We start from the raw sequence: 113,700 nt of genomic DNA, 5'->3' as shown, positions 1-113,700 counted from the left end.
TTTGAGGATTGTTTTCAGCATTCTGATCTCAAAGTACCGATACTTTACTGCGTGCGGCAAGAGCAGGAACCGGCGGTGAATTACGCAAAGCGTCGCTCAGCTCCTTAAGCGTTTTGGTAGCGACGGGCGACAGCACGCGTGGAGCTGCCGACATGGCTTCTTCTGGCTTGTCTGTTGCCGCTACTTTCGGCTCTGTTGATTTCGCCGGAGCCGGGAAGGCGGGCGTGATGCCGGGGATTGGCTTTAATTCGATGTTTTGATGAGCATAATTCATCATCCGCTGCCACGCCATTGCAGGTAGAACGCCGCCAGTTAGTTCCTTCATCGGTGTGAAATTATCGTTACCAAACCAAACGGCAGCCGTGAAGTTTCCGGTAAAGCCAACAAACCATGCGTCACGATAGTTTTGTGTCGTGCCGGTTTTGCCGCCAACGCGTGTCATTGGCAATGCAGCGCGTCGCGCTGTCCCGCGTTCCGGCACTTGCACCAGCATCGAATTCATCTCGAATGCTGCTTTTTCAGACAATGCCCGGTGCGGCTTTGGTGCATCGCGTGAGAAATCCCACAAGACTTTGCCTTCCGACGAGACGATCTGGGTGAAGGCATGCCGGTTGCCAGCCATCCCGCCATTGGGAAACACATTAAAGCCGGTCGCCTGATCCATCACTGTCATTTCAGAGGTGCCAAGAACCATTGTTTTATGGGATGAAATGTTTGATTCCACACCCATGGCTTTCGCCAGCGCGACGATAGGCGCAGTTGTCAGATGATCCTTGGCAAGACGAACCGGCACGGAGTTTAGCGATTTTACGAGTGCTGTCGTCAGATCGACGCGTCCGGCAAAGCTGCGGCCATAATTGCGCGGTGCCCAGTTGCCCCAGCTGACGGGTGCATCGGAGACGATGGTATTCGGTGTCAACCCTTTTTCCATGGCTGCGGCGTAAACATATGGCTTGAAGGATGATCCAGCCTGACGCAGCGCTTTGGTCGCGCGATTAAACTGGCTTTCGCCATAATCGCGTCCGCCGACCAGTGCGCGTACCGAACCATCATTGGCAATCACAACGGTGGCGGCTTCAGAGACGTTGTAGTCTTTGCCGTTCTGACGGAGGTAGAACTCAAGCGATTCTTCTGCGGCTTTTTGTAGATTGCGATCCAGCGTCGTGCGAACGGTGAGCGTATGATACGGTAGGTGCCCCGCGACTTTCTTGACTTCATCAAAAGCGAAGTCGAGGAAATAGTCTGGGCTTTCATTTTTGGCGCGGTCAATGATGCTGGCTGGATTGCGGCGCGCAACGGCAACCTGTCCATCGCTCATGAAACCGCTTTCAACCATGTTTGAGAGTACAACATTAGCGCGTGCGCGCGCTGCTGGCAGATTGACATGCGGGGCGAATTTGGCAGGCGCTTTGAACAGGCCTGCAAGCATAGCGGCTTCTGCCAGCGATACGTCCTTAACGTTTTTGCCGAAATAAAACTCCGATGCCGCAGCAATCCCGAATGTACCACCGCCCATATAGGCACGGTCGAGATAGAGCTGGAGTATTTCTTTCTTGCTCAGATTGCTTTCAAGCCAGATTGCAAGAAACGCTTCCTTAATCTTACGCTCAATGGTGCGTTCATTGGAAAGAAACAGGTTCTTGGCAAGCTGTTGTGTAAGCGTTGACCCGCCCTGAACGACGCCATTGGCGCGCAGGTTCTGGCTCAGCGCACGACTAAGCCCCCAGAAATCGATGCCATAGTGATCAAAGAAGCGGCGATCTTCGGTGCCAAGAACGGCTTTAATGACATGATCCGGCAATTCATCGATCGGTACAGCCTGCCGGTGTAGAATGCCGCGTTGTCCCAGTTCATTACCATAGCGATCAAGAAAGGTTACTGCGTAGTCGTCCTGCGCACGCCAGTCTTTTTTCGTTTCTTCAAATGCAGGCAAGGCCAGAGCAAGCATTAGAACAGAGCCAATGACGCCCAGCGTAAAGCCTTCATCCAGAATTTCGACAACAAAGCGTCGGAAGCCACGAACCCGGAATTTTCGTGAGAAAATTGTGATGCTTTCCCACCACTCCCGAGCATAAAAGCGCAGATTATAAAGGCCGGAATCGATCCATGCATCAAGGCCGATAAGGCGTGAAACCCTGAAGGGCTTGCGCCCTTTATTTTCAGAATCTTCATCAGTCTTGTTACGCATGAACTCTACTTTTTAATCGTAAAAGTTGCGAGACGAGCAGAACCTGCCATCGAACCATATCAGATAATAAAGCGATAACTCATGTTAATTCGTAAACGAAATGCAGAAAGTCATACGAGAAAAAAATCTTAAATAGGAAAATAGTCCTTGACGGCGTAACGGTGCTTTGCTATCAATTAGATACAGTCAGAAAAGTGTGACTGATCTGGATGAGAGCTTTAGTACCCCCGGCTTTCATCGTTATTGCAAAACCCCGGAAGCATCATGCTTTCGGGGTTTTGCATGAGAAAGGGCAGTTATAGTGCATCCCGAAAAGTGCGAAGCGGTTTTCGAACAAGATGCACGTTGAAACAAATATTTAGAGCGCCGATCTGATAAAATTAGATCGAAATGCGCTCTAACGGAAATTGCCGTTGAAAACGCAAAAAATAGACGAGCGCCGCGAGGCGCGGGTCAGGCTGGCTTTTTGCCTGCAAATGAAACACGACATTGCACTAGCTGAGATTGTTGAGCTGATGGGATGTACAGAAAAACAATATCTTCAATGGCTGAAGCTTATTGGCCTTGATGAAAAAACACTTATCAAACCCTCCGCCACGGACACGGCTCTGCAAAGATTACAGAGCGAACTTAACAAGCTAATAGATGCTGAAGAATTGCCGGATAAGGGTAAAGCCGAAGCTTTGATGGCGTTGGCGAAGGCTGTGAAAACCGTAGGCGAGCTTGCGACTGAAACGGGCGTTGCCGAAGCCAATGAAAACACTCAACAGGTAAGTCTTGTTGAGGTTAAAGCGGCGCTTGCTCGTATAGACAGGAGAATTAACGAACTTGCAAAAAGGCGCGCACGGGAAATCCTGGGCGGCGGACTTGACGCAAAATCAGATCATGGCAGTGAACAGCGAGTGGTTGTTTAGCGCGCGCGATGCGCAACTGCCACTGTCGGGTGACTGGCGCACATGGCTTATTCTGGGTGGTCGCGGATCGGGGAAAACGCGTGCTGGGGCCGAATGGGTATCGGGAATGGCATTGGGGCTTGCGCCATTTTCTTCAAGACATTGCGGACATATTGCATTGGTGGGCGAGACTTTTGCCGATGCCCGCGAGGTGATGGTTGATGGTCCCTCCGGCATATTGTCGGTCTCGCGTTTGTCGCGCCCACGTTATGAGGCGACGCGGCGCAGGGTTCTTTGGGATAATGGTGCAGTGGCGTCCCTTTATACATCGGAAGATCCGGACGGGTTACGTGGCCCACAGTTCGATGCCGCATGGTGTGACGAAGTGGCAAAGTGGAAAAATCCGCAAGCCACATGGGATATGTTGCAGTTTGGTCTGCGATTGGGGAGCTTTCCGCGTCAGGTGGTGACGACGACACCGCGCGCGGTTCCATTGCTGAAATCATTAATGACCGACAGCTCAGTTGAGATGACACATATGCGTACGTCTGAGAATGCAGAGCATCTTGCGAGTGGTTTTATTGAAACGATCAATCAGCGATACGCGGGTACGCGGCTGGGGCGGCAGGAACTCGACGGCGAACTGATTGAAGAACGCGCAGGTGCATTGTGGTCGCGTGAGCGGATTGAGCAATGTTTTGAACAGTCCGCTCCTGAGTTGATCCGTATTCTCGTGGCGATTGATCCGCCTGCTTCATCGGGCAAATCGTCTGATGCCTGTGGGATTGTTGTCGCTGGTATCGACGAAAATGGCATTGCGCATGTGCTGGCTGACGAAAGCATGAGCATGGCTAAGCCGCATCAATGGGCGCGGCGTGCGATTGCTCTTTATCATGAATATGAGGCTGACGCGGTGCTGGCTGAAGTAAATCAGGGCGGTGAGATGGTTGCTGCTGTGCTTGCGGCAGAGGATGCAACTGTTCCGGTTTTGATGCGGCATGCATCGCGGGGCAAATGGTTACGCGCCGAGCCGGTGGCGGCACTTTATGAGCAGGGGCGTGTTCGTCATGCGGGACGGTTTATAGCACTTGAAGATGAAATGTGCGACTTCGCGCCGGAAGGTCTTTCGAGCGGACGTTCGCCGGATCGTCTCGATGCCATGGTCTGGGCGCTGACCGAACTCATGCTTGGGACTGATCGAAAGCCACGTATCCGGCGTTTCGGTTAATTTTTACAATCATTGGAGAGCCGATATATGGCGTGGAACTGGCCGTGGCGTAAAGCTGCCGCGAACGCACCCTCATATTCTGATGTGGGGCGTGAGAGAAAGAGCGCGCAAGGTTTTGTTGCCCTGCATATGGAGCGTGGGCCGTCATGGATTGCGCGGGATTATACCTCGCTGGCACGTGAGGGCTTTATGCGAAATCCGGTGGCACATCGTTGTGTGCGGCTGATCGCGGAAGCGGCCAGCAATGTGCCGTGGCTGCTTTATGAAGGCACGACCGAACATGAAGTGCATCCGTTGCTTGATCTGATTTCGCAGCCGCAAGGCGGACTGGATAGTAGCAGCTTCTTTGAGCGGCTTTATGGACATTTGCTTATTTCGGGCAACGCGTATGTCGAACGCGTTGATTTGCCAAGTGGGCGCAGCGAACTGCATCTTCTACGGCCTGAAAGGGTGACGCTCGAAACATCGAGCGATGGTTGGCCGCAATCGTTGGTCTATCGCTCAGCCAATACGAGCCGTGTTGTTTCGCTGGCGGGTGCAGCTTCTGCCGGTTTGCATCTCAAACTGTTTCATCCGCTGGATGACCATTATGGTTTTCCACCCCTTGAAGCAGCCCTAATGGCGCTTGATCTGCACAACGCAGCAGGGGCGTGGAATAAGGCATTGCTTGATAATTCGGCTCGCCCTTCCGGTGCGCTGGTCTATGCACCGAAAGACGGCGGCAACCTGACCGAAGAACAGTTCGACCGGCTCAAAACTGAACTTGAGGAAGGCTACACAGGCGCTGCTGGTGCCGGGCGTCCGCTGCTGCTTGAAGGTGGGCTGGACTGGAAAGCCATGGGCTACAGCCCGCAGGATATGGATTTCATCGAAGCGAAAAATGGTGCCGCACGCGATATCGCGTTGGCATTTGGTGTGCCGCCAATGCTGCTCGGCATTCCGGGTGACAATACCTACGCCAATTACGCAGAGGCCAATCGTGCCTTTTATCGCCTGACTGTGCTGCCGCTGATCAACCGCACGGCAAAGGCTTTCGGTTGCTGGCTGGGGCCAATTTTCGGTGACGATCTCAGGCTTGAGCATGACACAGATCGCATAGAAGGCCTTTCTCTGGAACGTGAATCGTTGTGGCGGCGCGTCTCCGACGCCTCTTTTTTAAGTGACGATGAAAAACGCGATGCGGTTGGCTACCAGCCACGCGCAGAAAGGAGAGCAACATGAGCAATTTGAGTGAAACCGTTATGGCATCCGATGCAACACGGGTGTGGTTCGCTAAGATTGCTGTAGCCGTCGCCGGTTCAGCCGTGTCGCTTGCTTATATGTTGCCAAATGGCAAGCGTGAAGCAGGCATTCGCTTTGCCGTCGGTATCATCTGCGGCATGGTTTTTGGCGGTGCGGCAGGGGTGAAAATTGCCGGAACACTGTCACTTGAACCTCTGTTAGGGCGCGCCGAAGTAATGCTGATGGGCGCGACAGCCGCAAGCCTTGCCGCATGGTCGGTGCTTGGCATTCTCAAGCGCTTTGCGGAACGTGTGAAACATGCACCGCTTCCCGGACTCCCATCTTTGCAAAGGAGCCGGAATGATAAAGCTTGAAACCAAGCGTGCATCACTGGCGCTCGAAGAAATTGAAATCGACGGCAGTTTTTCGGGCTATGCGAGTGTGTTTGGGCTGCCTGATCTTGGAAACGACGTCATCGAAAAAGGCGCTTTTGCTAAGTCGCTTCTATCTCGAAAATCCTCTGGTGTGCGTATGCTCTGGCAGCATGACGCGGCTGAACCAATTGGCGTCTGGACTGATATTCGTGAAGATGCACGCGGCCTTTATGTCGAGGGCAGACTTGCTAAAGGTGTGGCACGCGCCCGCGAAGCACTGGAACTGATGCGGGCTGGCGGGCTGGATGGTTTGTCGATTGGCTTTCGCACCGTGAAAGCGCGCAAGGATGCGCGCACGGGATTGCGACACATAACGGAAGCGGACCTATGGGAAATCTCGGTGGTGACCTTTCCCATGCTGCCGCAGGCGCGGATCAATAATCTCAAGGCGGATTTGCCGACAGTCAGAGAATTTGAACGATGGCTCACGCGGGATGCGGGGCTAAGCCGTTCTGCTGCACGTCTGGTTATAGCCAAAGGCTATTCAGCACTTGCAGCCTTACAGAGCCAGGACGGGCGGGACGCTTTCCGGGCAGATGATGCAGCGTTGGCGCAGCGTATGCGCGCCGCTTGCAAGATGATGTCACTTAACTAATCAGGATCAAAAATGGAAAAAAAACATGCAATCCCGCTCGAAACCAAGAGCGTGGAAACGAAGGCGCTTGGGAACAACGGCGATGTTTCGGAAGCTTTTGACGAGTTCATGACTGCCTTCTCAGCGTTCCGAGAAGCCAATGATGAGCGTCTGAAAAAGGTCGAAAAAAGTGCCGATGTTGATGTGCTGCTGCGCGACAAGGTTGATCGTATCAATCGTGCACTCGACGAACAAAAGCAGGCGCTTGATCAGTATGTATTAAAAAGCGCTCGTCCACAGCTCGGCAAAGGTAACGCTATCGTCGACGTTGAGCATAAGCAAGCTTTTGACGGCTATGTACGTCGTGGCGACGAACAGGCGCTACGCGGTGTCGAGCAGAAGGCACATTCCTATGCATCGGGTCCCGACGGCGGCTACCTAGTGCCAGCAGAACTTGAAACTGAAATCGGTCGTCGTCTGGCTGTGCTCTCACCGATCCGTGGCATTTCCAGTGTCCGTCAGGTGTCCGGTTCGGTTTTGAAAAAGCCGTTTTCGGTGAGCGGCCCGGCAACGGGTTGGGTCGGTGAAACCGATGCCCGTCCGCAGACTGCATCGGCAAAACTGGCAGAGTTGCAGTTCCCAACCATGGAAATCTACGCCATGCCAGCGGCAACCGCGTCACTGCTCGACGACGCGGCCGTGAATGTGGAACAGTGGATTGCCGAGGAAGTGGAAGCAGCCTTTGCTGAGCAAGAAGGTGCGGCGTTCATCACTGGCAATGGTCTCAATAAACCGATGGGTTTTTTGAGCTATAGCACTGTCGAAGATGCAAGCTGGGAATGGGGTAAGATCGGCCATATTGAAACTGGTGTTGCGGGAGCGCTACCTGCAGCCGATCCATCCGACAAGCTTATCGAACTCATCTATGCATTGAAGGCTGGTTATCGTCAGAACGCCAATTTCGTGATGAACCGCAAGACCCAGAGTGTGCTCCGTAAGCTTAAAGACGCAGACGGAAATTATCTCTGGCAGCCACCAGCGGCTGTTGGTGAAAAGGCATCGCTGATGGGCTTTGGTTTGGTAGAAGCCGAACATATGCCGGACATTGCTGCCGATGGTACGCCGATTGCTTTTGGTGATTTCGAGCGAGGCTATCTTGTTGTTGATCGTATCGGTGTGCGCGTGTTGCGTGATCCATATTCTGCCAAGCCATATGTGCTGTTCTACACCACTAAGCGCGTAGGTGGCGGTGTGCAGGACTTCGATGCGATCAAGCTCCTGAAGTTTACCGCCTGATTTTTTTGTAATGCCGCTACACGATCTACCTGCCGGTTTTGGCAGCTAGATTCAATTTGCGAACGCGTTGAATCTCTTTCTGGGGTGCCATGCGTAACTATCTGATTTGAGAGTTATTTAAGGGGAAAATACATGACAATGTTTCTTGTCACGCCGCCGGCATTGGAGCCGGTGACGATTGCAGATGCACGCTCATTTTTAAGAATTTCGACCGAAAGCGAAGATGAGATCTTGCGTCGTATCATCAAGACAGCGCGCGAGATGGTCGAGGCGGATACAGGGTTAGCTTTGGTTGACCAAACATGGCGTCTGCGCGTTGATCGCTGGCCGCGCTCAGGTCGTTTGGCGCTGTTCAAATATCCGGTGAAGCTCGTGACATCCGTGGTGGCATATCGTCCCGATGGCAGTGCGATCATCATGGAACCAGAAGAGTTTATGCTTCAGCATGGGCGTCGTCCGCAGCGTGTTTACATGGCACAATATCCCGACGCACAGACGTTCTGTGGTCTGGAGATCGACTTCATTGCGGGCTTCGGCGAAACCGGCGTTGAAGTGCCGGATGCGCTCAAGCAGGCTATTCTGACGCTCACCGCGCACCTCTACGAAAACCGCGCAGGTCTTGCTGAAGCAAAAACGGAACTGCCTGCCATGGTTGGACAAATGGTCGATAGCTGGCGGCGCATATCTCTATGAACAATGTCCTGTTTATTGATCCGGGACAGCTCACAGCAGAGCTGGCCCTTGAGGCCATGCAGCCCGTTGCTGATGGCATGGGTGGTTATCGAGAGACATGGTTTGAAATTGGGACAGTGTGGGGGCGCATTGAGCCTGTATCCAACAGTCAACGTGACTTCGGCATTCGCCCACGCCCAGAGATAACCCACCGTATTTTGGTGCGTTATCGCGACGATATTTCCTCGGACAAACGCTTTCGCAAAGGCGGGCGCATTTTTTCGCTTCGTGCAGTTCACGATGCGGATGAACGGGGGCGTTATCTCATCTGTTTGGCAGTCGAGGAGGGGCGATGAATGTGACGATGAAACTGACCTTTGACGGTCTTATACGCGCTTTGCGGTTCCGGCAGACGGCAGTGCGGGAAGATATTTCTCTCGGGCGAATGAGCGTCCAACGTGAGCGTGAAAAACCAAGCGGGGAACAGAATGAAGAATGGCGCGGCAGCATTGCAGAAAGCACTTTATGACGCCTTGAAGAACGACGAAGAACTCATCGAAACACTTGGCGGCGAGCATGTTTATGACCATGTGCCGCCAAAGACGCCTTTTCCTTACGTCACGTTGGGCGAAACGCTTAGCAAGGACTGGAGCACGGCAAGCGAGCCGGGCGGCGAGCATTTTCTGAATATTCAGATATGGGCGCGCGAAGCAGGACGCAAACGCGTACTCGACATTGCCGGACGCATCGCGACACGGCTCGATGAAGAACCGCTTGATCTGGACGGCCATCGCATCATTAATCTGATGCTGACCGAAGTTCTGGCGCGCAACACAGACGGGTTTGGCAGCTATCTCGGCACCATGCGCTATCGGGCCGTGACAGAACCGGCCAACTAATACAGGAGCAAAATATGACAGCTCAACGTGGCAAGGACATCTTGCTGAAAATTGCGCACGCCACAGAGCAGTTTGAAACCTGCGCGGGTCTGCGCACCAAACGTATTGCCTTCAATGCGGAAACTGTCGATGTGACGGATGCGGACGCCGCCGGTCGATGGCGGCAATTGCTGGCAGGCAGTGGTGTTCAGCGCGCTTCCCTCAGCGGATCAGGTATCTTCAAGGATGCACCTTCTGATACTCTTATCCGCAGTATCTTTTTCAATGGCGAAATTCGTGAATGGCAGATTGTGTTGCCGGATTTTGGAACGATCACCGGAGCGTTTCAGATCGTTGCTCTGGAATATGGCGGCAATCACGATGCGGAAGTAACCTTTGAAATTGCGCTTGAATCCGCAGGGCTGATCGCCTTTGGAGAAGCGCTGTGATGGTCAATCGCCATCGCGGCGAGGTTGCGGCACAACTCGATGGTCGCGACTGGACACTCTGCCTGACGCTGGGTGCGCTGGCACAGCTGGAGTCTGCTTTCGAGGCAGACAATCTTTCCGACCTGATTGCACGCTTTTCCAGCGGCAAGCTTTCGGCCTTCGATATGCAACGCATTATTTGCGCGGGACTGCAAGGTGGCGGACACAATGTGCCGCTTGAAGACGTGGCTGAAATGCGTGCTGATGGCGGTGCAAGCGGCTATGCGCGCATTGTTTCAGCACTGCTGACCGCTACCTTTGGAACCGCAGAAAGCGATTCTCCTTCAAACCCTTAAGTGCCGCAGTTGAATCATCTCCTTCACGTCAGCCTTTTCCTTGGGAAGAGGTGATGCGTGCGGGATTTGGTCTGCTGCGGCTTTCTTCAAAAGACTTCTGGGCAATGACCCCACGCGAACTTGGCGCTGTTCTCAGCCCCGTTTCGCAGAGCAAAAATGCTCCTTCGCGCGCGACACTCGACGCGCTGATGCATGCCTTTCCCGACAGGTGATTAAACATGACAGATGAAACTGTAACCGTTTCCGTTGAGGCGGATACGAGTGCTTTTGATCGCGCTTTGACCGATCTTGAAAAGCGCTCGTCGAGCTTTGGAACGAGCCTGACGACTGCCCTTAAAAGTGCTGTCGTTTCCGGCAAAGGGCTGGAGGATGTGCTGCGCGGACTTGCGAGCAGTTTGGCGGGATCGGCATTGTCAGCCGGACTTCAGCCGCTACAGAGCCTGGGCTCTTCGTTGATGACGAGTGTATTGGGGGGCATCCGGGGCATCATGCCTTTCGCAAAAGGTGGGGTGGTTTCAAGCCCCACTTATTTTGGCATGGGCAACGGCTCGCTGGGTTTGACGGGTGAGGCGGGTGCGGAAGCGATCCTTCCCCTGGCGCGTGGTGCTGATGGCAGGCTGGGCGTTGCCACTGGTGGCAATGGCGGCAAGCCCGTGCAGGTTGTTTTCAATATGACATCGCCTGACGCATCTTCCTTCCGAAAGTCAGAAGCGCAGCTTTCCACCATGCTTGCGGGTGCTGTGCGCCGCGGCGCGCGGAGAATGTGAGATGGAAGCTTTTCACGATGTTCGCTTTCCGCTCGGCGTATCCTTTGGCTCAACCACTGGAACCGAATGGCGCAATGAAATTGTTACGCTCACATCCGGCATGGAAAAGCGCAATGCGCGCTGGGCGCATTCACGCAGGCATTTCGATGCAGGTACAGGCTTGCGCTCGCTGGATGATCTGAAAACAGTGCTTGCCTTCTTCGAGGCACGACGTGGGTCGCTGCATGCATTCCGCTTCAGTGATCCGTTTGATTTTTCATCGGCGACGGGAACTGCTGCACCCTCATATAATGATCAGCGCATTGGAACTGGTGATGGTGCTACCCCGCACTTTCAGCTGGTCAAACAATATGAGGCTTACAGCCGCCCGGTCACACGTCCCGTCATGGGATCGGTGCTGATTGGCGTTGAGGGTGTGAAGCTTAATGAGGGCGAGGCTTATACGCTCGATCATGCCACTGGGATTGTAGTTTTCACTCAAACTTATGTGCCTGCCGGGGGCGCTCAGGTGACGGCGGGCTTTCTTTTCGATGTGCCGGTACGCTTCGACACAGATCGCCTGACAGCCAGCATTACCTCCTTTCAGGCGGGTGAAATTCCTTCCATTCCTATCATTGAGGTCAAGGCATGATCCCTGTTCCCGCGCAACTTGAATCACATCTGAAGGGCGAAGTAACAAGCCATTGCTTTGCATGGCTTATCAGACGTTCCGATCAGGTGGTCATGGGCTTTACGGACCACGATCAGACGCTAGATCTCGATGGGGTTTCCTGCGAACCGCTGACAGGTCTCAACAGCAGTGAAGCTACGACGACGCTTGGCCTTGCAATCGCTGGTGGCGATGTGGAGGGTGTGTTGTCCTCTTCACGCATCAGCGAGACGGACATTGAGCAGGGGCGCTTTGATGGCGCTATTGTTGAAAGCTATCTCGTCAACTGGAATGCGCCGGACCAGCATATGCTTTTGCGGCGCTGGACCGTGGGCGCGATCACTCGTTCAGGTGGTCGCTTTGTAATAGAGTTGAAGGGCGCTGCGGCGGCCTTTGATGCTGTCTGCGGCAGACGTGTTCTGCGCCAGTGTGATGCCGTGCTGGGTGACGAGCGCTGCGGCGTTAGCATCAGTGATCCGCGCTTTTTTGCGAATGGTTCTGTGACCAGCGCTGAGGGTGCTATTCTAAGGGTCGCCGGTCTTGAAGGTTTTGCCAGCGGCTGGTTTACACAGGGCCGGCTCACATGGATAAGCGGCGACAATCGGGGCGCATCGGTGCGCGTTGTAGCACATAGCAGCAACAATCTGAGCCTTACAGAGCCACCGGTGCTCGCTGCAAAATCGGGCGATACGTTTCGTCTTGTTGCTGGATGCGACAAAAGCTTTGCCGCCTGTAAGGCGAAGTTTGCCAATGTTACGAATTTTCGCGGCTTCCCACATCTCCCCGGAAATGATGCAGCCTTTGCCTATGTGAGCGGCGGTAATGAATATGATGGGAGTGCACTGGTCCCATGATGATTGCCGAAAGAGTTTTGGGCGAGACTGAGCGCTGGATTGGCACACCCTACCGGCATGGTGCTTCTACGTGCGGCATAAGCTGTGATTGTCTTGGTTTGGTGCGGGGCATCTGGCGCGCGCTTTATGGTGTAGAGCCGGAGACGCCTGCTACCTACGCGCCTGACTGGGCCGAGGCAGCAATAGGTGAGCCGCTGATAGAGGCGGCATCCCGGCACATGCAGCAGCGCAGCGAGACTGATCCGCAACCGGGTGATCTGCTCATCTTCCGCTGGCGCTCCGATGTGGCTGCCAAGCATCTTGGCATTATGGCGCGCGAGAACCGTTTCATCCATGCCTATGAGGGGCATCGCGTGATGTCTTCGGCGCTGGTCCCGCAATGGCGCAAGCGTATTGCCGGAATTTTTATTTTCCCTGAACCAGAAAGTTAAGCAATGGCGACTGTTGTTCTGCAAGCCGTAGGCGCTGCCGTTGGTGGTATTTTTGGCCCTGTGGGTGCTGCCATTGGCGCGGGGCTTGGCGCTATGGGTGGCTATGCTATCGACACGGCCATTATCAACTCAACCCGCCATATGGAAGGCGCTCGCCTCAATAGCGGCCGCGTCGCAACGGCTGAGGAAGGCGCCGCTTTGCCGTTCGTTTATGGTACGGCACGGCTTTCGGGCACGTTGATCTGGGCCACACGTTTTGAGGAAAAGAAAACCACAGAGCGGCAGGGCGGCAAGGGTGGACCAAAAGTCACCTCTTATAGCTATTTTGGCAATATGGCTTATGCGGTCGCGGAAGGCGAAATCGCTGGCATTCGTCGTGTCTGGGCTGATGGGCAGGAGCTTGATCTCACCGAGATCGAAATGCGTATTTATCGTGGCACCAATACACAGCAGCCAGATCCACTGATTGAAGCCAAGCAGGGCACAGGCAATGCTCCCGCCTATTGTGGAACGGCCTATGTGGTTTTCGAGCGCATTCCGCTTGATGTGTATGGTAATCGTTTGCCGCAATTTCAGTTTGAGGTTTTGCGCCCTGTAGGACAAGTCGCGCGCGATGTGCGTGCTATCGCGCTCATTCCCGGCTCGACGGAATTTGGTTTGTCACCATCTCCCGTAACCGATCAACCATTTCCGGGTGAGCGCAGGACGCTTAACCGCAATGCAAAGCGCGGACGCAGCGACTGGACCGTCGCGATGGATGAATTGCAGGCGCTTTGTCCGCAACTCCAGCATGTTGCAATCGTTCTGCCGTGGTTTGGCAATGATCTGCGTGCCGGATCATGTATGATCAGGCCGGGAGTCACACATCAAAGTTCGTCGTCATCAAGCCAGACGTGGAAAGTTGAAAATGTCACGCGCAGTGGAGCACATCTGATTTCCACGAGCGGTGAGGGCGCCGCCTACGGCGGCACACCATCTGATCAGAGTGTGATTGATGCTATTCGCGATGCGAAAGCGCGTGGCTTGAAAGTGACGCTATATCCTTTCATCATGATGGATATTCCTGTTGATAATCAGTTGCCATCCCCAGATGGCGGAACAGGGCAGTCAGTCTATCCGTGGCGCGGACGTATCACCTGTCACCCTGCCATCGGTGTTGCTGGCTCGCCGGATAAGACCGAAGAAGCCGCCAATCAGATCGCAGCTTTCGTTAATGGAACATGGGGTTACAGGCGTTTTCTGAATCATTGTGCAAATCTTGCGCTTCAGGCGGGTGGGGTGGATGCATTTCTGCTGGGCTCCGAATTGCGGGGCTTAACCAGCATTCGTGAAAGCCGCGAGAGTTTCCCGTTCGTCATGCATCTTTGCGCGCTGGCTGCTGAAATTCGCACCAAACTTGGAGCCAGCTGCCGTATTAGTTACGGCGCGGACTGGACTGAATATTTCGGCTATCAGGCGCAGGACGGCACCGGCGATCTTTATTTCAACCTAGACCCGCTTTGGGCGCATCCGGCAATCGATGCGATTGGTATCGACAATTATATGCCGCTTGCCGACTGGCGCGATAGTGATCTTGATGGTGGTAACCCGGATGGCTTTGAAGGCGCTTATGATCCTGATGGTCTGAGCAGCAACATCGAATCTGGTGAAGGCTTCGACTGGTATTATGCAAGTGGCCAAGACCGGATAGCGCGCAATCGCACGCCTATCACCGACGGCATGGCAGGCAAACCGTGGGTTTACCGATACAAAGACATTTGCTCATGGTGGAGTAACCCGCATTATAACCGGGTGGATGGTGCGGAAGTGTCCGCGTCAACAGGATGGGTTCCGCAATCAAAGCCGGTTTGGTTTACTGAACTCGGCTGTCCAGCTGTCGATAAGGGGCCGAACCAGCCCAATGTCTTCCCTGATCCGAAATCGTCGGAAAACGCGACGCCCTATTTTTCGAATGGGGCACGTTCTGATATTGCCATGGATCGCTTTTTGCGAGCACATTATCAGTATTGGCCGGATCATAATCCGGTCTCTCCCGTCTATGGTGGGCCGATGCTTGACATGGATCGCATCTATCTCTGGTCATGGGACACGAGGCCGTTTCCGGAGTTTCCGCTCAAAGGTGATGTTTGGGGCGATACGCCAAACTGGCGGCTGGGTCACTGGCTGAATGGCCGTATCAGCGGGGTCGCCGTGGATGAACTCATTGCTGCAATTCTTGCAGACTTTGGCCTGCCGACTGCTGACTGCTCGGGCGTAGACGGACATCTGACTGGATTTGTTATTGGAGAGCCAAGCACGGCGCGCGGTGTACTGGAACCGCTGATGAATGTCTTCGGTATTCACGGCTTTGAGCAGGCTGGTCAATTTGTGTTTCGCAGCATTGGTCGTGCGGCTCCTGTACTTGACGTCGCGGCGACGCTTGTTGAACCGACCGATGGCGAAGCACTGACTGCAGTTCTTGAAGATCAGGGTGACTTACCTTCGGTGGCAGAACTCTATTGCAACGACCCACTGCGTGATTTTCAGGTGGTTGGTGCATCGGTGCGACGCGATTCTGGACAAGGCACCGAAAGCCTCAGCTTATCTGGTTCCATGGAACCGGGGCAGGCGAGCGCATTCGCAGAGGCGTGGATGGCGCGCCGCTATGCCGAGCGTCGGACGGCAAGTTTCTCACTGCCATGGTCAGAAGCGGCCCTTCATGTCGGCGATCGGGTGCGACTTAATATGCTGGGCGGTGGGCGTAACTACATCGTTTCCTCGTTGGAAGATGGTGAAGTTCGTGCGGTTAAGGCGGTGGCCCTTGCACCGAATGTTGTTTTTGCAGATAGGGGAGAGACGCCGCAGCTTCCTCCAGGCGAACCGGTTTCGGATATGAAGCCGATTTTCCATCTCATTGATTTGCCGTTATGTCCCGGTGCAGAAGACTCTGCCGGTCAGTTCCGCATTGCCGCTCATGCCAAGCCATGGCGAGGGGTGGCAGCCTATGCATCTCCAACAGGCGACGGTTTTGCCGAACGCAGCCTCATCACGGAACGGACAGTGATGGGCGAGCTGACTGCGCCGCTAGCAAGTGGGGCAAGTGGACGGATGATCAATGCGCAGACGATAGAGTTGGCACTTTATTCGGGTGAATTGCAATCAAAGTCACTCGCTCAAATCCTCAATGGTGTGAATATGGCGGTGATCAAATCTCCCGATGAAAAATGGGAGGTGATTCAGTTTTTGGAAGCTGATGAGATCGGGCAAAATCATTGGCGGTTAAGCAATCTTTTGCGTGGACAGCTTGGCACTGAATCGGCAGCATGGCTTGAAAAGCCAGCGGGCACTCCATTCATATTGTTTGACGGCGGCGTGCTAGGCATTGGTCTGACGTCATCGGAAATTGGACTGGAACTTAACTGGCGAATAGGCGCGGCAGGTAAGTCATTCTCGGATGAATATTTCGATACGGTCAAAGCGATTGGTGGCTTGCAGGCATTGAGACCGCTGAGTCCTGTGCATCTCAAGGCTGAACAGCTTAGCAATGGTGATCTGTTGCTTAGCTGGATCAGACGCGGACGGATTGATGCTGATAGCTGGATGGGTGCAGACATACCGCTTGGCGAGGACAGCGAAAATTATGGCGTGGAAGTCTGGCAGTCAGAAGTGCGCGTGAGGACTATAGAAGTATCAACTGCATCGTGGATATATCCGAGTGCCGCGCGATTTGCTGAGGTTGGAACCAGTCCATTCGAAATTCGGATTGCAATGTTAAGCCCGAGAGTTGGGGCTGGCGAGTTTGCCTCAATTCAAATTCAAAGCAATTCTTAATGTAAGAGGAAATCTCATGTCTGATGATAAAGCCTGGTATCTCTCCCGCACTGTCTGGGCTGGACTTGTCGCGTTGTTTTTGTCGCTTGCAGGTGCGTTTGGTCTTGTCAGTGAAGCGGTAGATCAAGGTGCACTGACTGATGTATTGCTGCAACTCGCTACCGCAATCGCCGGCCTTGTCGCCATTTTTGGTCGGATAGGGGCAACTTCGCGCATTTCATAATTTTATAAACCGTGATAGCAGGGTTATTGAATATGCTTGATCCCGGAATATTGACGGATGCTCCGGATGATCTTATGTGTAAAAACAATGGTTTAAATAGTCGCTGTCTTAATATGAGGCATTTGCTATTTTATGGGCTTAATTTCCTTTGTGTCCTTCGGCGGAGTGTATCGTTCATGCATCGTTCAGCTGACAGGCGCTATATAAGGGACATGATGAAACAGAACCCTGCTCTCAAAATTTTCGCGCTTCTGGCCGTTAGCATTGGTCTGTTGCCGGTCAGTGCCGGTGCCCTACCAATTACGATGCCTCAAAAGTCAAACGTCTTTGTCGTTGCCGCCGCTGATTGCGCGGCAGTTGGCGAGCAAGTGGCTGCCTCGCAGGGCGGCCAGTTGGCTAAATCAACGCCGACAACGCAAAATGGCCGAGCCATGTGTGTGGTCGTGGTACTTATACCAGGACGTGATGGCGAACGTCCGCGTCGCGTTGAAGTGGCCGTACCCGCACAATAAGCGGCTTTGCTACGGCATTAAGCAAGGGAATATGGCTTGCGTATTCTGATCGTTGAAGACGATAAAGATCTCAACAGGCAGCTTTCTGATGCGATGGCGAGCGCAGGCTATGTCGTAGACAGCGCGTTCGACGGTGAGGAAGGTCATCATCTTGGTGACACCGAACCTTATGATGCGGTGGTCCTCGATATAGGTCTGCCACAGATGGACGGTATCAGCGTCGTCGAACGCTGGCGGCGTGATGGTCGTGCAATGCCAGTTCTCATGCTGACCGCACGCGATCGGTGGAGCGATAAAGTCGCTGGTATAGATGCTGGCGCAGACGATTATGTCGCGAAGCCATTTCATATCGAAGAAGTCATGGCGCGATTGCGCGCGCTCATCCGACGCGCGGCAGGACATGCATCTTCTGAGCTGGTTTGTGGTACGCTTCATCTTGATACTAAGACCTCAAAGGCCAGTGTCGATGGTGTAGCACTCAAGCTGACATCGCACGAATATCGCCTGCTGTCTTATCTCATGCATCATATGGATGAGGTGGTATCGCGGACCGAGCTGGTCGAGCATTTGTACGATCAGGACTTCGACCGCGATTCTAATACGATTGAAGTTTTTGTCGGTCGTCTTCGTAAGAAAATGGGCGTTGATCTGATCGAAACCGTGCGTGGCATGGGCTATCGTATGCGGTCTGATGGGCAGGGAGATGTGAAAGGGAGCGGGAACTGAAGCTTCTTCGCGTTTTCCCCCCTTTGCGTTCGCTGGCTATCCGCGTTGTTACGCTTTCGACGCTGTGGGTCATTATCGCACTTGTCGTCGTGGCAACGCTTATCAGCACACTTTATGGTGATGCGGCGCGTAACAATTTCGAGCGATTGCTGACGGCCCATCTGTTCAGTCTCGTTGGCGCGGTCAGCATAACGCCAGATGGCACCCTTCAGGGGCGTCCGGAACTGGGCGAATTGCGCTATTCCAGTCCGCTTTCTGGTTGGTACTGGTCTGTTGATCCTATTTCCAAAAATGTAAGCGGCAAACTGCAATCTCTATCGTCAATTGGGCGCCTCGTTCCAGAAATCCCGGTATCGCAGGTGCCTTTCGACAGCTCTTTCATGCGTAGCTACACTTTGCCGGGGTTGAACGGCGAAGAGCTTTACATTGTCGAAACCGAAGTCGTTCTGGATAATGATAATCGTGTTGCGCGCTTTCGCGTGATGGGCAATCTAAGTGAAGTCATCAGTGAAATTTCGGACTTCCGGAGAAAGCTCGCTTTTTACCTTGCGATTTTTGGCCTTGGCAGTGTCTTCATCAATGCTGGAATTATTCTGTTTGGACTCCGTCCGCTCGACAAGGTGCGTCAGGCACTTGCGGACATTCGCGAAGGGCGCTCAGCAAAATTAGATACGTCACTGCCCATAGAAATTGCTCCACTTGCCAAAGAAATGAATGCACTGATTGAAAACAACCGTCGTATTGTCGAGCGTTCGCGAACGCAGGTTGGCAATCTCGCGCATTCGCTGAAAACGCCGCTTTCAGTTCTTGCCAATGAAGCGCGAAGCATGGGCGGTGAGCAGGGGCGCGTCATTCTTGAACAAAGCGAAGCGATGCAAGTGCAGATACAGCATTATCTGCAACGCGCACGCATTGCAGCGCAGCGCGATAGCGTTGTGTTCAGAACGCCGGTGACGCCAGTTCTGGAGCGCATGGAGCGGGTGACGGTCAAACTCAATCCGTCTTTCAATCTCAGTTTTAAGAACGCTTTGCCGGGTGCAGTCTTTGCTGGTGAAAAGGAAGACTTGGAAGAGATCGTTGGCAATCTTCTCGAAAATGCGGGTAAGTGGGGGCGTAAGCGTATAAAAATCACGCTCCGAACAACGGTAGATGTGAAACGTCAGTTTGAGATTTTGATTGAGGACGATGGCCCGGGCCTTGCTCCAGACAAAATAGAGGCGGCATTAAAGCGGGGTAATCGTGTCGACGAAACCAAGCCCGGCACCGGTCTTGGTTTGGCAATCGTTCAGGATACTGTGCGTGAATATGGTGGAAGTTTGCATCTTGCAAAAAGCAATATGGGTGGACTTGCTGTACGCGTTGTGTTGCCGCTGACTGAAGATTGAGAGTTGTTTTTGCCGCAAGGCTCACTACAAGGTTAGGATGACAGCTGCATTTTGCGATAATATGCATGCTCATCTTTATGAAGGCCGGTTTATTATGATGATGGTTTCTAGGTTTTCTGCTCCGCTTTTGATCGCGTCTATCGCGCTTACGCTTTCTGCCTGTGGAACATCTAGCGGCGGCAAGGGCGGTGGGCTGACGTCAATTGGCGGACTTTCTTCAAAGACAGAAACGCGCCCGGACCTTCTTGCGTCGTTAGGTAACGGCCTGCTTGGCAGTTCCGTTGGGCAATTGACTGCGGCTGATCGTAAAAAAGCGCTTGAAGCAGAATATCGTGCACTTGAATATTCGCCGGCGGGTAAGGTCGTTTCATGGAGCGGTGGTGCTTCTACATCTGGTGATGTAACAGCCGCGCAGCCTTATCAGGTCGGGTCGCAGAATTGCCGTCAATATACGCACAGTTTCACAATAGCTGGTGCGCCGCAAAGCGCGCGTGGTACAGCTTGCCGTAATGCGGATGGAAGCTGGACGCCTCTGACATAATTTTTTTGAAAAGATGTGAGTCGTTTTACTTAGATATGCGCAAGGCGCATCGCTATTATTTCCTCTATGCACGGGCATGCTTGAAAAGCCGCATTTTACGATGATTGCTTTGCGGCGAATTGCCCTAGTTACCCGGATTCGGCACTGTTCGAGTTGGTTTTTATGCCGACCGGGATTAAGTCTCAGCCATGGAATTCTGGTTGACTGCCGCCGCGCTGACTTTTGCAGCTACAATGATTGTTTTGTTACCGCTTACTCGGAACAAGCAGGAATTTTTGCCCCCTGAAAAAAATGATCTGGAAGTGTATCGCGACCAGTTGCGTGAGGTCGAGGCCGATGCTGCGCGCGGCATGATCGACGCGCCGAGTGCAGAGCAGGCGTGCATTGAAATATCCCGCCGTATTCTCAATGCTGAGAAAAGTAACTCAGAAGCCGTTTCAAGTTTAAAAAAGGCGCGTTCAGGGCGTATCGTGGCCTTTGCATCGGTGTTGTCGGTTCCTTTGATCGCATGGGGTGTTTATCCGATTTTTGGTGCGCCTGATATGCCGTCGATGCCATTGGCCGCGCGATTGGAAAATAGTCCGCAAAATAGCTCCGTTGACGAGTTGATCGCCCGCGCTGAAGCGCATCTGGCGCAAAATCCAAATGACGCGCGTGGCTGGGATGTATTGGCACCAATTTATCTGCGCATTGGTCGCGGCAACGATGCAGTCAATGCCTATCGTTCAGCGATCAGGCTTGAAGGCGAAAATTTCCCACGGGTCCTCGGCCTTGGTGAAGCGCTGATCGCTGTGTCTGGTGGTCCTGTAACGGCTGAAGCCGAAGGCCTTTTCAACAAAGCGACAGCATTGAACACGGACGATATTCGCCCGCAATATTATCTCGCGCAGGGTGAGTTGCAGGATGGTAATTCAGAGGGGGCTGTGAAGCGCTTGCAAACCCTTCTCGATAATGGTCCTGCCGACGCGCCTTGGCGCTCGCAGATTGAGAAGGCAATTGCCTTTATCCATGATTCGGCCAATTCGTCATCTTCACCCGCGAAGGGACCAACCACTGAGGACGTCGATGCCGCCGCTTCTATGAATGCGGAAGACCGTCAGGCAATGGTTGAAGGCATGGTTCAGCGGCTCGATGAAAGCCTGCGTGAAAACGGCGCTGATCTGGAAGGCTGGAAGCGTCTTGTGCGCTCTTACATGATCCTTGATCGTCGTGATGCAGCCGCCGATGCGCTGAAGCGTGGTGCGGCTGCACTCGATAGCGAGCAGCAAGTTGAGCTTAAAAATTTTGCAGCAGGACTTGGTTTGGAAGCAGGGAGCGCAACGCAATGAGTGCGACCGCAGAAGGCAATGGACGCAACATAAAGTCAGCGGGCAATCTGGCCCGCACCGTCAGCCGCAGGAAGCGTAAGCGACTGATGCTGATTGGTGGCGCTCTGGTCGTGCTGGCAATTGCTGTCGGTCTTATGCTCATGGCCTTCAGTCAGGATATTCGCTTTTTCCGAACCCCTGCCGATCTGACGGAACAAGAAATTGCGTCTGGCGCGCGTTTCCGGCTGGGTGGTCTTGTCGAAGAAGGCTCGGTTGTGCGTGAGGGTAGTGAGCTTCGTTTCACGGTCACCGATACAATCAAGACGGTCAAAGTCGTTTTTGAAGGCATTGCCCCTGACTTGTTCAGAGAAGGGCAGGGCGTTGTTGCAGAAGGCCGTTTTGAACCCGACGGTATTTTTCGCGCCGACAGCGTCCTTGCAAAACATGATGAAAATTATGTCCCGAAAGACCTCGCCGACAGCCTGAAAAAGAAGGGCGTTTGGGAAGGTAAATGATGGGAACTGGAAAAAGCCTATGAATGTCGAGATTGGTCATTTCGCGCTCGTTCTGGCACTGGCTTTGTCAGTGGTTCAGTCCATCGTGCCCGTGGTTGGCGCGCAGCGCAGAGACATGCAGCTTATGGGCGTTGCCGTTCCGACAACACTTGCAGTTTTCGCGCTGATTGCTTTTTCATTTGCTGTGCTGACACTCGCTTACGTCGTTTCCGATTTTTCGGTGCTGAACGTGGTCGAGAACTCGCATTCGCAAAAGCCGATGCTTTATAAGATCACCGGCGTATGGGGCAATCATGAAGGCTCCATGCTGCTTTGGGTGCTGATTCTCAGCTTCTTCAGCGCACTCGTGGCTGCGTTTTCTGGCAATTTGCCGGAAACTCTGCGCGCGAATGTTCTTGGCGTTCAGGGTTGGATAGGGACGGCATTTCTGGCGTTCATCATTTTTACGTCCAATCCGTTCACACGTATTATTCCTGCACCGCTTGAAGGTGGTGATCTCAATCCGATCTTGCAGGATATTGGTCTCGCGATCCATCCGCCGCTGCTCTATCTTGGCTATGTCGGCTTTTCCGTTTGCTTCTCTTTCGCTGTTGCAGCGCTCATAGAAGGGCGTTTGGATGCCGCATGGGCGCGCTGGGTTCGCCCTTGGGCGCTGGTCGCATGGATGTTTCTCACTGGCGGCATCGCAATGGGTTCGTACTGGGCCTATTATGAGCTTGGCTGGGGTGGCTGGTGGTTCTGGGATCCGGTGGAGAACGCATCCTTCATGCCTTGGCTAGTTGGCACCGCGCTGCTGCACTCGGCAATCGTTATGGAAAAGCGCTCGGCGCTTAAAATCTGGACAGTTCTGCTTGCGATCCTGACGTTCTCGCTTTCTTTGCTCGGAACATTCCTTGTCCGTTCGGGCGTATTGACCTCCGTGCATAGTTTCGCAACCGATCCGGGGCGCGGACTGTTCATCCTTGCTATTCTCGCCATATTTATCGGCGGGTCGCTGTCACTCTTTGCATTGCGCGTCCAAAGCCTGTCATCAGGTGGATTGTTTCAGCCAATTTCTCGCGAAGGTGCGCTGGTCTTTAATAATCTGTTCCTCACCACTGCTGCGGCGACAGTTCTCATTGGCACACTCTATCCCCTGTTGCTCGAAGTGCTCACCGGCGAAAAGATTTCGGTCGGCGCGCCTTTCTTCAACATGACCTTTGGCCCGTTGATGATCCCACTGCTTATGGCTGTGCCGTTTGGACCATTGCTTGCTTGGAAGCGTGGTGATCTTTACGGCGTTGCACAACGACTAATGGCGGCTTTTGCGCTGGCACTTATTACGGTCGGTATTGTTCTCTGGCAGAGCAATTCTCATTCGGTGCTGGCTGCGATGGGTGTTGGTCTTGCCGTATGGCTGATTGTCGGAAGCCTTACCGACCTGTGGCTAAAAGCAGGCATTGGCAAAGTTTCGGCTGTCAAAGCGCTGTCACGCTTTAAAGGTCTTCCGCGTTCGGTTTTCGGCACCGCACTTGCCCATATCGGTCTTGGTGTCACGCTACTCGGGATCGTCAGTGTGACCACCTATGGCACAGAAAACGTTCTGGTGATGCGTCCGGGCGACACGACGAAGGCAGCGGATTATTCGTTGCGTTTTGAAGGTATGCGCCCGCTGACTGGATCAAATTTCACTGAAAATCGAGGCGACTTTACGCTTTTCGATTCTTCAAATCATGATCTTGGTATTGTCCACTCGTCAAAGCGTTTCTTCCCGGCCCGACAGATGCCAACGACAGAATCCGGCATCAAGACGCTCTGGTTTAGTCAGGTCTATGTGGCTCTTGGCGATGAACCGGGTGATGGCTCTATCGTTGTGCGCATATGGTGGAAGCCACATGTAACGCTGATTTGGTATGGCGCGCTGGTGATGATGATTGGTGCAATCTTCTCACTTGCCGATCGCCGCCTTCGTGTTGGTGCTCCGTCCAAAGCGCGAAAGCCATCGTCGAAAGAGGCGGGGGCGACCATATGAGGATTACGAAAAAGTTCGTCACGGTTTTACTAACGCTTTTTCTGACGTTTCAGATATCCAGCGCTTTCGCTGTTAATCCGGACGAAGTTCTTCCTGATCCGCAGCTTGAAAAGCGTGCCCGACAAATCTCGTCAGAGCTGCGCTGCATGGTTTGCCAGAACGAATCAATCGACGATTCCAATGCTGAACTCGCGCGTGATTTGCGTATTCTGGTGCGAGAACGTTTGACATCTGGCGATTCTGATAAGCAGGTCGTTGATTTTGTTGTCGACCGCTATGGCGAGTTTGTTCTCTTAAAGCCACGCTTCAATGCACAAACTGCGATTCTATGGGGCTTTCCTGTAATGGTACTTCTGTTTGGTGGCATTGCTTTAATGATTGCTTTCCGCCGACGAAATGCGGTTCCTGATGTCCAAAAGCCGTTGTCTGATGGCGAAAAAGCCGAGCTTTCCCGTCTTCTCGACGATAAATAGCAATTTGGTTGGCTTTCAAACCTTACAAAACTTTCATTTTCCGGAAATTGAGCGGTAAGGTAGCGCTGACTATCTTAACATCATAACGGATTAACAGGGTCGGTGCCGCCCAAGAGGACCAGCCCCGGATTGCTTCTTGTAAGGAGAGCCAGATGTCGAAGATCATTACTTCCAAGTATCGTAAGGGCGTTGCAGCAATAGCGCTGTCCGCAGCACTCGCTGGTGCGTTTGTCGCGACCGGTCCAATGGGTGTTATGGAAAATGCCCGTGCTGATGCGGTGAGCGTCAATGCACCCCATCAGGCTGGCTTTGCAGACCTCGTCGAAAAAGTTCGTCCAGCAGTTGTCAGTGTTCGCGTCAAGAAGGATGTGCAGGAGGCCGATAGCCGTGGCCAGCAGATGCAGACCCCTCCGGGCTTTGATCAGCTGCCAGACGGTCACCCTCTGAAGCGTTTCTTCCGCGATTTTGGTATGGAACCGCGTGGTGATGCACGTCCTGAAGGTCGTCGTCCAGGCAAGGGTCCAAAGGCGCGTCCGGGTCATGAACGTCCTTTCGCACAGGGCTCTGGCTTCTTCATCTCGGAAGACGGTTATCTTGTGACCAACAATCACGTCGTTTCCGATGGCGATGCTTACAGCGTTGTTCTTGATGATGGCACCGAAATTGACGCAAAGCTGATTGGTACTGATCCGCGTACTGACCTTGCTGTTTTGAAAGTTGATCAGCCAAAGCAGAAGTTCACTTATGTGAAGCTCGGCGATGACAGCAAGATCCGCGTTGGTGACTGGGTTGTAGCTGTTGGTAATCCGTTTGGTCTTGGTGGCACTGTAACCTCCGGTATTGTGTCGGCGCGTGGTCGCGATATCGGTGCGAGCCTGTATGATGACTTTATCCAGATCGATGCGGCCGTAAATAAGGGTAACTCCGGTGGTCCAACTTTTGACCAGTCCGGTGAAGTGATTGGTATCAATACTGCAATCTTCTCGCCTTCGGGCGGCAGTGTTGGCATCGCGTTTGCTATTCCAGCTTCGACTGCCAAGCAGGTCGTTGATCAGCTGATCAAGAAGGGTTCGGTCGAGCGTGGCTGGATTGGTGTTCAGATTCAGCCGGTTAATAAGGATATTGCTGCTTCGCTTGGTCTGGCTGAAGAAAAAGGAGCACTTGTATCCGCGCCACAGGCTGACGGTCCTGCTGTGAAGGCAGGTATCAAGGCTGGTGATGTGATCACGGCCGTGAATGGTGAAACAGTTCAGGACCCACGCGATCTGGCCCGCAAGGTTGGCAATATTGTACCAGGTGAAAAGGCTGCTCTGACCGTATGGCGCAAGGGTAAGGCAGAAGAGATCGACGTTACCATCGGTGCGATGCCGCAGGATGCAGGCAAGGCCGATAGCAGCAAGTCTGGCTCCGGTGATACAGAGCAGGGCGAGGCTCTCGACTCCTACGGCCTGACGGTCACACCTTCTGAAGATGGTGATGGCGTTGTGATCACCAATGTTGATCCTGACAGCGACGCTGCTGATCGTGGCATTCGCACTGGTGAAACGATTGTAAGTGTTAACAATCAGGTCGTTAAGAGTGCGAAAGACATCGATAAGGCGATTGCCGAAGCCTCTAAGGCTGGTCGCAAGGCTGTGCTGTTGCAGCTCCAGAACGAGGATCAGAGCCGCTTCGTAGCTCTGCCAATCGATCAGGAATAAGCCTGAAGCTTCTGGTTGATTAGTGTATCGAAACAAAATGGCAGGCGGATAACCCGCCTGCCATTGCTTCATTTTCCCTGACAACTTATTGTTTTTACAATCGTCGTCGCTTGCTGTGGGGTAGAGCCATGAAAATTCTCGTTATTGAAGATGACCGCGAAGCGGCCCGCTATCTTGAGAAAGCCTTCAGTGAGGCTGGCCATTCTGCCGACATTGCGGGTGATGGAGAGACGGGTTACGCACTTGCGGAACATGGCAATTATGACGTGCTGGTCGTTGATCGCATGTTGCCAAAGCGCGACGGACTTTCAGTCGTTGCGGGCCTGCGTGCAAAAGGCATGGAGACGCCGGTTCTTATTCTTTCCGCGCTGGGCGAAGTTGATGACCGCGTGACAGGCTTGCGTGCGGGTGGCGATGATTATCTGACCAAACCCTATGCTTTTTCCGAGCTTCTGGCGCGTGTTGAAGTTTTGCAGCGTCGCTCAAGTCCGCGCGAGGCCGATACGATTTATCGTGTAGGCGATCTGGAGCTGGACCGCCTTGCACATACCGCGCGCAGGCAGAATGTGGATATAACCCTCCAGCCGCGCGAATTTCGCCTGCTTGAATATCTGATGCGTCATGCAGGGCAGGTGGTTACCCGTACGATGCTGCTCGAAAACGTGTGGGATTATCATTTCGACCCGCAGACCAATGTGATCGACGTACATATTTCCCGACTTCGTTCGAAGATTGAAAAAGGCTTTGACGGTCCGCTTCTGCACACCGTGCGGGGTGCTGGATATATGTTGAAAGCCGCAAAAGCAAAAGCCGCTGCAAGCACTAAGGTTGAATGATGGGCCGTTTTTCTGCGCTCATGCGGACAACTGCCGCACGCCTCTCCACGCTTTATCTACTGTTGTTTGCCGTGGGCGCGGTTGCTCTGGTCTTTTACATGACCAATCTGTCGGCTTCGATCATCAATAGTCAGACGCAGGAAGCGTTGGGCGAGGAAGTTGCAAGTATCGGCAAAGCCTATTCGCGAGGCGGCATTCCGCAGCTTGTGCGGACAATTGACTATCGTTCGCGTCAGCCGGGCGCTTATCTTTATCTGGTTGCGGATCAGTCAGGACGTATCCTTTCTGGTAACGTCGAAGGTGTGGAACCCGGCGTACTGGACACGGACGGCATCGTTGAGCGCGCCTTTAAATATCGTCGCTACGGCGAACAAGGTACTGAAACCGAGCATCGTGCCATCGCCGTGGTAATCGCTCTGCCAAATGGCATGCGCTTGCTGGTGGGGCGTGACCTTGGCGAACCTGAACGCTTCCGTGATCTTGTCCGAAGTTCGCTGATGCTGGCGCTTGGTATTATGGGCGTTGGTGCGCTGCTGATTTGGTTCTTTGTGGGCCGTCGTGCGCTGAAGCGCATCGATGATATGTCACGTGCCTCGCAGCGCATCATGGATGGTGATCTGACGGGCCGGTTGCCTGTTAACGGCTCGGGCGATGAGTTTGACCGGCTTTCCGGTAATCTGAACGTTATGCTTGGGCGCATTCTTGAGCTGAACGAAGGCTTAAAACAGGTCTCCGACAATATCGCGCATGATCTCAAAACGCCGCTCACGCGACTTCGTAATCGTGCGGAGGAAGCGTTGTCTGGCAAGAAGGCTGGGCCGGAATATCGCGAAGCGCTTGAAGATATTATTGGAGAATCCGATCAACTGATCCGTACATTCAGCGCGATATTGATGATCTCGCGGCTCGAAGCCGGTTACTCATCAGAAAATCTCGATGATATGCCGGTTGCTCCGATTGTTCGCGATGTGGCCGAAATGTACGAGCCGGTAGCCGAAGATGCAGGTGTTCAACTTACGCTCGGTACACTTGATGATGTGCCGCTGCGCATTAATCGTGAGCTCGTGGGCCAGACGGTTTCAAACCTTGTCGACAATGCTATCAAATATGCTCTGAGCAGCGAGAAGTCTGCCGCCGTAACACTCTTAATGGAACGTGATCCGCAATGGGTGCGCATTGTCGTGGCCGATAACGGTCCCGGCATACCGGAAGATAAACGCGAGCAAGCAACCGAGCGTTTTGTTCGTCTTGAAGAAAGCCGTACACAGCCGGGTTCCGGACTTGGTTTAAGTCTTGCCAAGGCAGTGATGAAATTGCACGGTGGCGCTCTGCGTCTTGAAGACAATGGGCCGGGCCTGCGTGCCGTATTGGAGTTCCCTTTGCCGAAAGACGCCTAGTTTTATATTGAATGCTGAGGGTATCATGGCAGCTGGCGACACAAAGGCACTCTTTTTTGACCGTAACCTTTGTGCGCTGGCGCCGCTCGATCCCGAAAGAGCACGTGGGTATCTGGCTGACCTGTCAGAGCGGGCACAGAGCGAAGAACTGAGCCAGGTTGTCGAGCTTTTGCGCAATGAAAAAGCACAGAGCTTTCTCGCAGCGGTGCTCGATCTTTCTCCTTTTCTCCGCGAGTCATTGATCAGTCACCCAAGCATCCTTGACAGGATTACATCCAGTCCACCTGAAACTGCACTCACATATATTCTCTCAAACATTTCTAGCTCGGGCATAGAAGAAGGCATCACCGAAGCCGCTTTGATGACCAGCCTGCGTCACCGAAAGCGAGAGGCGCATGTGCTCATTGCCCTTTGTGATCTGGCACAGATATTTAATACAGAAGCAACGACTGGCTGGCTGACTGATCTAGCGGAAGCCTGCACCGGAGCTGCAATCCGCTTTCTTCTTCGTGAGGCTGATAGTGCTGGCAAGATTAAACTTGTGGACCGCAACGATCCTGAAAAGGGTAGTGGCTGGATCGTACTTGGCATGGGCAAGTTTGGTGCCCGCGAGCTGAATTATTCATCTGATATTGATTTGATTGTTTTCATCGATTCCGAACGTCCGGCAATCATCGATCCCTATGAATGCGTCGATACGTTCTCACGCATGACGCGGCGTCTCGTGCGCATTTTGCAAGATCGCACTGCCGACGGCTATGTCTTCCGTGTTGATCTGCGCTTGCGCCCTGATCCGGGATCGACACCGTTGGCAATTCCGGTCGGTGCAGCCCTTCATTATTATGAAGGGCGCGGGCAGAACTGGGAACGCGCTGCTATGATCAAGGCGCGTCCGGTGGCAGGTGATCGTGAATCTGGTCTGCAAGTTTTGGCAGAACTGGCACCCTATGTCTGGCGCAAATATCTCGATTATGCGGCGATTGCCGATGTGCATTCGATCAAGCGACAGATACATGCGCATAAAGGCCATGGCGATATTGCCGTACGCGGACATAATGTGAAGCTTGGGCGTGGCGGTATCCGTGAGATCGAATTTTTCGTGCAGACGCAACAATTGATTGCGGGTGGTCGCTTTCCTGAATTGCGCGGCAATCAGACTGTTCCGATGCTTGGACGGCTTGCTGAACGCGGCTGGATCACGCAAAAGGCACGTGATGCACTCGGCAAGGATTATTATTTCCTTCGTGATGTTGAGCACCGCATCCAGATGATTGCAGATGAGCAGACGCATATTTTGCCGGAAGACGATGAAGGCTTTGCACGTGTCGCGCATATGATGGGTTATAGCGATCCGGCAGAGTTTTCTGACGTTTTTCTGTCAGCGCTCAAGATTGTTGAAAAGCACTATGCGGCATTGTTCGAGCAAGCGCCTGAACTCGGAGCATCAAGCGGCAATCTGGTTTTCACCGGCGACGTAGACGATCCGGGAACATTGGAAACGCTGGCCTCTATGGGCTATGAGCGGCCCAGCGATATATGTCGGGTCATCCGGACATGGCATTTTGGCCGCTATCGCGCCACGCAGTCAGCCGAAGCGCGAGAACGTCTCACCGAGCTGACGCCAGCCCTGTTGCAAGCTTTTGCTGCAACCAAACGTGCGGACGAGTCGCTTCTGCGCTTTGATGGGTTCTTGCAAGGCCTGCCTTCCGGCATTCAGCTTTTCAGCCTGCTTCAATCCAATCCGCGTCTGCTCAATCTGCTTGTGATGATTATGAGTGCGGCCCCGCGGCTGGCCGAGGTGATCACGCGCAACCCTCATGTCTTTGACGGCCTTCTTGATCCGGCAATTTTCTCGGAAATGCCAACGCGCAATTATCTGGAAGAACGTCTGCGCGCATTTCTTGGATCTGCAAGCGATTATGAAGAGGTGCTTGATCGTCTTCGGATTTTTGCAGCCGAGCATCGTTTTTTGATCGGTATTCGCTTGCTAACCAGTGCCATCGATGGTGTGCGGGCAGGGCGGGCTTTCTCTGATCTGGCGGAGCTTATGATCGGAAAGGCCTTTGAAGCGGTCGAATCCGAACTACAGCGCCGTCATGGCAAGGTGAAGGGTGCTAAGGTTGTTGTGCTTGCTATGGGCAAACTTGGTAGCCGAGAACTGACCGCTGGCTCTGACGTCGATCTGATCCTGCTTTATGACCATGATCAGGATGCGGATTATTCTGAAGGTGAAAAGCCGCTGGCTGCTTCGCAATATTATATTCGTTTGACACAGCGTCTCATTGCAGCTTTGTCCGCTCCAACAGCAGAAGGCGTGCTTTACGAAGTCGATATGCGATTGCGCCCATCGGGGAATAAAGGTCCAGTTGCGACTCATATCGAATCTTTTGGTAAATATCAGCGTAGCGAGGCATGGACATGGGAGCATATGGCGCTGACGCGTGCGCGCCCTATCCATGGCGATACGGAGTTCAGTGATTTCATCCGGGATGAAATTGACGAGGTCTTATCAAGTAAAATTGACACGCAAAAGATTGCCAAAGACGTGCGCGAAATGCGCGATCTCATTTACGAGGAAAAGCCGCCGCGTGACGACTGGGATTTCAAGCTGAAACCGGGAGGCATCGTCGATCTGGAATTTATCGCGCAGTTCGCTGTGCTGATCGGAAAAGTGACAAAACATCCAAGGCCGTTGGCAACGGAGGATGTGTTGGCTGGTCTTGATTCTTCATTTGCTGATCCGAAGACAATCGATGATCTCGTGCAAGCGCATCGCTTCTACACCAATCTTAGCCAGACGATCCGGCTTTGTCTTGGAAGTGATGCGACGCGCGAAGAATTCATCCCTGGAATGGTTGATCTTCTCTGCCGTGCTGCTGAATTGCCGGACATTAAGCGCGTTGAACACCACATCAGCGAGCTCGCCGCCAATGTCCGGGCGAGCTTCGACAACCTTATTGGCTAAAGCATGTCGCGGAAAAGTTGGAGCCGGTTTCTGATAACGACACGCTCTGATCAGGCAGCGTGAATTGCTGTGCCGGGAATGGTTGCAGCCCATTGCTTGCGGTCTGGAATACAGACCGCAACCACTGTCCCCACGCCCTCGGTTGAGCGAATACGCAGCCAGCCGCCATGCAACTCCGCGAGCGAACGGGTGATCGCAAGGCCAAGACCAGAACCACTATGTGTCTTGGTGAACTGGTTTTCCACCTGCTCGAATGGCTGGCCGATTTTCTTCAGCGCTGATTTTGGAATGCCAACGCCAGTATCTTGAATGGTCATGAATAGTGCTGAACCAGTCTTGCGAGCACGGACGGTTATATGGCCGTTATGCGAAGTGAACTTCACCGCATTGGACAGCAGATTGATCAGCACCTGCTTCACCGCACGGCGATCTGCGTTGAGCTGCATGGCATCTTCGATCCGCGTTTCGACCGTGATGTTCTTCTCATCGGCCTGCAGCGAAATCATGCGCACAGTTTCTTTGATCAGCGGGCAGAGATCAATTTCTTCGCGGTCAAGCGAGAAGTGACCAGCTTCAATCTTTGACATGTCGAGAATGTCATTGATAACGTTGAGCAGGAAGTTACCACTGGTGTGAATATCATTGATATATTCTTCATAGCGATCCGAACCGAGTGGCCCGAATGTGCCAGCCTGTATCATTTCCGAGAAGCCGATGATCGCATTGAGCGGCGTGCGCAACTCATGAGACATGTTGGCGAGGAACTCAGATTTCGAGCGGTTAGCTGCCTCCGCGCGCTCTTTTTCTTGACCATATTTGCGCGCGAGTTCTGAAAGTTCACGCACACGGTCACGCTCGCCTTTACGCGCAATCGACAGATCGTGAATGGTTGCCATCAGGCGTCGTTCACTATCCACCAGACGTTCCTGATGCTGCTTGATCTGCGTAATGTCGGTTGCAATCGAAACAAGGCCACCGTCTTGCGTGCGGCGTTCGTTGACCTGTAGCCAGCGGCCATCGCTTAGTTGGCGTTCAAACGTTTGACCGCCTGCACGGTTATGCTCATTCGCCATACGGCGCTCGAAGCTGAATGGGCGGGTATGCGCGTCCACTTCATTACGCGGTACACCCGGCTTTAATGTCCAGACTGGAAGGCCAGCATATTCGCTGAACTTGGAGTTAGCCATCACCAGACGGTTATTAGCATCCCAAAGAACGAAGGCTTCCGAAATATTTTCGATGGCTTCGCGGATCCGCATATCGGCCTCTGCCGTCTGCTGTGCGAAGCGGTGCTGTTCGCTGACATCAAACGCAATGCCGACAAGATGCAGTTCATTTTCTGCGGCAATTTCAGCACGAACGCGCATCCAGACCCAAGAACCGTCGGCATGTCGCATACGGAATACGCGGTCCACATGCGATATGTCGCCAGCCGCTGCCTGTTCAGCAATCGAATAGAGATCACCGTCTTCGGGGTTTATGATTGCTGACACATCGCCAAACGCGAGAACGGCATCCTGGGCTTCATAGCCCAGCATTTCATACATGGAGCGCGACCAATAAATGCGTCCACGTGCCATATCCCAATCCCAGAGACCGCCACGGCCACGCGCTAGCGCCATATCGATACGGCGCTGAATTTGGCCGGAAAGATCGTCCGCTTCACGCGCCCGCGCTGCCTGACTGAAATAGGCGTAGAGAATGGCGAACATCACGCCGGTGGTGCCGGCAAACAGTGTCACGTTCAGAGAAACCGCACGCTTCCACTCGGCGAATATCGTGCTTTCGGGTTCTGCCGCAATAATCGCATAGGGAACGGTAATCGGCTTTGAAACCGTGCCGAAAGCAACTTCGCCGTTCATTACGATTGTGAGTACGCCCGCACGCTCTGCAAACATGAAGAGCGGTTGAATGTCACTGAAAATATCATCGGCGCGTTTGCCGACTATATCTGTTGCAGGGCCGGATGCGGTGACAATGACGGAATCGTCATTGACCAGAGCGACAGTCATGCCGCTGGATGACAGCCCGCGCGAGCGAAATTCGGCAACCGTATTATCAAGATCTTTGGGCGACATTTGCGCGCCAGCCTGCGTACCATTTGCGGCGCGCTCGATCATCTGCGCCAGATTAGCCGTTGCAGCAGACAGAGCGGCCTTGTGCTGGAGCTCAATGTCTTCGCGCCATGACAGCATGGAGAAAACACGCGCCACACCGAGTATGACTAGAAAGATGACAATGAGAGCAGGAACAAGACGGCGCAATGCTGGTTCCACGGCTATAAATTTTCCATAAGCAGGGCCTGCGAGAAGCTTGGCATGACCTGACAGTCTGCCTTTCTTTCGCTTGCCGCCGGAGTCGCGTTTGCTCTCCGCCGTCGCGCTATACGCGTCGGTGCTCGCCATTTAAAGCCCCTCATATATGTCGAAACAGTTCCAGAAACGCTTTAAGCGCTGTCCGCCCGGAACTGTGTGAACTGAAATCTCTACTCGAAATGTTTCGGAATACGCCATCTCCGAACAAGGCTAATGAATCAAAAGTGATTCGTGCTGTCCAGTGAATTCGTTAATGAGAAGTAAATTACCGCATTTGCCATTCTGATTTTCTATTGAATCTCAAACTGTTAAGCGGAATCAATTTGAGAGGTCGCGCATCTAACACCATGAAAAGACTCATGAAAGCCGTAAGCTTTTTCAGTATTTATGCGACTTTGCTTCAATATAACCAAAATCAACAACCCCGGCCCAATTCAAGGCCGGGTTTTCGAATCATAGAGCCATTTAGCCGATTCGCGAATCAAGCCAGCGTGCGATCAACGATGTCGCGCAGATCGGTCGAGAGCTTTTGCGTACCGGAAATACGAGCAAGAGCGGCGCGTGCATGTTCACGACGTGTATCCTCCAGTGAACGCCATGACCGCAAGGCAGTCAGAAGACGGGCCGCAAGCTGCGGGTTCTCAGGATCAATTGCCAGAACAATGTCGGCAAAGAAATCATAAGCAGCGCCATCTTTGCGATTGTACCCTGTCGGGTTGCTGGCCGAAAAGGCACCGATCAATGCACGCACGCGGTTTGGATTGTCGAACGAAAGCAGTTTGTCTTTTGTCAGTGTACGAACGGCTTCAAGCGCTTTCTCACCCGGACGCGTTGCCTGCACGATAAACCACTTGTCCATGACTAGACCGTCATCACCGAAACGCTTCTCAAAGGATGCGAGTGCGTCGAGCGCTTCATGGCTGTCACCGAACCGATGCACCAGCACGCTGAGTGCCGCCGCTCGGTCTGTCATGTTGTCACTATGCGCAAATTGCTGTGCTGCGCGTGCTGGGCTGTTTTCATGACGGCTAAGATAATCAACCAGTACGTTGCGTAACGCGCGCTTGCCTGCCGATTGAGCATCAGGGGAGAAAGCGCCGTCTTGTTGCAAGCTGGTGTAAAGCGCTACAAATTCTTTCGCGTAGGCCGATCCGATTGCTGCAATCAGATGATCGCGGCTTGCAAAGATAGCATCCGGATCAACATTTTCACCCATTTCGCGCGCAATATCGCTTTCGGTAGGCAAGGTCAGGCACAAAGCGCGGAAGGCGGCGTCGAGTGTTTCGTCAGTGGCAATCTTACCGGCAAGCGTGATGATCTTCTCGTCGGTTTCGGGTGCATGTCCGCCACGTAAGCGTTTTGCACCTTCAAGCAGCGCCTGTGTGAAAATAACAGTCAGCGCCTGCCAGCGTGCTACCGGGTCACTGTCATTGAGCGCGAGAAAGGCCCGATCTTCTGCCGTAAGCGGCGAGACCAGATTAACTGGTGCCGAGAAGCCACGCAGCAACGACGGGACAGGGCGCTCTTTAATGCCTTTGAAGATTATAGTTTCGGTAGCGCTATGCAGATGGATGATGCCGTCATGCACCTCGCCCCCTTCCACAGACGAAGCTTCCATATCCTTGCCGTTAGAACCTAACAGACCAAAAACGACTGGGATATGCATTGGCTTCTTCACTGGCTGACCGGGAGTAGGGGCAAGTGATTGCGTGAAATTGATGGTGTAGGTTTCGTTTACGGCATCGAAATCGAAACTTGTTTCGACCTTCGGTGTGCCTGACTGATCATACCAGAGCGCGAACTGTGAAAAATCTTGTCCTGAGACATCGGCAAAGACCTTGATAAAATCTTCAATCGTTGCCGCATCGCCGTCGTGGCGCTCAAAATAAAGATCCATTCCTTTACGGAAAAGATCTGGCCCAATGATGGTGCGGATCATCCGCACCACTTCAGAGCCTTTTTCGTAAACAGTTGCCGTGTAGAAGTTATTGATCTCGCTATATTCGCGTGGGCGCACAGGATGCGAGAGCGGACCGCTGTCCTCTGGAAACTGTTGCGCCTTAAGAATTTTCACCTCAGCAATGCGCTTCACAGGCCGCGAGCGCTCATCGGCTGAAAACTCATGGTCACGATAAACGGTCAGGCCTTCTTTAAGGCAAAGCTGGAACCAGTCGCGGCAGGTGATGCGATTACCGGTCCAGTTATGGAAATATTCATGCGCAATGACTGCTTCGATCCCCGCATAATCGACATCCGTCGCGGTTTCAGGATCGGCCAGCACATATTTGTCGTTAAAGACATTCAGGCCCTTATTTTCCATGGCGCCCATGTTGAAATCGGAAACCGCGACGATATTGAAAATATCCAGATCGTATTCGCGACCGAACTTCTCCTCATCCCAGCGCATCGAACGCTTCAGTGCATCCATGGCATAGAGGGCGCGTTCTTTCTTCCCATGCTCAACATAGATGGCGAGATCCACCGCGCGGCCAGATTGCGTCGTGAAATTGTCTGTCACAACATCGAGCGAGCCTGCGACAAGCGCGAACAGATATGACGGCTTGGGATGCGGGTCATGCCAGATTGCAAAATGCCTATCAGGGTTGCCTGAAACGACACCCTGCTGAACAGGATTGCCGTTCGCGAGCAATATTGGTGCTGCTGTTTTTTCGGCGTTGAGGCTGACCGTATAGATGGAGAGCACATCAGGGCGATCATAATAATAGGTTATACGCCGAAAGCCTTCTGCTTCGCATTGTGTGCAATAGACATTGCTTGAACGATAGAGACCCGAAAGCTGACGATTGGTTGTGGGATTAACTTCCGTGATGATTTCCAGTGTAAAGCGTTCAGCCTCTGGCAGGTCCGTGATTTCCAATCTGTCTGGTGTGGCCGAATATCTGTTATTGTTGAGAACTTTGCCATCAAGGCGAATGCTGACAAGTTTCAGTTCATCACCATCGAGAACAAGCGGCGTGCCTGCAACTGTTCCCTCGCGGCGCTCGATAACGAGTTCTGCGCGGACAATCGTTTTTTCTGGCTCAAGGGTGAAATCGAGTTTCGTTTCGGGAATAGCGTAAGGCGTTGGGCGATAATCTTCGAGGCGGAATGTCTGGCCGGTTTCAGTACGCATTGCGAAACTCTTCTCTGTGATCACTCTGATGCACGAGTCGTATCCGGCTTTTTAGCAAACGACAAGAAAAGCTAATTGGCGAAATAATTTTACCAGCAACATCCTTTGCGTGCTGGTACTTTATAGAGAACGGGCCTATGGATGAGGTGTTGAAGTTCCTATCCCGCCTTAGTCTCCTATCTCCCGTTTAAGGAATTGCGTTGTGAAGTCCCCCCAGGACGCGGCCTCCGCAAATGTTCAGCCGAATGAAACGGCTGAACCTGATCTGCTTCAAAACAACCCAATGCTTGGCATTAGCCTCAAAGTTGCTTCGGTTGCTGTGTTTGTCGGCATGTCGACGCTGCTCAAAGCTGCAGACGGAATTCCCCTTGGGCAATTGATCTTTTTCCGTTCATTTTTCGCGGTATTAGCCATCCTCGTCTATTTTGCAGTGCGTGGTCAGGTATCAGGTATTCTTCAAACACGACATGGTTTCAGCCATTTCTGGCGCGGCATGGTGGGCGTTGGAGCTATGACGCTGAGCTTCTACGCTCTGACCAAACTGCCTTTGCCCGAAGCAATCGCAATCAACTACGCGTCTCCGCTTATTGCTGTGGTGTTGGGTGCCGTCATTCTGCATGAAGTTGTCAGAATGTATCGCTGGAGTGCCGTGGTGATTGGGCTCTTTGGTGTTCTGATCATTATATGGCCCCGTATGACGCTGTTTGCAGAAGGTCAGGTGGGACATAATGAGGCGATGGGTGCACTCGCGGCGCTCGGCGGAGCAATCATGGCCGCTTTTGCAATGATGCTCGTGCGTCGTCTCGTTCAGACAGAAAAAACATCGACAGTTGTTATTTACTTTTCGATCTCAGCAACCGTTATTTCTCTGGTCAGTATTCCGTTTGGCTGGGTTATGCCAAGCGGACCGCAATTCGCGATGCTGATTGCAGCAGGTGTCGCTGGAGGCGTGGCGCAAATTCTTTTGACTGAGTGCTATCGCCATGCACCTATGAGCACCATTGCGCCTTTCGAATACACATCAATGCTGCTAGGTCTTGGCATCGGTTTTTTCTTTTTTGGCGATGTTCCAACACTGGAAATGCTGTTCGGCAGCGCGATTGTGATGAGCGCTGGCGGCTACATTATTTATCGCGAGCATCAGTTGGCGCTTGCTCCTCATAAGACAAATACACCACAGCAAACACAGTGAACGTCAAGCCTGGCCGGGTGTTGCTTCTGAACGTGGGTCAAGCTGCATGGTTTCGGGCGTAGGCTGCCCGTCCGGCGTATAGATTTTGAATTCTGTTTTCTGATCGCTGACCGCTGGGCGCTCGAAGCGACGGATGCGCCAAAGCGCATGCAGTCCATAGACCGCATAAGCGACCGCCATGATGACAAAAAAGCCCGAAGCACCCATCAGGTCCATAAGCGGTCCTGATATGGCAGGGCCAATCACGCTGCCTGCTCCGTAAATAATGAGCAACCCGCTCGAAACTTTTACAAATTCGCTCGCATCAGCATAGTCATTCGCGTGAGCGACGTTGAGGCTATAAATCGGATAGATGACGGAGCCGAACAGGAACATCATCGTATAGAGTGCATAAGGCGACGTGGGGTGTGCAATAAGCATAATCAGTGAAATGGTGAACCCAATTGCGCCCGCTACTACCATTACGTAGCGGCGATCCACGACATCAGAAGCACGTCCGAGTGGATACTGAAAAATAACCCCGCCGATCATGGCGCATGCCAGCATTGTCGCAATGCCGAATGTCGAAAGCCCGTTCATGCCGCCGTAAATTGCAGCGAGAAAGCTCCACGTGCCTGCGACGATCCCAGCAATAAATGATCCAACTGCCGCCGCAGGGGAGCGACGATAAAGGCCTTTCAAGTCAAGCTTAACCTGCGTCAGCGGATTTGGGGACTGCGCACTGGACAGTGCAGTCGGCAGCAAAGCGCTGGCGTAGATAATTGCGCAGATGATGAAGAGCGTCTGCGTTGTTGCGTCGCCAAATGGAAGAATATATTGGCCGCACATCAGGCCAAGCATGGTGATGATCATATAGATTGAGAAGACGCGGCCGCGCGATTCATTGGTAACACGCTCATTCAACCAGCTTTCGATGATCATATAAGAACCAGCCAGCGAAAATCCGGCGATGCCACGAAATATCATCCACGCATAAGGGCTTACGATCAATGAATGCAGTAGCAACGCGATTGAAAGCAGTGTCAGCAAGGCTGAGAAAACGCGCACATGTCCGACGCGCCTAACCAAATGAGGGATGACTATGCAGCCGATGGTAAAAGCAAGCGCATAGGTCGTTCCCATCCAGCCGATTGTGGTTGTGGACCAGCCTTCAAGACCGCCACGAATAGGCAGCAAAATACCGGCAAGTCCACCGGCAAGCAGCATCAAAAATGTGCTCGCTAGCAGTGCTGCAATCGGCAAAAGCTGACCGGCCATAACAAACTCCCCCAGACACTGTAACAATCACTGTTGACGACAGATATAGTGCAAGCGGCGGAATAAAGTATGTTTGCGGCATGTTAGTGACAGACGTCGCTAGACGCTGGCCACATAATGAAAAAGACTAAGCTTTTAGCTCTGCCAGTTTCATTTTAACGGCTAGAAAATCGCGCCATGCAAAGCGCTTTTGAGCAGGCATACGCAAGAGATATTCAGGATGCAGCGTTGGCATAACAGCAATTTCTGCACCTGATGCGGTCCTATGGATGTTCCAGTTACCACGCAGCCGCAAAATGGTTTCTCCCGATCCCGTCAGTGTTTTACTTGCAGGGCCGCCAAGCGCTACAATCAACTTAGGAGCGGCAAGTTCAATCTGTCGCTCAATGAAAGGCCGGCAAAGCTCTGATTCAAGCGGTGTCGGTGCGCGGTTGCCCGGTGGTCTCCAGGCAATTGTATTGGCGATGTAAACGTTCTCGCGTTTGAAACCGATAGCCTCAATCATGCGATTGAGAAGCTGTCCGGGCTTGCCCATGAAAGGTAGTCCTTCCATGTCATCATCTCGCCCCGGAGCTTCACCAATAAACATGATGTCGGACGATGGATCGCCATCTGCAAAACACAAGTTTTTAGCTGTTGATTTAAGATTGCAACCGTCGAAACCGGCGAGTGCCTCGCGCAGCTCTTCCAATGAATTGGCTTGCGATGCGGCGGCACGTGCAAGCTCTATCTGGCTATTGTCCGGAACGTCTGACGCTGCCTGAACGGGTCGGCTGGATGGGGAAGGCGCTATCGCTGCGCGTGGTTGTTGCGAGCGCTCTGGTCGTGAACTTTGTGCAGCAGGAGAAGGCGCGTCTTGCATGCGTGCCATCGTAGGTGCTGGTGCAGCAAAACGATCAATGGGTGTTTCTGAAAGCGGCATGTCGATGCCTGCTTCCGCGTAAAAGCGTAGCAAGCCTTCCATATCCAGCAATTCATGATCATTGTTCATTCTTGTACCTCAATAAATGAGGTGACGAATTTTGGCGCTGAATGCAAGAGCAGGTCTTCGCTTTCCGCTTTAAAGTGATCTTGTGCAGGCAAAAAAGCCTGTTGCGGCAGAATGGCCCAAATCTAAATTTCAGAGAGAAAAAAATTGACGTTTACGTTAAGGTAAATATTATAATGCCGAATTTGCGGGGTTTTTGGACAATTGGACGCATATGCGACAGTCCCTAACTCTGCGAGAGGGTAGAACCAATATGGGAACGGACTGGTCATTGTCGTTGGTTATCGACAATTGCGATAGGTTCATGAGCAAAAACAACTGGATGCATTGCCCGCGCTGAAATAGTGAGGGGAAAATGTAAATATGACGGAGGCACGAATGTCTGAAGTGGTTGAGCTTCCCGAACGCGAGAGCATGGAATTTGATGTTGTGATTGTTGGCGCAGGCCCTGCTGGCCTTGCTGCGGCTATCCGTTTCAAACAAATTAATCCAGAGCTTTCGGTCGTTGTTCTTGAAAAGGGCGGGGAAGTCGGCGCGCATATTCTGTCAGGTGCGGTTGTCGATCCAAGTGGTATTGATCAGCTTCTACCGGGCTGGCGTGAAGAGGAGGGGCATCCCTTCAAAACGCCTGTAACCGCCGATCACTTCATGTTGCTTGGCCCTGCGGGTTCAGTACGTCTGCCAAACTTTGCCATGCCGCCACTGATGAACAATCATGGCAATTACATTGTTTCGCTTGGCAATGTCTGCCGCTGGCTTGGCACGAAGGCGGAAGAGCTTGGTGTTGAAATCTATCCGGGCTTTGCTGCCACCGAAGTGCTCTACAATGATGAAGGCGCAGTGATTGGTGTTGCTACCGGCGATATGGGCGTCGAGCGTGATGGCACGCATGGTCCGAACTATACGCGCGGCATGGCTTTGCTCGGCAAATATGTGCTTATTGGCGAAGGTGCGCGTGGCTCGCTTGCCAAAGAACTGATTACCAAGTTCAAACTTGATGAAGGTCGTGAGCCGGCCAAGTTCGGTATTGGCCTCAAGGAACTCTGGCAGGTTGATCCATCCAAGCATAAGGCTGGGCTGGTTCAGCATTCATTCGGCTGGCCGCTTGATATGAAGACCGGCGGTGGCTCGTTCCTTTATCACCTTGAAGACAATATGGTTGCGGTCGGCTTTGTGCTGCATCTCAACTACAAGAACCCATATTTGTCGCCATTTGAGGAATTTCAGCGTTTCAAGACGCATCCGGCGATCCGCGATACGTTTGAAGGTGGTAAGCGCCTTTCTTATGGCGCACGTGCAATCACCGAAGGCGGATTCCAGTCCGTGCCGAAGCTGTCCTTCCCGGGTGGCGCACTGATCGGCTGTTCCGCTGGTTTCGTCAATGTTCCGCGCATCAAGGGCAGCCACAATGCGGTTCTGTCGGGCATTCTCGCCGCCGATAAAATCGCAGAGGCATTGGCCGCTGGTCGCGCAAATGATGAGCCGATTGAGATTGAGAACAGCTGGCGCGACAGCGCCATTGGCAAAGACCTCAAGCGGGTCCGCAACGTCAAGCCGCTCTGGTCGAAGCTCGGAACGGTTGTTGGTGTTGCGCTTGGTGGTCTCGATATGTGGACCAACCAGCTGTTTGGCCTCTCATTCTTTGGTACGCTCAAGCATGGCAAAACCGATGCGCAGAGCCTTGAGCCAGCAGCAAAGCACAAGAAGATTGACTATCCAAAACCGGATGGCGTTTTGACTTTTGATCGTTTGTCGTCGGTGTTCTTGTCCAACACCAATCACGACGAAAACGAGCCAGTGCATTTGCAGGTTGCCGACATGAAGCTGCAACAGACATCGGAGCATGATGTTTTTGCAGGTCCATCGACACGCTACTGCCCAGCAGGTGTTTACGAGTGGGTGGATGCTGATGGAAATTCAGCTGCTGATCCGCAGGCTAAGGATGTGCGCTTTGTGATCAATGCGCAGAACTGCGTGCATTGCAAAACTTGCGACATCAAAGACCCGAACCAGAATATCAACTGGGTTCCGCCACAAGGCGGCGAAGGACCGGTTTATGTAAACATGTAATGTTTACAGGAACTGTGTCCGTCTCGTCCGCCGTAAAGAAAAATGTCGGCGAAGGACCTTTTATGTAAACATGTAATGTTTACAGGAACTTTGTCCGCATCGTCCGCCGTAGAGAAAAATGTCGGCGAGAGTCCGGCATATGTAAATATGTGATTGAAAAAGGCGGCTTCAAACCGCCTTTTTACTGCAGCATTACCGACTGTGTCTCAGGCTCGTCGGCATCTGGCCGAACAGGCATTGGAACTGAAAACTCAAGCCTGACAGGTAGGTGATCGGAGCCAACTTCTTCAAGCGTTGCTGCGACAGGCGCTTCGATTTCAGGACTTACGAGAATTTGGTCAATTGGGAGGCCTATATAAGCCGCTAGTTTCATCGGCAGGCTTTGCTGTAGCCATGATCCGCCAATGCCGGTCATTGCTTTTGTGCCGGAAGCGTTTTCTATCTGATGAACTGCATTGCTCCAGGGTGTTGCGTTGAAATCACCTGCAATAACGGAAGGGTCGTCGAATTTCTGCAATTCCGGCACCAGCTTATTGATGATCGGTGCCTGACCATACGGCCATGGAAGCACAGCATGATAGGATGCAACATTGACTGGCGTGCCGCTGAAATCAATTGAGGTCATTGCAAGGCGGTTATCGCCAAGGCATGTCTGCGCACTGCCTTCACTGAACGGACGACGGGATAAAATACCCAGGCCCATATTGCTGCCTTCTTTGCGGCATTCAAAGTGATAAGGGTAGGTGCCTTTGAGAATATCGATCCACATCGCCCAGCCTAAGCCAGCTTCCTGATAAGCGATCACATCAGGCTTTGCCTGCGCAACCATTTGCAAGACGCGCTTGGGTTCAGGATTGTTATAGCGCAGATTGATTTGCACAAGACTATAACGTGCCCCGCCAGTTGGCACATTAGCCCGCGCTGCTGATGAACCATCCAGCAGATTGCGTGCCGCACCAAGTGTTGTGCTGAAAGCGAGGATCGCAAACAGCAGGATCATCAAAGCTTCACGCCGCATTGCTGTATACAAAAGCGGCAGCGCCAGCAATCCCATCAGGATTGCGAGATATGACCTGAAATGCGCTAAAGAGTCGAACGCCGGATGTGCTGATCCAAGGAATCCAAGCACAAGCGGTACTGATACCAGAACAGCACTGATCAGCAGGATAAAAGCAAGAGTTTCGCGGCGTTTTGACATTATTTGCGAATAGCGGCTGATTACGGCGTGATGATGATGCCGAAAGCAGGGCTTCCGGCATCTTTGTTTTTATTGGAAAGCCGTTTCGTAAAAGCTTCTGAGCTTGCGTGAATGCAGTCGCTCATCTGGCATTGCAGCGATCTTCTCCATCGCACGAATACCAATTTGTAGATGCTGGGCGACTTGCCGTTTGTAGAATTCTGTCGCCATGCCGGGCAGTTTCAGCTCGCCGTGCAATGGCTTATCAGAAACACAGAGCAGAGTGCCGTATGGCACGCGGAAGCGGAAGCCATTGGCCGCAATCGTGGCCGATTCCATGTCAAGCGCTACCGCCCGCGCCTGAGAAAGACGCTGAACAGGGCCGCGCTGATCGCGCAGTTCCCAGTTACGATTATCGATCGTCGCAACTGTGCCTGTTCGCATGATGCGCTTGAGATCGTAGCCTTCGAGGCCGGTGACCTCTTCAACAGCTTCTTCAAGAGCGACCTGAATTTCTGCAAGCGCTGGCAGTGGCACCCATGCAGGAAGATCATCATCAAGGACATGGTCTTCACGCATATAGGCATGAGCCAACACATAATCACCGAGTTGCTGGCTGTTACGTAGGCCAGCGCAATGCCCCAGCATCAGCCATGCATGTGGACGCAGCACGGCAACATGGTCGGTTATGGTTTTGGCATTGGACGGACCCACACCAATATTGATCATCGTGATGCCGGAATGATCCTTGCGCTGCAGATGATAGGCTGGCATTTGCGGCATGCGTTGCAATGCAATTCCGGTGCTCGGCGCCGTTTCACCGGCAAGAGTTATCGCATTGCCCGGCTCGACAAAGCTATCATACCCGCCGCCGCCATCTGCCATCAGCTTGCGCGCATAGGCGCAGAACTCGTCCATATAGAATTGGTAATTTGTGAACAGAACGAAATTTTGAAAATGCTTAGGGCTTGTCGCAGTGTAATGCGAGAGGCGATGCAGCGAATAGTCAACACGCTGAGCTGTAAAAGGTGCGAGCGGCATCGGCTCACCGGGCAAAGGATCAAGATCGGCATTGACGATCTTGTCATTGGTTGTGGCCAGATCTGGTACATCGAACAGGTCGCGCATCGGATGCGTGAAGGCATTGGCAACTGATGCCTCAACGTAAGTGCCTTCCATGAACGCGAAATGGATCGGAATTGGCGTTGCTGATTCCCGCACCGTGACAGTCACACCATGATTGCGCATCAACAGGCGGATTTGTTCATTTAAATAGTGCTCGAAAAGGTCAGGTCGCGTGATGGTTGCCGAATAATCGCCGGGCATGGAGACATGGCCAAACGCCAGACGTGTATCAACATGAGCAAAGCTTGATGTCGACAGGCAGATTTCGGGGTAAAAAGCGCGATATCGCTGAGGTCGGACTTCTCCCTTTGCCAACTGCTCAAAAGCAGTGCGGAGAAACGCGGTATTGCGATCATAAAGCTTGCGAAGCGCGACAACCGCCGCGCCTGCATCGGTAAAAACTTGCGGCTCCATAAACGGAGGCGTTTTAATTTCGTTGAGAAATGGCTGTTCGATTCGCTGTGTCATGGCTCAGTATAACAAAATCAATGACACGCGCATGTCTCTGTTTAAATGAGATTACTTGTGTCGCAGCTTTCGGTCATTCCTTAGATGTGTGCTTTCGCGTGGCTGCTGCCGAGATGCGTTACGGTGACATTTCCAGTCATTGGCTGATCCCGATAAACATGTTGTTTGCGATCAACAAAAAGCCCTGCAACAATCGCAAAGCCAGCGATCATCATGCATACGATGGTTGTGCGTCTTAGCAGCATACTTCCCTCTATGATGGGTCTTTGGTTATAAGATATTATTTTAAGGCGAGTTGCTGAACTGTTCCTGAGAGCCTTATTCATGCAGCGTTCAAAAATATTGATGTTTCATTAACTTGGTCGGTTCGCCCTTGTGTCGCAATTCGCGGCGCTTATGTTAGCTCGCATTGTAATAATCGACAAAGCCAAGAAAGCGGGAGATGCGACCTATGGCCGAGCAGATAAAACCGATTGAACTTTACTATTGGCCGACACCGAATGGCTTCAAAGTCAGCATTATGCTGGAGGAACTCGGCGTTCCTTATGAGGTCAAATATGTGAATATCGGTAAGGGTGATCAGTTTCAGCCAGATTTCCTCAAAATCGCACCGAACAATCGCATGCCCGCTATTGTTGATCCAGAAGGTCCGGGCGGCGAGCCGATCTCGGTCTTTGAATCGGGTGCAATTCTTCAATATCTCGGACGTAAATTCGGCAAATTCTACCCTGCCGATGAACGCAAGCGCGTAGCCGTCGACGAATGGCTGATGTGGCAGATGGGTGGGCTTGGGCCGATGTCAGGTCAAGCTGGACATTTCCGCATTTATGCACCGGAGAAGGTGCAGTATGGCATTGATCGCTATACCAATGAGGTCAATCGCCTTTACGGGGTTCTTGATCGTCAGCTTGAAGGCAAAGACTATATCGCAGGTGAATATTCCATCGCTGATATGGCAAGCATAGGCTGGATTAACGCTTACAAAAACTTTGAGCAGAAGCTTGAAGATTTCCCAAACCTCAAGCGCTGGCATGAAACCATGAACGCACGACCTGCAGTGCAACGTGGTCTTGTGGTTGGAAAAGAAGAGCGCGAGCGCGCAATGGCTTCCGCAAACAAGGAAGAAGAGCAGAAGGTGCTTTTTGGCCAAAAAGCCAGGTAATTAAAAAAGGCGGCTGAGAGGCCGCCTTTTTATCAATATTACTGCCTCGTGAGGCTTTCGCTTTTGCAGATCAATCCGCCCATAACGCAGCCGGAGAGCGAAAGCGTGTTGCCTTTGACGCTGGCTTTTCCGGTATACGTCTTGCCTTCGTCAAGCTTGTTGACCTCGCCTTTATAACTGCCGTCTTTGCCTGCCATAGAGCCGATTGATTTGCCCTTATATTCGCCGGTCTGAACTGTGCCGCAATATTTGCCGCCAGCACAGGCCGCATAGCTGATGATTGTGCCGTTCGGTCGCTTCCACGTGCCAACAATGGCTTCATCAGCAAAAGCTGGTGCAGCGAGGGTAGCCGTCAGAACAACCGCGGCAGTCAGTCCCATCATAAAATTACGGATCATGCATTCCTCCCAAAATGCGGCAAGGCACATTGCCTTGCAGAAAACTTACGCAAACGTAAACGTAATCGAATTTGGAGTTGAGCGAAAGAGGTATAATTGCAGCCGTTATATTCCTTGCTATCCATGTTCTAAACGAAGCCAATCTGCACCATGGTTATCATCTGGTTTCTAAGTGCTGTGGATGAAAAATCCGCCAATTTGGAAAAATGCTGCAATTCATTGAGCTTGGATGTTTAACAAAATCCGAAGTTTACTCCTTGTTGGGATTTTGTTGTCGCGTTGTTAAGCATCTGGTTTAACGTGCATTTTAACTCTGTTGCGTAATCTCAACATCATGAACGGAACGACAGATCCGACAGTTCCGGTACGGTGAAAGCCAGTCTCAGAAACAAAGAGCGGACGGTTCTCGGGATTTAACAGGGACAAAGAAAATGACACAGTTTCAGAGCGTCACACAGCAGAGCAAAACAGGTTCGCAGGATCGCATTCTTTTAGAAATGGGATTGAAATATGCCGTTGGCCGGGACTGTGAGATTGATGTGGTCGAAGCACATAAATGGCTTAATATCGCGGCAATTCGCGGCAATCAGAAAGCCGAGCGTATGCGCAATCAGGTTGCTGCAACCATGAGCAAGACAGAACTTGCCGCAGCCCTGCGCAGTGCTCGCGAATGGATGACTGAGCACTGAGTTAGTTCAAAGTTTAAACAAAAGCCGCCCGGTGAGGCGGCTTTTTGTTTAACTTATGCCCAGATAGCGCCCCGGTTTATGATTGATCGCGATAATGACATTCATAGCCACGGCACCGGCCAGCGATAGCAGCATGTTTTCCCAAGGAATAAAGAACAGGGAACCAAGCATAATAATAACGTCGAGTGCTAGCTGGAACCAGCCGGCACGAATGCCATAGGCATCCTGCAAATAAAGCGCCAGAATGTTCACACCGCCGACGCCCGATCGGTGGCGGAAAAGGGCGAGAACACCCATCCCCATAAGTGTGCCGCCCATCAGTGCTGCAAACAGTGGGTTGATTGAGCTGAAATCAACGCACATGGGTATGATTTTGGCGAAGAGCGACATAAGAGCAACCGCGATAAATGTTCTGACCGTAAATGCCCAGCCCATCCGTTTCGCTGCAAAATAATAGAACGGCAGATTGATCACAAAATAGAGCGCGCCAAAGCCGATGCCGGTGGCATACTGGATAAGCAACGCGATTCCAGCGGTGCTGCCAGTCATCAGTGTAGCCTGGCTATAAAGGGTTATGCCCAACGCGATGAATGAGGTGCCAATGAGCATTGCAATCGCATCTTCATAAAGGCGATGCCGATCCGGCGTGATTAGGCTGGTAGTATCGACAAGTGGGGAGACACTATTTGACACGATCAACTCCAAAGCTGCGAAAAACTGAACGAATTGATGAAACGACCAGAGCGAACCCCAGCACTTATCTGCATATATTTTCGCTGATTTGATTGTTTGAATGCCAATGATCAGCGTCATGTCTTGGGAGACGTGGCGAATATATAGCATTTCGTAAGTATGCCTGCACCGCTAGCAATATTGTTATTTTGCGTGCCGTTTTTCGATTTCATCGCGCTTATGTCTTCGAATTATTTTGGATTATTTCGTATTCGGTTTTGGCAAGAAACTGTTTCACCTCTGTCGGGCTACGCAAATGGTGCTTCAAAAGATGCGACGGAGCCTTTTCCATAAAAGCGAGTGCGCGAATGCGGCCATTTTTGCGATAGTTTGCTGCGAATTTGAGAAACTCCCAGTCAAAGCGCTCTTTGCATCCTTCGGCCATGTCTGGACGTGACTTTCCGAAATAGCGAAATGTTCGGGTGAGGATTCTCCAGAGGCGTCTCGGTGTCGAAATATCCAAAAAGATGAGCATATCGGCACGTTCTGCGCGATATGCCATTGTTTCACTATGGTTGCCTTCGAAGATCCATTCATCTCGATTTGCGACTTCCGTAGTCAAACGTCCTATTTCTTCGCGTGGGCGCATTGTCCAATTGGGTAGCCAGTAAATCGTATCGATGTGAACGACCGGGAGACCGCTTATTTTTCCGAGAGAACGGGCCAGAGTGGACTTTCCTGAGCCTGCGCCGCCAAATATCATTACTCTCTTAATCATGGTGACGAATTCCTGATTTTAACTCTATTGCAATAATATTGAGACAAAGAATTATAATTACTGTAGGTTTACTTATGTTCGATGAGCCGTTGTAACGCGCTAAGAATGACGTTTAGAATTTTTGTATTGTAGACAATGGTAATATTAATCGAGTGATTGACAGTCAACTTGCCGAGTATCAATATTGATGCTGAATATGACGTTCGGAAGGTTTGAAGACGGGCAAAGAAGACCCGGAGTTTTGAATGGTCGCATCGAGCGGCAATAGAGTAATCAGTATCGTAATCAATAGTCCGTATCCGACAGGGAGCGACGAGATGTCTATTCGTACCATTACAGCTTTGGCTGGGACCGCATTCATTCTGAGCGTATCTGCCTTTGCATTTTCAACGCAGGCCAGTGCGCTGACCATGAAAGAATGTAGCGCGAAGTATCAGTCGGCCAAGGATGCCGGGACACTCGGTGACGTAAAGTGGAACGATTTCCGTAAGGCGCAGTGCGGAGATGATGCTGCGGCAGCGCCTGCGGCTCCTGCAAAGAAGGCTGCTGCGCCTGCCAAAAATGCGGCGGCTCCAGCCGCCGATGATGCTGCCAAAGGCCTGACAATGAAGCAGTGCAGCACAAAATATCAGGCTGCTAAAGATGCAGGTACTGACGGTGGCGCAAAATGGAATGATTTCCGCAAGGCTGAATGCGGTCCAGGTGCTGACGCTGTCGCCCTGACAACGGATGGCAATTCAGAGCCAGCCGCTCCTACTGTTGCGGCACCAAAGGGCATGAAGTTTCCGACTGCTGTTTCAGCCAAGTTCTCCAGCGAATCGCCCGGTAAGGCTCGCATGCACACTTGCCTTGAGCAGTATCATGCGGCGAAAGATGCCAATGCGCTTGGCGGCCTTAAATGGGTCCAGAAGGGTGGCGGTTATTACAGCCTTTGCAATGCACGACTGAAGGGAAATTCATAAACCAGATCTGGGACGGCTTATAAGTCGGTTTGAACTTACACCGTTTTAGAGAAAAGGCCTTGCAAACCTGCAAGGCCTTTTTTGTAAGTTTACTTTAAGCAATCAGCTTCGTTTGAACCAACTGCTTACTCCAACAATGAGCCAGCCGAGAATCATCAGGCTGCCGCCTGTTGGTGCTGCCATTGGAAATAGTCTGCTTCCGGCCATGTCGCGCATGAAGAGGTCTCCGCAAAACAGTGCCAGTCCTGCGAGGAGTATGGCGCCGCCAATGCTTGCCACGCGGCTATTGGGGACAATCAATGACAGAACTAAGAGAGCAGGGGCATGGCCAAGCAAAAGGGGGGCTATGGCACTCAAGTGGTTTTCACCGCCGTGTGCGGCTCCTGCATAAGCAGCAATAGCCAGTCCACCACACAGGCCTGCAAGCGTACCGAACACCGGATTACGTGTCTGGGCGTTGAGTTGGTTTGACATAATAATCTCCGCAGTAATTCAGAACGTGCGTTGGAATGGTTTTAAATTTGCTATAGGCTTTTTTGCGCATCGAGGATTGCGTCTGGAAGTGCTGCTTCAAACATATCCAATTGCTCCTTGATGCCGACACTCACCCGAATACAGCGGTCAAGAACTGGCGCGCCGGGCTTGCGGACGAAAATGTCTCGTTCAATCAGGCCGTTCAGGATAGCGGTTGCAAAAGCGCCATCGTGACCGCAATCAATTGTCACGAAATTGGTGGCCGAAGGGATTGGCTTTAATCCGTGTTTCACTGCGATCTTTGCAATGCGATCACGGCCCGCGTGGATTTTAGCTACAACGTCGTTCAGATAATCCTGATCCTTTAGTGCCGCGATAGCGGCCGCTTGTGCAATCCGATTAACTGCAAAATGATCGCGGATTTTGTTGAAAGCGCTGATCGCATTCTCATTACCCACTACGTAACCAACGCGAATGCCCGCAAGCCCGTAAGCCTTTGAGAAAGTGCGCATCCGAAGGACGTTTGGCCGGGCCAGTTCAAATGGCGGAAACGCAGAAGCGGGGCCGGTCTCGCAATAGGCCTCATCGAGAATCAGCATCGTAGTTTCAGGTAGTCGTTCAATGAATGACTGAATATCCGAACCGTCGTGCCATGTACCCATCGGATTGTCGGGGTTTGCGATGTAGAGCAGAGCCGGATTTTCCTGCTTCGCTTTCTCGATGAGTGCATCGAGATCAGGCCTGTCCTGATTGTAAGGCACAGTTAGCAAAGTGCCGCCAAAACCTGAAACGTGATAGTTAAATGTCGGATAGCCGCCGAGTGAATTGATTACTTTGTCGCCTTGCTGGACATATTGACGGACAACGAGGCCCAACAGAGCATCCACACCGGCACCCGGCATAATGTTTTCTGGCTTCACACCATGATGTGCGGCAATCGCGTGGCGCAGAGCATAATTCTCTGGGTCGCCATATTTCCATACTTCAGATGCCTCCTGCTTCATTGCTTCAATGACAGAAGGCGCAGGACCAAAGCTGCTTTCGTTTGCACCAATTCGAGCAGTGAAGGGTTTTCCACGCTGCAATTCGAGAGTCTCTGGGCCAACAAAAGGGACGGTGGAGGGAAGGCTTTCAACAAGTGGTGTGAGACGAGGCGATGTCATTATGCTTCCGGTCAATGTGTCTGATGGGACCGAAGTGGCAAACTCGCTCCGCTTAAGCGGTTAGATGGAACAGGTTTGCACATCTGCGCCCGATGTAAGATAACTCAGGCTTAGCAACTTGTGTCATCTTTCACCATACTGCCAGTCTAGGAAATATCATCGCTCAGTTATTTGATGGCACGTCAGGCTGCAGTGTGTCGTAGATTAATGAATGCATATGGTCGTAAAGGGTTTATTGTTTGTCTGTATCGCTCGTGAAGTACAGATAACCCACCGGCTGCGGTGCTCTGAGGATACTAAAAACTTTATTTAAAAGGCCACCCCGATTTCGCGCACATTCGCGAAATCCGTCTTAACTCAACAGCTTGCATCAGTGCACTTCGAGAACTTTAACGCAGGAATCAAGATCGTGTGTAGCAAGATGAGCGTAGCGCATGGTCATCTGCAAAGTTTGATGACCGAGCCACATCTGCACACGACGAATATCAATTCCGCCACGGACCAAACGCGACGCGCAGGTATGACGCAAAATATGTGGAACAACTTGATCATCTGTGCCGAGGCCAACTTCGATTTTGGCTTCGTTCCAAATCTGACGGAAACGAACCTGATTGAGCATTGAGAAGGGCCCCTTAAGGCGATCATGCTCAATGACTGTTGCCTTTTTTGCACGTTTTGTCAGAGGTACTGTCCGGCTTCGGTTGGATTTGGTGAACCAAAAAGTGGTGCGATGTTCCTGAATGTCATTCCAGGTCAGGCCAATAGCTTCGCCGAGGCGACAGCCGGTATCGACGAGGAAAATTGAAAGACGATAACTATCTTCGCAGCGTGACTTAACCGCAGCAAAGAGACGCTTTTCTTCTTCATATTCTAAGAAGCGAATGCGTCCTGCTCGCTCTTTCTGCCGAACAAATTCCGGCAGGCTGTAGATATCCCCCATTTTGTGCGCCTTCCGCAGCAGCTTACTTAATGCAGCCATCTTACGATTGATGGTTGCATTGCTGTTACCGCGCTCACGAAGCGTACCAATGACAGAGTCGAGCATCGCTTGATCAAACCCAGAAAAGCGCATGCCTTTCAGGATTTCATCGATCTCACCGAGAAAAGACTTCACATTATACTTGTGTGACCCATCATCCCAGAGAATGTTGATATACTTACCAGCCAGCTCTGCCAGAGTGAATTGTTCTACAATTCTATGCTTCTGGCTTCTGATGGATGTATATTCGAGATTATAATCGATAACTGGTGTGTATGTATCACCACTATCGATCTTCGTTCCCCCAACGACGATCATAGCATGCCCCCATATTTTTTATGGGAAACACACATAATTAAATAATTACAGAAACACAAGATAAGTAAGCTAATTTTATGTGGAGACATATTACGACCCTCTAAAAGATCTGTTTGCCCCCATTCTATTCTCGTATTCACTCAGGCGCGCCCACACAAAATCCCCATCTTGAGCAAGCATATCGATTACGTTCGTGAACAATTAAAAAGAACCTGACGCCGTAGGTCCCCCGCGGCGTCAGGCATATCGTTTTGTTCTGATTAGAACGAACGCTGGAAGCGAACCATACCCTGCCAAGCGTCCTGACCTTTTAGGACCGACTTCTTGTCATCCCACTTAGTGTAGGAAACTTCTGGAGTAATGGTGAAGCCTGGAACGAGCTGGTAAGCTACGTTTGCAGTAGCTGCGAAGGTCTTCGCGTCTTCGTAAGCGAGCTGTACGTTGAATGTTGCCTTTTCAGTTGCAACGAACTTTGCACCACCCCAAACAGCCCAATCGCCACCCCAAGTGCCGTAGAAGCTGTTGGTCAGACGAACGCCACGAAGAGTCGAGCTGCCACCATCAACAACGATATTGGTGCTGCCAACAGCGTCGTAATGAGCATAGATATCGTTGTTCGACTTGTAGCCGCCCTGTACCCATACGGAGAACTGATCAGTTACATTTACGTCGAGGCGAACTTTACCGGCCCATTCTTCGTTACGAGCGTCGTAAGCTGCAACACCAGCGATCGAACCCCAACCCTGAGCATACTTCAGACCACCAACAACATGCGGCGTGTAGTCATCGATGATGCCGTAATCGAGGAAGGCGTCGTCTTTGTTGCCTTGCTCAAGAGCAATAATAGCCGAGAAGCCGTTGCCACCAGTGAAGGTGTAGCTGATTGCGTTGGTGCGGTAGCCACCAGCAGAAATCACGTCATCGTTGATAACGTCGCCAAGATAACCCGGGAATGTAAGGAACGCAGATTCATCAAGACCAACGCGGAAGCCGCCGAGCTGAATGTAAGCGAAATTCAGCGATGTGCCGGAATCGCCACCGTTTGCATAGTTGAAGCGGGATTCTGTGTAGGTCTTCAGTGTACCAAATTCGGTTTCCGAAGCGGTCGATGTGCGTAGAGTGAAGCGCGACAGGAAGCTATAAGTGTCGCGATCTTTTCCATGATCAGTAAACTTAAAGCCACCACCTTCTACAGCGGAAACACCTGCGCCGCGATAATACACATCGTCGCCGCCCTTGATGTCTGCACGAACGTAGCCGTGGATGCGCAGGCAGGTTTCGGTGCCTGGAATGTAGAAGTAGCCAGCGCCGTATGCATCGCAAACGCGGACGTATTCAACTGCTTCTGGCTCTGGAGCGACGATTGCGTCTGCTGCCTGAGCGCCGGTAGCTGCAACGAGAGCTGCAGCGGAGCCGAGGAGAAGGCTCTTGATGTTCATTTCTGACCTCCAGTCAAGAATCGACCGAAATTCAGAAAATATTGTTGATTCAATAGGTTAATTGAATTGCAAATTTTGAAGCTGAAAAAGTCAGAAAAATTAATTCAAAAATAAACGAAATTCGGGCGCCCTATTCAGCGTCCAAAACAGCAAACTCGATTATTTTCGATGATTTGATAATGGAGGAGAGGATGGGATTCGAACCCACGAAACCCTTCCGGGTCTACTCCCTTAGCAGGGGAGCGCCTTCGACCTCTCGGCCACCTCTCCAATGAGGGCGAGATAGCCGGTACGCTTCATCTTTTCAAGTGATTTGAGCTGCTAAGTGCAAATTTATCAGGAAAATACATACATTACCCTATAGGGGCTTGTGAATAAGTCCGTTTTCTCGGTGTTTTGTCGAGCGTTTCGATCGTGGAAAGTTCGTAAGCTTGGCCCAGGGATTCGCTGCAAATCTCTCAGGTTTGCCCGTGTTGATAAACTCGGCGCCTGATTTGAGACAGAATCCGTTTCAATTGATGGATTCGTCGATCGGGTGCCATAGAAATTCCAAAAAACACGCGTTTTCAATCGTTAAGACGGGTTAACGGGTGTTCATAAATGCTAATAAAGTATTAATTTTTGTATTAGATACGGGCAATTTCGTGTCATTTCTGCAACAACCGTCTTGCATAGCTCCCAATTAATGCCGGTTCGCGATATTCGTTGTTGAACTCAAAAAGTTGGCGAGTATCTTCACATCCAGAAGAAGGAGCGCTTCGGGGCGACTTTTTCATCAGGGGATGGGGACAGGTTGTCCTTCAGCCAAATCAGAATGCCCAGACCCATTTACAACTTTGACTGGAGGTCAGAAATGAACATCAAGAGCCTTCTCCTCGGCTCCGCTGCAGCTCTCGTTGCAGCTACCGGCGCTCAGGCAGCAGACGCAATCGTCGCTCCAGAGCCAGAAGCAGTTGAATACGTCCGCGTTTGCGATGCATACGGCGCTGGCTACTTCTACATTCCAGGCACCGAAACCTGCCTGCGCATCCACGGCTACGTTCGTGCAGACATCAAGGGCGGCGACGACGTTTATGGTCGCGGTGGCCTGGTTGACGTTCGTGACGAAGCTGGTGAAGTTGTTGGCGTTCGCGCAGTTCGTAACTCGAACCGTGACACTTACGATTTCTTGACACGTTTCTCGCTTCGTTTCTCGACCGCTTCGGAAACAGAGCTCGGCACGCTTAAGACATACACCGAAGCTCGTTTCCAGTACCAGAACGGCGCTGACTCGGGTTCGACTGGAACACTGCGTTATGGCTACATTCAGCTCGGCGGTCTTCGTGTTGGTCTTGACGAATCCGCATTCGTAACCTTCCCTGGTTACCTCGGCGACGTCATCAACGACGACGTGATCCTTGCTGGTGGCTACCGCACCAACGCAATTAGCTACACCTTCACTGGCGGCAATGGCTTCTCTGCTATCATCGCTCTTGAACAGGGTGGCAATGGCGACTCCGACACAGACGTAGTTATCGATGACTACACACCACATGTTGTTGGTGGCCTGAAGTATGCTCAGGGCTGGGGTTCGATCGTTGGTGTTGCAGCTTACGATTCAGTTAACGAAGAATGGGCTGGTAAAGTTCGTTTGGACGTAAACGTAACCGATCAGTTCTCCGTTTGGGTAATGGGCGGCTACAAGTCGAACAACGACACATACGTCGGTGGCGAGTTTGACGTTAACGGCAACTACCGCAATGGCTACCGTCTCGTAGACAGCTTCTACGGCACATGGGGCGGCGATTGGGCTGTTTGGGGCGGCGCGAAGTTCAAGGCAACCGACAAGGCTACCTTCAACGTTCAGCTCGCTTACGAAGATGCAAAGACCTTCGCGGCTACTGCAAACGTAGCTTACGAACTGGTTCCAGGCTTCACCGTAACTCCAGAAGTTTCCTACACAAAGTGGGATGACAAGTATTCTGTCCAGAAGGGCAATGATGCTTGGCAGGGTATGGTTCGCTTCCAGCGTTCGTTCTAATCCTAACGGATTGGTTACAGGAAACCCGGCAGCTTCGCTGTCGGGTTTTTTGTTGTCTTGAGTTTTGGAATGTTGCTTACGCGCTTGCATTTTCGGGCAAGGCAGTTCTTTTGGTGCTATAAATCGCACGTGATTTTGCATCGGAGATATGGATTTATGCTGAAATGGTTCTGGCCAGCTTTGACATGGACTGCGGCGCTGACATCCTTAGCGCTTTGGTTTGGTGCGGATAGGGTCGAAGCCGATATCAGCGCGCGAGCTGCGCAAGTGCTTTCGCCTTATGTCTGGACGGGTTTCGATGTCGATGGTCGCGATGTCGTGCTGAAAGGCATGGCGCCTGATCCCGAATCACAGCGCGCTGCAGTTCAAGCCTTAGAGCAGCTTCGCGGTATCGGTGATTTTTCTAATCTGACGACTGTTTTACAGGCTGCCAGCCCATATGTTTTCAAGTTAACGCAAGGCGGTGAGGGGATTATCCTGTCAGGTTATATTCCTGATAACTCCATGCGCGATGCAATTATGAGTGCAGCAGAGTCTATAGGCTCAGGCGTGCTGGTTGATGATCAGATGGCGCTTGCGCGCGGTGCGCAGCCAGAGTTTGAACAGCGCGTTCTTTTCGCGATTAATCTGGCGAAAAAGCTGACCGATGCGGAAATTGAAATATCCGAAGCCGCACTTTCGGTTAAAGGAAAAGTCAGAGACGATGGCACTCTGAATGCCCTAAACACTCAATTGAATGGGGCATTGCCTTATGGATTGACCCTGGCCAACTCCAATATTGCGAAGTTCTGATCGTGTTGCTTCATTAAACGCTTTCATCCCCTGTTTCTTCGCATTGTCTGATTGACAGCGGAGGCTTCGGTGCCTTTCCTGTGTATAAGGAAAGTGCTTCGGATCGATTGTCAGGCGAGTTTTAAATGCTTTATCTTGCAGAGATGTTTTGGCCCGTACTTTTGTTGTCGGGCGTGATTGGATTGGCAGTTGGGTGGCTGACGGCTTCTAAGTGAGTGGCCGTTGGGTGAATTGCGCAGCGTTTTATTGATTGCCGTGGTTGAATCCGCGTGCAGATGCGTAGAGTAAGAGGAAACCTTAATGCCGATGTTGATTGTTCAATTGGCGATACTCATTGCCGTTGCTTTTGTAATTGGCTGCATTTTGGGTCGCCTGCTTAAAGGCAGAAAATCTGCTGACAAAATTCAGGAAGATATTGTCATTGCGGCAGCGCTTTCGACACCCGCACTGGATGAAAAGCCAGAGCCAGTTGCGGTAGTCAAGGAAGCCGTGGCTGATGAGCCTCAGGTGAAGCAGGCCGAGGTAGCTGTTGAACCAGTTGAAGAAGAGACGATAAACGAGCGTCCTACCGCTCTGGAGCAGGTTGAGGAAGCATCGATCGAAGAGGTTGTTGTCGCTCCAGTTGAAACCGGTAAGCCAGAATTGTTGGATTCTCCGTTGCGCGGTAAGCCCGATGCTTTGACGGCAATTAACGGTATTGGCAACGCAATTGAAGCCAAGCTTCACGAGATTGGTATTTTTCATTATGCGCAGATAGCGCAATGGAACCTGGATCAGGCGATGTGGATCGAGCGTAACATTGGCTTTTCAGGCCGTGTGACGCGTGAAGACTGGGTAGGGCAGGCGGGAAAAATGGCCGAAGCTGTATCTGCAAGCGCTACAAAGCGTACGGCGAGGCCGAAGAAGCCCACGACGAAGACAAAGGCGCCTACGCGTCCGAAGAGGAAACAGGCTTAAAACGTCCTGCTGGAAACAGCGTAGATGTTTTTAAACTCTGTCTTTATCGTCTCCCTGAAATCAAGTCCGTTTTGATATCGGCACTGCCTGTCAGGCGTGCTTTATAAACTTCGTAGTTTTCCATAACACGCTGAACATAATTCCGCGTTTCGGAGAACGGGATACGCTCGATCCAGTCGACCACTTCTTCGATCGATTTTCCACGCGGATCACCATATCGTTCAACCCATTCACTCGCTCTGCGTGGACCGGCATTATAGCCCGCAAAGGTCAGTACATAAGAGCCGTTGAAGCGATCAAGCTGTTCGCCAAGGAAATGTGCTCCGAGCGTTGCATTATAAGCTGCGTCACTCGTAAGTCTTTGATCTGAATAGGCCATGCCATTGCGTGTAGCGACGCTTTTTGCTGTTGCTGGCATCAATTGAAGCAAGCCCCGTGCGCCAGCTTTTGAAACAGCACCGATATTAAACTCGCTTTCCTGACGCGCAATTGCATAGGCAAGCGCTTTGCCTGAGCCACTAATATTCGCATTGGCAGGAATAGCACCAACAGGATGCGACAGCGCTCCGACATCTAGTCCACGGAATGCGGCATTTTTTCCGATGCGCAATGCGAGATAATGGTTTTCGTTTTTCTCTGCCATCACCGCAAGAAGTGCCAACTCTCCAACGCTGTTCAACTCTTGTGAGAGTTGCGTGTAAAGTGCTGTCGCACGATTGCCATAGCCAATCTGCTCCAGACGCCTGATGGCGTGCACTGCAGGGCGGCCCGAAAAGCGTATGCGCTCGGCATCTGAAGGCTTTGGATAAGCCAGTTCTGGTGCTTTTTCGTTTAAGCGGGCTGCAGAAAGCTGTCCGTAGAAAGTTGTGCCGAAATGTGCTGAACGACGGTAATATCCCGTTGCGTCGCCACCTGCACCAGCTTCGGCCGCACGACCAAGCCAATAATAGGCACGAGATGCAGAAATGGGCCGCGAGGAAATCTCGGCAATTTTTGCGAAATGCGGAGCTGCAAGTTTCGGCTGCTTGAGCGAGCGCAGCGCATACCAACCGGCATGAAATTCCGCTTCCGCAGCCATTGTCGGTGATTCTGCGGCATGCGCTGCCACAAGCCTGTAAGCGAGCTGAGGCTTATTTATATCCAGAAGTTCGCGCGAGAGAATGCGGCGCTCAACCCACCAGGCATCAGGATCAACCAAAGACGAAGCATCTTTAGGGGCCTTAAGCATGAGAGCAGTGGCGTCATCAAAACGGTCGGCACGGCGCAGATAGCGTATCTGCAAGAATGTATAGACAGGGTTCGAGTGCCATGACTTATCGACATCAGCGATAGCCTTGGCAGTATTCGGAGATTTTTGTGAGAGGGCAGTAAAAGCGTTGTAAAGCGACTGCGCTTGAGCTGGACCCGACAGAAGTTTTGCCGACTGTAAACGATCATTATATAATGAGCGCAAAAGACGACGCTGGTGATCGTCGCGCGTCAGAATGCTAGAAAACTCTTTAAGAACTCTTGCTTCATCTTCAGCAGAGAGGCGCTCTTTCGCCCACCATGGCGCCAGCAGCTGATGTGCTTTTGTTTTGTTGCCATTGGTCATGTGAGCGCGAGCAAGTGCAATCATGCCTTCAGTAGTCTGTGGCTGCGTATTGCCGAAAGTCGCGATAACCGTTGACGCAGGCGCGTCTTCTTTGAAAAGTGCACGTTCTGAATTGCGACGCAAAGCACTCATTCCGGGCCAGCCAGGAAGTTCGGCTGCTGCTGCTGAAATTTCGGAACTTGGCACACCACTTACACCTGAAGTTGCTATCGACCACGTCAAAATTTGGCGGTCGAGCGAACCTTTTGTCATGCCGTTACGATAGGCAATCGCGCCAACGACATCGCGAGAGTAGAGCGCATCAAGACCCGTTTTCAGGGTTCCACTGATTGCTGCAGGGTTCTCAACGCGACTGAACGACGAAGTAATAACCGGGTCCGGCGTGGCAGGTCGTGCTCTTGGTGTGACCAGATTAATAGGGGATTCATGTGAAGCCGAAGGGGCAAATGGGCGCGCAAGCGGAGTTGGAATATCGGTCGGCAAAGATGATTGCGCATAGGCTGCGCCCAGATGTCCCGCAAAAAGCGAGGTAGCAATAATCAATCCGCTCGAGCTGAGCATTCTTTGCTTTAATGACATATCCAAATTTTTCTTACACAGGATCTAACGAGAATAATATGCGTTATTGCGAGTAAATTATTTTTCAAATCGGGCTTTTATAAGCCTGATCAGTGGATGCGTTTGTCTGTCAAAGACTATGATCCTGATGCGTGAAGCATTGGTTAATAAAGAGTTATATTTTCACTTGAATGACAGATTGTCTGTCATGCTGTGCTTCGATGCGTCGGGGTTAGCCATCCAAGCGAAGTCCGCCAAGTTTTTTCTTAAAACTGTCATTTGAAAGCAGATTTGCGCCGCCCCCCCGCTTGCCGGATTTCAACTCCGAGACTATGGTGCATCGCCTTACGGCCATTCTGATATGTTTTTATGTCAGGATTACAACGTGAGGATCGTCTCTATTTCTCAGGAGTTCACTGATGCTGAAAGGCTCGATTACTGCACTTGTCACGCCATTCGATAGTGAAGGAGCGTTCGACGAGAAAGCCTTTCGTGACTTCGTGAACTGGCAGATTGAAGAAGGCACCAAAGGCCTGGTTCCTGTCGGCACCACCGGCGAAACGCCAACTCTTTCCCATGATGAGCATAAGCGCGTTATTGAGGTTTGCATTGAGGTTGCAGCTGGCCGTGTGCCGGTTATTGCAGGGGCAGGCTCGAATAATACCGTTGAAGCAATTGAGCTTGCCCAGCATGCTGAAAAGGCCGGTGCTGATGCCGTTCTGGTCGTGACACCTTATTATAATAAGCCAAACCAGCGTGGCCTATACGAGCATTTCTCTCAGGTAGCGCGCTCGATATCCATCCCGCTCATCATTTATAATATTCCGGGTCGCTCGATTGTCGATATGTCTCCAGAAACTATGGGTGCGCTTGTGCGAGATCACAAGAACATTATTGGCGTGAAGGATGCGACAGGCAAAATCGAACGCGTTTCTGAACAGCGTCTGACATGTGGCAAGGACTTCATCCAGTTGTCCGGAGAAGACGCGACAGCGCTTGGTTTCAACGCGCATGGCGGCGTTGGCTGTATCTCCGTGACCTCCAATATTGCGCCACGTCTTTGCGCGGAGTTTCAGGATGCTTGCCAGGCTGGCGATTATGCAAAGGCGCTGGAATTGCAAGATCGCCTGATGCCGCTGCACAAGGCACTGTTCATTGAACCGAATCCGTCTGGTCCAAAATATGCCTTGTCACGCGTTGGTCGCGTTCAAAACGTTCTGCGTTCTCCGATGGTTACAATCGAAGCAGCTACGGCTCAAAAGATTGACGAAGCTATGAAACACGCTGGTCTCGTGAATTGAGGCTGATAATTTTGCCCGGTTGATTGATTTTTACGCTCTCGCATGTGCGAGAGCGTTTTCATTTCCGGCAATGCGCATTATATGGTGCCATTATGAACAAGCCGAAAAACTCTCCTGCACGCAAGATGGTCGCTGAAAACCGCAAAGCGCGCTACAATTTTGAGATTACCGATACGCTTGAGGCCGGTCTGGTTTTGACAGGCACTGAAGTTAAATCGCTGCGTGCCAATCAGGCCAATATTGCTGAAAGCTATGCTAGCTTTGAGAATGGCGAGTTCTGGCTGATTAATTCATACATTCCGGAATATACGCAGGGAAATCGGTTTAATCACGAGCCGCGACGCTTGCGAAAGCTTCTGATCAGTCGGCGTGAAATGTCGCGGATTTTCCAGTCCGTGTCCCGCGAAGGCATGACCGTTGTTCCATTGAAATTGTATTTCAATGATCGGGGTCGGGCAAAACTCGAAATCGGTGTTGCGCGCGGTAAGAAAAATCATGACAAGCGCGAAACTGAAAAACAGCGCGATTGGAATCGCGAGAAGTCACGTTTGTTACGGGATCGCGGCTGATAAGCTGATTTGAAAAAAGCGCCTTCAGGCGCTTTTTTTATTCAGATATGCACGGACATTTCTGAAAACATCTCTGAACATGGGGTCGGTCAGTTTCCCGGTATTCGTGTTGTACCGCGAGCAATGGTAACTCGAAAATATACGCAGGTCACCAATGTCAGTCTCTTTGTTGTGTCCGAAAGGATGACGCGAAACTGGCGCCCCCATAGCGCGCACAGTTGACTGGTGTGCGATGGTGCCGAGAGTTACAACTGCGTGTAAATTCTTGAAATGTGTGAGCAGAGGGCTGAAAAACTGACGGCAATTGTTGATTTCACTGCCGACTGGTTTGTTTTCGGGTGGAACGCATCGCACGGCATTCACAATGCCTGCATCGACGAGCCTTAGACTATCATCGGGTCTGGCTTCAAATTTGCCGGTAGCAAAGCCAAACTCGCATAATGTACTATAAAGAAGCTCGCCTGCATAATCACCCGTAAAAGGACGCCCTGTACGGTTTGCACCCCGTAAACCGGGAGCCAAGCCTACAATCAGAAGCTGTACATCGTCATCGTGCGGGGGGAGAAACGGTGAAACCGGCGCATTGTGCCATTCAGGCTCTTTGCGCCGCCACTCTTCAAGAAAGGCATGAAGCCTTGGACAGATTGTACAGTTTGGAGAGGGTTCAAAAATCATAGCCCTGCATGAACTGTACAATCATTGTCGTCAATAGTCGTCGTCTTGATCGTCATCCTGACGACGTGCCTGCTGCGGACGCTCGGATGGGTCGCGACCAATTTCTGCCTTTAGCGATACGAGATCGATAAAATGATCAGCCTGGCGGCGTAGTTCGTCAGAGATCATCGCAGGCTGAGTGGTCAGCGTTGAGACTACTGAAACTTTACGACCCTTACGCTGCAGCGCTTCAGCCAGCGACCGGAAATCACCATCGCCCGAGAAAATAACAAAATGATCGACGGTATCGGTCAACTGCATGGCATCGACGGTGAGCTCGATGTCCATGTTGCCCTTCACCTTGCGGCGCCCCGTAGAGTCCGTAAATTCTTTTGCTGCTTTGGTAACGACCTTATAGCCGTTGTAATCAAGCCAGTCGATGAGCGGACGAATCGACGAATATTCCTGATCCTCAACCAGAGCGGTATAATAATAAGCACGAAGCAGATAACCGCGTTTCTGGAATGCTTTCAAAAGTTTGCGGTAATCAATATCGAAACCGAGTGTCTTTGAAGCAGCGTATAAATTTGCACCGTCAATAAATAGCGCAATTTTTTCACGAGAATCGAACATCGTGCAATATATCCACTCTGCGGTCGATTGGGGGAGTGGGCCTGCGACCGCGTATTCAGATTTGTTTCTTAAACGGCGAATGAATTCATTTTTACAAATGACCTTTATTGCGTTCTACGGGGATATTGTAGAAAAACAAGCAACCAATGGTTGTTATTTGCTATAACTCAATTACCTATGCGAGATATTTTCTTAAAGCAATTCGAAAACGTCGAAAATCTATTGTTCCGATTTGAGCCATGCTGTGTATTTGTCAGACAGATTGATGAATTTTCAACGAAAAACCTAGGTTTTAAATCTAAAAGAACGCCATATGCGCTTTTGCTTGAAATTTCATCGCACAAGCGTTATGTCGAAGGAAAATTCGTTATAGTTTTAAGAGATGAAAGGGACCGCCTATGGCCCGCGTCACCGTTGAGGACTGCGTAGATAAGGTCGAGAACCGTTTTGAACTGGTTCTTCTGGCCGGTCACCGTGCACGACAGATCTCCCAGGGTGCTCAGATCACGATCGATCGTGATAATGACAAGAATCCTGTCGTTGCTCTGCGTGAAATCGCTGACGAAACACTTTCGCCAGATGATCTTAAAGAGGACCTGATCCACTCGCTTCAGAAGCATGTTGAAGTTGATGAGCCAGAAGCTGCTGCACCTGCTCTGATCGCTGACGCTTCAGAGGCTCTGGCTGAAGGCATTGCTGAAGCTGGTGAAGACGATGTTGTCACTTTCGACCGTATGTCGGAAGAAGAGCTTCTTGCTGGTATCGAAGGTCTTGTTGCACCTGAGAAGAACGACGACTTCTAATCGTCTGTCTGTTACCCAATGTTTTGTGCGCTGTAGCCGATGAGGCTGCGGCGCATATTTTTATCTACCTGAATAGCGATGTTGGGGCTTTTAAGTCACAGCTATGCGCTTTCGGCTATGAATTCGCCTGAAAATTAAGCCTGTTTTCAGAAAGCAGGTTCAGAAACTTGCAAAATATTCTATTTTTTAGCGAGTTCTGGTCAGAATGACCGCTGTTTATGCGTGTGATGTGAGGAGTTTCTGTAAATGATGCGCCAATATGAGCTTGTGGAGCGTGTGCAGCGATACAAGCCTGACGTGAATGAGGCGCTTCTTAATAAGGCATATGTTTATGCCATGCAGAAGCACGGCAGTCAGAAGCGCGCATCCGGCGACCCGTATTTTTCTCATCCTCTGGAAGTCGCAGCTATTCTCACAGATATGCATCTGGATGAAGCAACGATTGCGATTGCGCTGCTGCACGACACGATTGAAGACACGACTGCGACGCGGCAGGAAATAGATCAGCTTTTTGGACCAGAAATTGGAAAGCTCGTTGATGGTCTTACCAAGCTTAAAAAGCTAGATCTGGTCTCTAAAAAGGCCGTACAGGCCGAGAACCTGCGTAAGCTCCTTCTCGCGATCTCAGAAGACGTGCGCGTGCTTCTGGTCAAGCTCGCTGATCGCTTGCATAACATGCGTACGCTTGGCGTTATGCGTGAAGATAAGCGCCTGCGCATTGCTGAAGAAACGATGGATATTTATGCGCCGCTCGCTGGCCGCATGGGTATGCAGGACACGCGTGAAGAGCTTGAAGAGCTAGCATTCCGCTATATTAACCCGGATGCGTGGCGCGCAGTTACTGATAGACTTGCGGAACTTCTCGAGAAAAACCGTGGGCTTTTGCAGAAGATTGAAGAGGATCTCTCTGAGATTTTTCAGAAAAATGGCATTAAGGCGAGTGTTAAAAGTCGCCAGAAGAAGCCATGGTCGGTTTTCCGTAAGATGGAAACTAAGGGGCTGTCGTTTGAGCAGCTTTCCGATATTTTCGGTTTCCGTGTTATGGTTGAATCGACGCAGGATTGCTATCGCGCACTTGGCTTAATCCATACGACCTGGTCGATGGTTCCGGGCAGGTTTAAAGATTATATTTCTACGCCAAAACAAAACGATTATCGTTCGCTGCATACCACAATTATCGGTCCTTCACGCCAGCGTATCGAACTGCAAATTCGCACGCGTGTTATGGATGAAATTGCAGAATTCGGTGTTGCCGCCCATTCTATTTATAAAGATCGAGGCAGCGCCAGCAATCCGCATCAGATCTCGACAGAGACCAATGCTTACGCATGGTTGCGCCAGACTATCGAGCAGCTTTCTGAGGGTGACAACCCGGAAGAGTTTCTGGAGCATACCAAGCTGGAACTGTTTCAGGATCAGGTCTTTTGCTTCACGCCGAAGGGCAGGCTTATTGCTTTGCCACGCGGCGCAACGCCAATCGATTTTGCCTATGCCGTTCACACGGATATCGGTGACAGTTGCGTTGGTGCAAAGGTTAATGGCCGCATCATGCCTTTGATGACTGAGCTGAAAAACGGTGATGAAGTCGACATCATTCGCTCCAAGGCTCAGGTGCCGCCTGCCGCATGGGAATCTCTTGTCGCGACCGGTAAAGCGCGTGCGGCTATCCGTCGTGCAACGCGTTCGGCTGTTCGCAAACAGTATTCCGGTCTTGGCATGCGTATTTTGGAACGTGCTTTTGAACGCGCCGGTAAACCGTTCAGCAAAGATATACTTAAACCGGGCTTGCCACGATTGGCACGCAAAGAGGTTGAGGATGTTCTGGCCGCAGTCGGTCGCGGTGAGCTTCCTTCGACAGACGTTGTGAAGGCAGTTTATCCCGATTATCAGGATACGCGCGTCACCACACAGAATAGTCCTGCGAAAACCGGCGAAAAAGGCTGGTTTAATATTCAGAATGCCGCGGGCATGATCTTCAAGGTGCCAGAAGGTTCGGAAGGTGCGCATGATGCCAAAGCAGACGTAGGTGAGAAGCCGAAACGCAAGGCAGTGCCAATTCGCGGTACAAATTCGGATTTGCCGGTGCGCTTTGCTCCGGAAGGTGCGGTTCCGGGTGATCGCATTGTCGGCATCATGCAGCCCGGTGCAGGTATTACGATCTACCCAATCCAGTCACCTGCATTAACGGCATATGACGACCAACCAGAGCGTTGGATCGACGTGCGCTGGGATATTGATGAGAGCATGCATGAACGCTTCCCTGCACGCATCAGCGTCTCTGCAATCAATTCTCCGGGGTCTCTTGCAGAAATTGCGCAGATCGCAGCCGCAAATGATGCGAATATTCATAATCTCTCAATGGTGCGAACAGCACCTGATTTTACTGAAATGATTATTGACGTTGAAGTGTGGGATCTTAAACATCTCAACCGCATCATTTCTCAATTGAAGGAAAGCACGAGCGTCAGCGGCGCAACACGTGTGAATGGATAGGCAAAATGAAAACTGAAGACGTTCTTGGTGTTTTCCGCGAAGCGGGAGCAATTCTTGAAGGCCATTTTATTCTGACTTCTGGCCTTCGGAGTCCTGTGTTTTTGCAGAAAGCACGCGTTTTCATGCATGCCGATAAGACTGAGAAGCTTTGCAAGGCACTAGCGGAAAAAATCAAGGCAGTCGATCTTGGACAGATCGACTATGTGGTCGGTCCGGCGATTGGCGGCCTTATTCCGTCATACGAAACCTCGCGCCATCTGGGTGTGCCATCTGTTTGGGTCGAACGTGAGAACGGCACGTTCCGTTTGCGTCGCTTCGACGTGCCAAAAGGCTCGCGTGTCGTAATCGTGGAAGACATCGTCACAACTGGCCTGTCGATTCGCGAAACCATCGATTGCATGAAGGATATTGGCATTGAAGTGGTAGCTGCTGCCTGTATCGTTGATCGTTCGGCAGGCAAGGCCGACGTCGGAACGAAGCTTATCGCGCTTGCTGAATATGAAGTGCCAGCCTATTCGGCTGACAATCTGCCGCCAGAACTGGCTGCAATCCCTGCAATAAAGCCGGGTAGCCGTAATATTTAAGCATTTTTCTCAGTAATTCCGACGCAACGTGGTGTAATTTACACCCTGCGTCGAAATTGCGCTTTGCGGTATTTGTTTGTCACCCTTAATTTAGGGGGACGAGCGCAGATATGCTCATCCCCCAATCTAGGAACTTGCTGTGGCTGTTGCCCCGCTTATTTTCGATCAAAAATCCCCTTACAGGGCTCCGTGTGGCGTTTGCGTTGATTGCGATGTACGCCGCATGGCCGTCTGCTCTGCGCTTGATGATGGCGATCTGGGTGCGCTTGAAGCTATCATGACGTCCAAGAAGCTCGACGCCAATGAGATGCTGGTCGAGGAGGGCGATCCGAAACGCCGCGTTTTCAGCCTCACGTCGGGAATGCTGCGGATTTATACCTCTTTGCCAGATGGTCGTCGTCAGATTGCAGGTTTCCTCGTTCCGGGAGATTATCTTGGCCTTGCTGATGATGAGGTTTACTCTCAATCGGCTGAAGCGGTTACCCCATCTGTCCTTTGTGCATTTTCAACAAAGGAAATGGATGGTTTGATGGATAGGTTTCCAAGGCTGAAAGAGCGTCTCTATCAGATGACGCGAGAAGCGTTGCGCACCGCACGCGATAATCAACTGGTTCTCGGTCGTCTTGCGCCGGTGGAAAAGCTTGCGAGCTTTCTTCTCGTTCTTGCCGCTAGATCCGAAAAGCGCGGGGGCAAGATGAACCTGGTTCATCTTTCGATGAACCGTACTGATATTGCGGATTACCTCGGTTTGACAATTGAAACAGTCAGCCGCAGCTTCACCAAGCTGAAAACGCAGGGTCTCATACAGCTGATCGATTCAAATACAGTCGAGATACTCTCCAGACGTTCGCTTGCATCGGTGGCGGGCATCGATCCAGAAAATATTTGATCCCAACTTCTTAGTTTGTGTTTCGTTGATTTAAATCAATGAAGGTTGCCGGAATGCCCTCTACATCTGATCGTGCAAGTTGAGGCAGCGTATTTTACCGCTGTCCAATGATAACGAGGTGATCAGGTGTCGTTGTGGCTGGCAATAATCATATCCGCTGTCATGTGTGTGGGCTTCCTTGCCGCATCATGTCTGCTTGCCCAGCAGAATGCCCGTCTTCGTCCAGCGCGCGTAAAGGTGAGAAGCTCTCGCCAGATCGTCAGGAGCGGGGAGCGCGACCATCATGCATGAAGATACGATAAGACGTTATGCGGCGCTGGCCGTTCCTCGCTACACTTCGTTTCCAACAGCTGTAGATTTCACCCCGACTACCGCAGACAGCACAAAACGCTGGTTGCGCCAAATCGGCCCGGAAGAAAGCGTTTCGCTTTATATCCATGTGCCGTACTGCAAAGAGATTTGCCACTATTGTGGCTGCCATTCAAAAATGGCCGTCCGCGAGGATGTTATCGAGAATTTCGTGACCGCTCTTTTGAGTGAGATCGAAACTGTAAGTGCAAGCCTGACGGCTCGGCCGCAGGTCGTGCATTTACATTGGGGTGGGGGCACTCCTTCAATTCTGCATGCAACGCAGTTCAAACGCATTATGGCAGCCCTTGCTTTGGCGTTTGATTTCCATTCCGATATGGAACATGCGATTGAGCTTGATCCGCGGACGGTCAATCCAATTCTGGCAAAGACCTTGTCATTGATGGGTGTTAACCGCGCAAGTCTTGGCGTGCAGGATGTTAATGCTGATGTGCAGATGGCTATCGGCCGTGTGCAGCCTATTGAAACTGTTGCCAGAGCCGCAATGCTGCTTCGCGAAGTCGGTATCAACAGGCTTAACTTTGATCTGATTTATGGTCTGCCGCTCCAGACTGTAACCAGTCTGCGTGAGACTTGTGAACGTGTGATGGAAATGAAGCCGGATCGCATTGCCTGTTTCGGCTATGCGCATCTGCCGCAGCGCCGTGCCAATCAGCGATTGATTGATGAAAGCATTCTGCCCGATGCAGATGAACGTTTTGCACAGGCAAGTGCTGTAGCTGAAAGCTTTATCCGTCACGGCTATCAGGCCGTTGGTATCGACCACTTTGCTTTGCCAGATGATACGCTGGCCATTGCGGCTGAAAATGGCACGCTGCATCGTAATTTTCAGGGCTATACGACAGATCGTTGCAATACGCTGATTGGTTTTGGCCCGTCGTCCATTTCGCAATATCCGGGGGGATATACGCAGAATATTTCTGATGTGGGGCAATACAGCAAACGTGTTGGGGCGGGGGATTTTGCCACGGTGCGGGGCTATACGATGCGAGACAGTGATCGTCAGCGCGCTGGAATTATTACAGCACTGATGTGTAACTTCCGCGTTGATCTCAATATGGCTGCACCGGGCGTAGAATTTTCTGACGAATTAGCTCTGTTGCGTCCGCTGGTGGCTGATGGGCTGGTGGAAGTGCAGAACGGTGTCATCACTGCGACAGAACACGGCAAACCGCTGATCCGGCTCGTTGCTGCAACATTTGATGAGTTTCGCAGAGAAACGATGCACGGCTTCAGTTTCGCCGTGTGAAGAAGAATATGCGCATGTTGCAAATAATATCGCAACATGCGCCAGAACAAAGAAATAGAGTTGATAATCCTCTATTTCATAGCTGCCGCTGCACCGGGCCGTCAAAAGGTCAGTGGCTCAGGAGCACCGTTCGTTGGGGGATGAGCGGTGCTCCACTTTTTTCTAGGCTTTGCTTTATCGGGCCTTCTGCATTTTCGGCAGGAAGATTGTTAACAGGCCGAGCAGCGGAAGATACGAGCAAATCTTATAGACAAACTCGATGCTTGTGCGGTCTGCAACAATTCCGAGAAGTGCTGCAGCAATACCTGCCACACCAAATGCCAGCCCAAAGAACAATCCTGAGACCATACCAACGCGTCCGGGTAACAGTTCTTGCGCAAAGACAATGATTGCCGGGAAAGCCGAAGCCAACACAAAGCCGATAATGATCGTCAGAACCGCTGTCACTTCCAGATTTGCATAAGGCAAAGCCAGTGTGAAAGGCACGATACCGAGGATCGATACCCAGATCACGGTGCGTGTGCCGATCTTATCACCGATAGGGCCACCAACAATCGTTCCGGCTGCAACTGCACCAAGGAACAAGAAAAGCAGCAACTGCGATCCCTGAACGGTCACACCAAAATGGCTGATCGTATAGAAGGTGTAATAGCTGGTGAGGCTAGCCATATAGACGTATTTGGTGAAGATCAGCATGGCGAGCACCGAGATCGCCATGATTACGGTCTTGCGTGGCAATGGCAGCGTCGTGTCGGCCTTTGGTTTGCTTCTATTTGCAATATTGTGCTGGTTGTACCAGTTGCCGACATACCAGAGCAGCGCCATACCAATCAGTGCCGCAATTGAAAACCACGATACACTGGACTGACCGAAGGGCAGCACGATGAAAGCTGCAAGCAACGGTCCGATCGACGAGCCGAAATTGCCACCCACCTGAAACATTGACTGCGCGAAACCATGGCGTCCGCCTGAGGCCAGACGTGCCACACGTGCGGCTTCAGGATGGAATACCGACGAACCGAAGCCAATGAATGCAGCGCCAAGAAGCAGGAAGGTGTAGTGATGTGCCGATGCAAGCAAGATTAGACCAACCAGTGTGCAGCCCATGCCAAAAGGCAATGAGTAAGGCATCGGACGACGATCTGTATAAATGCCAACGATAGGCTGTAGGATCGAAGCGGTCACCTGAAAGGTAAATGTGAGCAAGCCAATCTGCCAGAATGATAGGCTGTAATTATCCTTCAACATTGGATAAATCGCTGGAAGCAGCGACTGCATCATGTCGTTGAGGAAATGGCCCATGCTTGTGGCCAGAATAATGGCGAGAACCGTATTGTTCGCCGCACTGTTTGATGGCTGCTCGGCAGCACTCGTGCTCATAGTCCTACTCCGAAGATAATTTGGAACGGGCTTTTCCCGCAAAGTTGTGAGGTCAGCTCAGAAAACAAATTCGCATGTTTTCGAATATTTCTAACCTGACCATCTAATAATCATATTGTTTCGCGCCTGCTTTCGTGATTTGGTCCATTACTTTCGAGAGTGGGCCAAAGCAGATGAAGCCGAAATCGCCGCCACAATCATTGCTGATGGGTAATGAGGACCTGCAAAGGTTCCACGAACAGCGTATAACCATGCTGGAAAATCTTGGCGGGCCGGTCATTGCACTGCCGACAAAATATCCCGATGGCTATTTTGTTCCGCAGCACAGCCACAGCCGGGCGCAGCTTTTAAGCGCTTCCCATGGTGTGGTGCTGGTGACCACTGACGCCGGACGCTGGATGATTCCCGGCGATCATGCGATGTGGATTCCTGCGGGCGTAAAGCATTCGGTCGAAATTATCGGCGATGTGCTGATGCGTTCAATCTATATAGCCGTCGATGCGATTTCAGGTGTGCCGGATTATCTGCATGTGGTGGGCATGACTGATCTGATGCGGTGTCTTATTATCGATGCGACCGCCTCCGACAGTATTCCCGAGCCGGAAAGTCGTAACGCTCTGGTGATCGAACTGATCCTGCGAGACTTGCATACATTACCGCAAAGATCCCTTGGTTTACCCTTTCCTGCAGATGTGCGGTTGCAAAATCTCTGCCGTCAGTTTGTAAAAGCACCTCGCGCGCGCGCGACAATCGATGATTGGGCGGATAAAATGGCGATGAGCAGACGCTCTTTTACGCGTCATTTTCAGCGCGAGACCGGTGTCAGCCTTTCAGTCTGGCGTCAGCAGGCCTGCCTTTTTGCAGCCGTTCCTCGTTTGACGGAAGGCGAGGCGGTAACAAGCGTGGCGCTTGATCTCGGATATGACAGTGTGTCTGCCTTTACGACAATGTTTCGCCGTATGCTGGGTGTATCGCCGAAGTTCTATTTACCGCGTATGCATGCGGCGTCTGTTGAAGAACGTGATAAACTGTCTTCCGCGATGGTTGAATAATAACAATTGTCTCAATGCATCGAGCGCAGTATGAGAAGCCATGTTGTTTCAACGCCGAAATCCTCCGACCCGCCGCGAGCGTCTTAGAACGCTGGTGTGGCCACGTCGCTCTTTTGCCCGCTCGTTTAAGTATGGCGGCAAGCGTGTGCTGCGCATTACAGCGTCACCCCATGCAGTTGCTGCTGGGTTGGCTGTTGGCGTCTTTTCGGCTTTCACACCGTTTTTCGGCTTTCATCTCATTATAGCGATTGTTCTGGCTTATTTTCTTGCCGGAAACATTGCTGCCGCTGCACTTGGTACTACGCTTGCCAATCCACTGACGCTTCCGTTCATCTGGGGCAGCACTTACGAACTTGGCCGCTTTGTGATCAGCGGAGACATTCAAAGCGCACCGCCGTTACATCTCGGTCATGCGTTGCAAACAATGAAGTTCGGTGAAGTCTGGACGCCTTTGCTAAAGCCTATGCTGTTCGGATCGACAATCCTTGGAGCCATTTTTGCTGTGATTGCCTATTTCGTCACACGGTTTGCGGTCACTGCATTTCGTCGACGCAAGCTTGAGCGGCTCGCCGCAAAACATAACATGGCTAGCAAGCGGGAGCCGCAGAAAATATGATTATCGGCATTGGCAGCGATCTCATTGATATTCGCCGCGTTGAAAAGACCCTCGAAAAACATGGTGATCGTTTTATCCAGCGTGTTTTTACAGAGGTTGAACAGGCGAAATCAGAGGCCCGCAAACAACGCGCTGCATCTTATGCTAAGCGTTTTGCCGCCAAGGAAGCCTGTTCCAAAGCACTTGGTACCGGACTTTCCAACGGCGTTTTCTGGCGTGATATGGGTGTGGTCAACACACCTTCAGGCAAGCCGACTATGAAACTGACTGGTGGTGCGGCGGAGCAATTGCAACGCTTGTTGCCAGCAGGCAAGCGCGCCGCCATACATCTGACAATTACCGATGATTTTCCTCTCGCGCAGGCCTTCGTGATTATCGAAGCCCTTTCAGAAACAGAATAGTGCATGTTGCGCGATAGCAGCATACGCCAAAACAATTGCGATTGTGTCAGGTAAACTCCTGCTCATAATCGTGCGAGGTAATGGTGAGCGGATTGCTTCAAGCAATTATACTCGTTATTAGATCGCACATCGGCAAGCGGAGATACAATGAGCGTGTCCAGCAAAAGTGAAACTAAAAAATCGGGTGGCATTGGCGAAACCATCAGCGTTATCGTCCAGGCGCTGCTGCTGGCGCTGGTTATCCGCAGCCTGCTTTTCCAGCCATTCAGTATTCCGTCCGGCTCAATGCGCCCGACGCTACTGGAAGGCGATTATCTGTTTGTGTCGAAATATGCCTATGGCTATTCGCGCTATTCACTGCCTTTTGGCCTCGACCTCTTCAACGGTCGAATCTGGGGTGCAGAACCCAAGCGCGGCGACGTTGTGGTTTTCAAGCTGCCAAGCGACACCAATATTGACTATATCAAACGCGTGATTGGCCTTCCGGGTGACCGCGTGCAGATGCGCGGCGGCGTGCTTTATATCAATGATGTTGCTGTTAAGCGCGACCGCGTAGGTACCATTGATAATCCGGATGTGACGGAAGTTAATCGTCCGGTTGAGGTCTATCGCGAAACCCTGCCAAATGGTGTGACTTACGACACGCTTGACCTCGCACCAAATTCTATTGGTGATGATACCCGCGTATTCGAAGTGCCTGCCGGTCATTATTTTATGATGGGTGATAATCGCGATAACTCGCTCGACAGCCGTTTTGGTGTTGGCTACGTGCCTTACGAAAACCTGGTCGGTCGCGCCAATATCATCTTCTTCTCGATTGCCGATAAGGCAAGCCCGCTCGAAATCTGGAAATGGCCGTCTGACGTACGTTTCAGCCGTCTTTTCACTTGGGTAAGTGGTGAGCCGCACACTGCGGTAACCGGAAACTGAAATGGTCTCCACAGATAAAGCAGCACTGATTCTTGAGGAGCGGACAGGTCACCGTTTTCTTAATCTGAAACGGCTTGAGCGTGCGCTCACGCATTCCAGCGTACAGGCACCATCGCGCGCCAATTATGAACGACTGGAGTTTCTCGGCGACCGTGTGCTCGGTCTTGTGGTTGCCGAAATGCTTTTTAATGCATTTCCCGATGCGCCAGAAGGCGAAATGTCCGTGCGTCTGAATGCATTGGTCAATGCTGAGACCTGTGCTGCAATTGCCGATGAAATCAAGCTAGCAGATCTCATTCATACAGGTTCAGACATTAAATCGCTGAATCATCAGCGATTGCTCAATGTGCGTGCTGATGTTGTCGAAGCAATTATAGCAACGATTTATCTGGATGGCGGGTTAGAAGCTGCACGCGGATTCATTAACCGCTATTGGCAAAAACGCTCGTTGGAGACTGGTGCAGCGCGACGCGATGCGAAGACAGAGTTACAGGAATGGGCACACCAGCAGGGCAATGTGCACCCAACCTACAATATTTTGAGTCGTACTGGCCCGGACCATGATCCCTCATTTACGGTTGAGGTTTCGGTCAAGGGGTTTAAAGCTGAAACTGGCGAGGGGCGCTCCAAGCGCATTGCCGAGCAAAGTGCGGCTGAAGCGATGCTTTACAGAGAATCTGTCTGGAAGCGTGACAGCTCCAACTAATGCGAAATTCAGCATTCATTTGAATAAAATTCAGCTATAATCAGACTAACAGCGACTTATGCGGGTTTGTCGCGCTGGCAAATTGGTTTGGGCGAAGCCCAATCTATGCCAACACCATGAGAAGAGTAATTCCAGCGAAAGTGGGGACCAGTTTCCGTTCGGAATTGCGCAAACAAAATTGAGGCTCTCGCATTGATGATAAGCGAGAAGGCTCACAAAAGGATACGAAATGAATACTCCGACGATGCCGGCAAACGGCGAAAATGAAACCGGGCAGACCCGTTCTGGCTTTGTGGCGCTGATTGGAGCGCCAAATGCCGGAAAATCCACGCTGGTTAACCAGCTGGTGGGCACCAAGGTTTCCATCGTCACGCATAAGGTCCAGACAACCCGTGCGCTGGTACGTGGTATCTTTATCCATGATCAGGCACAGATTGTACTCGTCGACACACCCGGTATTTTCCGTCCGAAGCGCAGGCTCGACCGCGCCATGGTCACGACTGCATGGGGTGGCGCAAAGGATGCTGACATCATTCTCGTTATTCTTGATGCGCAGGGTAGTCTGAACGAGAACGCGCAAGCGCTGCTCGAAAGCATGGCCAATGTGCGTCAGAAAAAAGTGCTGGTACTCAACAAGGTCGATCGCGTTGATCCGCCTAAGCTGCTTGAGTTGTCGCAGAAGGCCAATGAAATCGTTGCCTTCGACAAAACCTTTATGATCTCGGCGCTCAATGGGTCCGGCTGTAAAGACCTTGCAGCGTTTTTGGCAGAAACTGTTCCAAATGGTCCTTGGTATTACCCGGAAGACCAGATTTCTGACATGCCGATGCGTCAACTCGCGGCGGAAATTACGCGCGAAAAGCTTTATCTGCGCTTGCATGAAGAATTGCCTTATTCCTCTACGGTTGAAACCGAAAGCTGGGAAGAACGCAAAGATGGCTCGGTGCGTATCGAGCAGGTCATTTATGTCGAGCGGGAAAGCCAGAAGAAGATTGTGCTTGGTCACAAGGGCGAAACCATCAAGGCAATTGGACAGTCTGCACGCAAAGAGATCAGTGCGATTCTTGAGCAGAATGCGCATTTGTTTCTGTTTGTGAAAGTACGCGAAAACTGGGGCAATGATCCTGAGCGTTATCGTGAAATGGGCCTCGCTTTCCCGAAATAATCGAGACCAAAGAAGATATGGAATGGCGTGATCGCCGCGCATAATTCGGAAAGTCTCTGACTTTCTTTTTAATCATGCGCAAATTGAGAGTCTGGTAAACATTTACCCATGGAATGGCGCGATGAGGGCATAATTCTCGGCACACGACGACATGGCGAGACAAGCGCGATTGTCGAAGTGATGACCCGTGAACATGGCCGTCATATGGGTATGGTGCGCGGCGGGCGATCCCGCCGCATGCAGCCTCTGCTGCAACCCGGCAATCATGTCGATCTGACGTGGTGGGCAAGACTGGATGAGCATATGGGCTCATTCACCATCGAGCCGCTGGGCTTTGCTGCAGCGCGTCTGATCGAGACGCCAGTCGCACTCTATGGTATCCAGCTTGCCGCTTCTCACTTGCGATTGCTGCCTGAGCGTGATGCGCATGGTGGTCTGTACGAAACGCTTCGCCTTATTATCGAGCACTTTGACGATCCGCTTGCCTCGGGTGAATTGCTGCTGCGTTTCGAAGTCATGATGCTTGAAGAGCTGGGCTTTGGCCTTGATCTAAAAGAATGTGCTGCAACAGGTGTTCGCGAAAATCTGATTTATGTATCGCCTAAATCGGGTCGCGCAGTCTGTGGTGACGCTGGTGCGCCATGGGCAGACAAAATGCTGCCGCTTCCAGCTTTCGTCAACAACACCGCGTTGCGCGCATCTTGTTACGATGATCTCAATGATGCATTCAGAATGACCGGCTTTTTCTTCCTGCGGCATGTGTGGGAGCCGCGCGCGCAGACGCCGCCGGATTCACGTGGCGGCTTTCTCAATGCCATATCGCGCATAGTCAGTCTGCAAGAGGCAGGCTGAACACTTCGCCTTCAAAGGCTTCCTGCCCGCGTCCGATTGCCTTAATCGCGGCAACCATACGGCCATCCCTTCCAAGCATATCATCTGCAAGCGAAATAAGCTGTATATTGGGTGTTGCTGAGGGTGAAAGTTCCCGCAACTTTTGTGCAAGTGCTGTTTCGTCAAGGTTGGGATCAAGCGCCAAGGCTATAATGTAAGCACTTGCAGTTGAACGCGAAACACCGGCATAGCAATGGATCAGCAGTGGCTTTGCGCGATCGCCGTGGCCCCATTTTGATGCAAAAACCAGCAACGCTCTGACGTGGCCTTCATTGGGCATAGTTAGCCCGTCGCGTGGTTCTGTAATGTCGTTGAATAGCAGACTGAGCCTCTCTGCCTCACCGGGCAGGGCAGGCAAGGGGTGACTGCTGAGCGTTACGATATGACTTGGCTGATGCAGTGCAATCTGCGCTTCAAGCTTCGATACCGGACTGACGACGATATAAGCCAAAGCCTATCCTCTTCTCGCCTGTTCCAGCAAAGCAAAACGCGCCAGAAAATCGTTCTGCACATCCTGGGTCGGACGTGGTGTCAGTTCAAGCCCGGCAGGATCAAAGCCGCGTGGACGACCAAAATACTTGGTGGCTTCCGCTTCGCTAAACCCTGCAAGCCTTGTTGCCTCGAAATAGGCTGCGACTTTATCAGCGCGTTTGATCAGCTTTTTGAGCGATGCAGAAATCGAAGCAGGCAATGAAAAGCGGACATGAATTGCGCGTTCGAGCCGGTCTTCAATGAGTTTGTAATTGCCACCCATAACCGCCTTGAACGGTGAAATCATGTCGCCGATCACATATTCAGGCGCGTCATGCAGAAGGGTCAACATCTGCCATTCAATGCTTGCATCAGGGACAAGCCGGTTGAAAATCTGCTCAACCAGCATTGAGTGTTGGGCTACGGAATAGGCGTGCTCGCCCACGGTCTGCCCGTTCCAGCGGGCGACTCGTGCGAGACCATGTGCGATGTCTGTAATCTCAACATCAAGCGGCGAGGGATCAAGCAGGTCTAGCCTGCGTCCCGATAACATACGCTGCCATGCCCGTTCTTGTCCCGATGAACGATCTACTGCTGCCATCAGGCTTTGTCCGTGTCAGCGGTTGGGAATGTGAAGCGCACATGCGGTGGCAGCTCTAACCTGATTTCGATTTCACCGGCCAGAATTGGTGTGCCGGAATCAATCGCATCCTTCACCCGATCAATGCGAACAAGTGCCAGACCGATCTTGCCGGAGGAACTACCAAGTGTTCCGATATCGCGTCCGCCGACTGTAACCGGCGTACCCATTGCGGGAAGGCGCGCATCAGATTTGGTGATCAGCACACGTCGCCGCGGCGTGCCGCGATGTTGCATACGTGAGACAACTTCCTGTCCGATGAAGCAGCCTTTTGGAAACGTTACGCCGCCCGTCTGGTCGAAATTAACGTCATGCGGAAACACGTCATTATAGGCAAAATCGACTTCGCCTTCGGCAATGCCATATTCGGCACGAAGTGCTATCCATGCACTTTCGTCGCCGATTTCACCTGCCTGTCCATAAACGCGGGTAACATGCAGTTCTGCTGGAAACCGTGAATCGTGCTTAATTGAATCGCTTTCTGAGGAATCTGAATCACTCCCCCAGAAAACGCTCACAAGTGATTCTGGTGATTGGGTAATTTCTGCTTTGGCGCGCAAGCGATAGAGTGTCATACGCTTGGCAAAATCAGCGGCAATGCTTGCGGTCATATCAAACCGAAGCCCATTTTCAATGCGCGAAACAAGGAAGTCGAACATGATTTTGCCTTGTGGTGCCAGCAATGCACCGGGCTTCAGGTCGTCGGCACCGAGCTTGTCCAGATTGGTAGTAATCACAGCCTGCACGAATTTTTCCGCATCTTCGCCTGTGATGTGAACCAGTGCTCTGTTGGAAAGATTGATCGTTTCCGCTACCGTCGCCATCGCTTCTTCCTTGCCTTTATAATCATCGTTACGTAAGCCGCATTGAAGACGCTCGCAAGCCCCATCAAGCCAGCAGGAGACAACAATGGCCCATACGTTCGATACGATCCTGAAAGGTGCAACCATCGTCAATCATGACGGCACCGGTCAGCGCGACATTGGCATTCGTAATGGGCGCATAGAGGCAATTGGTTCTCTGTCAGCAAATTCTGCGGGTGAAGTGATTGACTGTACCGGCCTGCATATCCTGCCGGGTGTGGTTGATAGTCAGGTGCATTTCCGTGAGCCGGGTCTTGAACACAAGGAAGATTTGGAAACCGGTTCGCTGGCTGCCGTTCTTGGCGGCGTGACCTCGGTGTTTGAAATGCCGAATACCAAGCCGCTGACAACCACTGCTGAAACGCTGGAAGACAAGATTCGTCGTGGCCGTCATCGTATGCATTGCGATTTTGCCTTCTGGGTCGGCGGCACGCGTGACAATGCAAAAGACGTAGCTGAACTTGAACGCTTGCCGGGGGCGGCTGGTATCAAGGTCTTCATGGGTTCATCAACCGGCGATCTGCTGGTTGAGGACGATGATGGTGTTCGCTCAATTCTCAAGAACACGCGCCGTCGTGCGGCGTTTCATTCCGAAGATGAGTTTCGTCTGAAAGAACGAGAAGGCCTGCGTGTGGCAGGTGATCCGTCGAGCCATCCTGTTTGGCGTGACGAGATTGCGGCACTGCAATGCACCGAACGTCTGGTGCGGATTGCGCGGGAAACCGGCGCACGCATCCATGTGCTGCATATTTCAACTGCCGAAGAAATCGACTTCCTTCAGGGTCACAAAGACGTGGCAACCTGCGAAGCCACCCCGCATCACCTCACATTGTCAGCAGATGAATATGCAACGCTTGGCAACCTTATCCAGATGAACCCGCCTGTGCGCGACAAGCGCCATCGTGACGGTATCTGGAAAGGCATTGATCAGGGCATTGTCGATGTTCTCGGTTCTGATCATGCGCCGCATACGCTTGAAGAAAAGCAGAAGCCTTATCCTGCATCACCATCCGGTATGACCGGTGTTCAGACGCTGGTGCCGATCATGCTTGATCATGTCAATGCCGGTAAGCTTTCGCTGGAGCGCTTTGTCGATCTGTCGAGCCACGGCCCGAACCGCATTTTCGGTATGGCACGCAAGGGGCGTATCGCCGTTGGTTATGATGCTGATCTGACAATCGTTGATATGAAGCGCCGCGAAACGATCACCCATGAGCAGGCAGGCTCTAAAGCTGGCTGGACGCCTTATCATGGCAAGACTGTCACCGGCTGGCCGGTTGGCACTTTTGTGCGCGGGATCAAGGTTATGTGGGAAGCAGAAATCATCAACCCGAACAAGGGTGAGCCCGTCGAGTTTCTGGAAGCATTGCCGCCACGCGGATAATGCTTTGGCGTGAAATGTCCCATCTTTGTCCGAGGTGGGGCTTTCAGCTTATATTGCAGGCGCTATCGTCTCCTTGTATAGTTTTACATGGAGCGTGAAATGTCCGCTAATGATACTGCACTGCTGGTTGTCGATGTTCAGGAATCTTTCCGTCATCGTCCATATTACCGCGATGAAGAGGTTGCCGCTTATATTGAGCGGCAACAGGCGCTGATTGACGGTGCCAAGCGCAAGGGCATACCGGTTGTGCAGATTTTTCACGTCGAGGATAGCGGCCCGTTTTCGGAAGAATCGGGCAATGTGAAAACACTCGCACCCATTGCCTATGAACCCGATGCGACCTTTCGAAAGCGCCGTCATAGTGCGCTGGTCGGCACAGACCTTGATGTCTGGCTCATCTCCAGAGGCATTAGGCGGGTTATTGTTTCCGGTATCCGGACTGAACAGTGCTGTGAGACCACCACGCGTCAGGCATCCGATCTTGGTTTCGATGTTGATTTTGTAGGCGAGGCAACGCTGACATTTCCAATGACGGATGTGAATGGACACGAATGGAGTGCAGCGGAAATTCGTGCACGCACAGAGCTTGTTCTCGCAGGTCGTTTTGCCCGTATTGCAACAGTAGAGCAGGCTCTTGAAGGCATTGCTGAACAGAAGGCTGCATGAACCAATCCGCTGACAGTCTGAAAACTATTCCCGTGTTTGTCGTTATCCCGCCGCGCACGCTTTTGCTCGACGTGGCGGGACCGATAGAGGTTTTACGCAAGGCTAATCTCGAACAAAGCTCCATACAGTTTGATGTGCACTATATCGGTCCATCTGAAGAGGTCACGAGTTCGATAGGGCTGTCAGTTGCCAATATTTCACCGCTGCCAGAAGCCTTGCCCGATGATGCGCTTGTCGTCATTTCGGGTTCTGCCGATGTGCCGATGGGCGGTGCTGTCACTAGCCGCGACGATGACGCAATTCTGGAGGCGCAAATTGTCAGCTGGTTGCGCCGTACAATTCGCCTCGGTGTAAAGCTGGTTTCCATCTGTTCCGGCGCGTTGCTTGCAGCGCGTGCGGGACTGCTTGAAGGCTATGAGTGCACAACCCATCATATGGCGATTGAGGAACTGCACCGATTAGCGCCGACGTCACGCGTGTTGCAAAACCGGCTGTTTGTGGAAGATCGCGACAGGCTGACAAGTGCCGGAATTACCGCAGGCATTGATCTCATGCTGCATATTGTGGCTGAGATGGCAGGGCATGCACTTGCATTGTCGGTGGCGCGTTATCTGGTGGTTTATCTGCGCCGTAGTGGCAATGATCCGCAGCTTTCACCATGGCTTGAAGGCCGCAATCACATGCACCCGGTTGTGCATCGTGCGCAGGATGCGATTACTGGAAATCCGGCAGAAAACTGGTCTGTTGAAAAATTGGCTGAGGCCAGTGGCGCAAGTCCACGCAATCTGTCGCGCTTGTTCAATGAACATGCTGGGATGAGTGTCACAGATTATGCAAACAGGCTGAAAATAAGCCTCGCCCGCGAAATGCTGGCGAATTCTGGTTTGGATATGGAGAGTGTTGCGGAACGCTCGGGCTTTGCCTCGACAAGGCAGTTCCGCAGGGTATGGGAGCGGGTTTATGACTTCCCGCCCAGAGCATGTCGCGGAAAAGTGGGAACCGGTTTTCCGGTAACGATATGCGTAAAAGGAATGAGATAGAGCAACTGCTTGCTCTATCGACGTGCGAATTACTGCAACACCCGCTGCGGCAGGAATGTACCGGCGATAATCTGTTCGCGCATTTTCTCGATTAGTTCGAGGGCCGAATCTTCACCGGCCTCGCGCATAAGCTCTGTAAGCGCTGTCGTAAAAGCTGCTTCGGCTAGAATCTCAGGCTCAATGCCTTCGGAAATGCCATCCGCCCAAGCCTCATTCTGGTATTCAATCGCCACAAGCTTTTTTTCGCGGGCGATCATCTCGTCCAGATCGGCTGGCATATAATCCATTGGTTTCATCCCGGCTTGCGCCCTTCTGGCTCTTCAAATGACCTCTCACCGAAATCGGGAGCACGAACACTTGTGCGGCCTTCCTATCATTTAAGACAGTGTTAACAGATTACTGCGGATTTAAATGAGGCATTTGCAGTCCATCCGCATAAGACTGAAGAATTGGTTAATTTCCATAGCGCGAGATAAGCTCGTTAGACAAGCTTTCTCCCTCTTTCATATAGCGATCAATCGCCGCAAGTGCGGAGGGCGTGCAGCGTAGATAATTGTTGCTGAAGGCGCGATAGCCATGGTTAAAGCTTGAAATAAGCCGAACGCGTTCGCTCTCATCAGGCTTTTCAGTGGCAATGATCGCGTCCATGCGTTCGCGCCACTCATTGCTGGTTTCTCCGCACAGATTGCGCAGATAGTGCAGTGAACCAAGCACCTCTGCCAGTCTTTGCATTTTGCCTTCATAAGGAGTGTTTTGCGCAGCAAGGGCCGGGGAAGCCATACCCAGCCATAAACTGATTACGATCAGCGAAAGCGTGTTGCTTCTCAAACTTAAACCCTTCTTTCAGACCGCCTTTTTGCTCGCAAACATGGCCACTTCAAGATGCGCTGCTGATCAATAGCTGAGTTGGTCTTCTTCTTCCGCCACCGAGCGTGCAACATCCACCGTGCTGTCGGTTACGTTAGCTTCTGCCATTTCATCAATCGTCAGCCAGTGGATGGCTGCAGCATCATCACCAGCCTGTTCAACGCCCGAAATATCGAAAGCGCGATAGACCGAGAGGAAATAGCTCTTTGCATAGGCTTTGCCCTCAAGTGCCAGATCAACTGTAATTACATGACTTAGCGAGCCAGCACTGAGTGCGGTTTCCTCTTTTAGTTCCCGGTGCGCTGCTTCTTCGGGCGTTTCGCCGGCTTCTATGCCCCCACCGGGGAAGGCCAGCCAGCCCTTCCAAGGCTCTTTTCCACGTTCAACCAGCAAAAAACGACCGTCGCGCCGACAGATCAGCGAAACGCCATGAATTTGAAGCGGAGCGGGAATGACGGGAACTGTGACCATATGCAAGATATGATCCGACCAGCTTGTTTTGGCAACCGCAAAGCGCACTTGACCAATCATGCAAAAGTCTGAACATGGCCGCTATGTGTGGACGTTTTTCTTTGACTGCAAACCGCGAGGAAGTCGAAGCATTGCTCGGTGCAATGATCGATGAAGACTTTCCGCCGCGCTATAATATTGCGCCGACCCAGCCGATCTTGTCCGTTCTGGCAGGAGAAACACCGCCGCAGGGAAGTAACAGGCCTGACCGAACCGGCATGCTGGTGCGCTGGGGATTTGTGCCGTCATGGGTGAAAGACCCGAATGACTGGCACCTTGTGTTCAATATTCGCTCTGAGACGGCGGCTGAGAAAAATTCTTTCCGCGCAGCGCTCAATCATCGGCGCGCGCTGATTCCCGCTTCCGGATTTTATGAATGGCGGCGTGAGGGAAAGAACAAGGCGCAGGCCTATTGGATCAGGCCGCGCAACGGCGGCATTGTTGCTTTTGGCGCGCTGGTCGAGACGTGGAGCAGTGCAGACGGTTCGCAAATCGATACCGCAGGCATTCTCACCACAGGCGCCAATGCTCTCTTGCGTCCGATCCACGAACGCATGCCTGTGGTGGTGAAGCCTGAAGATTATGCTCGCTGGCTTAACTGCAAGACTTTGCTTCCGCGCGATGTTGCCGACATTATGCGGCCAGTTCAGGATGACTTTTTCGAAGCCATTCCGGTGTCTGATAGGGTCAACAAAGTCGCCAATACGTCACCTGATGTCCAAACCCGCGTCGAAGAGGTATTGGACATTGCACGCGTACCTAAAACAGGTAAGAAGAAGATTGATCCGGATGAAAAATCCGACGGTCAATTGTCAATGTTCTGATTCTATTTTCAGGAAAACAACGTGTTATCAGCAGCTTTCTCGGGCTTTTTCCTTGGTGCGTCTCTCATCATCGCGATTGGAGCACAAAACGCATTCATTCTGCGGCAGGGATTGTTGCGGCAGCACGTATTCATTCTCTGTCTGATTTGCGCGCTATCGGATGCGATTTTGATCATCGCAGGTGTGGCAGGTCTCGGAACGCTGATTGCCCAGTCACCAATGCTCATTTCATTTGTAACGCTTGCTGGTGCGGCTTTTCTGTTTTGGTATGCGTCGGTTGCTTTTCGCCGTGCATTTCATCCTGAAGCAATGCAGGTAAAATCAAGCGGTAGTGTCAACCTTAAGGCGGCGGTCGCTACCTGTTTGGCGCTGACATTTCTCAATCCGCATGTTTATCTGGATACGGTTGTGCTGCTCGGAAGTCTTTCCGCTCGCTTTCACGACGAAGCCCGCGCTGCATACGGTGCCGGTGCAGTCATAGCCTCGTTTACGTGGTTTTTTGCGCTCGGCTATGGGGCGCGCCTTTTGCAGCCAATTTTCGCAAAACCGGCTGCCTGGCGCGTGCTGGACTGTATCATCGGCGTCGTTATGACACTGATCGGCCTAAGCCTGTTAGTCCGCTTTTTTAACAGCTAGTATTGAGTTGCTGTTGCTTGGGCGGCGCGTTTCGTTTGCCCGCGCATTTTTGTTCATCAAGGCTGCAACCAGAACGGCCGGTCCGATCGCACGATACTGGTCAATGAGCTTGTCTTGTCGTGGTTGCAGTTCATTTTTAGGCATTGTTCCATCCTCTTCCAAATTACGCTCACTATTTTGTGATTGATTGGGACGGAATGAAGGCTGTTTGGAGCCGGTTTTAGGGAATTCCGGTTAACTTACATTAGTACTTTGCGAAGTTGTAAAAATGTCACAGAGATTTTGGGTCTAGCCTCTTGACGGCCTAGCGTCCGATAAGGATAAGTAGCCGCATGAAAACGCCGACCACGATCATTTGTACTGGTTCGATTATTATTGGCTAGCAGCTTGCTGGCCCGGCCGTTTTCGTCTCCCCTAAAATAAGACAGGATGATAACGCCCCGGCCAGACGGCTGCGGTCTTTCGTGCCCGTATTTTCAGGTCTTTTGGGGAAATAACATGGCTGATGCGCCGCAACTACGTCTGTACAATACTGCAACCCGCACGAAGGAGGATTTCATCCCCATCGATGCGAATAATGTGCGCATGTATGTCTGCGGACCAACAGTTTATGACTTTGCCCATATCGGCAATGCCCGTCCGGTTATCGTCTTTGACGTGCTGTTTCGCCTGCTGCGTCATGTCTATGGCGTGGAAAAGGTCACGTATGCGCGTAACGTCACCGACGTTGATGACAAGATCAACGCACGTGCCGCGAGTGAATATCCTGATCTGCCGCTCAATGAAGCAATTGGTCGCGTAACCGAAGGCACGAACAATCAGTTTCAGGCCGACATTAAAGCCCTGGGCAATCTTGAGCCGTCGAGCCAACCGCGTGCGACCGAACACCTTGATGATATGCGTAATATGATCGAGAAACTCATCGAACGTGGCGTGGCCTATGTTGCTGATGAGCATGTGCTGTTTTCACCATCGGCGATGAATGCTTTGGGCGGCGCACGCTATGGCGCACTTTCCCATCGTCCATTCGATGAAATGCTGGCAGGCGCGCGCGTCGATGTCGCTTCTTACAAGCGCGACGAGATGGATTTTGTGCTCTGGAAACCATCGCGTAATGGCGAGCCGGGCTGGGCTTCACCAGCAGGAATTGAAACACTGGGCCGTCCAGGTTGGCATATTGAGTGCTCTGCCATGTCTATGGCGAAGCTGCTGGCTCCTTTTGGCGGTGGTTTAAAATGCGACGATCCCTATAAAAACCAGTTCGACATTCATGGCGGCGGTATCGATCTCGTCTTTCCGCATCATGAAAATGAGCTTGCGCAATCTTGCAGTGCTTTTGGCACCGAGCGCATGGCCAATATCTGGATGCATAACGGCTTTCTTCAGGTCGAAGGACAGAAGATGTCGAAGTCTCTCGGCAACTTCATCACCATTCGCGATGTGTTGAATGATGGTTTGCCGCAGATTGGGATTTGGGACGACAAGGATGCGCGCGACCGCTGGGTTGGACTTTCTGCCCGTCTTTCGATGCTGCAAACGCATTATCGCGAGCCGATCAACTGGACGGCGCAACGTCTGGCAGAATCTGCAGAAGAACTGCGTCGCTGGTATGAGTTGCTCCGTGACACGAGCTTTGCGGTACCGTCTGAGCTTTCTGCACTCAGTGAAGTTGAAGAAGCACTGTCTGACGATGTTAACACGTGGCTAGCAATCACAGCGCTGCGCAAGGCATTCAAGGCTAAGGATAGCGCAGCTTTGGGCGAGGGCATGGCACTTTTGGGCCTGTTTGATCCATATTTTGTGACTGAGCAGGATGTGCCGGTGTTCGCAAAAGCAGATGTCGATACAGCAGCGATTGAAACACTGATTGCGGAACGTTTGCAGGTAATTGCTGATAAAAACTGGGCAGAGGCGGATCGTATTCGCGATGAGCTTTTGGAGCAGGGTGTGCAGTTGAAGGATGGCAAGGATCCTGCCACCGGCGAACGCATCACGACATGGGAAGTGGTAAGCTGACGATCGTTTAGTTTCTGGGAGGAAGCCATGACGCTTGATAATAAGCCGCTCTATAGCGGGGGATGCCAGTGTGGTGCAGTGCGCTTTCATGTTGAGGGCGCTCTCGGCTCAGCATCCATCTGTCATTGCCGCATGTGTCAGAAAGCCTTTGGCAATTTCTATGCGCCGCTGGTCTCAGTGGGCAAGGCAAAGCTCATCTGGACCCGCAATGAGCCAAAGCGTTTTCAGTCGTCCAATCACGTGAAGCGCGGATTCTGCCCTGAATGCGGAACCCCGCTTACATACGAGGCGCCGGATGGCGTGGCGCTTTCTATAGGCGCTTTCGATGCACCAGAAGAGATCGAACCGACGGTTCAATGGGGCGTTGAAGTCAAGCTGCCCTATGTCGATGACCTCGCAAAATTACCCGGTTTTGAAACCGAGCGTGATGAGGAAAGTATCGAGTTTGTAAAAACGATGGTGTCTTACCAGCACCCTGACCACGACACTGAAAACTAAAAAGCCATAAATTATCACGGCATATACCCACCGACAGGCAGGCAAAATGGCACGCGAACGCATCTATATCTACGACACGACTTTGCGGGATGGACAACAAACCCCCGGCGTTGATTTCTCGGTCGAAGACAAAAAAGCGATTGTCATTTTGCTTGAAGAGCTGGGCGTGGATTATGTCGAAGGTGGCTATCCGGGTGCAAATCCGACAGATACGGCCTTTTTCCAAAAACGGCAGACGTCGCATGCGAAATTTGCTGCTTTCGGCATGACCAAACGCGCTGGCGTTTCTGCTTCTAATGATCCGGGGCTGACAGCGCTTCTGCAAGCTACGAGTGATGCCGTGTGTTTTGTTGCCAAAAGCTGGGATTATCATGTGCGGATCGCACTTGGCTGCACCAATGAAGAAAATCTGGAATCGATTACCGCATCGGTGACCGCTGTTCGTATGGCTGGTCGTGAGGCGCTGGTTGATTGCGAACATTTCTTCGATGGTTATAAGGCCAATCCGGAATATGCATTGGCTTGCGCAAAGGCGGCTTATGAAGCGGGGGCGCGCTGGGTGGTACTGTGCGATACCAATGGTGGCACCCAGCCATCGGAAGTTGCCGACATTATCAATGTGGTGAAGGCTATCGTCCCGGGTGAAAGCCTCGGCATCCATGCACATAATGACACCGAACAGGCTGTCGCGGTTTCGCTTGCGGCAATTGACGCCGGTGTGCGCCATGTGCAGGGAACGCTGAATGGAATTGGAGAGCGTTGCGGCAATGCAAACCTCGTTTCATTGATCCCGACGCTGGCATTGAAGCCTTATTGGGCTGATCGCTTTGAGTTGGGTGTTAAGCCGGATGCCTTGAAAGCCATTACCCGCATTTCGCGTGCTTTTGATGATATTCTCAATCGCTCGCCTGTAGAGCAGGCGCCTTATACCGGCACTTCCGCCTTTGCGACCAAGGCGGGCATTCATGCGTCAGCATTGCTTAAAGACCCGCAGACCTATGAGCATGTTCCTCCTGAAACGGTGGGAAACCGCCGCCGCGTTATGGTGTCAGATCAAGGCGGCAAATCGAACTTCATCGCTGAATTGGAGCGCCTTGGCGTTCGCGTCGCTAAGAATGATGCCCGGCTCGATACGCTGATTTCGCTGGTTAAAGAGCGTGAGGCCGAAGGCTATGCCTATGAAGGTGCGGATGCGAGTTTTGAACTTTTGGCACGCAATATGCTCGCGCCGCAGCCTGAGTTTTTCAAAGTCGATTCTTTTCGCTGTCTCGTTGAGCGCCGCTTTGATGCCAATGGCGCATTGAAAACCATGTCGGAAGCCGTGGTCAAAGTGGAGGTTGATGGCGAAATGCATATGTCGGTCGCGGAAGGCCATGGCCCTGTCAACGCGCTCGATATTGCGTTACGCAAGGATTTGGGGCGCTATCAGGACGAGATCGAAGATCTTGAACTGGTGGATTTCAAGGTGCGTATCCTCAATGGCGGTACAGCGGCTATCACCCGTGTTCTGATTGAATCCGGCGACGCCACTGGTGCGCGCTGGCGTACCGTTGGCGTGTCCGACAACATTATCGATGCATCGTTTCAGGCGCTGATGGATTCGGTCAATTATAAGCTGATGAAGAACCGTTCTTTGGCCGGCCTGGTAGCGGCTGAATAAGCTACTGCGTTCACCAAGATTGATGCTTTGATCAGTATAATTGAATAGATTTTATGGATTGATCGGCGCATAGCAGTTTGACCAACTCGGAAAAGCCTATCGCTTTTCCGAGTAATTTCTTAATGCGGAGATGGAAATGAGCGAGCAGACCTTATCTGGAGGCCAGCTTTCAGACGGAAGCCGCGGCTTCATGATGGCTATGGGCGCTTATGGTCTTTGGGCTATTTTGCCGTTCTATCTCAAAGCTTTATCGCATCTGCCAGCATTTGAAATTGTCGCGCATCGCGTGATCTGGTCGGTGCCAGTTGCAGCTATTTTGCTGGTTTTTATCGGTCAATTCCGTGCAATCCTTGATACGCTTCGCAAGCCACGCATGCTTGCCATGGCAGCACTCACCGCATCCCTTATCACCATTAACTGGTGTGTTTATGTCTGGGCAGTTGCTCATGATCAGATCATCGGTGCGGCACTTGGCTATTACATCAATCCGTTGTTCAACGTGGTTTTGGGTGGCCTGTTTCTCGGTGAGCGCCTGACAAAAGTGCAATATATTGCCGTTGGCTTTGCCTTCTTGGCGGTGCTGGTTCTCACCTTTAATGCTGGTGGCCTTCCGTGGGTTTCGCTGGTTCTGCCAGTAACATTTGGTCTTTATGGGTTCTTCCGCAAATCCTTGCCAATGCCGCCTTTGCAGGGCTTTACGCTCGAAGTCGTTATTCTTTCAGTTCCAGCGATGGGCTATGTTATCTGGCTGCTGGTGAACGGGCAGGATCATTTCTTCTCAGGTGCTGCATCGGATGTTTCGTTGCTGTTGCTGGCTGGGCCATTTACCGCGATTCCGCTGATCCTCTATGCGGGTGGAGCCAAGCTGCTGCGTTATACAACGCTCGGCCTGATGCAGTATTTGACACCGACGCTATTGTTCATCTTCGCGATTTTCATTTTCCACGAACCATTCTCGCCTGCGCAGTTGGTGGCTTTCGTGTTGATCTGGATTGGCCTGATTATTTACACCTGGTCGTCTTTGTCGGCACATCGCAAGGCGCGCGCCAGCGCCTGATAAATTTAACTTGAGTGTTCGTGCTGTTATCTCCGGTGGATTATGTCCGCCGGAGCCATAATTTAGCCGCGCTCTGGCCCTCTGGTCCGTTTGTCATTTCAGATGGAATTTGGAGCCGTTCACTGCATGCTGTTTCGCACTGCCCGCAGAGATAAGCAGATTCATGTTGTTGTATCGCCAGATCTTAGGGTCCGGTCTGATGACACGCATCAAGCTGTTTTGGGTGAGCACACCAAACTTGCACCTCTTTCTCATCTCGTACTCAAGCCCTTAGAACGCGTCCGTTTTTCAATTCACACACACCGTCGTGCGTGCATTGCGCTTGCGTCAGCAACACTTCTTGCAGGTGGTGCAATGGCGTTGATAACGGCAGGCCTTGTGCGTCACGGACATGCTTCGCAACCGATCATGGTTGATCCAGCCTCGCTTGTGCACAGCCATGCGGCTAAGAAAGAAGCGCGACTGGTTCCACAAAACGAAGTTGATGAAAACCAACGCATTGCTAAGCGCATCGATATTGCTGAAGGCACGGATGACGGTGAGGCGACACTCTTCACCTATCAGCATGTCATCCTTGATCTGAAAAGTGGTCCGAGCGGGCAGGGTCTGCGTAATCTGGCCTCGACACAAGTCAAAGAGAACAGCAATGAAGCCGCTGATCCGGCAGATAAAATATCAACGCTCGCCAATCAGAAAGGCGTGCCGCTGAATGTAAGTTTTGCCAAGCCAGCGGATATACCTCATCCAAAAGTGCACGAAATCATTCTTGCTCCACAGTCGCGCGAGAAGGTGGGGGTTCTCATGCAGGCAGCCGATATTGCTGCCGAGGATGCTGCACATCTCGAGCAGGCGTTAGGGCGAAAGGAGCTTCGCCCCGGTGATAATCTCGTTTTGCTTCTCGATCAGTCTTCCGGAAAGCCAGCACATATCACCATGGCGCGGTTCAGACATGGCAGTTCGTCTGATTCCGTTTACGGGCGAACAGACGATGGTGTTTTCCGCGCCAATGATAATCAGCGGCTTTTTGCACGCCTTTCACATGATGCTATGCTCTCGGCATCGCGTAAGTCTACTAAAGCGCGAAATGACGGGTCTGTTCAGTCGCAGCTTATTGCAGCTGGTGCGCCGCGTGCGGTCGCGGATGATGTGAAAAAGCTCGCGGCCGAAAATAACGTGTCTCTTCAGAAGGGCAGCAACGGGGTCGATAAGATCGATCTTCTGTTCCGTGAGAGCGTCGATACCGATCCAGAACTGGTATTTGTCGAGTTTAATACCAATGGCCGTGCCAAGCGACTGTACCGGCATGAGGTTGAGGGAAACGCGGATTATTTCAACGAGGATGGTTCCTCGATGACGAAATATCTGATGCATAAGCCTTTGCCAAATGGCCGTCTGAATGATGGATTTGGCTGGCGAGTGCATCCAGTTTTGCATGTCCGTAAACACCACAATGGCGTTGATTATGATGCGCCGATTGGCTCGCCGATCGTTGCTGCGGGTGATGGCGTTGTGGAACTGATTTCGTCACAAAAGGGCTATGGCAAATATGTACGTATTCGTCATCAGGGTGGCTATAGCACCACATATGCACATCTGTCCGGCGAAGCCAAAGGCCTGAAAACGGGTCAACATGTGAAGCAAGGTGAGGTGATCGCCTATGTCGGCTCAACCGGCTATTCGACAGGTCCGCATCTCTATTACGAGCTTAAAGTCGGTGATCAGTATGTTGATCCACTCAAAGCTCAGCTGAATGCAGGTGAAAAGCTGACAGGTTCGTCCATGTCCAGTTTCCGCTCGGAGATGGATCACGTCGATAAAGTTTTCAAACAGATGAATTTGGCGCCAATAGCAAGTGACGCCAAAGATGGATTAAATCATACAGGCCGGTAGGCATTCGCCAGAGCAACGAATTCTTCGACACTTAACGTCTCTGCGCGGCGTGTGCCGTCGATCCCCGTCTTTTCCAACAGTTCTGTACCGCCAACGGGTTTCAGGCTTTGACGCAGCATTTTGCGGCGCTGCCCAAACGCAGCCTGAGTAATCTGACCGAGCGCATCTGCACGACACGGTAAGAGCTCTTCGCGTGGCGAAATATGCACAACCGACGACATCACTTTCGGCGGTGGGGTAAACGCTTGAGGCGGCACATCAAAAGCAATTCGTGAATGCGTGCGCCAGCCTGCGAGAACACCGAGGCGTCCATAATGGTCGGTGCCCGGTGCAGCCACAATACGCTCACCCACTTCACGCTGGAACATGAGCGTCATTGAGGAATAAAACGGTGGCCATGGTTCAGTCAAAAGCCAGTTAATCAGCAATTGTGTGCCAACATTATAGGGCAGGTTAGCGACGATCCGCGGCTTTGGACCTTCAGGAAATAATGCCTTGAAATCCTGTTCGAGCGCATCGCCGGAAATTACGCGTAACCGCCCCGGATAATGCGCTTCAATTTCGGCGAGTGCATCAAGACAGCGTTCATCGCGTTCAATCGCGGTAACGATAGCACCTTGAGCAAGCAAAGCACGGGTCAGGCCACCTGGACCCGGGCCAACTTCGATAACCGGCTGATCCTGAAGGTTGCCTGCCTGACGCGCAATTTTAGATGTTAAATTAAGGTCGAACAGAAAGTTCTGTCCGAGTGACTTTTTCGGCATCAGATCGTGCCGTTCAATGACCTCACGCAATGGCGGAAGATTGTCGATACTCATGATTTCCGCCTAGCTTCGTTTTCTGCGAGTTCCTGCGCCAGTCTGATTGATGCGATGAGACTATCAGGACGGGCAATGCCCTTTCCAGCAATATCGAAGGCTGTCCCATGATCCGGCGATGTTCGGATGAAGGGAAGCCCAAGCGTAACATTGACTGTCTCGTCAAAGGCAAGCGCTTTGGCCGGGATAAGTGCCTGATCATGATACATACAAATCGCAACGTCATAGGTCGCACGTGCTGGTGCATGGAACATGGTGTCGGCTGGCAGCGGACCCCATGCATTGATGCCCTCGCGCTGTAATTCTTCGACCGCTGGTCGAATGATTGCGTCGTCTTCTTTGCCAAGCGCTCCGCCTTCACCTGCATGAGGATTAAGGCCGGAAATCGCAAGGCGAGGGGCGCTAATACCAAAGCGATCCGTCAACTCTTGTGCGGTGATATAAGCCACCTCCAGAATATCATCCTTGGTCAGCAAGCGCGGCACATCTGCAAGCGGAATATGGATGGTAACTGGTACGGCACGCAGTTCGGGACCAGCTAGCATCATCACAGGGATGACAGTGCGCCCGAGATGTTTGCTTGCAAGCTCAGCAAGGAATTCCGTATGGCCGGGATGTTTGAAGCCAGCATCATAGAGCGGTTTCTTGGCAATCGGGCTGGTGACTACTGCTGATGTCTCACCTTTTAACGTCAGTTCAACGGCCCGTTCTATTGCTTCAATAACGCCAGCTGCATTTTCGGGCAGCGGCTTGCCGGGACTTTCACTGTGTTTGTTTTTAAGCGGCAAAACAGGCAGCTTAGTATCGAAAATATCGAAAGCTTCGGCTGGTTTGCTGATTTCACCCAATGGCACATTCAGGCCAAGGTGCTGCGCTCGGGCAGTAAGTTGTTCCGGATCGGCAATCAGTAAAAACGGTGGCAGGTAAAGCTCTTCTCGCTGCAACCATGCGGTAAGAGCAACGTCAGCTCCAACACCTGAGGGGTCGCCAATGCTGAGTGCGAGCGGAGCAACTGATTGCGTGGTCATGACTTATATCTCAGTTGATGAAATAAGGGGGCAAAAGCCCCCTCGAATTAAGCACTCAGCGCTTGCCGAAACATGAGCGACATCGAAGCTTAGCGATTGACGATGCTTGCTTTCTCGCGAAGCTCTTCAACATACTTCTTGCTTAACGCATCAGCCTTCTTCTCCTGACCATCGGCAGAATCAGTGCCTTCCATGGAGAAAACGAGCTGCGCTACACGATCATCAGAAACCTTACGTGTTCCGCAGACTGTGAGAATTTCAACGCCTTTTTCGGTATCGCGTGGCGGTGTTGCACGGTTAGGGCTGGTTGCTTTCACATCCTTTGCCCATTCACCCGGAAGCTGCTGCTCGATAATACGCCCAAGGTCGCGCACCGTTACGTCGATCATGCCTTTGGTCAACTGACGCGTCGTATCACAGCTTTGAATGCGTGAGCGCAGTGCATTCGCTTCCTGACGACGTTTTGCCAATAGAGCTGGGGAGCGCTTTGCATTGGGTACAACAAAGATAACTTGCTGCAACTGATATTCGGTTGCACTCGGTTTCTTTCCGCCCTCTTTCAGCATGCGCTGAACAGCGTCTTGCTCACTCACCATGCCGGTTGCACGGAAGCGAGCGCTGACAAGACGGCCCCATCCCATCTGAACCATGATGTATTTCTTGAAGTGATCAGGCGTAATGCCAGCCTGATTCATAACCTGATTAAGCTGGGTAACGCTCATATTGTTACGCGTTGCAAAACCCGCATAGGCTTCATCGACTTCCTTATCGGAAATGTTAATGCCGCGTGTTTTCATCTCAATGCGCTTGAGCATTTCATCCGTCAGCTCTTGGCGGGCTGTCTGATTAAGATTGCCGCCCTTGCGCTGCAACTTAAGAAAGTTTGCACGACGTTGAATGTCACCATTGGTAATTGCATTACCGGATACAATGACTTTAGCCTCAGCCGAGTTTGATGCGGCGAGTGCCGGACTCAGACTCGCACCCGTTCCAAGCGCCGTCAAACAAACAGCGGCGCCCATCATGGTAGCGAAAAGAGGTTTTGCAAACATCATCTGTCTTTCCCGATTTCCTTCAGGTCGGCAATGCATAGCTCGCCGGATGTGCCATAGTGATATGCTTCAAAGGTTCTGTCTTGCTCAGACAGTCTCAATCAAAAGCCAATCACATTATGATGACTGTATAAATGAGGCAGTACGGCGAAACAATGACCCTCACGCATTTTACGGGCAATAGCGCGACTATTAACGCAATAAAATTGATTAAAATTGGCTGTATGCGAGTAAATGGCGGGCAATCAAAATGTAAAAAAACCGGAAATGATTTAATCAATTCCGGTTTTACTTTTGTTTAGAATGACTGCGATCCGCTGCCAATATCACCCAATGTACGGAACGATATATTAAAGCCTACGCTGTGCGACGCTTTACTCTCGCCGGGATTTCGCGTCTGAACATAAGCCATTGAGTAGGTGAAGCACTCATCATCATATGCAAGACCGGCAGAACCGCGAACAAGCGTGTCAGAAACCATATCATAGGTGCCTGAACCGAAAGTACGCCAGTTTTCGTTGATCTTAAGCGTGGCTGTTCCACCAACTTCCTGACGAAGCTCCGAGTAGCCGTAAGCAGGCTGCGGTGCAATGTAGGCGTAACGGGCAGAAACGCCAACACGGGACCAGTTTTGCTGGGCTTCGAGTTCACCGCGCTTAATGTTGAGATCGTCTTTATCGAAGCGACCGCGTGCAGCGAGTGCAAATCCGGTTGAGTTTGATGTGCCGATCATGCCGACATAGTCGGAACGAGCATCTTCCAAGCCAGAATCTGCGCCGACATTGACGAAGTCACTCGTGCCATAAGAGTTTACGCCGCCGAGCTGAATGGACTGTCCGCCAAGCGCGTAAAGATTCCAATCGCTGTTTTCGAAGCTGCCGGAATAGCGCAAGCCAAAATTAGCTCGTGTGCCACCTTCAACGCGATCATAGCCGGAAAACTTGTCGCGCGAAAAGAGATTGGTGGCATCAAAGACGAAGCTTTGCGCATCTTCGTTCGGAAGCTGGCCTGCATAGCGTTCGTTGTTACGCGCATATATCTGTGCGATCGGTTCGAGAATATGCGTTGAACTTGTGCTTGAGAACAAGATCGGCCAACGCAATTCAAGGCCAGCTGTCGCCATCGCGCGCAGCGCTTCGGATTTAACAACTGCATCGGTGAAACCAGCAACTGCCGGGTCAAAGTTAGTGTTTACACTGATTGCATCGGCGCGAAGTGCGAGCAAAGGCGTAATCACCAGACCTGCATCTGTTATGATCGTGCGCTTCCACTCAACTTCACCTGTCAGACGCGTATTGGTTCCGCTAAAGCCGGGAATACGTGGGTAATCCGGCAGCGATCGGATACCGTTCCTATATGTATAAGCATAATTTGCATTCTTGCGGTAAAGCGCCTGCAAGTTAGCCGTGAAGTTCAGCTCACCGCCATAAACGGATTCAGGCGCAGTGTAGGAGTAGTCAAGACTTGGAAAAACCCAAGGCTGCTTCGAATGCATTTCCACATCGCTGTAAGCTGATGTGATTGGATAAGATTCCTGCACATTGAAGCGATAGAAATTGAGATCGAAGTAATTGCGATTATTAACGCCACGCAAATAGATATTAGATACCTGCGTTTGTGCAGCGTAATCTGTCAGACCGTAAGTACGGCTGAAGTTACGGTCAGTCTGGGCCATAATATTCCAGCCAGCCTGCCAGCGCGCATTGATATCAAAATCACCCTTCGATGCTATCATGCCGCGATTTTTTTCATCGCGATCAATCGTATCAGCGTCGAATTCGCCAGGCTTCATCTGATGAATGCCTGCGATCTGAAGATTGTAGGTTCCGTTTTCGAGGCGGTGACGCCATTCAGCCTGTGTGAGGAAGCCCTGCTTTGTGTAAGCAGTGGTTGAAAGCGTCAGATCGTAATTCGGTGCAAGCGCCCAGAAATACGAGTTCTTGATACCGAAACCAAGGTCATCCTTGTAGGCAAAGCCCGGAAACAGAAAGCCGCTTTTGCGCTTAACTGTTGGGTCAGCCATCTCGAACGACGGGAAATATGCCAGCGGCATCCCGAAAAGCTCGAACTTACCCCGCTCAAAGCGCACGGTTTTTGTCGCGCTATTCCAGATGATTTTACGAGCTTTAATCTGCCAAAGTACAGGCTTGTCTGGGTCTTTTTCACAAGCTTGACAAGCGGTGTAGACACCATTGTTAAATGTGGTGATTTCACCATTGCTACGCTCGGCGCTTTCAGCAGCAAAGCGAGTATTATCAGTTGTCTCAACGCGAAGGCCGTTCACAAAGCCATCACGGAAACTGTCTGTTACGTCGAGATGGTCGGAGTAAATCTTATTGCCGTCACGTTCGACTATTTCAACATTACCAGTCGCAGTCATGCGACGGGTCTGCTGATTATAGGTCACCTGATCTGCAACGAGGCGATTACCATCATACTCAATGCGAACTTTACCCTGAGCGGTAACGACGTTTGCATCGCGATCATAGACGAGTTCATCCGCCTGCATCAGCATACGCGCGTTAGGATCGCTCTGGTAATTGGCTCCCAAAGAATCCTGCGCATGAACCTGCGAGGGGAAAACTGCAACTGAAATAAAAGGTATAGCAAGGGCGCACGCCAAGGCTGTCCCGCGTGCAAGACGCGTGAACGTGTGGGGCAGAACCATGCGGGCGTTACTCGAACCCACTAACCATCCTCCTTATGCAACAAAAAGGAGATACCAAAAAATGTTGCAATAACAACTGGAACCCATGCGGCAACGAAGGGCGGAACGAATCCCGCATTCCCGAAAGCCTTCACCAAGACCGAAACGACATAAAGCATGAAGCCAGCGACAACGCCACCCAGAATCATCGCTCCGGACTGACCAAATCGCACAAATTTTAACGACACTGTTGCAGCAATGAGTGTCATTGCCATCAGCAGTGCTGGCAATGCCAGAAGTGACTGGTATTGCATGTCAAATGCGTTTGCCGAATAACCGAAAGAGCGCGCAACTTCGATCTTATGACGCAGTTGCGTAAAAGGAATTGTGTCAGGGGAGGCAAGCTTTTCTTCCACATATTCCGGACGCAGTTGCGTTGGAATTTGGCTGCTCTCCAATTTGCGCGGTTCCGCACCGCGCGAGAATTGAGTGACGTCTGTCAGTTCCCAATAACCATCCTTGAGCTTCGCAATGCGAGCATCAAAGCGGTCTTTGATTTTCTTCTTGTCGTCGAATTGAATGAATGTCGCATCAGCAAGCGTTGCGCCGCGATCAAGAATGTTTTTCGCACCAATGATCGTTTCGCCTTCATCCGTCTTTTGTCGAAACCACGGATCTCGAAGCGCCGAGACGTCGGTGACTTTGCCATTTTTCCAATTGGACGCGATCGCATCAGCCTTGGAGAAACCATAGGCTGCAAAAGGATTGAGAATGAATATGGTCGCCAAACCAAAAAGCAATGCGCCGAAACACGCAGGCAGAAGGAATTGCCATGCCGATACACCAACCGAGCGCGCAACAACCAATTCGTATTTCCGGTTGAGCGATATCAATGTCGCCATTGCAGAAAACAAAGCGACGAACGGAATCATTTGTTGCATTACAAAAGGAACGCGCATCGCAGAGATGCCGAGCGCCATCCACACCGAATAGCCGGGGAGATTTGCAAGCTTGCTAGCATTTTCGGTAAAATCGAGCAGCAAAGCCAGCGCAAACATACCGAGAAGAAAATAGAACGTAATCTGCACATAGCGCACGAAGAAATAACGCCCGAGTGTCCAGCCAATCATGCTTGACCTCCTGCATCTCCGCGAAACCGCCCAAGAACACGGTTATATGCGTTTGTGATTTGATTTCTGATGTGCGCCGCACCATCGAGAACACGATCATTCCATTTATCAGGAATGCCTATGCGCCGACCTGTAACGAGGGCAAAGCCCGTCATGAGGATTACGCCAACAGGCACCAGATACATAATTACTATGTAGGTTTCGTCTTTATCTGCGCGGTCAGCCGAAAAATAGCCTGCCCAATAGACGAGCAAAGCGGTGCTGATCGCGGAGAAAGACGCCGATACTCTTGCCTCGCGGTGAGAACGCGAATCTCCAGCGAAAGCGAGTGCAATCATCGCAAAAACGATTGGGTATAGCCATTCTGATAAACGACGATGCAATTCGGCTTTGTAGCGTAGCGGCCGCGTTTGCAAGATTGGATCGTTTGGATCGGGATTAAGCAGGTAGGAGAGGGGGCGATCCTTTGCATAAATCACGAAATCATCGCCAGCAGATGTAAACTGGCTAAGGTCGAATGCGTATGAATTGAACTTGATTATTGAAACAGTGCCGTCTGAAACATCACGTCGCTGAACTTCGCCGTCCTTCATCAGAAGCATGTCGCCCGCCGGTGTGCTGGCAATGTTACCGTCCGATGCGTAATAAATCAGGTCGAGATTAGGGTCGCGGGAATCCGCGATAAACAGACCGCCAATGCTTCCATCTGCGCGGCGTTCTGCAATCTGAATATAGAGATTATCAGAGAGCTTGCGGAAGTTACCTTCCTGTACCACGACATTGAGCATGTCTGCGCTCGCATTGGCAATCATCGCGCGCATGTTCATGCGCGCATAGGGATCGACATAGTTCGCAACAATAAATGAAACGAGTGAGATAATTGCTGCAAGCAACAAGATTGGTCGCATGACCGCGCTGCGTGGCGCGCCTGATGCATTGATAACGACGAGTTCGGAATCCTGATTCATTGTCGAAAGCGTCTGCGTGATCGCGATAATCAGCGCAAATGGCATGACCAGTGGGATTGCAGATGGAATAAGAAGCGAACTGAATTGAATGATCGTTTGGATAGACTGGCCGCTCGTCGTTAAGAAGTCGACGCGTTGCAGCACTTGTACTGTCCACGTAATGCCCACCGCGGCACCCAGCACCGCGAAGAACATGACCGCCACGCGGCGCAGGATGTACAACTCAATCAATTTCATAGGCGGAGTTTACATCCCGGTTCCGTTGAAGGAGCCTGTCCCGATAGAAACAATGCTCGTAATTAAAATCTAGCGTAATAGCAGATGGCTAAAATTAGCCGAAGAAATTTGGTTAACAGATTACTAAAGATTTCTGGCGGATGCCAGCGCTAGCCTGATTTGGGGACTTAATAATTAAAGCTGAACGCTTTGGCCATGAGACAGATAGTTCCAGAGTTGTAATCTGCACGTTTTCACCGGAGTTAACGTAAAACTGATTTTGATGACGCAATACCCTTGCTGTTTCGCCATATTCGTCTCACATGAGTAGGGAAAAGTCGCGACACAATCGTGTCATCTTAAAATCAGGCTTGTTTGGAGTTGTTATGTCGAAACGCCCTTCTTTTTCCTTCAATGAATTTTCAGCACCGCAAAAAGGCGTAAGCATCGTTTTGGTTGCCAAAGGTGGAGGCTTTGCGGAAGAGGCGGGGCTGGCAGTTGGTGGCGCTGATAAGATCGCTCGGATAATCGAGGTTTCCGGCTTTTCAGGCGCTCTTGGTAAAACTGCAGAGGCAATTGAAACGTCTGAAGGCGGTATCGATAAGATTGTGCTGGTTGGTGCGGGAGAGCCTGGCGAACTTGGCAATGACGACTGGATCAAAATCGGCGGTGCGGCATTCTCGCGAATCGGTAAATCTGAGCGCGCAACAGTGACGCTGGCTCTGCCTGAAACGACAATTGCGGGTGATGAAGCAGCCGACGTCGCGCTTGGTATGATCCTGCGCTCTTACGAATTTAATCGCTACAAGACACGTAAGAATGAAGAAAATGGTGAACCAAAGCATGCTGCCAAGGTTCATATTCACGTGGCTGACACTCACAGCGCAAAGAAGGCGCTTGAAGTTGCCGAGGCTGTTGCCGATGGTGTTCTCAAGGCACGCGATCTTGTTAACGAACCAGCCAATGTCCTTGGCCCTGTAGAATTTGCGGAAGAAGCCGAAAAGCTTGAAAAGCTGGGCGTGAAGGTCGAAATTCTTGGCGAAAAGGAAATGAAGAAGCTCGGTATGGGCTCGCTTTTGGGCGTTTCGCAGGGATCGCCGCGTCCGCCACGTCTCGTTATCATGGAATGGCAGGGCGCGAAGGCTAAAGAAAAGCCGGTTGCCTTCGTTGGCAAAGGTGTGACCTTCGACACCGGCGGCATCTCGATCAAGCCTGCCGGTGGCATGGAAGAAATGAAGGGTGACATGGGCGGCGCTGCGGCTGTTACAGGCCTGATGCGTGCGCTCGCAGGACGAAAGGCAAAGGTCAACGCCATTGGTGTGATTGGCCTTGTTGAAAACATGCCAGACGGCAATGCACAGCGTCCGGGCGATATTGTTACCTCAATGTCTGGTCAGACAATTGAAGTCATCAACACTGATGCCGAAGGCCGTCTCGTACTCGCTGATGCGCTTTATTATACCAATGACCGCTTCAAGCCGCAGTTCATTATCAACCTCGCAACGCTGACGGGCGCTATTCTCGTGGCTCTTGGCACGCATCATGCAGGCCTCTTTTCCAATGATGATGAATTGGCAGACCAGCTTTACGATGCTGGTCAGGCGACAGGTGAAAAGCTGTGGCGTATGCCGATGGGCAAGGAATACGACAAGATGATCGATTCCAAGTTTGCCGACATGAAGAACAGCTCTGGTCGCCATGCAGGCTCGATTACCGCCGCGCAGTTCCTCAAGCGTTTTGTCGGCGACACACCTTGGGCGCATCTCGATGTTGCCGGTACAGCAATGGGGTCGCCAACCAACGAATATAGCCAGTCTTGGGCGTCCGGTTATGGCGTTCGTCTTCTTGACCGGTTGGTTCGCGATAATTTCGAAAGCTGAATTTGATTCAGAAACAATGCGTTGTGGCGAAGAGGTGAATCACTTTCTTCGCCACAGCGAATGATCTAAAGAGAGCGCATGGCTGAAATCCTCTTTTATCACCTGACTGAATCGACGCTCGATGAAGCTCTGCCGGGGCTTGTTGAGCGTTCGCTGACACGTGGCTGGCGTGTGACTATTCAGGCAGTCACGGACGAGAGGCGCGATTCGCTGGACAGTCTGCTCTGGACGTTTTCCGATACGTCATTCGTCGCACATGGGACGGATCAGGAGCCATATCCTGAGCAGCAGCCGGTTTTGCTGACCACCACGCAGGAAAACTCGAACAGCGCCACTGTCCGTTTTCTTGTAGAGGGCGCTTCACTTGATCAGGTTGATACTTATGAGCGTTTGGTTGTGATGTTTGACGGGCACAATCAGGAACAGCTCGAACATGCGCGGGCGCAGTGGAAGTCGTTTAAGACGGAGAACCACGATTTGACCTACTGGCAACAGACACCAGATCGTCGTTGGGAGCGTAAGGCCTGATGCGCGCGCTATTCGTTGCAATGATTATCGCAGGTTTCAGTATTGCGTTGGGCTATCCTTGGTATATGCGCCATTTTACCGGTGATGAAATTGGTCGCTGGCCTATCCTTGAAAGCCGTCAGGCTGGTTTCATCACGCAAGAAATCAAACTTGAAGCAAGCGACGCGCCCGTGCGCATCTTTCTTGATGCAACGCCACTGCCGGGCTATGTGCCAGCCGAACGTCGTTCAGCAATAACACTTGCTGTCAGCCGCAACGGTTTCCCTGTTCTTTCGCAGGGGATGGATTTCGCTTCGAACAGCAGTTCGATCAATACAGATCGCCCGCAGGATGGCAGCATTTTGCGCCAAAGCGCCGGTGATATTGATCCCGTATTGTCTGGCACTTATTCCTTCCGTGCCGTTCAAGGCAATACGGATGGTCTGCAACTTTCAAAGGTTGATCTTGTGCTGCGGCGCGGGGCCGAAGAAGCAGACGAGACCTATACAACGATAGGCCTCATTCTTGGTGTGCTTGGTGTTTACGCGTTGATGCGGACCCGCATTCGCCGCCGGGTTGATTAGAGCACATCCCGAAAAGTGTGAAGCGGTTTTCGGACCAAGATGTGCGTCAAAACAAACATTGAGAGCGCCGATCTGATAAAATCAGATCGGCGCTCTGGGTACTATTCAGCCATTGCTTCTTCATATTCGGAAGACATTTCGAGCCATTTGTCTTCCGCATCTGCGAGCGCTGATTTTGCATCGCTCATATCTTTATTGATACGGATCGCTTTTTGCGGTTCCTTCTCGTAAAGAGCAGGATCTTCCAACTGAGCCATTGATGTCTGAATCTGTTTCTGCAGTTTCTGAATCAAGCTCTCGGTTTCCTTGATCTTTTTGAGCAAGGGCGCGAATGTTTCGCGCTTCTGTGCAGCGAGTTTGCGCTGCTCAGCCTTGTTGACCTTCGGACCTTCTTCACGTTCTGAAACCTGATCGCCCTTAGCATCGGCGAGAACAATCTGACGATATTCATCCAGATCACCGTCGAACGCTTTGACGCCACCTTCACGCACCAGCCACAGTCGCTCCATCGTGGCTTCGATCAAGTGGCGATCATGCGCAATCAGAATTACTGCGCCGTTGAAATCATTGAGCGCGTGAACCAGTTCTTCGCGACTATCAATATCAAGGTGGTTGGTAGGTTCGTCGAGGATCAGCAGGTTTGGCCCATGGAAGGTCGCAAGACCCATCAGAAGCCGCGCTTTTTCGCCACCAGAGAGGTCTCTGGCAGGTGTCAGCATTTTCTCGGTCGAAAGTCCCATCTGGGCGACGCGTGCGCGAACCTTCGCTTCCAACTCACCCGGCATAAGCTTACGCACATGCTCAATGGCGTTGTCTTCCGGGATCAGATCATCCATCTGATGCTGCGCAAAGAATGCGACTTTGAGGCTTGGCGAAAGCGTCAGTGAGCCTTTTTCGGGCTGCAAGCGTCCGGCAATCAGTTTTGCCAGCGTCGATTTACCGTTACCATTGGAACCAAGCAGTGCAATGCGATCATCATTGTCGATGCGCAGCGTCACGTTGCGCAGTACCGGCTTGCCGGGAACATAGCCTACATCTGCGTTATCGAGCGCTATGACGGGTGATGCGGTCTTTTTGTCAGCGTCAGGAAAGCGGAACGGCTGCACATTGCTTTCAACATAAAGCTCAATCGGTTTCAGCTTTTCCAAAGCTTTCATGCGCGACTGCGCCTGACGGGCCTTGGTGGCCTTCGCACGGAATCGCTCGACAAAAGATTCCATATGCTTGCGATGCGCTTCCTGCTTGGCGTGAGCCTTTTGCTGAAGCTCAAGCATCTCATGGCGCTGCCGCTCAAACTGATCATAATTACCACGCCAGAAGCTGATTTTCTTCTGATCGAGATGCATGATTGATGAGGTGGCAGAGTTCAGCAGATCGCGATCATGGCTGATGATGATGACAGTGTGCGGATAGCGCTTCACATAGTCGACCAGCCATAACACACCTTCAAGATCGAGATAGTTGGTCGGTTCGTCAAGCAGCAGTAAATCAGGTTCGGAGAACAACACAGCAGCGAGCGCCACACGCATACGCCAGCCGCCGGAGAAGGCAGATGCCGGACGGCGTTGGGCTTCGGCATTAAAGCCCAGACCTGACAGGATCGCGCCTGCGCGCGCTTCCGCAGAGTGGGCATTGATATCAGCAAGGCGTGTATGAATTTCGGCAATACGATGCGGATCAGTCGCAGTTTCTGCCTCTTCAAGCAGCGCTGCGCGTTCCTTGTCGGCCTTCATAACGATTTCAATCAGCGCATCTTCGGTGCCGGGAGCTTCCTGTGCCACCTGACCGATACGCGTATTCTTCGGCAACGATATGCTGCCGCCTTCCGACGCAAGATCACCGGTTATCACGCGGAAAAGTGTGGATTTTCCGGTGCCGTTACGGCCAACGAAACCCGTCTTCGATCCCGCTGGCAGTGTGACACTGGCGTGGTCGATCAGAAGGCGTCCGGCAATGCGTACAGAGATATCATCAAGAATAAGCATGGTGAGAAGGCTTTTGCACGGCTTCCAATATTTGCGCAAGTATCAACTGATTGAATATCAGGCGAAGCGGCGTCCCGCTTCGCTACGCTGAAACTGAATAAGATCAAGCGAAGGTGCATCCGCACTTAGACGTGTGAATGCAGCATGGATTTGTCCGCGATGGTGCGTCTGATGATTGAACAGATGACCAAGTGCTGGCGCAACCCGCTGGCTGATGGTTCGCACATTAGTTGCTGTCATATATGTAAACCGGCCCGCAAGCCGTTCGGCATTCATGCTTTCAATACATTTGCAGATGCGCATATCTTCGGCACGACGCAAATCACGCAGTTTGATGAAATCGTCGGTTATAATGGCATCAAGCTGGTTCGGATGGTCGCCTTCGCCGGTGAAACGTTTCATCCAGATGCGATCTGTGACGAGAAGATGATTAAAGGTTCGATGGATTGATCCGAAAAAAAGGCCGAGATCGAGGCGGTAATCCACATCGCTCAAATCGGCTGCTGCGGAATACAGCAACTCATTGGCCCAGCGATTGTAATAGGCAAACATCTGAAAGTGCTGTTCCATGAGTCCCCGCATTGGAATCGAATTATCCATCTATGCAGTCAATTTTCTGTCGTCTCAAGCTGATAAGCGACTTACCCAAGGGCGCTGCCCCTTGGCAATCGGGCCTATCAACGCTATAGAGCCTCACTTTCCAAATTTTCCATCATACAAGGTGTCATAATGGCAATCGAACGTACTTTCTCCATGATCAAGCCTGACGCAACTCGCCGCAACCTGACCGGCGCGATCACCACCAAGCTTGAAGAAGCTGGTCTGCGTGTTGTTGCTTCCAAGCGCGTTTGGATGAGCACCCGTGAAGCTGAAGGCTTCTACGCTGTCCACAAAGAACGTCCTTTCTTTGGTGAACTGGTTGAATCCATGTCGTCTGGCCCAACAATCGTTCAGGTTCTCGAAGGCGAAAACGCCATTCTCAAGAACCGTGAAGTCATGGGCGCGACCAACCCTGCAAACGCAGACGCTGGCACGATCCGTAAGGAATTCGCTCTGTCGATCGGCGAAAATTCGGTTCACGGTTCGGATGCTCCTGAAACCGCTGCTGAAGAAATCGCTTACTGGTTCTCCGGCACCGAAATCGTCGGCTAATTGCTGATAGATGAATTGAAAAAGCCCGGTCGCGAGACCGGGCTTTTTTGTATGCGATATTTGAAAGCGTTACAGGCTTTGAGCCAGTCTTGCTAATTCGTCGCCGCCTTCATCAATCAAGACAAGCTTTCCAGCATCCATTTTATATGAGCGCGTCTTACCGAGAATATCGAGGAACTTGCGTTCCTGATTCATCAGGGCAGGCGGGCATTGCATATAGGTCGAGCCAATCTCGGCAAAGGAGATGTTGCTGCCGGAGATTGTCGCTTTGCTCATGAAGCGGTTGCATCCGCCTGAACCGCTGACAGTGCCGTCAGAGTCGACCAGAAGTGTGGTCTGCGCAGTATCGACAACGCCGCCGCCCTGGATATCTTCTGCGAGCCAATCTTTGCCTTCAATTCCAATAGCGATTGTTTCATCGGAACTTTTGCGAACCATCACGACTTTAATTTCGATGGAATCATCAGGCTTCTTCGGGTCAATCGAATAGCGCTCATCATTCACAAACCACAATGTATCACCGGCGACGATGCGTGCCTGCAAAGCATAAGTATGGCTTGGTTCAATCTCGTCTGTGTCAAAGCTGATCGCGAAAGGGATCGGCACACCCTGCAAAGTATCGACCGTCGTTTCAGCAATAATCTTTGACGGTGCATCAGCAAGGGACACATCTGTAAGCTGCACGATCAGGTGCGCTTCTGGAGGAAGTGCAATGCGCTCACGATACATAACCTTGCCGCTGATTGTCTTTTCAGCAGCAATACTAGCAGTCGGCATGGACGTTGTCACAAACATGGCAGCCCCGCCGAGCATGCCAATGCCCGCAGTCAGCGCCGCTACGATTGAAAGTGTTTTCGTCAGTCCTTTGAGCATTGCCAAATTCGAAACTTTCGTTCTCCGCATTCTTACCACGTGTGACTTCAGGTTCTGACATTCTTTAAAACGCGTCAGTAGGGCCTGCTTCAAAGACACTATGATTTATGAGTCAGACATTAAGCGCCGCTTCATGTGAAAATTATGGCGGTTCAAAAATGTACCCCCTAAATTAGCTTATATTTTAGGGGGTTAAATAGTTAATTCGACATTAAATTAAAGCCGAGAAATTCTTTGTATGCGAAAAAGAGTTTTATCTGCGACATCTTGCCAGAGTGTTTGCTTTATTCAGCGCTTCTGCCAGCGATCGCGGCTTTGGTCGTCCGTTGCCTTCGATTCGACCCAACCACCCGTATTGCCGTCGAGTAAATGCTCTCGTTTCCAGAATGGCGCATCAGTTTTCATAAAGTCCATAAGGAATGAGGCGGCCTCAAATGCGGCCTGTCGATGAGATGACGCGGTCACAACAAGAACGATGTTTTCTCCGGGCTTTATGAGTCCGTAGCGATGAATAATAGACATGCCGGATAAAGACCACCGCGTGATGGCTTCTTCAGCAATGCGCCGAATTGCCGCTTCAGCCATGCCTGGGTAATGTTCAAGTTCAAGCGCAGATAACTTACCACCTTCATCGCGGCAAAGGCCCGTAAAGCTGACGATAGCGCCTATGTCCGTGCGTCCCTGACTAAGCTTGCTGATTTCCTCGGCAATCTCGAAGTCTTCACTTTGTACGCGAATGAAGAGGGGCCAGTCTTCGTTCCGGGTCATATTATCCGCCTGTCATAGGCGGGAAAAGCGCGACCTCATTGCCGTCTTGAATGAGTTCATCATGTTCGGCATGTTCTTGATTGATGGCAGCACGAATGACGTTTTCATGCTCGAATGCAGCCTCATATTCGTCGCCGAGCGTTTTCAGATGAGTAATGAGGTCACCGACGCTGATCGTCTGGCGTGGAAGCTCAATCACTTCCTCACCCTTGCCGATTTTTTCCCGCACCCAAGCAAAATAGACGAGGTTCACACGCATGATGTTAGTCCATGACGTGCTTGAGGCCAGCGCGGAAATAGTCCCAGCCGGTGTAAAGCGTCAGGATCGCAGAAATCCAGAGCAGCACGATCCCGATTTCAGTCGTGTACGGCAGAATTTTTTCGCCAGCCGGACCAGCGAGCAAGAAGGACAAAGCAACCATTTGTGCTGCGGTCTTCCACTTTGCCAATCGTGAGACAGGTACACTGACTTTCAGCTCAGCGAGGTATTCACGCAGACCAGAGACCAGTACCTCCCGGCAAAGAATGATGATCGCAGCCCAGAGTGTCCATCCTGCAATTGTACCGTCCGCTGCCAAAAGCAAAAGGCAGGCTGAAACCAGAAGCTTATCGGCAATCGGATCGAGCATGCGGCCAATAGTAGAGGTTTGCTGCCAGATGCGTGCGAGATAGCCATCGAAGAAATCTGTAATGCTGGCGATTGCAAAAATCGCAAGTGCGGCCCAACGCGAATTATCACTCGATTGAAGGCTTCCCTCCACAAAGAAACACAGAACGACAAGCGGCACGGCAATAATCCGTGCGTAAGTCAGCATGTTTGGTAGGGAGAGAGTGTGATTTTTCCGCATTGTACCGCCGTATTCGTTGCTGGTGCACAACATCAGGGATGACTAAGAAAATCAACACCTGCTCATGTGATCTTTATGGACGTAATGACGCCTGTGGAGAATTACTCTCTCAAACCCAGACAAAATTACGTCATCGATCATGAAAATGATCGTGAATGGTCTTGGCCATGGCTTCTGAAATGCCTTCGATCTGCATAAGATCTTCAATGGCGGCTCTCGAAACTGCTTTCGCGGTTCCGAAATGAAGAAGCAAAGCGCGCTTACGCGACGGGCCGATTCCCGAAATCTCATCAAGAGGATTGGCTACGAAATCTTTCTTTCGCTTCGCACGATGTGTGCCGATAGCAAAACGATGTGCTTCGTCGCGCATGCGCTGGATGAAGTAGAGTACTGGATCACGTGGCGGCAATGTGAAAGGTGATTTGCCTTCAATGAAAAAGCGTTCGCGACCAGCTTCACGATCAACACCCTTTGCGATGCCGATGGCCGTTACAAGATGGCTGATGCCGAGTTCGCCCAAAATCTGCCTGACAGTACCAACCTGTCCCTGACCGCCATCGATCAGAATAAGATCTGGCCACGCCGGGAATGCATCACTGCTTTCGATATCGCCTGTGGGCTCTGGCTCACCATGCTCTTTGACCAGCCTCGAAAAGCGCCGTTCAATCACTTCCCGCATCATGCCAAAATCATCGCCGGGCGTAATGTCCGTCGATTTGATATTGAATTTGCGATATTGATTTTTGACAAAGCCTTCCGGCCCGGCCACGATCATGCCGCCGACAGCATTCGTTCCCATGATGTGCGAGTTATCATAAACTTCGATACGACGGGGAACCGCGGGCAGTTCGAAAGCTTCGGCAAGTCCCTTGAGCAAGCGTGTTTGCGACGATGTTTCCGCCAAGCGGCGCCCCAGTGCTTCGCGCGCATTGGTCAAAGCATGATCGGTGAGCTCTTTCTTCTCGCCGCGTTGTGGAACATTGACATGCACACGGTAGCCCGCACGCGATGAAAGTGCTTCTCCGAGCAATTCCTGGTCCTCAATACCTTCCGATAGAAGAATGAGTTTTGGGCAAGGTTTGTCATCGTAGAATTGCGACAGGAACGCGCCGAGCACTTCAGCAGCGCTAAGCGAACTGTCTGCTTTCGGAAAATAAGCGCGATTGCCCCAGTTTTGTCCCGTGCGAAAAAAGAAGACCTGAATGCACGTCATGCCGCCATCTTGATAAATGGCAAAGACGTCGGCTTCCTCAACGGTCTGAGGGTTGATTCCCTGATGTGATTGAACATGAGACAGAGCTGAAAGACGATCACGATAGACAGCCGCATGTTCGAAATCGAGATCGGCCGATGCTGCTTGCATCGCTGCCGCGAGGTGGTCTTTCACCTTTTGGCTCTTACCAGAAAGAAAGGCTTTTGCTTCATCGACTAACTCTGCGTAGTCCTCGTCGCTGACTTCATGTGTGCACGGCCCCGAGCAACGCTTGATTTGATAAAGCAAGCAGGGGCGGGTGCGGGTTTCAAAAACCGAATCAGTACAGGTACGCAATAGAAAGGCGCGCTGAAGCGCATTAATGGTTCGTGTGACGGCCCCGCCGGATGCAAATGGCCCGAAAAACTCACCTTTACGCGTGCGCGCGCCGCGATGCTTAAAAATGCCAGGCGCACGATGCCCGCCAGTCAGCAGAATGTACGGAAACGATTTGTCGTCACGCAGCAAAACATTAAAGCGAGGCCGCAAGCGCTTGATGAGATTCGCTTCGAGAAGCAGCGCTTCTATCTCTGTTCGCGTGACAACAAACTCCATTGTCACCGTTTCACCGATCATGCGGGTGATGCGGTTCGAATGCCCGATACCTCGCGCATAATTGGAAACACGCTTTTTCAAGCTCCGGGCCTTGCCGACATACAACACGTCGCCAGCGCTGTTGAACATACGATAAACGCCTGGATTGTTCGGCAGGTGCTTGACGAAAGCGCTGATAATGTCTGCGCCGCTTAAGCCTGTTGTATCCGGCAAACCGTCTGATGAATCCCACTGAATAGAATCAGCCGCCGAAGCGACAGCGGGCGTCTCATCTAAAGAATCGTCATCGTCGATATCCGCACCATCCATGATAATATCTGTCACATCCTGCTCACTATCCGAGAGCAATTGCGAAGAAGCATCATCATTGAACTTGCGTGGTGTGGTCATTCTTTAATTCCTGCTATATCGGGCGTCTCCCATGCCAGATGCTGACCGCCATCAAGAGCGATCATTTGGCCTGTTACGGAGCGGCTTTCCCAGAAGTAGCGAATAGTGCGTCCAAATTCCGACAGGTCCGGCGCACGTTGCAACGGTAAACGGCTGACCTGCAATTCAAAGTCTTCCACATTTTGGCGTTCGCTCGGCAAAGTGGGGCCGGGGGCAATAGCATTAACACGGATGCGAGGCGCAAGCGCCTGTGCGAGTGTCTTGGTCGCGTTCCAAAGCGCAGTCTTTGAAAGCGTATAAGAGAAAAACTGCGGATTGAGCTTCCAGACGCGCTGGTCGATCACGTTTATAACAAGCCCGTCCAGATTATTTGGCAACGCTTTTGCCATTTCCTCAGCAAGCATAACCGGCGTCTTAAGATGAATAGCAAAATGGCGATCCCAAAGTTGCATATCAAGAGTGCCAACCCGGTCGTCTTCAAAGAGTGATGCGTTGTTAACAAGCAGACGAATCGGTCCAAGCTGTGTTGATGCCTGCTGTACCAATCCGCGCACATCGTTTTCGTCTGCCAGATCAGCCTTCACAACACAGGCTTTTCCACCATTTGCAATGATTTCCGCCACAAGTTGTTCGCCGTCTTTAACAGAGCGATTGCAATGAACCGCTACTGGAAAGCCCTGCGCTGCTAAATCCTGAACGATCGCTTTTCCTATGCGTCGAGCACCGCCGGTCACAAGAACAGGGCAGTTTGCAAGCGAAATGGTTTGCGGAGTTTCCAACAGGGTAAACACTTTCTTATCGTGATTCATTATCGTTATTCATGCCATTTTGCCGGAAAAATATAGCGGAAAATAGAGGGCCTGACAGATGCTACTGACAAAAAGCTAGCAAATTCAGTGGTTTCAGTTTGCGAGCGTCCTGTGAAGTTCCAATTACCTCAAGCCTCCTCATTTATATAGGGCTGATAGGAGACCGTTGCCAGAATGCAACATCGCAATTTTGCCATGTTCTCGACAGGTTCTCTCCACACCACGGAGCAGATCGTGCCGCAATTATCCCCGATATGTCTTCGTGTCAGCGCGGCATGGGTCGACTACTCCCCAAGTTGCTGCCCGCCCGATAAGGGACCGCGCTAAAGGTAATTTAATGAAGGAGAATGCAATGCGCACTCTTAAGTCTCTCGTAATCGCCTCGGCTGCGCTGCTGCCGTTCTCTGCAACTGCTTTCGCAGCTGACGCAATCATGGAACAGCCTCCTGTTCCTGCTCCAGTTGAAATGGCTCCACAGTACAGCTGGGCTGGTGGTTACACTGGTCTGTACCTCGGCTACGGCTGGAACAAGTCGAAGAACGAACTTCCTGGCGGCAACATCACTGTCAAGCCTGACGACTGGAAGGGTGGCGCATACGCTGGCTGGAACTTCCAGCAGGATCAGTTCGTATATGGTGTTGAAGGTGACGCAGGTTACTCAGCAGCTAAGAAGTCCCGTGACGGTCTTGAAGTTAAGCAGGGCTTTGAAGGCTCGCTCCGTGGCCGTCTAGGTTACGACATGAACCCAGTTCTGCCATACATCACCGCAGGTGTTGCTGGTTCGCAGGTTAAGCTTTCGGGCAACAACGATGACGAAAGCAAGTTCCGCGTTGGTTGGACAGCTGGCGTTGGTATGGAAGCTAAGCTGACCGAGAACATTCTTGGTCGCGTAGAATACCGCTACACCCAGTTCGGCAACAAGAACTACGATCTTGGTGGCACGACAGTTCGTGACAAGCTCGACACGCAGGACATCCGCGTTGGTCTTGGCTACAAGTTCTAATTACTGTGTAATTGAACAAAAAAAACCGGGCAGGAAACTGCCCGGTTTTTTTATTGTCTGAATTTTTAGCCCTGCGGTAAAAGCTTGACCAATTCTGGATGCAGTTCTTCAAACCGCTTCATCCAACGCTTGAGCTTTGGGCGACCGCGTTCCCATTTGCCCTCAAAGCGCAAGTTGAGGTAGCTGAGTGTTGCTGCCACAGCCAAATGACCGCCGTGAAGTTTGCCAGCAAGACGCGGCGGAGCTTCATTCAGAAGATCGAGTGCGCGTTCTGCCTTACGCCATTGAAGATCGAGCCATGGCTGATGCACTTTTTCTTCTGGGCGCGCACGACGCTCGTAAACATGGGCCAGCAAAACATCGGACAGACCATCAGCAATTGCTTCATAACGTTCCGCGTCAGTACGCTTTTCAGCATTGCGTGGAAAAATCTTGTTTCCAGAAATGCGATTGAGATACTGCATGATCGCACGGCTGTCGAAAACCGATTTACCATCGTCGGTAATCAACGTTGGTATTTTGCCAAGCGGATTGGCATTGACCAAATTCTCGGGTTCAGCCGATGTGGTCACAATCACGCTTTCAAATGGAATGTCGGCGTAGGCCGCAGCCATGCGCACCTTGGCGCTGTAGGGCGAGGCGGGCGAATAAAGAATCTGGGTCATAATTATTCCTGAGGTTTAGGATTATCTTGCTGCTGGCAGCATAACCGAACGGCTGCGGCACGCATTCGCATCGATCTGTTCACATGCGCGGAATTTGAGATCCTTTGTCATGCAGATTCGAACTTCCTGAAGATAGTTGCTCTTGCAGGAAACCGATATGCCGTCAGGCTTCATTCCGGGATTGGCTGTAACAAATGCTTTTTCCACCAGCATCGGGTCGACGCGTCTGCTGGAAGTCAGATTACGAAGGCTTGGCGGAATATTTACGCGCTTATAGCCCTGGCGAACGGTTGCGAAATAATCATTTTGGGTGAGGCCAGTGCAGCTTCCATGTTTGCGCCATTGGTGCGCAACCAAACCAGTTGAGGGCATAATGTCGGAAACGCTTGAGACGATTGGCCGAGGGACAAAGCTGCCTCGGCTGCGCGTATTGTCGAACTGACAATTAGCAGGATAACCCCATTCATTTTGCGGCCAAAGACCGTGAACAACAAAACCATATGGCCGGGTTGTGCCACATTGCTGTTTGTTCGCGCGTGGTCCTTCCAACGCACAATAGCTTGGTGACCACGACAGCGACAACACATAGAAATCGAAATTGCCGGGGTGGCTATCGCCCCGGTCTTGCGCCATTACGGGTAGCGCTGCGAAAGAAGCTGTAAGAATGGCGGCTGAAATCGCCGCCAGTTTACGCAACATCGCGGTGATCAACGCAGAACGCGGCAGCTTGCGTCAAACACGTACCAGCGGTCGAAACCATCGACGCAGAATTCGACATTGCTGCCAACACCGGCAAAGCCCTGACCTTCTTCAACCATGTACCAGACCGGACGGTACTGACCATCGCTCAGAACGGCTGTTGCCTTACAATAAGTACGTTCAATCTGAGCTGAATTGTTCTTCGGTTCATAAC

At 51.7% G+C, this 113,700-nt stretch carries 110 protein-coding genes, 1 tRNA gene and 1 pseudogene (2 of these 112 cut by a window edge); 67 read left to right on the top strand and 45 right to left on the bottom strand.

Annotated elements, in window-relative coordinates:
* A protein-coding gene (locus ACOZHT_RS02010; protein ID WP_339508121.1) for a DUF1214 domain-containing protein crosses the window boundary here: on the bottom strand, positions 1–21 show its 5' portion. 576 nt of this gene lie to the left of the window's left edge; only the first 21 of its 597 coding nucleotides appear in the window; the start codon lies at positions 19–21; its stop codon lies off the left edge, out of view.
* Positions 22–28: 7 nt separating this feature from the next.
* A complete protein-coding gene (locus ACOZHT_RS02005; RefSeq protein WP_339508122.1) occupies positions 29–2,188 on the bottom strand; it encodes a penicillin-binding protein 1A in 2,160 nt (719 codons plus the stop codon).
* A gap of 413 nt (positions 2,189–2,601) precedes the next feature.
* Between ACOZHT_RS02005 and ACOZHT_RS02000 the strand changes: the two genes are divergently transcribed.
* From ACOZHT_RS02000 to ACOZHT_RS01855, 30 genes and pseudogenes are all read left to right on the top strand, one after another.
* Positions 2,602–3,102: a hypothetical protein gene (locus ACOZHT_RS02000; RefSeq protein ID WP_339508123.1), complete on the top strand. Its 501-nt coding sequence runs from the start codon at positions 2,602–2,604 to the stop codon at positions 3,100–3,102.
* Positions 3,074–4,309, top strand: coding sequence for a DNA-packaging protein (locus ACOZHT_RS01995; protein ID WP_421565295.1), 1,236 nt, complete (start codon positions 3,074–3,076; stop codon positions 4,307–4,309). The genes ACOZHT_RS02000 and ACOZHT_RS01995 overlap by 29 nt, the downstream gene beginning before the upstream one ends.
* 27 nt (positions 4,310–4,336) lie before the next feature.
* Positions 4,337–5,530: a phage portal protein gene (locus tag ACOZHT_RS01990; RefSeq protein ID WP_339508125.1), complete on the top strand. Its 1,194-nt coding sequence runs from the start codon at positions 4,337–4,339 to the stop codon at positions 5,528–5,530.
* The gene (locus ACOZHT_RS01985) at positions 5,527–5,904 is read left to right on the top strand and encodes a DUF6107 family protein (protein WP_421565294.1); all 378 of its coding nucleotides are present in this window, start codon (positions 5,527–5,529) and stop codon (positions 5,902–5,904) included. The genes ACOZHT_RS01990 and ACOZHT_RS01985 overlap by 4 nt, the downstream gene beginning before the upstream one ends.
* On the top strand, positions 5,891–6,559 hold the full coding sequence (locus ACOZHT_RS01980; protein WP_339508127.1) for an HK97 family phage prohead protease: 669 nt from the start codon (positions 5,891–5,893) through the stop codon (positions 6,557–6,559). The genes ACOZHT_RS01985 and ACOZHT_RS01980 overlap by 14 nt, the downstream gene beginning before the upstream one ends.
* 12 nt (positions 6,560–6,571) lie before the next feature.
* Complete coding sequence (locus ACOZHT_RS01975) at positions 6,572–7,834, top strand: phage major capsid protein (protein WP_339508128.1); 1,263 nt, start codon at positions 6,572–6,574, stop codon at positions 7,832–7,834.
* Positions 7,835–7,966: 132 nt separating this feature from the next.
* Positions 7,967–8,527, top strand: a complete 561-nt coding sequence (locus tag ACOZHT_RS01970; RefSeq protein ID WP_339508130.1) for a head-tail connector protein — start codon at positions 7,967–7,969, stop codon at positions 8,525–8,527.
* Positions 8,524–8,862, top strand: a complete 339-nt coding sequence (locus ACOZHT_RS01965; RefSeq protein ID WP_421565293.1) for a phage head closure protein — start codon at positions 8,524–8,526, stop codon at positions 8,860–8,862. The genes ACOZHT_RS01970 and ACOZHT_RS01965 overlap by 4 nt, the downstream gene beginning before the upstream one ends.
* 132 nt (positions 8,863–8,994) lie before the next feature.
* Positions 8,995–9,405, top strand: a complete 411-nt coding sequence (locus tag ACOZHT_RS01960) for a DUF3168 domain-containing protein (protein WP_339508132.1) — start codon at positions 8,995–8,997, stop codon at positions 9,403–9,405.
* Between the two features lie 14 nt (positions 9,406–9,419).
* Positions 9,420–9,833 (top strand): phage major tail protein, TP901-1 family, encoded by a 414-nt coding sequence (locus tag ACOZHT_RS01955; RefSeq protein WP_339508133.1) that lies wholly within the window; start codon positions 9,420–9,422, stop codon positions 9,831–9,833.
* Positions 9,833–10,168: a gene transfer agent family protein gene (locus ACOZHT_RS01950; RefSeq protein WP_339508134.1), complete on the top strand. Its 336-nt coding sequence runs from the start codon at positions 9,833–9,835 to the stop codon at positions 10,166–10,168. The genes ACOZHT_RS01955 and ACOZHT_RS01950 overlap by 1 nt, the downstream gene beginning before the upstream one ends.
* A 44-nt stretch (positions 10,169–10,212) precedes the next feature.
* Positions 10,213–10,380, top strand: a pseudogene (locus ACOZHT_RS01945) (rcc01693 family protein); the annotation flags it as partial.
* A gap of 6 nt (positions 10,381–10,386) precedes the next feature.
* Entirely contained in the window at positions 10,387–10,935 is a 549-nt protein-coding gene (locus tag ACOZHT_RS01940) for a phage tail tape measure protein (RefSeq protein ID WP_339508135.1), read from the top strand.
* A 1-nt stretch (position 10,936) separates the two neighbouring features.
* Complete coding sequence (locus ACOZHT_RS01935) at positions 10,937–11,566, top strand: phage distal tail protein, Rcc01695 family (protein WP_421565292.1); 630 nt, start codon at positions 10,937–10,939, stop codon at positions 11,564–11,566.
* Entirely contained in the window at positions 11,563–12,438 is an 876-nt protein-coding gene (locus tag ACOZHT_RS01930) for a DUF2163 domain-containing protein (RefSeq protein WP_339508137.1), read from the top strand. The genes ACOZHT_RS01935 and ACOZHT_RS01930 overlap by 4 nt, the downstream gene beginning before the upstream one ends.
* Positions 12,435–12,869, top strand: coding sequence for an NlpC/P60 family protein (locus tag ACOZHT_RS01925; RefSeq protein WP_339508138.1), 435 nt, complete (start codon positions 12,435–12,437; stop codon positions 12,867–12,869). The genes ACOZHT_RS01930 and ACOZHT_RS01925 overlap by 4 nt, the downstream gene beginning before the upstream one ends.
* 3 nt (positions 12,870–12,872) lie before the next feature.
* Positions 12,873–16,679 (top strand): baseplate multidomain protein megatron, encoded by a 3,807-nt coding sequence (locus ACOZHT_RS01920; protein ID WP_421565291.1) that lies wholly within the window; start codon positions 12,873–12,875, stop codon positions 16,677–16,679.
* 16 nt (positions 16,680–16,695) lie between these two features.
* Positions 16,696–16,902, top strand: coding sequence for a hypothetical protein (locus ACOZHT_RS01915; RefSeq protein ID WP_339508142.1), 207 nt, complete (start codon positions 16,696–16,698; stop codon positions 16,900–16,902).
* Positions 16,903–17,117: 215 nt separating this feature from the next.
* Positions 17,118–17,414, top strand: coding sequence for a hypothetical protein (locus ACOZHT_RS01910; RefSeq protein WP_339508901.1), 297 nt, complete (start codon positions 17,118–17,120; stop codon positions 17,412–17,414).
* 36 nt (positions 17,415–17,450) lie between these two features.
* A complete protein-coding gene (locus tag ACOZHT_RS01905; protein WP_339508144.1) occupies positions 17,451–18,140 on the top strand; it encodes a response regulator transcription factor in 690 nt (229 codons plus the stop codon).
* Between the two features lie 74 nt (positions 18,141–18,214).
* A complete protein-coding gene (locus tag ACOZHT_RS01900; protein WP_339508902.1) occupies positions 18,215–19,525 on the top strand; it encodes an ATP-binding protein in 1,311 nt (436 codons plus the stop codon).
* A 94-nt stretch (positions 19,526–19,619) separates the two neighbouring features.
* Entirely contained in the window at positions 19,620–20,066 is a 447-nt protein-coding gene (locus ACOZHT_RS01895) for a hypothetical protein (protein ID WP_339508146.1), read from the top strand.
* Between the two features lie 188 nt (positions 20,067–20,254).
* Positions 20,255–21,394, top strand: coding sequence for a c-type cytochrome biogenesis protein CcmI (gene ccmI, locus ACOZHT_RS01890; RefSeq protein WP_339508148.1), 1,140 nt, complete (start codon positions 20,255–20,257; stop codon positions 21,392–21,394).
* Positions 21,391–21,888, top strand: coding sequence for a cytochrome c maturation protein CcmE (gene ccmE, locus ACOZHT_RS01885; protein WP_339508150.1), 498 nt, complete (start codon positions 21,391–21,393; stop codon positions 21,886–21,888). Before ccmI ends, ccmE begins: the two co-directional genes overlap by 4 nt.
* A gap of 19 nt (positions 21,889–21,907) precedes the next feature.
* The gene (locus tag ACOZHT_RS01880; protein ID WP_339508151.1) at positions 21,908–23,899 is read left to right on the top strand and encodes a heme lyase CcmF/NrfE family subunit; all 1,992 of its coding nucleotides are present in this window, start codon (positions 21,908–21,910) and stop codon (positions 23,897–23,899) included.
* The gene (locus tag ACOZHT_RS01875; protein WP_339508152.1) at positions 23,896–24,372 is read left to right on the top strand and encodes a cytochrome c-type biogenesis protein; all 477 of its coding nucleotides are present in this window, start codon (positions 23,896–23,898) and stop codon (positions 24,370–24,372) included. The genes ACOZHT_RS01880 and ACOZHT_RS01875 overlap by 4 nt, the downstream gene beginning before the upstream one ends.
* Positions 24,373–24,524: 152 nt before the next feature.
* Entirely contained in the window at positions 24,525–26,072 is a 1,548-nt protein-coding gene (locus tag ACOZHT_RS01870) for a Do family serine endopeptidase (RefSeq protein WP_421565290.1), read from the top strand.
* A 128-nt stretch (positions 26,073–26,200) separates the two neighbouring features.
* Positions 26,201–26,908 (top strand): response regulator transcription factor, encoded by a 708-nt coding sequence (locus ACOZHT_RS01865; protein ID WP_339508154.1) that lies wholly within the window; start codon positions 26,201–26,203, stop codon positions 26,906–26,908.
* Entirely contained in the window at positions 26,905–28,305 is a 1,401-nt protein-coding gene (locus ACOZHT_RS01860) for a HAMP domain-containing sensor histidine kinase (RefSeq protein WP_339508155.1), read from the top strand. Before ACOZHT_RS01865 ends, ACOZHT_RS01860 begins: the two co-directional genes overlap by 4 nt.
* Positions 28,306–28,330: 25 nt before the next feature.
* Positions 28,331–31,270 (top strand): bifunctional [glutamine synthetase] adenylyltransferase/[glutamine synthetase]-adenylyl-L-tyrosine phosphorylase, encoded by a 2,940-nt coding sequence (locus ACOZHT_RS01855; protein ID WP_339508156.1) that lies wholly within the window; start codon positions 28,331–28,333, stop codon positions 31,268–31,270.
* Positions 31,271–31,320: 50 nt separating this feature from the next.
* On the opposite strand, the gene ACOZHT_RS01850 is transcribed toward ACOZHT_RS01855, so the two are convergent.
* Complete coding sequence (locus ACOZHT_RS01850; protein WP_339508157.1) at positions 31,321–33,675, bottom strand: PAS domain-containing sensor histidine kinase; 2,355 nt, start codon at positions 33,673–33,675, stop codon at positions 31,321–31,323.
* A gap of 391 nt (positions 33,676–34,066) precedes the next feature.
* On the bottom strand, positions 34,067–36,718 hold the full coding sequence (pepN, locus tag ACOZHT_RS01845) for an aminopeptidase N (protein WP_339508158.1): 2,652 nt from the start codon (positions 36,716–36,718) through the stop codon (positions 34,067–34,069).
* A gap of 283 nt (positions 36,719–37,001) precedes the next feature.
* Between pepN and ACOZHT_RS01840 the strand changes: the two genes are divergently transcribed.
* The gene (locus ACOZHT_RS01840; protein ID WP_339508903.1) at positions 37,002–37,910 is read left to right on the top strand and encodes a DMT family transporter; all 909 of its coding nucleotides are present in this window, start codon (positions 37,002–37,004) and stop codon (positions 37,908–37,910) included.
* Between the two features lie 3 nt (positions 37,911–37,913).
* Here the strand turns inward: ACOZHT_RS01840 and ACOZHT_RS01835 are convergent, their stop codons facing one another.
* Both ACOZHT_RS01835 and ACOZHT_RS01830 read right to left on the bottom strand, forming a co-directional pair.
* Entirely contained in the window at positions 37,914–39,167 is a 1,254-nt protein-coding gene (locus ACOZHT_RS01835; RefSeq protein WP_339508160.1) for an MFS transporter, read from the bottom strand.
* A gap of 127 nt (positions 39,168–39,294) precedes the next feature.
* Complete coding sequence (locus ACOZHT_RS01830) at positions 39,295–40,158, bottom strand: uracil-DNA glycosylase (protein ID WP_339508161.1); 864 nt, start codon at positions 40,156–40,158, stop codon at positions 39,295–39,297.
* Between the two features lie 375 nt (positions 40,159–40,533).
* Between ACOZHT_RS01830 and ACOZHT_RS01825 the strand changes: the two genes are divergently transcribed.
* Complete coding sequence (locus ACOZHT_RS01825) at positions 40,534–42,225, top strand: electron transfer flavoprotein-ubiquinone oxidoreductase (RefSeq protein WP_339508162.1); 1,692 nt, start codon at positions 40,534–40,536, stop codon at positions 42,223–42,225.
* A gap of 181 nt (positions 42,226–42,406) precedes the next feature.
* Here ACOZHT_RS01825 and ACOZHT_RS01820 read toward each other — a convergent pair whose 3' ends face one another.
* The 3 genes from ACOZHT_RS01820 to ACOZHT_RS01810 form a co-directional block, all read right to left on the bottom strand.
* Positions 42,407–43,423, bottom strand: coding sequence for an endonuclease/exonuclease/phosphatase family protein (locus tag ACOZHT_RS01820; RefSeq protein WP_421565289.1), 1,017 nt, complete (start codon positions 43,421–43,423; stop codon positions 42,407–42,409).
* Positions 43,424–43,492: 69 nt separating this feature from the next.
* On the bottom strand, positions 43,493–44,995 hold the full coding sequence (locus ACOZHT_RS01815) for an AMP nucleosidase (RefSeq protein WP_339508166.1): 1,503 nt from the start codon (positions 44,993–44,995) through the stop codon (positions 43,493–43,495).
* Positions 44,996–45,075: 80 nt separating this feature from the next.
* Positions 45,076–45,240 (bottom strand): hypothetical protein, encoded by a 165-nt coding sequence (locus ACOZHT_RS01810; RefSeq protein ID WP_339508168.1) that lies wholly within the window; start codon positions 45,238–45,240, stop codon positions 45,076–45,078.
* A 206-nt stretch (positions 45,241–45,446) separates the two neighbouring features.
* On the opposite strand from ACOZHT_RS01810, the gene ACOZHT_RS01805 reads away from it, so the two are divergent.
* Positions 45,447–46,157, top strand: coding sequence for a glutathione binding-like protein (locus ACOZHT_RS01805; RefSeq protein ID WP_339508170.1), 711 nt, complete (start codon positions 45,447–45,449; stop codon positions 46,155–46,157).
* Positions 46,158–46,195: 38 nt separating this feature from the next.
* Here ACOZHT_RS01805 and ACOZHT_RS01800 read toward each other — a convergent pair whose 3' ends face one another.
* Positions 46,196–46,540: a DUF2147 domain-containing protein gene (locus ACOZHT_RS01800; protein ID WP_421565392.1), complete on the bottom strand. Its 345-nt coding sequence runs from the start codon at positions 46,538–46,540 to the stop codon at positions 46,196–46,198.
* Between the two features lie 446 nt (positions 46,541–46,986).
* On the opposite strand from ACOZHT_RS01800, the gene ACOZHT_RS01795 reads away from it, so the two are divergent.
* Complete coding sequence (locus ACOZHT_RS01795; protein WP_421565288.1) at positions 46,987–47,244, top strand: sel1 repeat family protein; 258 nt, start codon at positions 46,987–46,989, stop codon at positions 47,242–47,244.
* Between the two features lie 48 nt (positions 47,245–47,292).
* Here ACOZHT_RS01795 and ACOZHT_RS01790 read toward each other — a convergent pair whose 3' ends face one another.
* The gene (locus ACOZHT_RS01790; protein ID WP_421565391.1) at positions 47,293–47,853 is read right to left on the bottom strand and encodes a YitT family protein; all 561 of its coding nucleotides are present in this window, start codon (positions 47,851–47,853) and stop codon (positions 47,293–47,295) included.
* A 301-nt stretch (positions 47,854–48,154) separates the two neighbouring features.
* Positions 48,155–48,694, bottom strand: a complete 540-nt coding sequence (locus ACOZHT_RS01785; protein WP_421565287.1) for a DNA topology modulation protein FlaR — start codon at positions 48,692–48,694, stop codon at positions 48,155–48,157.
* A gap of 317 nt (positions 48,695–49,011) precedes the next feature.
* Between ACOZHT_RS01785 and ACOZHT_RS01780 the strand changes: the two genes are divergently transcribed.
* Complete coding sequence (locus tag ACOZHT_RS01780) at positions 49,012–49,656, top strand: antifreeze protein (RefSeq protein ID WP_421565286.1); 645 nt, start codon at positions 49,012–49,014, stop codon at positions 49,654–49,656.
* Positions 49,657–49,758: 102 nt separating this feature from the next.
* On the opposite strand, the gene ACOZHT_RS01775 is transcribed toward ACOZHT_RS01780, so the two are convergent.
* From ACOZHT_RS01775 to ACOZHT_RS01755, 5 genes are all read right to left on the bottom strand, one after another.
* On the bottom strand, positions 49,759–50,130 hold the full coding sequence (locus ACOZHT_RS01775) for a DUF423 domain-containing protein (protein WP_339508180.1): 372 nt from the start codon (positions 50,128–50,130) through the stop codon (positions 49,759–49,761).
* 50 nt (positions 50,131–50,180) lie between these two features.
* Positions 50,181–51,293, bottom strand: coding sequence for a pyridoxal phosphate-dependent aminotransferase (locus ACOZHT_RS01770; RefSeq protein ID WP_339508182.1), 1,113 nt, complete (start codon positions 51,291–51,293; stop codon positions 50,181–50,183).
* A gap of 370 nt (positions 51,294–51,663) precedes the next feature.
* The gene (locus ACOZHT_RS01765) at positions 51,664–52,590 is read right to left on the bottom strand and encodes a site-specific integrase (protein WP_339508183.1); all 927 of its coding nucleotides are present in this window, start codon (positions 52,588–52,590) and stop codon (positions 51,664–51,666) included.
* Positions 52,591–52,850: 260 nt separating this feature from the next.
* Positions 52,851–54,029, bottom strand: a complete 1,179-nt coding sequence (locus tag ACOZHT_RS01760) for a porin (RefSeq protein ID WP_421565285.1) — start codon at positions 54,027–54,029, stop codon at positions 52,851–52,853.
* A 180-nt stretch (positions 54,030–54,209) separates the two neighbouring features.
* Positions 54,210–54,299: transfer RNA gene (locus tag ACOZHT_RS01755), tRNA-Ser, on the bottom strand.
* Between the two features lie 583 nt (positions 54,300–54,882).
* Here ACOZHT_RS01755 and ACOZHT_RS01750 point away from each other — a divergent pair.
* From ACOZHT_RS01750 to ACOZHT_RS01740, 3 genes are all read left to right on the top strand, one after another.
* Complete coding sequence (locus tag ACOZHT_RS01750) at positions 54,883–56,049, top strand: porin (protein WP_421565284.1); 1,167 nt, start codon at positions 54,883–54,885, stop codon at positions 56,047–56,049.
* A gap of 156 nt (positions 56,050–56,205) precedes the next feature.
* A complete protein-coding gene (locus ACOZHT_RS01745; protein ID WP_421565283.1) occupies positions 56,206–56,841 on the top strand; it encodes a BON domain-containing protein in 636 nt (211 codons plus the stop codon).
* A 300-nt stretch (positions 56,842–57,141) separates the two neighbouring features.
* Positions 57,142–57,798 carry an endonuclease gene (locus ACOZHT_RS01740; protein WP_421565282.1) on the top strand — a complete coding sequence of 219 codons (657 nt, stop codon included), beginning with the start codon at positions 57,142–57,144 and terminating at the stop codon, positions 57,796–57,798.
* 43 nt (positions 57,799–57,841) lie between these two features.
* Here ACOZHT_RS01740 and ACOZHT_RS01735 read toward each other — a convergent pair whose 3' ends face one another.
* Entirely contained in the window at positions 57,842–59,953 is a 2,112-nt protein-coding gene (locus tag ACOZHT_RS01735) for a lytic transglycosylase domain-containing protein (RefSeq protein WP_421565281.1), read from the bottom strand.
* Positions 59,954–60,369: 416 nt separating this feature from the next.
* Between ACOZHT_RS01735 and dapA the strand changes: the two genes are divergently transcribed.
* Both dapA and smpB read left to right on the top strand, forming a co-directional pair.
* Complete coding sequence (gene dapA / locus ACOZHT_RS01730; protein ID WP_339508194.1) at positions 60,370–61,251, top strand: 4-hydroxy-tetrahydrodipicolinate synthase; 882 nt, start codon at positions 60,370–60,372, stop codon at positions 61,249–61,251.
* 92 nt (positions 61,252–61,343) lie between these two features.
* Positions 61,344–61,820, top strand: coding sequence for an SsrA-binding protein SmpB (gene smpB / locus ACOZHT_RS01725; RefSeq protein ID WP_310010628.1), 477 nt, complete (start codon positions 61,344–61,346; stop codon positions 61,818–61,820).
* Between the two features lie 24 nt (positions 61,821–61,844).
* Here smpB and ACOZHT_RS01720 read toward each other — a convergent pair whose 3' ends face one another.
* Entirely contained in the window at positions 61,845–62,495 is a 651-nt protein-coding gene (locus tag ACOZHT_RS01720) for a uracil-DNA glycosylase (protein WP_339508195.1), read from the bottom strand.
* Between the two features lie 30 nt (positions 62,496–62,525).
* A complete protein-coding gene (locus tag ACOZHT_RS01715; RefSeq protein ID WP_339508196.1) occupies positions 62,526–63,107 on the bottom strand; it encodes an NYN domain-containing protein in 582 nt (193 codons plus the stop codon).
* A 398-nt stretch (positions 63,108–63,505) separates the two neighbouring features.
* Between ACOZHT_RS01715 and rpoZ the strand changes: the two genes are divergently transcribed.
* From rpoZ to hemN, 5 genes are all read left to right on the top strand, one after another.
* Positions 63,506–63,910 carry a DNA-directed RNA polymerase subunit omega gene (gene rpoZ / locus ACOZHT_RS01710; RefSeq protein ID WP_339508197.1) on the top strand — a complete coding sequence of 135 codons (405 nt, stop codon included), beginning with the start codon at positions 63,506–63,508 and terminating at the stop codon, positions 63,908–63,910.
* 246 nt (positions 63,911–64,156) lie between these two features.
* Positions 64,157–66,403, top strand: coding sequence for a bifunctional (p)ppGpp synthetase/guanosine-3',5'-bis(diphosphate) 3'-pyrophosphohydrolase (locus ACOZHT_RS01705; RefSeq protein WP_339508199.1), 2,247 nt, complete (start codon positions 64,157–64,159; stop codon positions 66,401–66,403).
* 5 nt (positions 66,404–66,408) lie between these two features.
* A complete protein-coding gene (pyrE, locus tag ACOZHT_RS01700) occupies positions 66,409–66,987 on the top strand; it encodes an orotate phosphoribosyltransferase (protein ID WP_421565280.1) in 579 nt (192 codons plus the stop codon).
* Between the two features lie 223 nt (positions 66,988–67,210).
* The gene (locus tag ACOZHT_RS01695; RefSeq protein ID WP_339508202.1) at positions 67,211–67,876 is read left to right on the top strand and encodes a helix-turn-helix domain-containing protein; all 666 of its coding nucleotides are present in this window, start codon (positions 67,211–67,213) and stop codon (positions 67,874–67,876) included.
* Between the two features lie 283 nt (positions 67,877–68,159).
* The gene (gene hemN / locus ACOZHT_RS01690; protein WP_339508204.1) at positions 68,160–69,494 is read left to right on the top strand and encodes an oxygen-independent coproporphyrinogen III oxidase; all 1,335 of its coding nucleotides are present in this window, start codon (positions 68,160–68,162) and stop codon (positions 69,492–69,494) included.
* 174 nt (positions 69,495–69,668) lie between these two features.
* Here the strand turns inward: hemN and ACOZHT_RS01685 are convergent, their stop codons facing one another.
* A complete protein-coding gene (locus ACOZHT_RS01685) occupies positions 69,669–70,874 on the bottom strand; it encodes an MFS transporter (protein ID WP_339508206.1) in 1,206 nt (401 codons plus the stop codon).
* A 173-nt stretch (positions 70,875–71,047) separates the two neighbouring features.
* Between ACOZHT_RS01685 and ACOZHT_RS01680 the strand changes: the two genes are divergently transcribed.
* From ACOZHT_RS01680 to recO, 7 genes are all read left to right on the top strand, one after another.
* On the top strand, positions 71,048–71,926 hold the full coding sequence (locus tag ACOZHT_RS01680; RefSeq protein ID WP_421565279.1) for an AraC family transcriptional regulator: 879 nt from the start codon (positions 71,048–71,050) through the stop codon (positions 71,924–71,926).
* A gap of 40 nt (positions 71,927–71,966) precedes the next feature.
* Entirely contained in the window at positions 71,967–72,542 is a 576-nt protein-coding gene (bspA, locus tag ACOZHT_RS01675) for a type IV secretion system effector BspA (protein WP_339508208.1), read from the top strand.
* Positions 72,539–72,943, top strand: coding sequence for a holo-ACP synthase (gene acpS, locus ACOZHT_RS01670; RefSeq protein WP_339508210.1), 405 nt, complete (start codon positions 72,539–72,541; stop codon positions 72,941–72,943). The genes bspA and acpS overlap by 4 nt, the downstream gene beginning before the upstream one ends.
* A 147-nt stretch (positions 72,944–73,090) precedes the next feature.
* Positions 73,091–73,873, top strand: a complete 783-nt coding sequence (gene lepB, locus ACOZHT_RS01665; RefSeq protein WP_339508212.1) for a signal peptidase I — start codon at positions 73,091–73,093, stop codon at positions 73,871–73,873.
* 1 nt (position 73,874) lies between these two features.
* Complete coding sequence (rnc, locus tag ACOZHT_RS01660) at positions 73,875–74,579, top strand: ribonuclease III (RefSeq protein ID WP_339508214.1); 705 nt, start codon at positions 73,875–73,877, stop codon at positions 74,577–74,579.
* Positions 74,580–74,808: 229 nt separating this feature from the next.
* A complete protein-coding gene (gene era, locus ACOZHT_RS01655; RefSeq protein ID WP_339508215.1) occupies positions 74,809–75,744 on the top strand; it encodes a GTPase Era in 936 nt (311 codons plus the stop codon).
* Between the two features lie 108 nt (positions 75,745–75,852).
* Positions 75,853–76,596, top strand: a complete 744-nt coding sequence (gene recO, locus ACOZHT_RS01650) for a DNA repair protein RecO (RefSeq protein WP_339508217.1) — start codon at positions 75,853–75,855, stop codon at positions 76,594–76,596.
* Here recO and ACOZHT_RS01645 read toward each other — a convergent pair.
* Genes ACOZHT_RS01645 through ACOZHT_RS01635 form a run of 3 tightly spaced genes read right to left on the bottom strand, consistent with a single transcriptional unit; the run spans position 76,574 to position 78,570 of the window.
* Entirely contained in the window at positions 76,574–77,086 is a 513-nt protein-coding gene (locus tag ACOZHT_RS01645; protein WP_339508219.1) for a tyrosine phosphatase family protein, read from the bottom strand. The genes recO and ACOZHT_RS01645 overlap by 23 nt on opposite strands.
* A 3-nt stretch (positions 77,087–77,089) precedes the next feature.
* Entirely contained in the window at positions 77,090–77,707 is a 618-nt protein-coding gene (locus ACOZHT_RS01640) for an HD family hydrolase (RefSeq protein WP_339508221.1), read from the bottom strand.
* Positions 77,707–78,570 carry a folate-binding protein YgfZ gene (locus ACOZHT_RS01635; protein ID WP_339508223.1) on the bottom strand — a complete coding sequence of 288 codons (864 nt, stop codon included), beginning with the start codon at positions 78,568–78,570 and terminating at the stop codon, positions 77,707–77,709. Before ACOZHT_RS01635 ends, ACOZHT_RS01640 begins: the two co-directional genes overlap by 1 nt.
* 85 nt (positions 78,571–78,655) lie before the next feature.
* Here ACOZHT_RS01635 and ACOZHT_RS01630 point away from each other — a divergent pair, with 85 nt between their 5' ends.
* The 3 genes from ACOZHT_RS01630 (at position 78,656) to ACOZHT_RS01620 (ending at position 81,699) form a co-directional block, all read left to right on the top strand.
* Positions 78,656–79,993: a dihydroorotase gene (locus ACOZHT_RS01630; protein ID WP_421565278.1), complete on the top strand. Its 1,338-nt coding sequence runs from the start codon at positions 78,656–78,658 to the stop codon at positions 79,991–79,993.
* A 99-nt stretch (positions 79,994–80,092) separates the two neighbouring features.
* On the top strand, positions 80,093–80,659 hold the full coding sequence (locus ACOZHT_RS01625; protein WP_339508226.1) for an isochorismatase family protein: 567 nt from the start codon (positions 80,093–80,095) through the stop codon (positions 80,657–80,659).
* The gene (locus ACOZHT_RS01620; protein WP_421565277.1) at positions 80,656–81,699 is read left to right on the top strand and encodes a GlxA family transcriptional regulator; all 1,044 of its coding nucleotides are present in this window, start codon (positions 80,656–80,658) and stop codon (positions 81,697–81,699) included. The genes ACOZHT_RS01625 and ACOZHT_RS01620 overlap by 4 nt, the downstream gene beginning before the upstream one ends.
* Before the next feature lie 29 nt (positions 81,700–81,728).
* On the opposite strand, the gene ACOZHT_RS01615 is transcribed toward ACOZHT_RS01620, so the two are convergent.
* The 3 genes from ACOZHT_RS01615 to ACOZHT_RS01605 form a co-directional block, all read right to left on the bottom strand.
* The gene (locus ACOZHT_RS01615; protein ID WP_339508229.1) at positions 81,729–81,986 is read right to left on the bottom strand and encodes a hypothetical protein; all 258 of its coding nucleotides are present in this window, start codon (positions 81,984–81,986) and stop codon (positions 81,729–81,731) included.
* Between the two features lie 166 nt (positions 81,987–82,152).
* The gene (locus ACOZHT_RS01610) at positions 82,153–82,479 is read right to left on the bottom strand and encodes a TIGR02301 family protein (RefSeq protein ID WP_339508906.1); all 327 of its coding nucleotides are present in this window, start codon (positions 82,477–82,479) and stop codon (positions 82,153–82,155) included.
* Between the two features lie 114 nt (positions 82,480–82,593).
* Positions 82,594–83,037 carry an NUDIX hydrolase gene (locus ACOZHT_RS01605; RefSeq protein ID WP_339508907.1) on the bottom strand — a complete coding sequence of 148 codons (444 nt, stop codon included), beginning with the start codon at positions 83,035–83,037 and terminating at the stop codon, positions 82,594–82,596.
* An 83-nt stretch (positions 83,038–83,120) separates the two neighbouring features.
* Here ACOZHT_RS01605 and ACOZHT_RS01600 point away from each other — a divergent pair, with 83 nt between their 5' ends.
* Together ACOZHT_RS01600 and ACOZHT_RS01595 are read left to right on the top strand one after the other, a co-directional pair.
* Positions 83,121–83,900 carry an SOS response-associated peptidase gene (locus ACOZHT_RS01600; RefSeq protein WP_339508908.1) on the top strand — a complete coding sequence of 260 codons (780 nt, stop codon included), beginning with the start codon at positions 83,121–83,123 and terminating at the stop codon, positions 83,898–83,900.
* A gap of 21 nt (positions 83,901–83,921) precedes the next feature.
* Entirely contained in the window at positions 83,922–84,536 is a 615-nt protein-coding gene (locus ACOZHT_RS01595; protein WP_421565276.1) for a LysE/ArgO family amino acid transporter, read from the top strand.
* Here ACOZHT_RS01595 and ACOZHT_RS01590 read toward each other — a convergent pair.
* The gene (locus ACOZHT_RS01590; RefSeq protein WP_339508233.1) at positions 84,513–84,680 is read right to left on the bottom strand and encodes a hydrolase; all 168 of its coding nucleotides are present in this window, start codon (positions 84,678–84,680) and stop codon (positions 84,513–84,515) included. The genes ACOZHT_RS01595 and ACOZHT_RS01590 overlap by 24 nt on opposite strands.
* 354 nt (positions 84,681–85,034) lie before the next feature.
* Between ACOZHT_RS01590 and cysS the strand changes: the two genes are divergently transcribed.
* The 5 genes from cysS (at position 85,035) to ACOZHT_RS01565 (ending at position 91,657) form a co-directional block, all read left to right on the top strand.
* Complete coding sequence (gene cysS, locus ACOZHT_RS01585; RefSeq protein WP_339508234.1) at positions 85,035–86,552, top strand: cysteine--tRNA ligase; 1,518 nt, start codon at positions 85,035–85,037, stop codon at positions 86,550–86,552.
* Positions 86,553–86,579: 27 nt separating this feature from the next.
* A complete protein-coding gene (locus ACOZHT_RS01580) occupies positions 86,580–87,050 on the top strand; it encodes a GFA family protein (RefSeq protein ID WP_339508236.1) in 471 nt (156 codons plus the stop codon).
* Between the two features lie 46 nt (positions 87,051–87,096).
* Positions 87,097–88,710 (top strand): citramalate synthase, encoded by a 1,614-nt coding sequence (gene cimA, locus ACOZHT_RS01575; RefSeq protein WP_339508238.1) that lies wholly within the window; start codon positions 87,097–87,099, stop codon positions 88,708–88,710.
* Positions 88,711–88,846: 136 nt separating this feature from the next.
* The gene (gene rarD / locus ACOZHT_RS01570) at positions 88,847–89,767 is read left to right on the top strand and encodes an EamA family transporter RarD (RefSeq protein WP_339508239.1); all 921 of its coding nucleotides are present in this window, start codon (positions 88,847–88,849) and stop codon (positions 89,765–89,767) included.
* Between the two features lie 126 nt (positions 89,768–89,893).
* Positions 89,894–91,657 carry a M23 family metallopeptidase gene (locus ACOZHT_RS01565; protein WP_339508241.1) on the top strand — a complete coding sequence of 588 codons (1,764 nt, stop codon included), beginning with the start codon at positions 89,894–89,896 and terminating at the stop codon, positions 91,655–91,657.
* Here ACOZHT_RS01565 and rsmA read toward each other — a convergent pair.
* The 6 genes from rsmA to lptF form a co-directional block, all read right to left on the bottom strand.
* Positions 91,642–92,475 (bottom strand): 16S rRNA (adenine(1518)-N(6)/adenine(1519)-N(6))-dimethyltransferase RsmA, encoded by an 834-nt coding sequence (rsmA, locus tag ACOZHT_RS01560; RefSeq protein ID WP_339508243.1) that lies wholly within the window; start codon positions 92,473–92,475, stop codon positions 91,642–91,644. The genes ACOZHT_RS01565 and rsmA overlap by 16 nt on opposite strands.
* Positions 92,472–93,503 (bottom strand): 4-hydroxythreonine-4-phosphate dehydrogenase PdxA, encoded by a 1,032-nt coding sequence (pdxA, locus tag ACOZHT_RS01555; protein ID WP_339508245.1) that lies wholly within the window; start codon positions 93,501–93,503, stop codon positions 92,472–92,474. Before pdxA ends, rsmA begins: the two co-directional genes overlap by 4 nt.
* Positions 93,504–93,592: 89 nt before the next feature.
* Positions 93,593–94,558, bottom strand: a complete 966-nt coding sequence (locus ACOZHT_RS01550) for a peptidylprolyl isomerase (protein ID WP_339508247.1) — start codon at positions 94,556–94,558, stop codon at positions 93,593–93,595.
* Between the two features lie 295 nt (positions 94,559–94,853).
* A complete protein-coding gene (locus ACOZHT_RS01545) occupies positions 94,854–97,223 on the bottom strand; it encodes an LPS-assembly protein LptD (protein WP_339508909.1) in 2,370 nt (789 codons plus the stop codon).
* A gap of 20 nt (positions 97,224–97,243) precedes the next feature.
* On the bottom strand, positions 97,244–98,332 hold the full coding sequence (lptG, locus tag ACOZHT_RS01540; RefSeq protein WP_339508249.1) for an LPS export ABC transporter permease LptG: 1,089 nt from the start codon (positions 98,330–98,332) through the stop codon (positions 97,244–97,246).
* Entirely contained in the window at positions 98,329–99,537 is a 1,209-nt protein-coding gene (gene lptF, locus ACOZHT_RS01535) for an LPS export ABC transporter permease LptF (protein ID WP_339508251.1), read from the bottom strand. Before lptF ends, lptG begins: the two co-directional genes overlap by 4 nt.
* Before the next feature lie 365 nt (positions 99,538–99,902).
* Here lptF and ACOZHT_RS01530 point away from each other — a divergent pair, with 365 nt between their 5' ends.
* The 3 genes from ACOZHT_RS01530 (at position 99,903) to bspB (ending at position 102,487) form a co-directional block, all read left to right on the top strand.
* A complete protein-coding gene (locus tag ACOZHT_RS01530; protein ID WP_339508253.1) occupies positions 99,903–101,396 on the top strand; it encodes a leucyl aminopeptidase in 1,494 nt (497 codons plus the stop codon).
* 78 nt (positions 101,397–101,474) lie between these two features.
* The gene (locus tag ACOZHT_RS01525; RefSeq protein ID WP_339508255.1) at positions 101,475–101,924 is read left to right on the top strand and encodes a DNA polymerase III subunit chi; all 450 of its coding nucleotides are present in this window, start codon (positions 101,475–101,477) and stop codon (positions 101,922–101,924) included.
* Positions 101,924–102,487 carry a type IV secretion system effector BspB gene (bspB, locus tag ACOZHT_RS01520; protein WP_339508257.1) on the top strand — a complete coding sequence of 188 codons (564 nt, stop codon included), beginning with the start codon at positions 101,924–101,926 and terminating at the stop codon, positions 102,485–102,487. The genes ACOZHT_RS01525 and bspB overlap by 1 nt, the downstream gene beginning before the upstream one ends.
* A gap of 101 nt (positions 102,488–102,588) precedes the next feature.
* Here the strand turns inward: bspB and ACOZHT_RS01515 are convergent, their stop codons facing one another.
* Both ACOZHT_RS01515 and ACOZHT_RS01510 read right to left on the bottom strand, forming a co-directional pair.
* Positions 102,589–104,472, bottom strand: coding sequence for an ABC-F family ATP-binding cassette domain-containing protein (locus ACOZHT_RS01515; RefSeq protein WP_339508259.1), 1,884 nt, complete (start codon positions 104,470–104,472; stop codon positions 102,589–102,591).
* Positions 104,473–104,529: 57 nt separating this feature from the next.
* Complete coding sequence (locus ACOZHT_RS01510; RefSeq protein WP_421565275.1) at positions 104,530–105,042, bottom strand: DinB family protein; 513 nt, start codon at positions 105,040–105,042, stop codon at positions 104,530–104,532.
* Between the two features lie 159 nt (positions 105,043–105,201).
* Between ACOZHT_RS01510 and ndk the strand changes: the two genes are divergently transcribed.
* Entirely contained in the window at positions 105,202–105,624 is a 423-nt protein-coding gene (gene ndk, locus ACOZHT_RS01505; RefSeq protein ID WP_094506874.1) for a nucleoside-diphosphate kinase, read from the top strand.
* A gap of 69 nt (positions 105,625–105,693) precedes the next feature.
* Here ndk and ACOZHT_RS01500 read toward each other — a convergent pair whose 3' ends face one another.
* From ACOZHT_RS01500 to ACOZHT_RS01475, 6 genes are all read right to left on the bottom strand, one after another.
* On the bottom strand, positions 105,694–106,497 hold the full coding sequence (locus ACOZHT_RS01500; protein ID WP_339508910.1) for a YbaY family lipoprotein: 804 nt from the start codon (positions 106,495–106,497) through the stop codon (positions 105,694–105,696).
* A 288-nt stretch (positions 106,498–106,785) separates the two neighbouring features.
* Positions 106,786–107,265, bottom strand: a complete 480-nt coding sequence (locus ACOZHT_RS01495) for a molybdenum cofactor biosynthesis protein MoaE (RefSeq protein ID WP_339508268.1) — start codon at positions 107,263–107,265, stop codon at positions 106,786–106,788.
* 1 nt (position 107,266) lies between these two features.
* Entirely contained in the window at positions 107,267–107,524 is a 258-nt protein-coding gene (gene moaD / locus ACOZHT_RS01490; RefSeq protein WP_339508269.1) for a molybdopterin converting factor subunit 1, read from the bottom strand.
* 4 nt (positions 107,525–107,528) lie between these two features.
* Entirely contained in the window at positions 107,529–108,113 is a 585-nt protein-coding gene (gene pgsA / locus ACOZHT_RS01485; protein ID WP_339508271.1) for a CDP-diacylglycerol--glycerol-3-phosphate 3-phosphatidyltransferase, read from the bottom strand.
* 130 nt (positions 108,114–108,243) lie between these two features.
* Positions 108,244–110,310: an excinuclease ABC subunit UvrC gene (gene uvrC / locus ACOZHT_RS01480; RefSeq protein WP_339508272.1), complete on the bottom strand. Its 2,067-nt coding sequence runs from the start codon at positions 110,308–110,310 to the stop codon at positions 108,244–108,246.
* Positions 110,307–111,119, bottom strand: coding sequence for an SDR family oxidoreductase (locus tag ACOZHT_RS01475; RefSeq protein WP_339508273.1), 813 nt, complete (start codon positions 111,117–111,119; stop codon positions 110,307–110,309). Before ACOZHT_RS01475 ends, uvrC begins: the two co-directional genes overlap by 4 nt.
* 352 nt (positions 111,120–111,471) lie before the next feature.
* On the opposite strand from ACOZHT_RS01475, the gene omp25 reads away from it, so the two are divergent.
* Positions 111,472–112,122: an outer membrane protein Omp25 gene (omp25, locus tag ACOZHT_RS01470; RefSeq protein WP_339508274.1), complete on the top strand. Its 651-nt coding sequence runs from the start codon at positions 111,472–111,474 to the stop codon at positions 112,120–112,122.
* Between the two features lie 65 nt (positions 112,123–112,187).
* Here omp25 and ACOZHT_RS01465 read toward each other — a convergent pair whose 3' ends face one another.
* The 3 genes in view from ACOZHT_RS01465 to ACOZHT_RS01455 are tightly spaced (at most 21 nt apart) and all read right to left on the bottom strand, a layout consistent with a single transcriptional unit that may run on beyond the window.
* Positions 112,188–112,787, bottom strand: a complete 600-nt coding sequence (locus tag ACOZHT_RS01465) for a glutathione S-transferase (RefSeq protein ID WP_339508275.1) — start codon at positions 112,785–112,787, stop codon at positions 112,188–112,190.
* A 21-nt stretch (positions 112,788–112,808) separates the two neighbouring features.
* Positions 112,809–113,486 carry a ribonuclease T2 family protein gene (locus ACOZHT_RS01460; RefSeq protein ID WP_339508276.1) on the bottom strand — a complete coding sequence of 226 codons (678 nt, stop codon included), beginning with the start codon at positions 113,484–113,486 and terminating at the stop codon, positions 112,809–112,811.
* An 8-nt stretch (positions 113,487–113,494) separates the two neighbouring features.
* On the bottom strand, positions 113,495–113,700 hold the 3' end of the coding sequence (locus tag ACOZHT_RS01455; protein ID WP_339508278.1) for a phage portal protein. It continues 262 nt past the right edge of the window; only the last 206 of its 468 coding nucleotides appear in the window; the start codon falls outside the window, past its right edge; the stop codon is at positions 113,495–113,497.

The sequence above is a fragment of the Ochrobactrum sp. EDr1-4 genome (assembly GCF_049199085.1).
GTDB lineage: Bacteria > Pseudomonadota > Alphaproteobacteria > Rhizobiales > Rhizobiaceae > Brucella.
The sequence above is the reverse complement of the archived record's forward strand: the minus strand, read 5'-3'. Positions and strand labels throughout refer to the sequence as shown.

Excerpts from the sequence above, each read along its gene's own strand:
- ACOZHT_RS01605 (WP_339508907.1), bottom strand. The coding sequence starts at position 83,037 with ATGGTCACAGTTCCCGTCATTCCCGCTCCGCTTCAAATTCATGGCGTT.
- ACOZHT_RS01775 (WP_339508180.1), bottom strand. The coding sequence starts at position 50,130 with ATGTCAAACCAACTCAACGCCCAGACACGTAATCCGGTGTTCGGTACG.
- cysS (WP_339508234.1), top strand. The coding sequence starts at position 85,035 with ATGGCTGATGCGCCGCAACTACGTCTGTACAATACTGCAACCCGCACG.
- ACOZHT_RS01815 (WP_339508166.1), bottom strand. The coding sequence starts at position 44,995 with ATGACACAGCGAATCGAACAGCCATTTCTCAACGAAATTAAAACGCCT.
- ACOZHT_RS01770 (WP_339508182.1), bottom strand. The coding sequence starts at position 51,293 with ATGACATCGCCTCGTCTCACACCACTTGTTGAAAGCCTTCCCTCCACC.
- ACOZHT_RS01870 (WP_421565290.1), top strand. The coding sequence starts at position 24,525 with ATGTCGAAGATCATTACTTCCAAGTATCGTAAGGGCGTTGCAGCAATA.
- ACOZHT_RS01980 (WP_339508127.1), top strand. The coding sequence starts at position 5,891 with ATGATAAAGCTTGAAACCAAGCGTGCATCACTGGCGCTCGAAGAAATT.
- ACOZHT_RS01800 (WP_421565392.1), bottom strand. The coding sequence starts at position 46,540 with ATGATGGGACTGACTGCCGCGGTTGTTCTGACGGCTACCCTCGCTGCA.
- ACOZHT_RS01935 (WP_421565292.1), top strand. The coding sequence starts at position 10,937 with ATGGAAGCTTTTCACGATGTTCGCTTTCCGCTCGGCGTATCCTTTGGC.
- ACOZHT_RS01805 (WP_339508170.1), top strand. The coding sequence starts at position 45,447 with ATGGCCGAGCAGATAAAACCGATTGAACTTTACTATTGGCCGACACCG.
- ACOZHT_RS01620 (WP_421565277.1), top strand. The coding sequence starts at position 80,656 with ATGAACCAATCCGCTGACAGTCTGAAAACTATTCCCGTGTTTGTCGTT.
- ACOZHT_RS01625 (WP_339508226.1), top strand. The coding sequence starts at position 80,093 with ATGTCCGCTAATGATACTGCACTGCTGGTTGTCGATGTTCAGGAATCT.
- ACOZHT_RS01955 (WP_339508133.1), top strand. The coding sequence starts at position 9,420 with ATGACAGCTCAACGTGGCAAGGACATCTTGCTGAAAATTGCGCACGCC.
- ACOZHT_RS01515 (WP_339508259.1), bottom strand. The coding sequence starts at position 104,472 with ATGCTTATTCTTGATGATATCTCTGTACGCATTGCCGGACGCCTTCTG.
- rsmA (WP_339508243.1), bottom strand. The coding sequence starts at position 92,475 with ATGAGTATCGACAATCTTCCGCCATTGCGTGAGGTCATTGAACGGCAC.
- ACOZHT_RS01855 (WP_339508156.1), top strand. The coding sequence starts at position 28,331 with ATGGCAGCTGGCGACACAAAGGCACTCTTTTTTGACCGTAACCTTTGT.
- ACOZHT_RS01875 (WP_339508152.1), top strand. The coding sequence starts at position 23,896 with ATGAGGATTACGAAAAAGTTCGTCACGGTTTTACTAACGCTTTTTCTG.
- pdxA (WP_339508245.1), bottom strand. The coding sequence starts at position 93,503 with ATGACCACGCAATCAGTTGCTCCGCTCGCACTCAGCATTGGCGACCCC.
- ACOZHT_RS01950 (WP_339508134.1), top strand. The coding sequence starts at position 9,833 with ATGGTCAATCGCCATCGCGGCGAGGTTGCGGCACAACTCGATGGTCGC.
- moaD (WP_339508269.1), bottom strand. The coding sequence starts at position 107,524 with ATGCGTGTGAACCTCGTCTATTTTGCTTGGGTGCGGGAAAAAATCGGC.
- ACOZHT_RS01510 (WP_421565275.1), bottom strand. The coding sequence starts at position 105,042 with ATGGAACAGCACTTTCAGATGTTTGCCTATTACAATCGCTGGGCCAAT.
- ACOZHT_RS01685 (WP_339508206.1), bottom strand. The coding sequence starts at position 70,874 with ATGAGCACGAGTGCTGCCGAGCAGCCATCAAACAGTGCGGCGAACAAT.
- ACOZHT_RS01745 (WP_421565283.1), top strand. The coding sequence starts at position 56,206 with ATGCTGAAATGGTTCTGGCCAGCTTTGACATGGACTGCGGCGCTGACA.
- ACOZHT_RS01565 (WP_339508241.1), top strand. The coding sequence starts at position 89,894 with ATGCTGTTTCGCACTGCCCGCAGAGATAAGCAGATTCATGTTGTTGTA.
- ACOZHT_RS01975 (WP_339508128.1), top strand. The coding sequence starts at position 6,572 with ATGGAAAAAAAACATGCAATCCCGCTCGAAACCAAGAGCGTGGAAACG.
- ACOZHT_RS01530 (WP_339508253.1), top strand. The coding sequence starts at position 99,903 with ATGTCGAAACGCCCTTCTTTTTCCTTCAATGAATTTTCAGCACCGCAA.
- ACOZHT_RS01780 (WP_421565286.1), top strand. The coding sequence starts at position 49,012 with ATGTCTATTCGTACCATTACAGCTTTGGCTGGGACCGCATTCATTCTG.
- ACOZHT_RS01750 (WP_421565284.1), top strand. The coding sequence starts at position 54,883 with ATGAACATCAAGAGCCTTCTCCTCGGCTCCGCTGCAGCTCTCGTTGCA.
- ACOZHT_RS01880 (WP_339508151.1), top strand. The coding sequence starts at position 21,908 with ATGAATGTCGAGATTGGTCATTTCGCGCTCGTTCTGGCACTGGCTTTG.
- ACOZHT_RS01860 (WP_339508155.1), top strand. The coding sequence starts at position 26,905 with ATGATGGGCCGTTTTTCTGCGCTCATGCGGACAACTGCCGCACGCCTC.
- ACOZHT_RS01865 (WP_339508154.1), top strand. The coding sequence starts at position 26,201 with ATGAAAATTCTCGTTATTGAAGATGACCGCGAAGCGGCCCGCTATCTT.
- ACOZHT_RS01940 (WP_339508135.1), top strand. The coding sequence starts at position 10,387 with ATGACAGATGAAACTGTAACCGTTTCCGTTGAGGCGGATACGAGTGCT.
- ACOZHT_RS01985 (WP_421565294.1), top strand. The coding sequence starts at position 5,527 with ATGAGCAATTTGAGTGAAACCGTTATGGCATCCGATGCAACACGGGTG.
- recO (WP_339508217.1), top strand. The coding sequence starts at position 75,853 with ATGGAATGGCGCGATGAGGGCATAATTCTCGGCACACGACGACATGGC.
- ACOZHT_RS01760 (WP_421565285.1), bottom strand. The coding sequence starts at position 54,029 with ATGAACATCAAGAGCCTTCTCCTCGGCTCCGCTGCAGCTCTCGTTGCA.
- ACOZHT_RS01765 (WP_339508183.1), bottom strand. The coding sequence starts at position 52,590 with ATGATCGTCGTTGGGGGAACGAAGATCGATAGTGGTGATACATACACA.
- ACOZHT_RS01835 (WP_339508160.1), bottom strand. The coding sequence starts at position 39,167 with ATGGCCGGTCAGCTTTTGCCGATTGCAGCACTGCTAGCGAGCACATTT.
- ACOZHT_RS01785 (WP_421565287.1), bottom strand. The coding sequence starts at position 48,694 with ATGATTAAGAGAGTAATGATATTTGGCGGCGCAGGCTCAGGAAAGTCC.
- rpoZ (WP_339508197.1), top strand. The coding sequence starts at position 63,506 with ATGGCCCGCGTCACCGTTGAGGACTGCGTAGATAAGGTCGAGAACCGT.
- pgsA (WP_339508271.1), bottom strand. The coding sequence starts at position 108,113 with ATGCGGAAAAATCACACTCTCTCCCTACCAAACATGCTGACTTACGCA.
- ACOZHT_RS01550 (WP_339508247.1), bottom strand. The coding sequence starts at position 94,558 with ATGATGTTTGCAAAACCTCTTTTCGCTACCATGATGGGCGCCGCTGTT.
- ACOZHT_RS01615 (WP_339508229.1), bottom strand. The coding sequence starts at position 81,986 with ATGGATTATATGCCAGCCGATCTGGACGAGATGATCGCCCGCGAAAAA.
- lptF (WP_339508251.1), bottom strand. The coding sequence starts at position 99,537 with ATGAAATTGATTGAGTTGTACATCCTGCGCCGCGTGGCGGTCATGTTC.
- ACOZHT_RS01465 (WP_339508275.1), bottom strand. The coding sequence starts at position 112,787 with ATGACCCAGATTCTTTATTCGCCCGCCTCGCCCTACAGCGCCAAGGTG.
- ACOZHT_RS01680 (WP_421565279.1), top strand. The coding sequence starts at position 71,048 with ATGAAGCCGAAATCGCCGCCACAATCATTGCTGATGGGTAATGAGGAC.
- ACOZHT_RS01545 (WP_339508909.1), bottom strand. The coding sequence starts at position 97,223 with ATGGTTCTGCCCCACACGTTCACGCGTCTTGCACGCGGGACAGCCTTG.
- ACOZHT_RS01720 (WP_339508195.1), bottom strand. The coding sequence starts at position 62,495 with ATGATTTTTGAACCCTCTCCAAACTGTACAATCTGTCCAAGGCTTCAT.
- ACOZHT_RS01715 (WP_339508196.1), bottom strand. The coding sequence starts at position 63,107 with ATGTTCGATTCTCGTGAAAAAATTGCGCTATTTATTGACGGTGCAAAT.
- ACOZHT_RS01525 (WP_339508255.1), top strand. The coding sequence starts at position 101,475 with ATGGCTGAAATCCTCTTTTATCACCTGACTGAATCGACGCTCGATGAA.
- era (WP_339508215.1), top strand. The coding sequence starts at position 74,809 with ATGAATACTCCGACGATGCCGGCAAACGGCGAAAATGAAACCGGGCAG.
- ACOZHT_RS01930 (WP_339508137.1), top strand. The coding sequence starts at position 11,563 with ATGATCCCTGTTCCCGCGCAACTTGAATCACATCTGAAGGGCGAAGTA.
- acpS (WP_339508210.1), top strand. The coding sequence starts at position 72,539 with ATGATTATCGGCATTGGCAGCGATCTCATTGATATTCGCCGCGTTGAA.
- smpB (WP_310010628.1), top strand. The coding sequence starts at position 61,344 with ATGAACAAGCCGAAAAACTCTCCTGCACGCAAGATGGTCGCTGAAAAC.
- pepN (WP_339508158.1), bottom strand. The coding sequence starts at position 36,718 with ATGCGTACTGAAACCGGCCAGACATTCCGCCTCGAAGATTATCGCCCA.
- bspA (WP_339508208.1), top strand. The coding sequence starts at position 71,967 with ATGTTGTTTCAACGCCGAAATCCTCCGACCCGCCGCGAGCGTCTTAGA.
- ACOZHT_RS01825 (WP_339508162.1), top strand. The coding sequence starts at position 40,534 with ATGTCTGAAGTGGTTGAGCTTCCCGAACGCGAGAGCATGGAATTTGAT.
- ACOZHT_RS01995 (WP_421565295.1), top strand. The coding sequence starts at position 3,074 with ATGGCAGTGAACAGCGAGTGGTTGTTTAGCGCGCGCGATGCGCAACTG.
- ACOZHT_RS01790 (WP_421565391.1), bottom strand. The coding sequence starts at position 47,853 with ATGCTCATTGGCACCTCATTCATCGCGTTGGGCATAACCCTTTATAGC.
- ACOZHT_RS01915 (WP_339508142.1), top strand. The coding sequence starts at position 16,696 with ATGTCTGATGATAAAGCCTGGTATCTCTCCCGCACTGTCTGGGCTGGA.
- ACOZHT_RS01610 (WP_339508906.1), bottom strand. The coding sequence starts at position 82,479 with ATGGCTTCCCCGGCCCTTGCTGCGCAAAACACTCCTTATGAAGGCAAA.
- hemN (WP_339508204.1), top strand. The coding sequence starts at position 68,160 with ATGCATGAAGATACGATAAGACGTTATGCGGCGCTGGCCGTTCCTCGC.
- omp25 (WP_339508274.1), top strand. The coding sequence starts at position 111,472 with ATGCGCACTCTTAAGTCTCTCGTAATCGCCTCGGCTGCGCTGCTGCCG.
- ACOZHT_RS01910 (WP_339508901.1), top strand. The coding sequence starts at position 17,118 with ATGAAACAGAACCCTGCTCTCAAAATTTTCGCGCTTCTGGCCGTTAGC.
- ACOZHT_RS01920 (WP_421565291.1), top strand. The coding sequence starts at position 12,873 with ATGGCGACTGTTGTTCTGCAAGCCGTAGGCGCTGCCGTTGGTGGTATT.
- uvrC (WP_339508272.1), bottom strand. The coding sequence starts at position 110,310 with ATGACCACACCACGCAAGTTCAATGATGATGCTTCTTCGCAATTGCTC.
- ACOZHT_RS01695 (WP_339508202.1), top strand. The coding sequence starts at position 67,211 with ATGGCCGTCTGCTCTGCGCTTGATGATGGCGATCTGGGTGCGCTTGAA.
- ACOZHT_RS01495 (WP_339508268.1), bottom strand. The coding sequence starts at position 107,265 with ATGACCCGGAACGAAGACTGGCCCCTCTTCATTCGCGTACAAAGTGAA.
- ACOZHT_RS01735 (WP_421565281.1), bottom strand. The coding sequence starts at position 59,953 with ATGCTCAGCTCGAGCGGATTGATTATTGCTACCTCGCTTTTTGCGGGA.
- ACOZHT_RS01820 (WP_421565289.1), bottom strand. The coding sequence starts at position 43,423 with ATGTCAAAACGCCGCGAAACTCTTGCTTTTATCCTGCTGATCAGTGCT.
- ACOZHT_RS01840 (WP_339508903.1), top strand. The coding sequence starts at position 37,002 with ATGCTTGGCATTAGCCTCAAAGTTGCTTCGGTTGCTGTGTTTGTCGGC.
- ACOZHT_RS02005 (WP_339508122.1), bottom strand. The coding sequence starts at position 2,188 with ATGCGTAACAAGACTGATGAAGATTCTGAAAATAAAGGGCGCAAGCCC.
- ACOZHT_RS01960 (WP_339508132.1), top strand. The coding sequence starts at position 8,995 with ATGAAGAATGGCGCGGCAGCATTGCAGAAAGCACTTTATGACGCCTTG.
- ccmI (WP_339508148.1), top strand. The coding sequence starts at position 20,255 with ATGGAATTCTGGTTGACTGCCGCCGCGCTGACTTTTGCAGCTACAATG.
- lepB (WP_339508212.1), top strand. The coding sequence starts at position 73,091 with ATGAGCGTGTCCAGCAAAAGTGAAACTAAAAAATCGGGTGGCATTGGC.
- rnc (WP_339508214.1), top strand. The coding sequence starts at position 73,875 with ATGGTCTCCACAGATAAAGCAGCACTGATTCTTGAGGAGCGGACAGGT.
- ACOZHT_RS01850 (WP_339508157.1), bottom strand. The coding sequence starts at position 33,675 with ATGGCGAGCACCGACGCGTATAGCGCGACGGCGGAGAGCAAACGCGAC.
- ACOZHT_RS01795 (WP_421565288.1), top strand. The coding sequence starts at position 46,987 with ATGACACAGTTTCAGAGCGTCACACAGCAGAGCAAAACAGGTTCGCAG.
- ACOZHT_RS01600 (WP_339508908.1), top strand. The coding sequence starts at position 83,121 with ATGTGTGGACGTTTTTCTTTGACTGCAAACCGCGAGGAAGTCGAAGCA.
- ACOZHT_RS01925 (WP_339508138.1), top strand. The coding sequence starts at position 12,435 with ATGATGATTGCCGAAAGAGTTTTGGGCGAGACTGAGCGCTGGATTGGC.
- rarD (WP_339508239.1), top strand. The coding sequence starts at position 88,847 with ATGAGCGAGCAGACCTTATCTGGAGGCCAGCTTTCAGACGGAAGCCGC.
- ACOZHT_RS01630 (WP_421565278.1), top strand. The coding sequence starts at position 78,656 with ATGGCCCATACGTTCGATACGATCCTGAAAGGTGCAACCATCGTCAAT.
- ccmE (WP_339508150.1), top strand. The coding sequence starts at position 21,391 with ATGAGTGCGACCGCAGAAGGCAATGGACGCAACATAAAGTCAGCGGGC.
- ACOZHT_RS01635 (WP_339508223.1), bottom strand. The coding sequence starts at position 78,570 with ATGGCGACGGTAGCGGAAACGATCAATCTTTCCAACAGAGCACTGGTT.
- ACOZHT_RS01810 (WP_339508168.1), bottom strand. The coding sequence starts at position 45,240 with ATGCTGCTAAGACGCACAACCATCGTATGCATGATGATCGCTGGCTTT.
- ACOZHT_RS01895 (WP_339508146.1), top strand. The coding sequence starts at position 19,620 with ATGATGATGGTTTCTAGGTTTTCTGCTCCGCTTTTGATCGCGTCTATC.
- ACOZHT_RS01990 (WP_339508125.1), top strand. The coding sequence starts at position 4,337 with ATGGCGTGGAACTGGCCGTGGCGTAAAGCTGCCGCGAACGCACCCTCA.
- ACOZHT_RS01965 (WP_421565293.1), top strand. The coding sequence starts at position 8,524 with ATGAACAATGTCCTGTTTATTGATCCGGGACAGCTCACAGCAGAGCTG.
- ACOZHT_RS01475 (WP_339508273.1), bottom strand. The coding sequence starts at position 111,119 with ATGAATCACGATAAGAAAGTGTTTACCCTGTTGGAAACTCCGCAAACC.
- ACOZHT_RS01460 (WP_339508276.1), bottom strand. The coding sequence starts at position 113,486 with ATGTTGCGTAAACTGGCGGCGATTTCAGCCGCCATTCTTACAGCTTCT.
- lptG (WP_339508249.1), bottom strand. The coding sequence starts at position 98,332 with ATGATTGGCTGGACACTCGGGCGTTATTTCTTCGTGCGCTATGTGCAG.
- dapA (WP_339508194.1), top strand. The coding sequence starts at position 60,370 with ATGCTGAAAGGCTCGATTACTGCACTTGTCACGCCATTCGATAGTGAA.
- pyrE (WP_421565280.1), top strand. The coding sequence starts at position 66,409 with ATGAAAACTGAAGACGTTCTTGGTGTTTTCCGCGAAGCGGGAGCAATT.
- ACOZHT_RS01580 (WP_339508236.1), top strand. The coding sequence starts at position 86,580 with ATGACGCTTGATAATAAGCCGCTCTATAGCGGGGGATGCCAGTGTGGT.
- ACOZHT_RS01640 (WP_339508221.1), bottom strand. The coding sequence starts at position 77,707 with ATGGCAGCAGTAGATCGTTCATCGGGACAAGAACGGGCATGGCAGCGT.
- cimA (WP_339508238.1), top strand. The coding sequence starts at position 87,097 with ATGGCACGCGAACGCATCTATATCTACGACACGACTTTGCGGGATGGA.
- bspB (WP_339508257.1), top strand. The coding sequence starts at position 101,924 with ATGCGCGCGCTATTCGTTGCAATGATTATCGCAGGTTTCAGTATTGCG.
- ACOZHT_RS01500 (WP_339508910.1), bottom strand. The coding sequence starts at position 106,497 with ATGCTCAAAGGACTGACGAAAACACTTTCAATCGTAGCGGCGCTGACT.
- ACOZHT_RS01740 (WP_421565282.1), top strand. The coding sequence starts at position 57,142 with ATGCCGATGTTGATTGTTCAATTGGCGATACTCATTGCCGTTGCTTTT.
- ndk (WP_094506874.1), top strand. The coding sequence starts at position 105,202 with ATGGCAATCGAACGTACTTTCTCCATGATCAAGCCTGACGCAACTCGC.
- ACOZHT_RS01590 (WP_339508233.1), bottom strand. The coding sequence starts at position 84,680 with ATGCCTAAAAATGAACTGCAACCACGACAAGACAAGCTCATTGACCAG.
- ACOZHT_RS01830 (WP_339508161.1), bottom strand. The coding sequence starts at position 40,158 with ATGAACAATGATCATGAATTGCTGGATATGGAAGGCTTGCTACGCTTT.
- ACOZHT_RS01705 (WP_339508199.1), top strand. The coding sequence starts at position 64,157 with ATGATGCGCCAATATGAGCTTGTGGAGCGTGTGCAGCGATACAAGCCT.
- ACOZHT_RS01970 (WP_339508130.1), top strand. The coding sequence starts at position 7,967 with ATGACAATGTTTCTTGTCACGCCGCCGGCATTGGAGCCGGTGACGATT.